This is a genomic window from Pedomonas mirosovicensis (assembly GCF_022569295.1).
In the GTDB taxonomy this organism is placed as follows: Bacteria; Pseudomonadota; Alphaproteobacteria; order Sphingomonadales; family Sphingomonadaceae; genus Pedomonas; species Pedomonas mirosovicensis.
Genome location: NZ_JAKFIA010000001.1, coordinates 240,557 through 354,387, shown reverse-complemented (window position 1 = coordinate 354,387; position 113,831 = coordinate 240,557). Strand labels below are relative to the sequence as shown.

The following is a 113,831-nucleotide window of genomic DNA, read 5'->3' as shown; positions in this document are numbered from 1 at the left end:
TTCTGGCGGCCTGCGCCAGCCAGATCAAGTCAGACGTGGCACGGTTCCACCGGTTGCCGCCGCCGCAGGGCGAGTCCTTCCGCGTTGTCGCGGCCGACCCGCAGAAGCAGGGCAGCCTGGAGTTCGCCACCTACGCCGAATATGTGGCGGCCGAAATGGTGAAGCAGGGTTACACCCGCGCGCAGACCCCCCAGCGCCGCGACGCTGGAGGTGAAGCTGGACTACGGCGTATCGCCCGGCCGCGAGAAGATCGCGAGCCGCCCCGGCACCACCTTCGCGCCCTACTACTACAGCTGGCGCTACCGGGCCTTCTACCCCTGGGGCTGGGGTGCGTATGACCCCTTCTGGGGCGGCCCGTTCAACGACACCGAGGTCTATTCCTACACCGTCTACACCCGCACCCTGAGCATGGACATCGTGCGTCCGGGCACGGGCGGAAAGGATGCCGGTGCGGTGCCGCTGTTCGAGGGACGGGTGGAATCGGTTGGCAAGGACAACCGCCTGCCGGAGGTGATGCCCTATCTGGTTCAGGCCATGTTCACGGACTTCCCAGGAACGTCAGGCGTAACCAAGCAGGTGAAGATCGACCTGCCCAACAAATAATCCTGATTTAATTACCCTGACTGACGCTGAAGCGTTTCCTATCAGGGCGCGAACCAAATCAGGAATGTTGTTGCAAGGGGGAGCAATGTTGGTCTGGCTGGACGGGTTGAGGCGATGGGTCGGATCTTTGGCCCATCCGCAAGGTGCCGATACGACAGGGGGCACCCCCGACTCCCAGCCTTCCAGCGCTCCCTCTTTGCGTGCCCGGCCCGTCCGGGCCACGCTTGCCTTCATCACCCGGTCGCGGCCGGTGTTCGCCGCCGCGCTGGTGATCGTGTTCCTCGTGCTTTATTTTGGCCTTGGCGGCCTGCTCAGCTCCACCATCGATGACAACATGGCGTTCCGCCCTGCGGAGGCGGACCTGTCGCCCGGCGGCAGCGTCGCCGTCGGCATGGCCAGCGCCGTGCTCGACCGGGAACTGAACGAGCATGGCTGGAAGGCGGACGACCCCTGGTTCTACCCCACGGCCCTCCTCGACAACATGCCCGCCTGGCAGCGGGGCTTGCGCCTGGGCGTGCTGCGCTTCGTTGCCTCCCTGCAAAGCCTCCAGGCCGAAGACCCGGATCTTGCGCGCGCGGCGCAGGCGCTGGACTATCCGCCCGACCGCTGGTGGATCGGCACGAACTGGCCGTGGGTGCGAACCGCCTCCGCCTCCAGCTACCGCGAGGCCGTGGAGGCCATCCGCAGCTACAACGCCCACGTGGCCGGGGGCCGCGTCACCCTGACCCGGGACGCCGCGACGCTCGCCACGCTGCTGGATCGCATGGCCGATACCCTGGCCGAGAGCGAGGAAATGCTGGGCCAGCACGTCTCGGGGGACGAGACGGCGCAAGATAAGCGGCTGGGCAACGACGAGATGTTCTACACCGTGCGCGGCGAAGCCTACGCCTCGTTGCTGATCCTCGGCGGCTTGCGCGAGGACTTCGAACCGCTCATCCGCCAGCGCCAGCTGGCTGCCCGGTGGGCCACCATGGCCCGCAGCCTGGAGACCGTGGTCGCCCTCGACCCGCTCATCGTCACCGCCGGCGATCCCGGCAGCTTCCTCATCAAGAATCACCTGATGGAACAGGGCTTTGCCCTCCAGCGCACCGAGCAGCAAATCCGCGCGCTTGCCGCCGCGCTGCGGCAGGCCCCCGCGACGACACAAACGACGCAAACCCGCCGTCGGTAGGGCTGCCTTTCGGGACAAGGTTCTTGCTGATGTAGGGGCCTCAGGCCCCTGCAAAAACTCTCAAAACCATGTTCTCACGCCGACGAGGAAGGACCATCCGCCCGTATCCTCGCCTTCGGCGCGGGCGTAATCGCGGGTGTTGCCGAACAGGCGGGCGTATTCGATGCCGATGTAGGGCGCGAACTCGGGGATGAATTCGTAGCGCAGGCGCAGGCCGGCCTCGAAGGAAGAAAGGCCGGAGCCGGTGCCGGTCTCCGCGACGTTCTGTGCGGCGAGGTCCACCTCCGCCCGGGGCTGGAGGATGAGGCTGTTGGTGAGGCACATGTCGTGCTCGGCCTCGATCCGCGCGGTGAGGTCGCCCTTTCCGGAGAGGAACAGGGCGGCGTCCACCTCAAGCCAGTAGGGCGCGAGGCCCTGGAGGCCGAGGATGGCATGGGCGCGGCCGGCGTCGGAACCCTTGGGCCGGGGGCGAATGTCATAGCGCACGCCCGCCTGCACATCGAACCAGGGGCTGATGGCGTGGCTCCACAGCGCCTGCACCTCGGCGCTTTCAAGCGCTTCTTCGAACGCGCCTTCGCCCTCGGTCTTGATCCACAGCTTGTCGTAATCGCCGCCGATCCACCCCTCGGCGTCCCACAGGTAACCATCGCGGCCGTCCTGCCCTCGGTATTCCAGCCGGTCGACCATCAGCTTGGAGCCGCGGAAACGGCCGTGCATATCGATCAGCTCGGTCTTGCGGACGCGGGCCATGAGTTTGGGGTTCCACACGATGTCGGCCGCGTTCTCCGGGCCGGTAAAGGCTTCAGGTGGCGGCGGGGCCAGCGGGGGCTGGCTCGCTTCGGCCGGGGACATGGGGGCAGGCATCATCTGGTGCCCGGCGTGGGCGCCATGCTGCATCTGCCCATGATCCATGCTCTCAGGGCTCGTGGGCAGCTGGCCCATGTCGTGCCCGGCGTGGGGGTTGGCCTCCTGCGCCCTGGCGGGAGCAGCAAGGACGGCAAGGGCGCAGGCGGCGGCAAGCAGGCCGAGGCGGCTCATGCGTCGTCTCCCGTCATGGCGTGGTGGCCGTGATGCGCGCCATGCGCCTCGGCGGCGGGCGGCGCGTGGGCGCCGTGGCCGGAGTGATCCTCCGGCGACGGGGACGCCGCCGCGATATCGTCCAGCGGGCGAATCTTCACCACATTCATCATCCCTGCGTGCATGTGGTAGAGCAGGTGGCAGTGGAACGCCCAGTCGCCGGGAGCGTCGGCGGTTAAATCGAAGCTGGCCGTGCCGCCCGGCATCACGTTCACCGTGTGCTTCACCGGGTTGCCGCCCGGCATTCCGGTCACCAGCTCGAAGAAGTGGCCGTGGATGTGGATGGGATGGTTCATCATGCTGTTGTTGATGAGCCGCACCCGCACCCGCTCGTTGCGGGCGAGGCGGATCGGCTCCAGCCCCTCGTTCAGCTTCTGGCCGTCGAACGACCACATGAACCGCTCCATGTTGCCGGTGAGGTGGATGTCGATGCGCCGTGTGGGCGGGCGCATGTCCGCAAAGGGCGTGAGCGGCGTCAGCTGGTGGTAGGTGAGCACCCGGTGGGGCTCGTTCTCCAGCCCCAGCGGGCGATCGGCGGTGCGGTCGACCGGCATGGCGGCAACCATGTCCACGCCGACGCCGATCTTCACCGGAGAGGATGCGCCGTGCCCGGAATGATCCATGCTGCCATGATCCATGCTGCCCATCCCCATGTCGCGCATGGAAAGGGTGGGGCGGGGGCGCAAGGGCGGCACGGGCGCTTCCATGCCAAGCCGGGGCGCGAGCGTCGCGCGGGTGAGCCCTGAGCGGTCGATGGATTCAGCGACGATCGTGTGGGCCTGCGCCTCGGTGGGCGTGACGATGACATCGTAGGTCTCGGCGACGGAGATCTGGAACTCGTCCGTCTCCACCGGCTTCACGTTCTGCCCGTCCGCCTGCACGATGGTGAGGGGCAGGCCCGGAATCCGCACGTTGAAGATGGTCATGGCCGAGGCGTTGATGAAGCGCAGCCGCACGCGCTCGCCGGGCCTGAACAGGCCGGTCCAGTTTTCCTCAGGGCCGTGGCCGTTGATGAGATAGGTGTAGATCGAGCCCGTTACATCCGAAATGTCCGTGGGGTCCATCCGCATCCGGCCCCAGGCGAAGCGCTCCATCGGGGTCATGCGCTCCTCGGGGTCATCACCCGCAAGGCCGCCGAATACGGTCTGCCGCTGGCGGTTGAAATAGCCGCCCTCCTGCTTCACCTTCTCCAGAATTTTGTGCGGGTGAAGGAAGGTCCAGTCCGACAGCACGATGACGTGCTCGCGGTCGTAGTGCACCGGGTCGGCGTCCTTGGGGTCGATCACCAGCGGGCCGTAATGCCCCTGCTGCTCCTGCAGGCCGGAGTGGCTGTGATACCAGTAGGTGCCGCTCTGCTTGACCGGAAACTCATAGGTGAACACGGACTTCGGCGCGATGCCGGGGAAGCTGATGCCCGGCACGCCATCCATGTGAAACGGCAGGATGAGCCCGTGCCAGTGGATGGAGGTGTCTTCCTCAAGCCCGTTGTGCACGTGAAGGCGCACCTTCTGCCCCTCGCGCAGGCGGATGAGCGGGGCGGGCAGCACGCCGTTCAGCGTGACCGCATGGCCCGACCGGCCGCCCACCGTGAAGCGGCTATGCCCGACGTGCAGGTGAATGTCCTCGCCCGTAAGGGGGGAAGCGCCGGCCGTGAGGCCCTGCGTGCCGCTGCGCGCCCAGGCGGGCAGCAGCGAGGGCAGGCACGCGCCCGCCAGGCCCAGCGCCCCGGCGCGCAACAGGGTTCGCCGCTTGAGAGGTATGTTCATCATCCGGTCCTTGCTCGGCAACGGGAAGACAGTCTGCGCCAGAGTGGAGTCTGACACTATGTCAAGGTCAAGCCGGTTCAATCGGGCCGGGAGCGGGCTCTTCGGTTTTTTTGAACGCTTCCAAGGAACCACAGGCCGGGGCCCCGCCTTGCGTGCTCTGCAAGCGCTGTTTCGGGCGAAGGGCGCAGGCTCCGCTTGCGGTCGAACGAATTGCAAGCTGTGCTTGCGGGTGCCCTCGGGCAATGGCAGAGTTGATGCATGGTTGAGCAGTCCAATCCCCAGGCTGCTGGCGGCGCGCCGGAAGGCGGCAGCCAGCACAGTGGAAGCGGCAGCGGCAGCAAGAGCGGGCGCGCTCGCAAATATGTTGTGGTTGTCGACCAGACGCCGGAATGCCGGGTCGCCCTCCGTTACGCGGCCGGGCGGGCCCGCCATACGCCCGGCGGGCAGGTGGTTATCCTCTACGTGCTGCCCCCGCTCGACTTCGTGCAATGGGGCGGCGTGCAGAACGTGATGGAGCAGGAGGCCCGCGAACAGGCCGAAGCCCTGCTGGAAGCCTTCGCCGTGGACGTGGAGAAGATCTGCGGCTGCCCGGCCCAAATCGAAATCCGCCAGGGCAAGTCCATCGACCAGGTGCAGGCCGTCATCCGCGACGATCCCAGCGTGGTGCGCCTCATCCTCGCCGCCTCGGCCAAGGGCGACCCCGGCCCGCTGGTGGCCTTCTTCTCCGGCCAGATCGCCGGCTCCCTGCCGTGCCCCGTCACCATCGTCCCCGGCAGCATGACCCCCGAAGCCACCGACGCCATCGCGCAGATCGATTGAGTTTCGGTTTCTGGTTTTCTTGCAGGGGTCTCGGACCCCTGCACCCCCTTTTCACCGTAGATTAGTAGTCTCTTCAGTTCGCATTGGGTGCTTCACATCACCACCGAAATACATCATTCTGCCTAGATGGTTGTCAGATATTTAAGGCTGGTAGGACGTCAGGCTTTTAGCCGCACGTTTCAAACAATTGATAAGCTGTCTATCGCACTTGGTCCGCTGACCATGGCCGGGCTCTACTTTTTAAAAGCGCCAATTCCAGAAAATATTGATGCGCTTGTAGGGACAGGTGTCTTGGTTACGGCAGGGGTAATAGCCTTTTTAAGGCTGCTATCTGCGCCTTATTTCGTTTGGAAATCTGACCAAGAGGCCATAACTAACTATAAAAACTTGATTAAAGTCAAGCTCTCCAAAGAGAATGACCCAATGGACAAACATCGATTGTCCCTGAGGGCCGAGTTGGGGTCACGATTGGCGAATATTGTGTCGTTGGTTAGATCGTTTGATGCGTGCCTGGGCGCGGATAGGCTGAATAATATTACAGAAAAAATTTTAGAAGATATTAAACGCGTGGAATCTATTAAGGAAGAATTTTCTTATAATGCTATGCTCAGGGTGCCGGTAAGCCGAATTATTTTTATTTGTACGAAAATTATTACTGATACAACTTCAGGGAAGGATGTTTTCGAGTTGCAAAATAGGCTTAGAGAGCAATCGAAAATAACATTTGAAATTATTCACAGCTCAAATTTTATATTAGAACTAATAAATTTTGCAGAATTTGAGGATTTTCTAAAAGAGTACGGCGAAGATTTAACTGAGGATGGAGAATCGTGCGTCGAACCGCTACGGACTGCTTTGAATGAAAGAAATATTAGCTTTTCTGATATAAAAGCGACTATTCAAACCATTGATTACCAATAAAAAAGCCCGGCGGAAGCCGGGCTTTCTCGGTTCAGCGATGCGTGCGGTCTGGCTTACTTGCCGGAGACGATGCGCTCGATGAGCTGCTTCACCGTGGGGATGAAGCCGTTGGAGTAGAACGGGTCGCTCTTGAAGCGGTAGGCGTTGTGGCCGGCGAACATGAGGTTCTGTTCCACATCGCCGCCATGGCCGATGGATTGCAGCGTCTTCTGGATGCAGAAGGAGCGCGGGTCGGCGAGATACCCGGTGGTGTTCTTCTCGTTGTCCGCCCAGCTGGAGAAGCTGCACTGCGACAGGCAGCCCATGCAGTCCGACTGGTCCTTGCGGATCTCGGCCTTGCTTTCGGGCGTCACGAACACGAGGGTCGAATCCGGCGTCTTCAGCGCTTCGGTGTAGCCCAGCGCCGCCCATTCGCGGGCGCGGAACAGGTCGCCCTGCGTCACGAACGCCTTCTGGCCGCGCGGCAGGTTGCCGGCGTCCAGCTCGAACACGTGCTCGCCTACCTCCTCGGTGGTGAAGGGGATCTGCCGCTCGGAGCGGGCTTCCAGCTCCCGCAGGAACGGGTTCCGCACCGCAGAGGAGTAGAAGCCGGTCGGCGAGAAGCGATGCAGCAGCACGTCGCCTTCTTCCAGCGTGAGGAGGCGCTGCTTCCACTCATCCGGGATGGGGCTTTCCTGGGTGACGAGCGGCCGGGTGCCGAACTGGAAGGCGACGGCCCCCAGCTCCTTGTTGTCGATCCAGTGCTCCCACTCGGAGAGGTTCCAGACGCCGCCCGCCATGACGATGGGCACGTCGTCCGGAATGCCTTCCTGGCGCATCACATCGCGGATCGCCTTGACGCGTGGGTACGGATCTTCCGGCTTCAGCGGATCTTCGGCGTTGGAGAGGCCGTTGTGGCCGCCCGCCCGCCACGGGTCTTCATAGACCACCGCGCCCAGCCATTCGGCCGCCTTGTGGTAGGCGCGCTTCCACAGCGCGCGGAAGGCGCGGGCGGAGGAGACGATGGGATAGTAGTGCACGCCGTGCGAAGCTGCGATTTCGGAAAGCCGGTAGGGCATGCCCGCGCCGCAGGTGACGCCCGCGACCAGGCCCTTGGTGCGCTCCAGCACGCCTTCGAGCACGCGCTGCGCGCCGCCCATTTCCCACAGGATGTTGATGTTGATCGCGCCCTTGCCGGAAGCGACTTCCCAGGCCCGGCGCACCTGCTCCACGCCGCCTTCGATGGCGTAGCGAATCAGCTCCTCATGGCGATCGCGGCGGGTGCGGCCGTTATAAATCTGCGGGATGATGTTGCCGTCGGCGTCATAGGAATCGGCGTTCACGGCCGATACGGTGCCGATGCCACCGGCCAGCGCCCAGGCGCCAGAGGACATGTGGTTGGTGGCGGAAATGCCCTTGCCGCCTTCAATCAGCGGAAGGACTTCACGTCCACCGATCCGAACGGCATTGAGCGATTTAAACATGGGCTTGCGCCTTTCCGGGTACTTTCCAAAGTGTCTGCCATACAGGGTTCGAGAGATAAAGGCGAGGGTCAAGCCGCCGAAGCGGCGCACACGACCCGCCAACGCCCAGTTTACGCACGAAACGGCCGTTGGTGTCACGACCTTCACGCAATTTATCGCGTTTTCGGCGTTTGGCCCCAGGCGGAGCGCGGCAGCACACGAGCGCTCCATGCGGGCCAGCCCTGTTCCGCTTCTTCCGGCGGCAGTGGGCAGGTCACATGATAAAGGGCCCCGACAGGGGGCCCTTCACCACAAGTCACGGAGGAGAAGATAAGGGACGCTGGCCCTTATTCAACTCCCCCTTTGGTCGCAGGCCTTAGCCGTCGCTGCGCGGGCTGCGGCGACGACGGCGATCGCGGTCACCGCGACCCCGGCCTTCGCCTTCGCCTTCGCCCTCGCCGCCTTCGGCGCGGGGCTCGCGCTCCGGACGGTCGCCGCGCGGCTCGCGGGCCGGGCGCTCGTCCGGCAGTTCCTCGCCGGTCTCCTGGTTCACGAGACGCATGGACAGGCGAACCTTGCCGCGGTCGTCGATGCCGAGCACCTTGACCTTGACCATCTCGCCTTCCTTGAGGACGTCCGCCACCTTAGCCACGCGCTCCGGCTTGATCTCGGAGATGTGGACGAGGCCGTCACGGCTGCCGAGGAAGTTCACGAACGCGCCGAAGTCGACGATGGAGACGACCTTGCCTTCGTAGATCCGGCCGACTTCCGGCTCGGCCACGATGCCCTCGATCCACTTGAGGGCGGCCTTGATCTGGTCCTGGTTCGAGGAGGCGACCTTGACGGTGCCGTCGTCCTCGATGTCGATCTTCGCGCCGGTGACTTCCACGATCTCGCGGATGACCTTGCCGCCGGTGCCGATGACTTCGCGGATCTTGTCCTTCGGGATCTTGATGGTCTCGATGCGCGGCGCGTGCTGCGACATCTCCTGGCGGGTGCCGCCGAGGGCCTGGTTCATGACGCCGAGAATGTGAGCGCGGCCCGCGTTGGCCTGCTCCAGCGCGACCTTCATGATCTCCTCGGTGATGCCGGCCACCTTGATGTCCATCTGCAGGGCGGTGATGCCCTGCTCGGTGCCCGCCACCTTGAAGTCCATGTCGCCCAGGTGATCTTCGTCACCCAGGATGTCGGACAGAACGGCGAACTCCTTGCCCTCGAGGATGAGGCCCATGGCGATGCCGGAAACCGGGCGCACCAGCGGCACGCCTGCGTCCATCATCGCCAGCGAGCCGCCGCAGACGGTGGCCATGGAGGAGGAACCGTTGGACTCGGTGATGTCCGACACCACGCGGATGGTGTACGGGAAGGCGTCCTTCGCCGGCAGCACCGGACGCAGCGCGCGCCAGGCCAGCTTGCCGTGGCCGATTTCGCGGCGGCCCTGGAAGCCGAAGCGGCCCACTTCGCCGACCGAATAGGACGGGAAGTTGTAGTGCAGCATGAAGTGCTCGTGGCGGGTGCCCTCGAGGCTGTCGATCATCTGCTCGTCATCGCCCGTGCCCAGCGTCGTGGTGACGATGGCCTGGGTCTCGCCGCGGGTGAACAGCGCCGAACCGTGGGTGCGCGGCAGGATCTGGGTCTGCACGTCGATCGGGCGCACGGTCTTGGTGTCGCGGCCATCGATGCGCTTGCCTTCCTTGAGGATGGCGGTGCGGACGATGTCCTGCTCCAGCTTCTTCAGCAGCTTGCCGATGAGCTGCGCGCCGTGCTCCTCGCCCAGAGCCTCGACCGCCTTGGTCTTGGCGGCGTCGATGAGGGCGCGACGCTCGGACTTGGCGGTGATGGCGTAAGCCGCGCGCAGGTCGGCCTCGACCAGATCGCGCAGCGCCTTCTCCACGGCCGAGGTGTCCGGCTTCTCGGCCAGAACCCACGGCTCCTTGGCGGCGGCTTCGGCCAGGTCGATGATGGCGTCGATGACCGGGTGCGCGGCCTTCTGGCCGAACATCACCGCGCCGAGCATCACGTCTTCCGGCAGCTCCTTGGCTTCCGATTCGACCATCAGCACGGCGTCACGGGTGCCGGAGACCACCAGATCGAGGGCGGATTCGCCCATCTGCTCGATGGTTGGGTTCAGCACATACTCGCCGTTGATGTAGCCGACGCGGGCCGCGCCGATGGGGCCCAGGAACGGAATGCCCGAAAGGGTGAGGGCGGCGGACGCGCCGACCATCGCCACCACGTCCGGATCGTTCTCGCCGTCGTAGGACATGGTCTGGCAGATCACGAGGACTTCGTTGTAGAAGCCTTCCGGGAACAGCGGACGGATCGGGCGGTCGATCAGGCGGGAGATCAGGGTCTCGCGCTCCGTCGGGCGGCCCTCGCGCTTGAAGTAGCCGCCCGGAATCTTACCGGCGGCGAAAAACTTTTCCTGGTAGTGGACGGTCAAGGGAAAGAAGTCTTGCCCTTCCTTGACGCTCTTGGCGCCCACCACGGTGCACAGAACGGCGGTTTCGCCGTAGGTGGCGAGCACGGCGCCATCGGCCTGACGGGCAATGCGGCCCGTCTCCAGAGTGAGCTTGCGCCCGCCCCAGATCACTTCTTTCTTCTGAATATCAAACATTGAGTGTCTTTCTCATCCGCAACCGGGCCCTATTGCCCAGCCGCACAGCTTGCTGAGTTGTCGGGGCAATTCCCGCATACGTTGCTGATCAACGCCTGCGATCGCTCCCGGTATCCGCCTGTGAAAACATGTTGTCCGCGAAGCGCGGCGGAGATGCTTCGGCCAAGGACTGTGCCTCAGAACGCAACAAACACAAAGGCCCTTAAGGGGCTGATTCGCCAGAAAATATATCCAGCTCATATGCAAGACGGGGAGGGACCCGGCCGTTGGCCGGTTCCCTCCCCGCCTGCTAAAACCGCTTTTGGTTCGGCAGTCGCACTTAGCGACGCAGACCCAGGCGCTCGATCAGAGCCTGATAACGCGCAACGTCGCGCGACTTCACGTAGTCAAGCAGCTTGCGGCGCTTGTTGACCAGCATCAGAAGGCCACGACGGGAGTGGTTGTCCTTCTTGTGGGTCTTGAAGTGCTCGGTGAGGTTGGCGATGCGCTCGGTGAGGATCGCAACCTGGACTTCCGGCGAACCGGTGTCGGTGCCACCACGGGCAAAGTCAGCGATGAGCGCCTGCTTCTTTTCAGCCGTAATCGACATCATGGTCTCCTTATCACGTCAGGTTGAGCCCCCTCAGCACCCGGACCTGGCCAGCAATGGCCTCAACGATGGCAACGGGCGTCTGCCCATCCATCGCCATGTAGGTCCCTGGGCGAAGGGAGGTCCCGTCGAGCCTCTGGCCCTGCCGCAGCAGGAGAGCCTCGCGGGGGTCGACCGCCAGAGCCGGGATGTCGTCCAGCCCTGCGGTCACAGGCAAAAGCGCCTGTTCCGGTTGGTGGTCTTGAACGAGTCGGTCAAGATTGTCCAGCAGAATCGCGGTTTGCAGGGTGAAGGGCCCCGCCTTGGTGCGCCTTAGCGCGGAGACGTAACCGACCGTGCCCAGCGCTTGCGCGATGTCCCGCGCCAGCGAGCGGATGTAGGTGCCCTTGGAGCAGAGAACGGAGAATCGGGCCTCATCCGCGCTCATGTCCACCAGGTCGATCCGGTGAATGGTGATGCGGCGGGCCTTCAGCTCCACGGTCTCGCCGGCGCGGGCGAGGTTGTAGGCCCGCTCGCCGTCTACCTTCAGCGCCGAATAGATGGGCGGCACCTGCTCGATCTCGCCCAAGAAGCGGGGGAGGGCGGCGCGGATGGCCTCCTCGCCGGGGCGCATGTCGGAGGTGGCGATGACTTCTCCCTCGCCGTCGTCCGTCGAGCGGGCCTCGCCGAAGCGTAACGTGAAGTCGTACCCCTTTGTGGCGTCGAGGATATAGCCGGTGAGTTTCGTCGCCTCGCCCAAGGCGATGGGGAGAACGCCGGTCGCCAGCGGGTCGAGCGTGCCGCCGTGGCCGATCTTCCACCCCTTGGGCATGACCGGGCGCAAGATGCGCTTGCAGGCGGCCACCACCTGGCCGCTGCTCATCCCCAGGGGCTTGTCGATGTTCAGCCAGCCGTGGAGCTTGGCGGGGGCGGGGCTCGGTGCGGTCATGGGCTACTCAGGATTCGTAACGACAATGGCACGGCCGACGCCGTGTCCGAAGCGCCCTCATGTCACGGCTGGCGGGCCGTTTGACAAGCCCTTACCTGATACCCGGCGGTGATTTCAGGCTGCTCTCGCCAGTTGATACGTGCTGGCTTGGTAGAGCGCTGGAAAGCGGTCGCACTCGGCGCACCATTGCTCCGCCTCGGGCGACAGCCAGCCGATGATCTGGCGGATGTCGGCATGGTAGTGTGGCAGGTCGTAATGAAGGATCGATTCGTGATGAGCGATCCGATTACGCAATTCGCGAATAGTTTTGAGGGGGCCTGACAGACTCTTGCGTGGAAGGCCCTTTCCGCTCGGCGTGCGTGCGATCTGATGCAGCACTTTACGCCATAGCTCTTCGTATTCCCTGCCCAGCAGGGCGGTCCAGAACCCAAAGGAAAGCGTGGATACCACCCGTCCCGGTGTAGGCGCCTTGCGGTTCCGGTTGAGGTCATCAAGCGCATGCTGGACCTTTTGCTTCTGCTTGTCACGGAGACAAGAACCGGCCTCCAGCAGCCACCCCTCGCCATACGCGCCGCTCATCACGCCATGCACCCGGTTGCGGAGCGCAAGCTCCAGCACCTGCAGTGGAATGTAGAGCGCTTCGGAAAACTGGGCGTTCAGGGTGTAAAGCTGGACGGCAGCAGCCGGGTCGCCGTTTGACCATTCAAGGTAACGCCCCATCCTTTCCTGAGAAAACGCTGTCTGGAGGGGCGTCAGAAGCATCTAGAGTCCGAATCGTCAGTTCAATGCGATCGGCCTCGGTTATATAATAAGGACTATAATAGAAATATTGTAAAATGCCGATTCAGCTTGAATGATCCCCGCCGTTACGCTATCTAGCTCTTGTACACCCCGGTGCCGCCTCTGCTTCCAGCATGCGCCCGGGGTAACGTGTTTCTGGGGACAAGCGTCCCGCTCTTTTCCAGACTGCCGATAAGACAACGGCCCCGATCAGGGATCGAGGCCGTGCTTGGCAGTTCAGTAGAGCTTACTCCCGGCCGGTGTCTTCCGGATCATCGCCACCGGAGATCATGCGTGGGCCGGTGTCCTCGCCGTCCTCGTCGTCATCATCCTCGGGCGGCTGATAGCGGCCCAGGTCCTGCGCCACGCGCGGATCGCGCAGCAGAGTGTCGATCTTGCTCGCCTCGTTGAAGCTTTCATCCACCCGGAACACGAGGTTCGGCGTGTACTTCATGCGGATGCGGTGGCCGACCTCGCCCTTGAGGAAACGCGCATTGCGGCGCAGGGCCTTCATCACCTCCGCCTCGTCCGAACCGCCCAGCGGCACCACGAACACGGTGGCATGGCGCAGGTCAGGCGAAATCCGCACCTCGGTCACGGTGACGAGATGGTTGGCCAGCACGTCATCCTGCACGTTGCCGCGCGCCAGCACCTCGGAGAGCACATGGCGGATCTGCTCGCCCACGCGCAGCAGACGCACGGAGCGGCCGGTATCGGTGGTTTGATGACGCATGGTTCAGTGTCCTTCGGCCTTGTGAGCCCTGTCGTTAATACGTTTTCTTGTCTTTTTGCAGGGGTCTTGGACCCCTGCACCCCATTCGTTTTAGCGGGCCGTGCGCGTCATCGCGGGCGTGGCCCATTCGGATACCGGGGGATGGATTGGGCGATGCCGTTCGCGCGTCCCTGAAAAACGAATGGGAGGTGCAGGAGGGTTTAAAACCCTCCTGCAAACATCCCGTTGAAGATCAAAACCGCCAGGTCCCGAATGCCGTTGCGGGCGGCTTCTCCTGCGCCTGTTGCCACAGGCTTTGGAGAAACCGCCCGCGGGCGTGACGAAACTGGGCGGGGGCTCTGTCGCCAGAACCCCCGCTGTGTCTTAGAGCGTGCGCTCGCGCTGCTCGATTTCGTAGGCCTCGACGACGTCGCCCACCTTGATGTCCTGGAAGTTCTCGAGCGTGATACCGCACTCCAGGCCGGCGCGAACTTCGTTCACGTCGTCCTTGAAGCGGCGCAGGCTCGAAAGGGCACCGTTGTAGACGATGACATCGTCGCGCAGGAGGCGTGCCTTGAGGTTGCGGCGCAGCGTGCCGTCGCGGACGATGAGACCCGCCGCCTTGCCGGCCTTGCCTGCCTGGAACACCTCGCGCACCTCGGCGCGGCCCACCACGTTCTCCACCAGCTCGGGGCCGAGCTGACCGGCCATGGCGGCCTTCATGTCATCCACCAGATCGTAGATGATGTCGTAGTACTTGATGACCACGCCATCCCGCTCGGCGACTTCCCGCGCCTTGGCATTGGCGCGGACGTTGAAGCCGACGATCGGCGCATTGGACGCCTTCGCCAGCGTGACGTCGGACTCGGTGATGCCGCCCACGGCCGCGTGCAGCACGCGGGCCTTGATCTCCTCGGTGGAAAGCTTGGAGATCGCCTGGGCAATCGCCTCGACCGAGCCGTGCACGTCGGCCTTGATGAGCACCGGGAATTCCTGCGCTTTCGACGCTTTGAGCGCCGAGAACATGGATTCCAGCGTGGTCGGGGCCACGGCCTGGCGCTTCCGCTGGGCCAGCGTTGCGCGGTATTCGGCCACTTCGCGGGCGCGGGCTTCGTTTTCAACGACCGAGAAGCTGTCGCCCGCACCCGGCACGCCGGAGATGCCGAGCACCTCCACCGGCTGGGCGGGACCCGCCTGCTTCACCTGGCGGCCCTTGTCGTCGACGAGGGCGCGGACCTTGCCCCATTCGGCGCCGACGACGAAGATGTCGCCCACCTTCAGGGTGCCGCGGTTGACGAGGATGGTGGCCACCGGGCCACGGCCCTTGTCGAGCTTGGCTTCGATGACCGTGCCTTCCGCCGGACGATCCGGGTTGGCCTTCAGCTCCAGCAGTTCGGCCTGCAGCAGAATCTTCTCGGTCAGCTGGTCGAGACCCAGCTTCTTGAGAGCCGAGACTTCCACGTCCTGCACGTCGCCGCCGAAGGCTTCCACCTGAACGTCGTGGCTCAGCAGCGCCTCGCGCACCTTGGTCGGGTTGGCGGCCGGCTTGTCGATCTTGTTGATCGCCACGATCATCGGCACGCCAGCGGCCTTGGTGTGGTTGATGGCCTCGATGGTCTGCGGCATCAGGCCGTCATCGGCCGCCACCACGAGGATGACGATGTCCGTGACGTTGGCGCCGCGGGCGCGCATCTCGGTGAAGGCCTCGTGGCCCGGCGTGTCGAGGAAGGTGATCTTCTCGCCGCTCTTCAGCGTCACCTGGTAGGCGCCGATGTGCTGGGTGATGCCGCCGGCTTCGCCCGCCACCACATCGGTGCCGCGCAGGGCATCGAGCAGCGAGGTCTTGCCGTGGTCGACGTGACCCATAATCGTCACCACCGGCGGACGCGGACGCAGCGCTTCCTCGAGGTCCTCGCCGCCGGTCAGGCCGATTTCCACGTCCGATTCGGCGACGCGCTTCACCGTGTGGCCGAAGTCGGTCACGATCAGCTCGGCGGTGTCCTGGTCGATCGACTGGTTGAGCGTCACCACCATGCCCATCTTGAACAGGGCCTTGATGACGTCCGAGCCGCGCTCGGCCATACGGTTGGCCAGTTCCTGAACGGTGATGGTCTCGGGCACGACCACTTCGCGGACCTGCTTGGCGGCGGGGCCCTGCGAGGCGTGCAGGCGCTTTTCCTTCTCCCGGGCGCGCTTCAGCGCGGCGAGCGAGCGGACGCGAACCGAGTCGTCGTCGTTCAGCGCGCGCACCACGGTGAGCTTGCCGGACTGGCGGCGCTCGTCCGAACGCGGGCGGGCAACCTTCGGAGCCTCGGGCTTGCGCTTGGCGGGACCGGCAGGGCCACGACGGACCTCTTCCTCGTCGTCCGCCACCACCGGGCGCTTGCCGGGACGCTCGACACCGGCGGCCGGAGCGGCGCGCTCGCCAGCCGGGCGCTCGCCAGCGGCCGGCTTGGGCTGGGCGGCCTTGCGCTTGGCTTCTTCTTCCTTGCGCTTGGCTTCCTCGGCGGCGAGGCGGGCAGCCTCTTCCTCGGCCTTGCGCTTGGCCTCGCGGGCTTCCTTCTCGGCCTGAAGCGCGGCTTCGCGCTCGGCATCCGCACGGCGGCGCTGTTCCTCGAGGGCGCGCATGCGCTCCTCTTCGGCCTGGCGCAGCGCGGCCTGCACCCGCTCCTGGCGGGTCAGGCGGTCAAGATCGGTGATCGGGCCGCCGCTCGCGCCGCCACGGCGCTGCTGCTGGCCGCCACGGCCCTGGCCCTGGCCACGACCATCGCGACCGCCACGGCCACCCTGCGGCTGGCCACCCCGAGCTTCACGACCATCACGGGCCTCGCGGCCATCACGGCCCTGGGGCTGCGCGGGCTTCGGTGCGGCCGGGGCGGGAGCCGCCGGCGTCAACGCAGGCTCCGGCGCTGCCGGAGCAGCGGCAACCGGGGCCGGTTCGGGCTCGGGGGCTGGCGCAGGCTCGGGTTCGGCAACTGCGGGCTGCTCGGCAACCGGCGCGGGCTCGGGGGCCGGTTCGGGCGCAGGCGCGGGCTGGGCCACAGGCTCGGGAGCCGGCGCAGGCGCCGGTTCCGGCTGAGCCACGGGTTCAGGCTGGGCAGCGGCGGGTGCCTCGGGGGCCGTGGTGACGACCTCCTGCTCCTCGTGCTGCTCGTCCTCACCCGGCCGCTTCAGCACGCGGCGCTTCTTCACCTCGACCATGACGGTCTTGGAGCGCCCGTGGCTAAAGCTCTGCTTGACCTTGCCGGCTTCAATTGTTTTCTTGATGCCCAGCGGTGGCCGCGAGCCTAGGGTGAGTTTCTTATCGTCAGTCATCCACGAACCGTCCCAATTTCCGAGCCCGGAAATTCAACAAAAGCGCACCAGCGGCGCGCATCTTCCAATATACGACGCGCGGCCCCCGAGTCGGTGACCGCAGCGTGTACCACATTTTCACGACCCAACGCCAAGCTCAATTCGGCTCTGGCGGCGGGTAATCGCAGCATATAACCGTCAGGCCGGATCTGGCGCAGCGCGCCGTCCAGCTTGGCGGCCCCATCATGGGCTGCGTCGCCTGCGTGCACCAGAGCATATACGCGTCCGGCGCGGATGGCACTGAGAATCCGGTCAAACCCGTAGGTCAGGTTTCCGGCCCGATTCTCAAGCCCCAGGCGGGAGAAGCAGCGCCGTTCCAGCCCGGTGGCGATCTGCTCGGGCAGGTTCTCCGGCACCATCAGCTTGCGCGCATCCGTTCGCAGGGTGCGCGCCGCCAGCCCCTTCAGCTTGCCCTTGGCGAGGGCTTCCTCCAGCGCCGGGCGGTCCGGGCTGATCCACGCGCCGCGCCCGCCCAGCTTGGCTCCGAGGTCGGGCACCAGCTCACCATCGGGACCGAGCGCCAGGCGGATCAGCCCCGCGCGGTCCCCGCTTTCGCCGGTGAGAAGGCAGCGCCTCTCAGATATGTGCTCGTCCTCAGTCCTGGTCACTCGTTTCCCCGGCTTCGTCCTCGAACCAGTGGGCGCGCGCCGCCATGATGACCGCGTTGCCCTCTTCCTCGCTGAGGCCGAAATCCTTCAAAATACCGTCGCGCTTCGAGATCAGCTCGTCGGTGGCGAGGTCCGCCAGATCATCGAGCGTCTTGATGCCCGCCTTGCCGAGCGCCACCAGCATGGGCTCGGTGAGCCCCTCGATGGCGGCCAGTTCGTCGGTCACGCCCAGTTCGCGGCGCTCCTCGCGGGCCTTCTCGGCGCGGCGCTCCAGCGCTTCCTGGGCGCGGTTCTGCAGCTCGGCGGCCACGTCCTCGTCCAGACCCTCGATCTCGGCCAGATCCTCGATCTCGACGTAGGCCACTTCCTCCAGCTCGGTGAAGCCTTCGGCCACCAGCAGCTGGGCCAGCGTCTCGTCAACGTCCAGCTCGTTGATGAACATCTCGGAGCGTTCCTTAAATTCCTTCTGGCGACGCTCGGACTCTTCGGCCTCGGTGAGGATGTCGATGGTCCACCCCGTCAGCTGGCTGGCCAGGCGCACGTTCTGGCCGCGGCGGCCGATGGCGAGGCTCAGCTGATCGTCCGGCACCACCACCTCGATGCGGCGGTCTTCCTCATCGAGCACCACCTTGGTGACTTCCGCCGGCTGCAGCGCGTTCACGATGAACGTGGCCGGGTCCGGCGACCAGGGGATGATATCGATCTTCTCGCCCTGCAGTTCCTGCACGACGGCCTGCACGCGGCTGCCCTTCATGCCGACGCACGCGCCGACCGGATCGATCGAGCTGTCGTTGGAGATGACGCCGATCTTGGCGCGCGACCCCGGATCGCGGGCCACGGCCTTGATCTCGATGACGCCGTCGTAAATCTCCGGCACTTCCTGCGCGAACAGCTTCCGCATGAAGTCGCCATGCGCGCGGGACAGGAAGATCTGCGGGCCGCGGTTCTCGCGGCGCACGCTGGCGATGTAGGCGCGGACGCGATCGCCGACGCGCAGCGTCTCGCGCGGGATCTGCTGGTCGCGGCGGATGACGCCCTCGGCCCGGCCGAGATCAACGACCACGTGGCCGAATTCCACCCGCTTGACGACGCCGGTGATGATCTCACCCACGCGGTCCTTGTATTCGTTGTACTGGCGCTCGCGCTCGGCGTCGCGCACCTTCTGCACGATCACCTGCTTGGCGGTCTGGGCGGCGATGCGGCCGAAATCCAGCGGCGGCAGCGGATCGGCGATGAAGTCGCCAATGACCGCGCCTTCCTTGCGGGACTGGGCGTCGACCACCGAGATCTGCTTGAACAGGTCTTCCGGCTGCTCGACCACCTCGACGACGCGCCACAGGCGCATGTCGCCGGTGCGCGGGTCGATCTTGGCGCGGATGTCGTTCTCCGAGCCGTAACGGGCGCGGGCGGCGCGCTGGATCGCCTCTTCCATCGCCTCGAGCACGACCGTCTTGTCGATGCCCTTCTCGCGCGCCACGGCGTCGGCAATGGCAAGCAGTTCCATCTTGTTGGCGCTGACAGCGGTAGCCATGATGTCCTCGCGTTTCCTAGTTGTCTTCGTTCTCTAGGGTGTCGTCGGTGTCGTCGTTGGCGGTCTGGGCGGGGCCATTATGGCCGCTGTCAGGTGCTGCAGCCCTGCTCTTCTTCCCGTCTGCCTTTTTCGGTTTCTTCTTTGCGTCCTTGGCCTCGCGGGCCGCGGCGTCCGCCTCGGCGCGCCATTCGGGCATGGTGGCCTCGATCAGCGCGTCGGTCAGCACCAGCTTGGCGGTGTCCACCTCGCTCAGCGGAATGCGGGCCGTGCCGGTCTCGGTTTCGATCAGCACGTCCTCGCCCTCAAGGCCGAGCAGCGTGCCGGAGAAACGCTTGCGCCCGTCCACCGGCGCCTTGGCGTTGAGGCGGGCCAGATGCCCGGCCCAGGTCACGAAATCCTTGGGCCGGGTGAGCGGCCGGTCGATGCCGGGGGAGGAGACCTCCAGGTGATACTCGCCGGGGATGGGGTCCACCTCGTCCAGCATTTCGGAAAGGGCGCGGCTGATCTCGGCGCAGTCCTCGATGACCAGCTGGCCGGTCTCGGGCCGCTCGGCCATCACCTGAAGGGTGGCGCGCCGCTCGCCGCCGCCGAACGTCACGCGCACCAGCTCATAGCCCATCTTGGTGAGGATGGGTTCGATGAGGGCGCGCAGGCGTTCAATATTGGCCAAATCCGTTTCCCGTAACGCTTAAAGTAAAACCCCTGGGTTGCCGCCCCAGCCCCTGTGGCGACTTCCTCAGGGTTGTAACCATGTGGAAGATTGCAAGGGATATAAGCCGAAATGGCGAGAAAGACAAGGCCACGCCGGAACATGCCGCCGAACGGCAAAATTCGGCGGATGGCGGCGCTAATTTGATGTTTTTATTTCAGGGGCGCAGGTAGCGGAAATACCAGATCGGCCGCCCCTCGGATTCGGCCCACTGGCCGTAGCGGGTGGCGGGCCAGTCGGCGGGCCGGGTTTCCCAGTCGGCCGGCGTCTCGGCGGTCCACAGGAAATCCGCGCGCCGGTTCATCTGCATCACTGCCCAGCGCATGTAAACCGGATGGTCCGTCGCCAGGCGGAACTCCCCGCCTGGGCGGAGCTTGCGGGCCACCACATCAAGGGGGCCGGAGTTCACGAAGCGCCGCTTGGCGTGGCGGGCCTTGGGCCAGGGGTCTGGATGCAGCAGGAACACGCGCCCCAAACTGGCATCGGGCAGGCGCTCCAGCACTTCCAGCGCGTCGCCCATGTGTAGGCGCACGTTGGGCAGCTGCTTCTCGTCGATGTGGTTGAGCGCGCCGACGACGCCGGTCTGGAACGGCTCGCAGCCGATGAAGCCGATGTCCGGGTTTGCCTCGGCCAGCGTCGCCATGTGTTCGCCCTTGCCGAAGCCCACTTCCAGCCACACGTCCTTCACCGGTTGGTCGAACAGGGCGGCGGGGTCCAGCGTCTCGCCTTCCGGCGGCACCGGCACGGCGACGCGCGGCAGCAGGTCCTCCACCAGCTGCTGCTGGCGGTTACGCAGCTTGAAGCCTTTGCGCCGGCCATAAAGACGACGAAGGGTGGTGGGGTCCTGGGTCATGCGGCGGCTTGCTGTCCTTGTGGTCGGTCGGGGTTTGGGCATTCCAATGCTCGGCCGGGCCATGGCCGCGGCGGCGCCTTGTTAGCGCATCCGGCCTCAGGACGAAAACCGCTTTTCGGCGCACCGGGCGCAGCCGCAGGAAAGGCCGGCGCGGCCTTTGCGGAAACGGCCCGCCGCCCGGCATGAACATGGGGGCGGCGAGCCGTTGGAAGAGGTGGAATAAGGGCCAAAGGCGCGGGGGTGCCGCGCCGGTCCGGTAATTAAAGCGCGGCCTTGATGGCTTCCGCCAGATCGGTGCGCTCCCACGAGAAGCCGCCGTCCGCTTCCGGCGCGCGGCCGAAGTGGCCGTAGGCGGCGGTGCGCTCGTAGATCGGCTTGTTCAGCCCCAGATGGGTGCGGATGCCCTTCGGCGTCAGCTTCATCAGGGTGGGCAGCAGCTGCTCCAGCTTCTCCTCCGGCACCTGGCCGGTGCCGTGCAGGTTCACATAGAAGGAGAGGGGCTCGGCCACGCCGATGGCGTAGGAAATCTGCACCGTGCACTGGCGGGCAACCCCGGCCGCCACCACGTTCTTGGCGAGATACCGGCAGGCATAGGCGGCCGAGCGGTCCACCTTGGTGGGGTCCTTGCCCGAGAAGGCGCCGCCGCCATGGGGCGCCGCGCCGCCGTAGGTATCAACGATGATCTTGCGGCCGGTGAGGCCAGCATCGCCATCCGGTCCGCCGATCTCGAACAGGCCGGTGGGGTTGACGTAAATACCCGCATCCTCCGGTAGCCAGCCCTCGGGCAGCACCTCGGCGGCGATGTTCTTCACATAGGCGCGCAAGGCGGCCTGGTCGTAGCCGGCGGCATGCTGGGTCGAGACCACCAGCTTGGTGGCGCGCACCGGCCGCCCGTTCTCATAGGCGAGGGTGATCTGGCTCTTGGCGTCCGGCTCCAGGAAGGGCGCGCGGCCGGAGTGGCGCTCTTCCGCCAGCTTTTCCAGAATCCGGTGGGCGTAGAACAGGGTGGCGGGCATGAACTCCGGCGTCTCGTCGCAGGCGTAGCCGAACATGATGCCCTGGTCGCCCGCGCCCTCGTCCTTGCCGTTGGTGGAGTCTTCATCGACGCCCTGGGCGATGTGGGCCGACTGCTCGTGCAGGTGGCAGGCGAACTCCGCCGTTTCCCAATGGAAGCCGTCCTGCGCGTAGCCGATGCGGCGAACCACCTTGCGGGCGGCCTCTTCCAGTTCGGCGTGCGTTACCTCGACCGCCGAGCGCACCTCGCCCGCCAGGATGATGCGATTGGTGGTGACCAGCGTTTCGCAGGCCACGCGGGCGACGGGATCCTTCGAGAGGTACAGGTCAACGATGGCGTCGGAAATCTGGTCAGCAACCTTGTCCGGATGGCCTTCCGACACGGACTCGCTGGTAAAGACGTAGTTGGTGCGGCCCACGCTTGAAATCCTTGACTGAATATATCGTCGCTTGGCGGGGTGATACCACAGCCCCTCCAAAACATCAAAGGCATATAAAGTTATATTTATGTCTTTAAATTCCCTGTGGGACGACAGGGGCAAGAAAACCGAAGGATTTGCCGCAGGCATCCTTCGGAAAAAGCAGGGAGATCGCCAAGGGAGCGCCTCTCCCTTGGCTAAGGACTTGTAAAAGCAGGTTGCTTTATTCGGCGGCCATGCGCGCGGCGAGGCCGGACTGGTCGTCGCCGGCCGGGGTCATGGCCCGCAAGAGATCGAGGAAGCGGCGGCGCACCTGCGGGTCGGGCAGGCTGTAGTAGCAGCGCAGCAGCTCGTGGGTCTCGCGGGAGGAGAGGTGGCTCGCCTCGATCGGGCTCGACACTGCCTCGGGCATGGGATTGGCCTCTTCGGCCAGGGCCTCGGCCCCCTCGTAGAAGTAGGTGATGGGCACCGAGAGGATGCGGGACAGCTCGAACAGGCGGCTGGCGCTGATGCGATTGCTGCCGCGCTCGTACTTTTGCACCTGCTGGAAGGTGAGGCCGAGCGCCTCCCCCAGCTTTTCCTGGGTGATGCCGAGCAGGCGCCGCCGCGCCCGGACCCGGCCGCCAACGTGAACATCAACGGGATGTGGACTCTCTGACATAACTCGACCAACGCTACACAGTTGAATGCTTCGCTTGCCGGTCTTTGCTTGCCGACGGCAGTAAGCCCGTCGGGTGGCTTCAAGCGGTTCGCCGGACGATCACAAGACCGAAGCTGAGCAGAAACAAACCAAAAAGCAGCGGCACATCGCCAAAGCGAGCATAAAGCGTGACGGAGTGCGGCGCGGGCAGGGCTCCGGTGAGGACGCCGGCGGTTCCAAGCGGCAGGCTGGCGGTCAGCCTTCCTTCGGAGTCGATGATGGCGGAGACGCCCGTGGGCGTGGCGCGCACGATGGGCAGGCCTTCCTCGATGGCGCGCATCCGGGCGATGGCCAGGTGCTGATAGGGGCCGGACGACTCGCCGAACCAGGCGTCGTTGGAGATGTTGACCAGCCAGGCCGGACGCTTGGCCCGGTCCACCACGTTGCCGGGGAAGATCACCTCGTAGCAGATGAGCGGCCCGAAATCCGGCACGCCGGGCACTTCAAGCGTGCGAACGCCGGGACCGGGCACGAAGTCGACATCGCCGGGAGCGAGCCGGTCGAGCCCCAGCGGGGCCAGCAGGTGGCGCAGCGGCATGTACTCGCCGAAGGGGACGAGATGGGCCTTGTCGTAATGGGCCTGAATCGCGCCATCGGGCGAGAGGACGAACAGGCTGTTGCGAAGGGCGACCGGCGTGCCGTCCGCCTCGTAATCGACGCGGATGCCGCCGGTGATGAGCACGCCCGGCGGCTCGATGTGCCGGCCCATCAGGTAGCGGGTGCTCGGCTCGTTCTCGATAAAGTTCTGAATGGCGGTTTCCGGCCAGATGACGATGCCGGGGCCGTGGCGCTCGATGGCCTTGGCGGTGAGGTCAAGGTGCGCCCACAGGTGGCGGCGCTCGGCGGCGGGATCCCACTTCTCGTCCTGCCCGATGCCCGCCTGTACGATGTGCAGCTGCACGCCGGTGTCGGCCTCGGGCCGATCAAGGATCAGCCGGGCCGTGCCCCACAGGCCAAGGCCGATGACGAGGATCGCCGTGAAGCCCGCCAGTCGCCGCGCGCCCTGGGTATGGTCGGCGAGCACGGCGATGGCGCCGCCGGTCAGCAGCATGAGGAAGGAGAGGCCATAGACGCCCGTGAGCGAAGCCGCCTGCGCCACGGGAAGCACCGGCAGCCAGGCGTTGCCCGCCAGGTTCCAGGGAAAGCCGGTCAGCAGGTGCCCGCGCAGCCACTCGAACACCACCCACACGAGGGCGAGCACCAGGGCGCGCCGCGCCCGCCCGCTCCAGAACCGGTGAGCGGCAGCCGTGGTGAGCGCGATGAAGATGGCGAAGCCGCCAACGAGCAGCAGCACGGCCGGCAGGCCGAGCGCGGGCGGCATGTTGCTCTGATAGCGAAAGGCAATGGCGATCCAGTAAAGGCCGATGGCAAACTGGCCGAAGCCGAACAGCCAGCCCAGCGCCGCTGCCCGCCGGGTGGTGCGGGCGGTATCGAGCAGCCACAGCAGCGCCGCCAGCGCCAGCGGCATGAGTGGGAACAGGTGGAGTGGCGCGAAGGAGAGCGCGCTCAGGGCTCCTGCTGCCAGGGCGAGGGTATTCTGGTGGCTCGGCGGCTGACGCCGGACCCAGTCAGCGGCGCGCGCGGCGGCGGTTTCGATGCGGCTTGGCACAGACAAGGCGGACACTCAGGCTGGAGGTTCGGTCGGCTGCCGGTTCGGATACCGGCGTCAGGCGGCGGGAACAAGGAGGCGGACCATCAGCCCTCCGCCTCAGAGTCGGCGGGCGGATGAACGCGCACCCGGGTGATGCGCCGGGGCTCGCCGTCCACGATCTCGAACCGATAGCCGGAGGGGTGCTCGATCACCTCGCCGATGGCGGGCACCCGCCCGGCCAGCACGAAGATGAGCCCGCCCACGGTGTCGATGTCGCTGTCGTCGTCTTCCGGCAGGAAGTCGGTGTTCAGCTCGGTCTCCAGCTCGGTCACGGACAGCCGGGCATCGGCCTCATAGATGCCGCCGGGCAGCTGGCGCAGCAGGCTGGCCTCGGCCTCGTCGTGCTCATCCTCGATCTCGCCGACGATCTGCTCGACGAGGTCCTCGATGGTCACCAAGCCATCGGTGCCGCCATATTCATCAACCACGATGGCCATGTGGGTGCGGCTGGCGCGCATGCGGGCCAGAAGATCGAGAATCCGCATGGAGGGCGGCACGAACAGCACGGAGCGCAGCAGCTGCTCAACCCTGGGCGGGCCCGCGTCGGATGGCTGGACCAGATGCTGGTAGACATCCTTGACGTGGACCATGCCGATGATGGCATCCAGGCTCTCGCGGTAGACCGGCAGGCGCGAATGGCCCGCCTCCGCGAACAGCCGGGCCAGCTCATCGAAGCTGCCGGCGGCGTCGAAGGCGATGATGTCCGGGCGCGGCACCGCCACGTCGTCCACCCGCAACTCGCCATAGCTCAGCAGGTTGCGGAGCATGGTCCGCTCCGCCAGGGACAAATCGTCCTGCTCGGCGTCGGATTCTGTGCTCCTCGATCACGTCCTCGAGGCTCTGGCGCAGCGTGCCGTCGCCGTGACGCTTGTGAAGGCGGTGGAGAAGGCCAGCCAACAGGCGGCTGACAACGTTACTTCCAGGTTCGGAGGCGGTGGAGTCAGTCATGGCCTATCGGGCCGTTGGCATAGGGGTCTGGCAGACCAAGGGAAGCAAGGATGGAACGCTCCAGCGATTCCATGGCTTCGGCCTCTTCATCGATCTCATGATCGTAGCCTAGCAAATGCAAGGTTCCATGAACAATGAGGTGGGTGACGTGGGCCGCCAGCAGCTTGTCCTGCGCCTCGGCTTCGGCCTGCGTGGTCTCGTGGGCGATCACGATGTCGCCCAGCAGGAACTCCTTGCCGAGAAACTTCGGGTCCTCAAGCTCCTCCGGCTCGGCCATGGGGAAGGAGAGCACGTTGGTGGCGCTGTCCTTGCCCCGGTACTCCCGGTTCAGCTCGCGGATGGTCTCGTCGTCGACGAACCGCAACGCCACCTCCACGGTGATGTCCGGCCACTGGTCCAGCGTGGCGAAGGGGGTTGCGCCCACGGCGGCATGAACCGCGCCGGCCGCCAGCTGATCCCAGGCAAGCCCGGCCTCTTCCCAGGCCGGAGCCTCCACCTCAGTTTCAATTCTCAACATGGCGGTCTGCGTCGTAAGCCTCAACAATGCGTCCGACCAGCGGGTGGCGAACCACCTCCTTCGGGTCGAACCGAACGGTGGCGATGCCCTCGATGCCTTCCAGCCGCGCAACCGCATCGGCAAGGCCGGAGCGCTGCGGCGGCGGCAGGTCCACCTGGCTGGGGTCGCCGCAGATGACCATGCGGCAGCGCGCGCCGAAGCGGGTGAGGAACATCTTCATCTGCATCGGCGTGGTGTTCTGCGCCTCGTCGAGGATGACGAAGGCGTCGGAGAGGGTGCGGCCGCGCATGAAGGCCAGCGGCGCCACCTCGATCTCGCCCGAGGCCAGCCGCCGCTCCACCTGTTCGGGCGGCAGCATGTCGTTGAGCGCGTCGTAGAGCGGGCGCAGGTAAGGGTCCACCTTCTCGCGCATGTCGCCGGGCAGGAAGCCGAGCCTCTCGCCCGCCTCCACCGCCGGGCGGGAGAGGATGATGCGATCCACCCCGCCGGTAATGAGTTCGTGCACGGCCTGGGCAACGGCCAGGTAGGTCTTGCCGGTGCCTGCGGGGCCGAGGGCGAAGATCATGTCGCTCTTGTGCAGGTGCTGCATGTAGCGCACCTGGGTCGGCGAGCGCGGCTGGATGGTCTTGCGCCGGGTGCGAATCTGCACTGGCGAGTCATCGCCCGCCTCCGGGGAGAGATCGCCCCGCTTCAGAATATCATCGGACAGCGCCACGGCGGATTCCACGTCGGCCAGTTCGATCTCGCCGCCCTGCTGGAGCCGGTTGTAGAGGGTGATGAGCACGTCCCGCGCGCGCGCCGCAGCTTCCGGCTCACCCTCGATGGTCAGGCGGTTGCCGCGCGCGGCGATGAACACGCCGAGCCGGTTTTCCAGCGCAATCAGGTGCTGGTCGAACTCGCCGAACAGCGGCCCGAGCAGCCGCCCTTCCTCGAATTCGAGTTGCAGGCTGCCATCATCTCCGCCGTCACCGGCGCGGGGGGCTGTTACGGTATGGTTTCTTGCCCATCGAGCCTCGCGTTTAAGCTGCCGCGAGCCGGTCCGCCAAACCGCCTTCAAGGCTGTTGGCGCCCGCGCTGAGCAGCGTGCATTGCACCAGATCGCCGATGCTGTGATCGGGAGCCAGAACGTGGACCGCCTGCATCCACGGCGAACGGCCGACCAGCTGGCCGGGATGCTTGCCGTGGCGCTCGAACAGCACCGGCACGGTCTTGCCGACGCTGGCCTGGTTGAACTCAAGCTGGTGTTCGTTCAGCAGCGCCTGCAGGCGGGCGAGCCGGTCGGCCTTCTCGTCCTCCGGCACCTGGGTTTCCATGTCGGCGGCGGGCGTTCCCGGACGCGGCGAATATTTGAACGAATAGGCCTGCGCGTACCGCACCGCCTTCACCAGATCGAGCGTCGCCTGGAAATCCGCCTCGGTCTCGCCGGGGAAGCCGACGATGAAGTCGCCCGAAAGGGCAAGGTCCGGCCGGGCGGCCTTCAGCCGCTCGATGATCTTCAGGTAGCTCTCGGCGGTGTGCTTGCGGTTCATCGCCGCGAGAATCCGGTCCGAACCTGCCTGCACCGGCAGGTGCAGGTAGGGCATGAGCTTCTCGATCTCGCCGTGCGCCGCGATCAGCTCGTCCGTCATGTCGCGCGGGTGCGAGGTGGTGTAGCGGATGCGCTCCAAGCCATCGATCTTGGCGAGGCGGCGGATGAGGCCGGCCAGCGACACGTCCTGGCCGCTGCCGTCAACGCCGTGGTAGGCGTTGACGTTCTGGCCGAGCAGGCTGATCTCCACGACGCCGCTGTCCACCAGCGCACGCACCTCATCCTCGATGGCGGCGACGGGGCGCGAGGTTTCCGCGCCGCGGGTATAGGGCACCACGCAGAAGGTGCAGAACTTGTCGCAGCCTTCCTGGGCGGTCACGAACGCCGCCGGGCCGCTGGTGCCGCGCTTCTTCGGCAGCTGGTCGAACTTGGCCTCGGCCGGGAAATCGGTGTCGAGCACGCGGGCGCGCTCGCCCTTGCCCTGCGCCTCGCGGGCCTTGGCCAGCATCTCGGGCAAGCGGTGGTAGGTCTGCGGGCCGAACACCATGTTGACGGCGGGCGCGCGGCGCATGATCTCCGGCCCTTCGGCCTGGGCGACGCAGCCGGCAACGGCAATCAGCGTCTCCTCGCCTTGCGCCTTGCGGGCGTTTGCGCTCTGGCGCAGGCGGCCCACTTCCGAATACACCTTCTCGGCGGCCTTCTCGCGGATATGGCAGGTGTTGAGAATGACGAGGTCTGCCTCGTCCGCATTCTCCGTTGGCGTATAGCCTTCATTTCCGAGCAGTTCGCCCATGCGCTCGGAGTCATACACGTTCATCTGGCAGCCAAAGGTCTTGATGAGAACCTTCTTGCTGCTGGGGGAGGTGGGATTGGTCACCAAAAAATGCTCGCTCTTACCTGTGCGTCGAACGCCAGCGAATGCTGCTCCGTTCCCTTGGCCGTCTCTTCCCGGCTAGATAGCCCAATGCGGCCGTGTTCTCAATGGAGTGCTGCCCGCTTCCGCGGGGGCATCCTATGCTTTTCGTCCTACACCTCGCCCCGGTTGGCGCGCAGCAGGCCCTCGGCGATCACCTGCTCGCAGTGGCGGGCCAGTTCCTTGCGGTTGGCAAAGTCAGACGGCCGCACCGGTTCGTGGAACTGAATGAGCGCCCTGACGCGCCCCAGGCCGAACAGCTCCCACGCGTGGGGCAGGAGGTCCATGTCGCCGATCCATGCCACCTTGTGGCGCATGGAGCGCAGCATGGGCAGGCCGTTGATGTGGGTGTAGGCAAGCGTGACCGGCTGCACCGTCGCGTCCATTCCGTCCGCTTCCGCAATGGCGAAGAGGGAGGTCTTGAACGGCTTGACCGTGCGCCCTGACGTGCTGGTGCCTTCGGGAAACAGGATGATGCTGTGGCCCGCGGCCATGCGCTCGGCGATGACGTTGGACTGCTCCCGCGAGCGGGTGCGCCGCTCCCGCTCCACGTAGATGGTGCGCTGGAGGTCCGACAGGCGGCCGACCATGCCCCACTGGCCCACTTCCGACTTGGCGACGAAGCTGCCAAGGATGCGCGAGCCCAGCACCGGAATATCCACCCACGAGATGTGGTTGGAGACATAAAGCGTGGGCTTGGCGGAAACGGGCGCGCCGATCACATCCACCTTCATGCCGATGGCGCGGCAGAACAGCCGGTGAAAGGCGCGGGGAATGCGCGGCGCCGCCTCGGGCCGCAGGCGCAGGCTCGCGGCCTGGGCCGGGCCGTAGAGGGCAAGGCCCAGCGAAGCCCAGGTGAGCGCGCGAACGGCCCGCCAATCCCGGTCAAAGCTATCGGAGAAGGGGTTGAGTAAGGGGGCGGTGCCCATATGTCCTGCCTAGAAGCAACCCGTCTTGTTCAGGTTAACAGACCCGTGGGGCCGTGCGCCATCGGGCGCGACCCTGGCGTTAGTTTATTGCATTTCTGGCATGATTGCCACGAAACATCCGGCAGGTTGTGTCGGCCTGTGGGCGGGCCGCCGGCCAGGCCTCAGTTGTTCTTCCGCTCGTTGCCCTGCGGGTTGATCCGCACGCCGTACAGCTCCATTCGATGGTCGACGAGGCGATAGCCCAGCCGCTCGGCGATGCGCTGCTGCAATTCCTCGATCTCGGGATCGTGGAATTCCACCACATGACCGGAATCCAGGTCGATCAGGTGGTCATGGTGCTCTTCCGGCACCGGCTCGTAGCGCGAGCGGCCATCGCGGAAGTCGTGACGCTCCAGAATGCCCGCCTCTTCGAACAGGCGCACGGTGCGATAGACCGTGGCGATGGAGATGCGCTTGTCGATGGCCGTGGCGCGACGATACACCTCCTCCACATCCGGATGGTCGTCGGCCTCGCCAAGGACGCGGGCAATCACCCGGCGCTGGTCCGTCATCCGCATGCCGCGCTCAACGCAAAGCGCCTCGATGTCGATGTTCTGTCCCATGGCCGGTACTCCTCAGCTGGAATTGGAAGACTAAAGCGAGAAGAAGGCCCTCGCAAGGGTGCAGGACGCGAGTGTGTCGTGGGGGACGACACACAAACTCACGCCATGCAATGCGAAGACCTTCTGGAAGAGGGAGGCCGGCAGGAAACCGCAGGCCTCAATACTTATTGATTATTGATTAGCCCCGCTTTTTGCGGCGGGTGCCAAGGCCGATCTTCTTCGCCAGCTGGCGACGCTGGTTGGCGTAGTTCGGCGCAACCATCGGATAATCGGCGGGCAGGTTCCACTTGGTGCGGTACTGCTCGGGCGTCATGTTGTAGTGGGTCATCAGGTGACGCTTGAGCATCTTCAGCTTTTTGCCGTCTTCCAGGCAAATGATGTAGTCGGGCTTCACCGACGAACGCACTGAAACGGCAGGTTCCTGCTTGGTTTCAACTTTAACGGGCGCACTGCCGAGGCGGGAGAGAGCATTATAAACGTTCTCGATCAGGTTCGGCAGGTCAGAAACAGCGACGGTGTTATTGGCGACGTGCGAAGAAACAATGTCTGCCGTCAGCGTCAGCAAATCGTCACCGGTGCCTGAATGTTCATTCATGGGATCATTTCCCCTTACAAGGCGCGTATCTTCAATCATAAATTTAACACCCTTCCGCGCAGCGTATGTTCTCTTTTGAAGAGAAAAACAAGGGGTTCTGTAAAAGAATTCAGCAATTTTAACTTTTAGATGCCGTTTAGAGCCAAATGCATCGTCAACGCATCGTGCAGTTCGCCATTATCTGCCCGGTAATAGCCGGGCCGGCGGCCCACGACTTCAAAGCCTCGCGAACTATACAACGCATAGGCGACAGTATTTCCTTCGCGGACCTCAAGGTACATGTGGCGCGCGCCCGCAGCGGCGCTTTGCGCGATGGCATGATCGAGAAGGCGGCCGCCAATCCCCGCGCCGCGCTGGCCGGGCAGAACGGCTATGAGCAGCAGCTCGGCCTCGTCCGCCACCTGCCGGGTGAGGGCAAAGCCGGCCGGGCGGCTGTTCTCCGGCCCGGTGAAGGCAAAGGCGGCCGTGGCGCCGGGCATGGCAAGGGCGGCGATCACCTGCTCCGGCGACCAGCGCTCGCCGAAGCGCGCATCGAAGCTGGCGTTCATCAGCTCCTCGAGCAGGTCCGGCTCGATCCGCGCGGGCGTTTCGATGCGAACCATCGCGGCGGCTCAAATGCCGGAGGGCAGAACGCCGCCCGGCAGGCGGGCATCGTGCGGGCGCACGTAAAGGGCGTGGGGCGGCTGGGCAAAGCCCGGCAGGCGGGAAAGGCGGGCCACGTGGGCGGCGTCGGTCCACTCGGGCGCGCTGGCGGGCAGGGTCCCTCCGCTCGCCTCATGCACCAGCGCAGCGCCTGAGCCCGTGCCGAGCGCGCAGCCGTGCGCGCGGGCAAGGGCGGCGGCCTCCGCCGGCGTCAGCGCCTCCGGCTCGGTCAGCGCTTCCAGCGTGTCCCCGGCCTTGCGAAAAACCTGGGCGTAGACCTGCCCCCGGCTGGCGTCGATGGCGGCGAGGAACGGCCGCTCCCCAAGGGCCCCCGCGTTCTCGCCGTGCCCGGCAAGGGCCAGCGCGGCGAGCGAGGAGACGCCGTGGCACGGCACGCCCCACGCCAGGCCGAAGGCGCGGGCGGCGGCAAGGCCCACCCGGATGCCGGTGAAGCTGCCCGGCCCCTGGGCAACGGCGATGGCGGTGATCCGGCCGGGCTCCACGCCCGCATCGGCCAGCAGGTCGCCCACCATGGGCACCAGCCGCTCCGCATGGCCCCGGGCGATCAGCTCGAACCGCTGGGCGAGAACGGCGCCGTCCTCTCCCACAAGCGCGGCGGAGCATCCCGACAGCGCCGTATCAAGGCCAAGGGTCAGGGAGCCAGAGGTCATGGGGCGGGCCTTGTCTTGCGTGAGGGTTAGAGGATCTTGCAGGCGTCTTCGAACGACAGGCGCGGCAGGCGCGGGTGCAGGGCGTCGTCGTCGCCATAGCCAAGGGCGACGAGGAAGTTGGCCTTGATGGTGGTGCCCGCGAAGAAGGCGGCGTTCACCTTGTCGGGCTCGAAGCCCGACATCGGCCCGCAGTCCAGCCCCAGCGCGCGGGCGGCCATGATGAGATAGGCCCCCTGGAGGGAGGAGTTGCGAAAGGCGGTCGCCTCGGCCAGCGCCGGGTTGCCCGCGAACAGGTCGCGCGCCGTGGGCGAGGGCGGAAACAGCTCGGGCAGCTTCTCGTAGAAGGCCGTGTCCTCGCCGATGATGGCAACGGCGCCTGCGGTGCGGATGCGCTCCATATTGCCGGGGCTCGCGCATTCGGCGAGCCGGTCGCGCGCCTTCTGGCTGTGGGCAAAGACGATGCGCGCCGGGCTGCTGTTCATGGAGGTGGGGGCCATCCGCATCAGATCATAGATGGCGCGCAGCTGCACGTCCGTCACCGGCTTGTCGAGCCACGCGCGCGGCGTACGCGCGTTGCGGAACAGGGTGTCCAGGCTGCGGTCGCTGATGATCTCGCCCATAGCTGCGCTCCTTCCCGGCAATACTGAAAGCTACATCAAGAAAGCATTACGCCCGTATCGGGCACCGTATTGGGCCGATGACGGGCGCAAGTAAAGCTTTTCACGGAAATCGGAGAAGATAGACCGGGCGACTTAAACCGCCCGCACTTCCGTTACTTCCGGCACATAGTGTCGCAGCAGCGATTCAATGCCGTTCTTCAGCGTCATGGTCGAAGACGGGCAGCCGGAGCAGGCCCCCTGCATCCGCAGGTAAACGACGCCGTTGCGAAAGCCCCGGTAGATGATGTCGCCGCCATCCCGCGCCACGGCGGGGCGGACCTTGGTGTCGATGAGGTCGCGGATCTGGACGATGATGTCCTCATCGGCCGGGTCGTCGCCTTCCACCAGGCCCTCTTCCTCGGGCTGCTCGAACATCAGCGGCGCGCCGCTGGTGAAATGCTGCATGATGAGGCTGAGAACCTGCGGCTTCAGCTCCGTCCAGTCGGCCGCGCCTTCCGCCTTGGTGACGGCGATGAAATCCGCGCCGAAGAACACCCCGGTCACGTCCGGCAGCGCGAACAGGGCCGAGGCCAGGGGCGAACGCTCCGCCGTTTCGGGGTCGGGGAAGTCCACGGTGCCGCTGGCGCTCACGGTCCGCCCTGGCAGGAACTTCAGGGTCGCCGGGTTGGGCGTGCGCTCGGTCTGGATAAACATCGGGTCAACTCCTCGTCTTGCGCCGGATGTGGCGATCGGGCCGGGCCGCGTCAAGAGAGGCAGGCGAAGCGCCGCAGTTTTGTGCGGGTTCGGTGGGGTTTTCCCTGGTTTTCTTTTCGCAAGGAGACTTGTTCTCCCTGCATCCCCCTTCGTTTTAAGCGGCCGCACCCTTCAATAAGCGCCGAGCCAATGGCCGGGTTCGCCCCGATAAAACGAATGGGGATCTATAACCCCCTTTTTCATCCTTTTGCTTGTGCGCCTTGACCTCAGTCGATCGTCTCGCGCGGGTAGACGCCCCAGATCTCGTTGCGGCGAATCCAGCCGGTGCGCCCGCCGATGTTGAGCTGGCACCAGTCTTCCTCGCACAGCACGATCTTGGCGACGACGCCCGGCTCCACCCGCCACACCGCGGCCGAGCCGGATTCGGGGCGCGCGTAAAGGGTGCGGACCTGCGCCGTCACGTAGGCCGTGCGTTCGTTGGAGAGCAGGTGGCGGTTCACCCAGCCCTCGACGCCCTCCACATCGCGGATGCGCCGCCAGACGCCGTATTCCTGAATAATCTCGACCGGCAGGCCGCGCCGCTTATAGACCCAGGCGATGGGATAGCGCCGGTCCGGCCCGGTCCGCAGGTTCACCTCGCTTGCTCCCAGCGACACGAAGCGCGGCAGGGGCAGCCCGGTCTCGCTGGCCTTGGCGCCGTCCTCGTCCCCGGCCGTTCCTTGCGCGGCGGCCGGGGCCGCCTGGACGGCAAGCCCGAAGGCAACCGTCAGGCCCAGCAGTCCGGCGGGCAGGAGGGAAGGGTTTGGCCGTTTGAACATCGCGTGGTCACCTTATGGTACGCTTGTCAGGGTGAATCCGGTTGCCGTGGCGGCGGCAGAGCATTGCGCCGCCCGCCGCCACAGGGCAAGACCATACAGGCAGGCCGCAGATGATGCGACCCTTGACCGTTTCTTCGCAAACGGCATAGCTGAAACCGGGCTGATCGAACAGGGCATGCCATGACCAAGAAGCGTCCGAAAGTCATTGTCACGCGCCGCCTGCCGGAAGCGGTGGAAACCCGCATGGCCGAGCTGTTTGACGTGACCCTCAACCTGGATGACAGGCCGTTCGACCGCGCGGCGCTCGCCGAGGCGATGGCGGAGGCGGACGTGCTGGTGCCAACGCTCACCGACGAGGTGGACGCGGACCTGATCGCGGGCTCCGGGCCGAATCTGAAGCTCATCGCCAACTTCGGCAACGGCATCGACCACGTGGACCTGGGCGCGGCCCGCGCCAAGGGCATCATCGTCACCAACACGCCGGGCGTGTTGACGGACGACACGGCGGACATGGCGATGGCGCTTATCCTTGCCGTGCCGCGCCGCCTCGCCGAGGGGCAGAAGCTGCTGCGCTCGGGCGAGTGGAAGGGCTGGTCCCCCACCATGCTGCTGGGCCACCGCATCCACGGCAAGCGCATCGGCATCGTCGGCATGGGCCGCATCGGCCAGGCCATCGCCCAGCGCGCCCGCGCCTTCGGCATGGCCGTGCACTACCACAACCGCCGCCGCCTGCCCGAGGCGGTGGAGCGCACGGTGGAAGCCACCTACTGGCCGCGGCTCGAAGCCATGCTGAGCCGGGTGGACATCATTTCCATCAATTGCCCGCACACGCCCGAGACGCACCACCTGTTCAACGCGGAGCGCATCGCCCTGATGCAGCGCCACGCCTTCCTCATCAACACCGCGCGCGGCGAGATCGTGGACGAGCCCGCGCTGGTGGACGCGCTGGAGCGGGGGTGCATCGCCGGTGCGGGGCTGGACGTGTTCGAGCACGAGCCCGCCATTCACCCCAAGCTCTTGGAGCTGCCCAACGTGGTGCTGCTGCCGCACATGAGCTCGGCCACCATCGAGGGGCGGCTGGCCATGGGCGAGAAGGTGATCCGCAACATCAAGGTGTGGAGCGACGGCCACCGCCCTCCCGACCAGGTGCTGGAGGGCTGGGCCTGAGCCCCCGTTTCTTCTCTCCCTGCCCGAATCCGTTGTAATGCACCGCGAACGCGGCGCGCCGCCCAATGCCTTGCGCGCAGCGGGCGAGCGGGGCTTGGCGTCGGCTCCCTCCGGTTGCGAAGGCCCCGCCGGGAAATTTTCTGGCGGGTGCCACCTTTTGTCGCTTTAAACGTTATGTCTACGAGCTTTTGGGGAATTTTCGTGAATCTACCGACTGTTCGGCCTAAGTAGGCAAGGCCGCCTATTAAATTAGATCTTTAACAGTCGGACGAGACGCCCCAATATCCCGCGCTGTTTCGGCCGGCCCTGTTACGAACGGCAGCTTCGCCGTAGGGCGGTTCGAAAGGCGTTTTAGTAACTGATGTATGGGAACGTGCGTATGGATATGGATCAGGATTTCCGCTCAGGGCTCCGTTCGGGCGATTATCGGGACGCTTTGATCGTCGCGTCGGAGGACTGGCTGGTCAGGGAGGCGGTGAGCCGTATCCTCGGCGCGGCGTTTCCCGGCGTGACGGTTGACAGCCTGCCCACCACGCCGCCCCCCGGTCCTAATGGCATGCCCATCATCTGCGGCATCCGCCTTCTGGCGGATGCGCCGGCTGCGGCAGCGGCGGGCTTTGCCAGCGGCAATCCCTGGGCCGTTCTGCTGGCGGACATGCGACAGGCCTCCGAAATTGAAATTCCGGCAGCCGAGGCGCGCATCCTGACCGAATGGCGCAACCGGCCGGATCTTATCATCGCCGCCGTGGGCGAGCAGCTCCGCAGCCGCCAGGCGACTCGCGCCGGCGCGGGCGGCGGCCGACGCAACCCGGCGCTGCGCCTGCTTACCCGCCGCCAGCTGGAGGTGGTGCGCCTCATCGCGCAGGGCAAGCCCAACGCCGAGATCGCCACCACGCTCGGCATGTCGGAGAACACGGTTCGCATCCATGTCTCGGCCATCCTGAAGACGCTGGGCCTTGCCAACCGCACCCAGGCCGCGCTGTGGGCGACACAAAATCTCATGTCGGAATCGTCGGCCGGATAAACTTTGGCAATAACTGCGTTTTACCTTCGGAGCCAACGGAGGCGTGACAGGCGGATATCTGCCCTGTCACGCCCGCAGGCAACGGGAAGGGGTGAGGCGTGGTGGAACGGCGTTGGTGGCGTAGTGCCATTTTACTGACGACAACACTCTTATCAGCATGCGGTGGCGGTGGTGGCGGCGGATCGCCCGCGCCCCAGCCGCCGCCCCCTTCGGGGCCGGAGCCCAGCCCCGCGCCGGACCCGACGCCCGAGCCCATTCCCCCGAAACCTTCGATACCGCCGAATATCGCCGCAACTGGGGGCTGGCGCGCATCGACCCCATTCCCGCCTACAGCAACTACGCCACCGGCAGTGGCGTGACCGTGGGGGTGATCGACTCCGGCATCGACACGGGCAACACGGAATTCGCAGGCCGTATCCACGCGGCCAGCCGCGACGTGGCGGATACCCGCACCATCCAGGACGAATACGGCCACGGCACCTGGGTTGCCGCCATCATCGGCGCGGCGCGCGACAACGCGGGAATGCATGGCGTTGCCTACGAGTCGACCCTGCTGGTCGCCCGGGCGGATTCGCCCGGCAGCTGCGCCGATGGCGACTGTTCTTTCCCCGATACCGCCATCGCGGCGGGGCTGGATCTCGCCCGCGCCAACGACGCCCGCGTCGTCAACATCTCGCTGGGCGGGGCAGGGACCAGCCTGCAGCTGAACGATGCCGTCAGCCGGACCACGGCCGAGGGCACGATCATCGTCCTGTCCGCCGGCAACGAGGGACAGTCCGATCCCGGCGACATGGCGCAGATTGCCCGGTCCTCCGCGGCGCGGGGGCTGGTCATCATCGCCGGGTCGGTGGATGAGAACAACGTCATCTCAGACTTCAGCAACCGGGCCGGCATTGCCCGCGACGTGTTCGTCGTCGCGCCCGGCGAGCGCATCTACGTGCCGGATATCGGCGGCCAGCCCGTGCTGGTCAGCGGCACCTCGGCGGCGGCCCCGCACGTCACCGGGGCCATCGCGCTTCTGGCCGATGCCTTTCCCAACCTGTCGGCGGCGGATCTGGTGGATCTCCTCTACCGCACCACGACGGACCTCGGCGCGCCGGGCATTGATGCGATCTACGGCCGGGGGCTCATCAACATCGGCCGCGCGTTCGAGCCGCAGGGGGAAACCTCGCTGGCCGGAAGCGATGCGCCGGTGATGCTGACGGCGGCCAACGTCTCGCTGGGCAGCGCCTTCGGCGACGGCGGAGAGCTGGGCGCGGCGCTGTCAAACACGGTTGTGCTGGACATGTACGACCGCGCCTACGCCGTTGATCTCAGCCCCACGGTGCGCGCCTCCTCGCCCGGCCTCGGGTTGGTCTATCGCCTGGCGCTTCAGAACCGCCGCAGCGCGGGCACGCTCGGCAACGACAAGGCGGCGCTCTCCTTCGCCGGCGTTCGCGTGCCCGAGGCCGCCGTGTGGAACCGGCTCGGCATGGCCGACGATACGCTCGCCTTCCAGCGCCAGCCGGGTGCGGATGGCTGGCTCAGCCTCAACCTTGCCCAGGGCCGCCGCCTCGCCTTCGGCTATGGCCGCAGCGCGGAGGACCTGCTCTCCGCCGTTGGCGGCGAAAGCGAAGCGGAGATGCCCTTCCTCTCCTACGGCAGCCGCGTGGGCGAGAGCCTTGGCGTTGCCGCCGAGCCGCCCGTCACCACCGCCGCCAGCGTTCCCCTTGGCCAATGGCGCTGGAGCATGGCCGCCAGCCGCACCGAGCTGGACCGGGGCGCGCGCGCCAGCCCACTGGTGGCCGACGGCCGGGCGCGGATCAATACCCTGAAAAGCCTGCTCACCCGGCCGATGGCATGGGGCGAACTCGGCCTCTCCTTCGGCTGGATGGAGGAGACCGGCAGCGTGCTCGGCGCGCGCAGCGCCGGGGCCTTCGGCTTCAAGGCGGGCGCGCGCACGGCAAGCATGGGCCTCAGTGCGCTCATCGATCTGGGCCCCCGCTGGAGCCTTACCGCCGATGCCGCCATGGGCCGCACCCGGCTGGACACCGCCCAGGGCGCGCTTCTCACACCCGATGGCGACGTGTGGACCAGTAGCTGGAAATTCAGCCTCACCGGCAACGATGTCTGGCGACCGGGGGACAGCTTTGGCTTCCTCCTCGCCCAGCCGCTGCGCGTCGAGAAGGCCATGGCCAACATCGCCCTGCCTGCCGCCTACTCTTATGATTCAGGCGTCACCGCATACCGCTCAACCCGCGTCAACCTCGCCCCCCACCGGGCGGGAAATCGACCTGGAGGCCGTCTACGCCCTGCCGCTGGCGGAGAGGGCAAACATGGCCGTCCACGGCTTCCACCGCTTCGATGCCGGCCACGGCGCAGCCGGGCAGGACGATACGGGGCTCGTGCTGCGGTTCACCTTGCGGCGCTGATTGTTATGGGTGTTTTGGGTTCTTGCGGAGGGTCTCGGACCCTCTGCACTCCCTTTCGTTTTTCGGGCCGTGCGAGCGGGACGGGGTGCGGGCTTTTCCTTTGGAAGTGAAAGGGCCGTGCGTGCCATGTCCCGCCGCGAGTCCTGAAGGGCGCGGTCGTATCATCAAAGCCTTCGGTTGTTGGCACGAAACCAAACGGGGCGAGACCATGGACTGGCATGGCCCGTAAAGCCCCGTAGAGGCACCTTACAGCGCGATTTTGGGGGTGTCCGCTACCACCCTAGCTGAGATAGGCAAAAACCTCTCAATGAACGTTTAAATCCCATTAGCGGCGATTTGCTTATTTGGATAAAATTTTGGAGAACATTTATCCAAATAAGCGCCGAAACCACGGCCCGATAGACGAATGGGGGTGAAGGGGGTCCGAGACCCCCTTCAATCAAAACCCTATTCCCCCAACCGTACAGACACCGACCGTGCGTGGGCGGGCAGGCCTTCTGCCGTGGCGAGACTCACGGCGGAGGGGCCGATGGCCTTGAGGCCGTCTTCGCTGCACGAGAGGAAGGTGGTGCGCTTCATGAAGTCGGTGACCGAAAGCCCCGAGGAGAAGCGGGCGCGCCGCCCGGTGGGCAGCACGTGGTTGGGGCCGCCGAGGTAGTCGCCGATGGCCTCGGGCGTCAGGCGGCCCATGAACACGGAGCCGGCGTGGCGCACCTTCGCCATGAGGGCGGCGGGGTTGGCGACAGCCAGTTCCAGGTGTTCGGGCGCGAGCCGGTCGATGAGCGGCGGCGCGTCCTCCAGCTTGTCGACGAGGATGACCGCGCCGAAGCGGTTCCAGCTCTGGCGCGCCACGTTGGCGCTGGCGAGCGTGGGGATGGTGGCCTCCACCGCTTCGATGACGGCATCCGCGAAGGCGGCGTCATCGGTGATGAGGATGGACTGGGCGGTGACATCATGCTCGGCCTGGCTGAGCAGGTCCGCCGCGATGTGGAGGGGGTTGTTGGCGCCGTCCGCCACCACGAGGATTTCGGAGGGCCCGGCGATCATGTCGATGCCGACGAGGCCGAACACCTGGCGCTTGGCCTCCGCCACGAAGGCGTTGCCGGGGCCGACGATCTTGTCGACCGGGCGGATGCTCTTGGTGCCGTAGGCGAGCGCGGCTACCGCCTGCGCGCCGCCGATGCGGTAGATTTCATCAACGCCCGCAAGGTCCGCCGCGGCCAGCACCAACGGGTTGAGGCGTCCATCCGGCGTTGGCGTCACCATGACAAGGCGCTGGACGCCCGCCACCTTCGCCGGCACGGCGTTCATCAGCACCGACGACGGATAGCTGGCGAGCCCCCCGGCACATAAAGGCCGACGGCATCGATGGCGGACCAGCGGAACCCGGCGGTCACGCCCGCCGCATCCGTCACCTGCTTGTCTTCCGGCTTTTGAATCGCGTGGAAGGCGGCGATGCGCTCGGCGGCCAGCTTGAGGGCGGCCAGCACCTCGGGCTCGCAGGCGGCAATGGCCGCCTCGATTTCCTCGCGCGTTACCTGAAGGCCGGTTTTCCGCAGGTCGATGCGGTCGAATTTCTTCGTGTAGTCGATGAGGGCTTCGTCGCCCCGGTCGCGCACGTCCTTGAGGAGGGCGGTCACCACGTCGCGCACGTCGGTCGGGGCTTCGCGCCGGTCTTCCACCAGCGCGGTGAAGGCGGCCTCGAAGCCGGGCTCGCGGACATCCAGACGCAACGTCATACCTTACTGCTCCTCCACCAGCGCGCGGATCTTCTCGATCCACGGCATCAACTCCGGCCCGCGCGTCTTGAAGGCTGCGCGGTTGACGATGAGGCGCGAGCTGACCTCGGCCACCGTCTCCACTTCCATGAGGCCGTTTTCCACCAGCGTACGGCCCGTCGAGACCAGATCGACGATGCGGCGGCACAGGCCGAGCGTCGGAGCCAGCTCCATCGCGCCGTTCAGCTTGATGCATTCGGCCTGCACGCCCTTGGCCGCGAAATAGCGGCGGGTGACATTGGGGTATTTCGTAGCGACGCGAATGTGGCTCCAGGTGCGCGGGTCGTCCTCGCGGCTGAGGTCGGCCAGCTCGGCCACCGACAGGCGGCACTTGCCGATCTTCAGGTCCACCGGCGCGTAGATTTCCGGGTAATCAAATTCCATCAGCACATCGTTGCCGGCAACGCCCAGCTGCGCCGCGCCGAAGGCCACGAACGTCGCCACATCGAACGAGCGCACGCGGATGATGGAAAGGCCGGGAATATTGGTGGCGAAATGGAGCGCCCGGCTGCTGTCGTCATGGAAGGCGGCTTCCGGCTCGATTCCGGCGGCGCGCAGCAGCGGCATCACTTCCTTCAGGATGCGGCCCTTGGGCAGGGCCATGACCAGTCCTTCGGTCGTCATTTCTTCATCCTATCCAATATCCGGCCCAGTATCCGGCGGCCTGTTCATAAGGCGACCGCCTGCTTACGTCCATGCCGTAACCGGTCAATACGCGGCATTATTCGCGCCTGCAGTCCGTGCAACCCAAGGGCAACACCGGCGTCATATGCGAGATGTTTTTGCGAAGCTTGCGCTTCCTCTTGCATTTAATGCGCTAATGCATCATCTGACCGCCATTTCGGAGCCAAACTGCCAGGACAAGCGAATGGCAAAGGAAGAATTGATTGAAATGCGGGGGCAGGTTGTCGAACTGCTTCCCAACGCCATGTTCCGCGTCAAGCTAGAGAACGGCCATGAGGTTCTCGGCCACACCGCCGGCAAGATGCGGAAGAACCGCATCCGCGTTCTGGTGGGCGACGAGGTGCTCATGGAACTGACGCCCTACGACCTGACCAAGGGTCGCGTCACGTATCGCTTTAAATAACGTGGCCTTCATCCTCGCCTCCGCCAGCCCGCGCCGCCTCGATTTGCTGGCGCAGCTGGGCCTCCGGCCGGACCACGTTGTCCCCAGCGACATCGACGAGACGGCGCAAAAGGGCGAGCTGCCGCGTCCCTATGCCGCCCGCCTGGCCCGCGAAAAAGCGGAGGCGGTGGCAAGCCTTCATCCCCAATCCATCGTGCTGGCCGCCGATACGGTGGTGGCCGTCGGCCGGCGCATCCTGCCCAAGGCGGAAACGGAAGCCGAAGCGCGCGCCTGCCTCAGGCTGCTCTCCGGGCGGCGGCACCATGTCTACACCGCCATCGCGGTCATCGACGCCAGCGGCCAGCGGCGCGAGCGGGTGTCGGATACCGTCGTTACCGTCAAGCGGCTGGCGGACGATGAGATCGATGCCTACATCCGCTCCGGCGAGTGGCACGGCAAGGCGGGGGGCTATGCCATCCAGGGCCGGTTCGCGGCCTACGTGCGGGCGATGTCCGGCTCCTATTCGGGCGTCGTCGGCCTGCCGCTTTACGAGGCGAACGCGCTGCTGACCGCCAGTGGTCTAAATGCCGGGTGAGTGGCTGATCGAGGCGCTGCCGGGCGAACGGCGCGCCGTGCTTGTCGAGGGCGATACCCTTCTTGAACTCCGCTTGATTCGGGATGAAACCGACCCGGTGCAAACCGGGGCCGTGTTCGGCGCGCGCCTGCGCCGCAAGGCGGGGCCGAACCGCGCCGTTGTTGATCTGGGCGCCGGTGTGGGTGGCGGCGTCGAGGCTTATCTCCAGCCCGTGCCGCCGGCCTTGAGCGAGGGACAGTTGCTGGCGGTGGAAATCACGCGCCCCGCGCTGCCGGAACCCGGCAAGATGAAACCGGCCCATGCCCGCCCGGCGCTTGGCGCAACTGCCAGCGCGCCGGGGCTCATCACCCCTGCGCCCGAGTGGGTGCCTTCGGGCGCGCCCGTGCGCCGGGTGGAGCGCCTGCCTGCCGAACTGGGCGTGGACGAGGCGCTGGATGCGGCGGTCTCCGGCGAGGTTTCCTTCCCCGGCGGCTTGCTCACGCTGGAGCGCACCCGCGCCGGGCTGGTGATCGACGTGGACGGCACGGGGCGGGCTCTTGATATCAACGTAGCGGCGGCGAAGGCCGTCGCGCGGCTCTTGCGGCTCTACGCCATCGGCGGGCCGGTGATGATCGATTTTCTGGGAAGCGACGCCAAGGCGGACCGGGTGGCAGTGGCCGAGGCGTTTGATGCCGTCGCCAAGGCCGACCCCACCCCGTTCGAGCGCACCGCCATCAACGGCTATGGCCTGATGCAGGTGATTCGCCCGCGCCCCGGCCCCTCCGTCATCGACCTCCTGTGCGGCATGCGCCGCAACCAGTGGGCGGCGGAATCGCTGGCGCTGCGCCTCATGCGCGAGGCGGTACTGGCGCGCGGCGCGGGCGTGCGGCGCATTCATGCCCCGCCGGAGGTCGCCGCCGAACTCAGCCGCTGGCCCGATCTGCTGGCCCGTGCCGAAGTGGCGGCGGGCGCGCGAATCGAGGTCTTGGCGGAGGCGGGGCTTCCGGGGTATGGGCATGTCCATGTCCAGCCCGTCTAAATGCCCCATCTGCGGCAAGCCCGCCGTTCCCCAGTTCCGTCCGTTCTGCTCGGCCCCGTGCCGGGATCGCGACCTTTTGAACTGGCTGGGGGAGGCATATAGCGTCCCCGGCCAAGTAAATGACGATGAAGCTGAAAGGCCGCTGGACAAGCCCGATCAGGATCGTCTATAGACCCGCCACCGCTTCGGCGCCCGGGTAGCTCAGTTGGTAGAGCAAGGGATTGAAAATCCCTGTGTCGGCGGTTCGATTCCGTCCCCGGGCACCACATTCTCCCCTCTGAAATCGCTGGAATTACCACGCTCTCGGGTCGGTTTGCGCGTCAGCCAACCGTCGGAATTCTTGACGCTGCTTGCCCCGCTCCACGGCTAATCCGTTGAGAATCAGCTTGGGCATGAATCTTGCGCTCTCCCTGTCTGGCGGCGGATAGAGGAGAAAATTATAATGCGAAAGCATAATACGCTCGTTGCGACTCTCGTCCTTCTTGGCTTTGCTTTGCCTGCCGGTGCGGCACCCGTCGAGCTGATCGAGAACGGCGACTTCGAAACCGGCACCTTCGCCGGCTGGACGGTCAACAACCAGGAAGACAGCGGCGGAACCTGGCTTGTCGAGACGCCCGGCATCCACCTGCCGTTGTCCGACAATCCGACGGCGGACAATCCGGCGGGCGGCTCCTTCTATGCCGTGTCCGATATGAACAATCCCGGCGCGCACGTTCTGATTCAGGATTTCACCGTTCCGTTCGATGCCACGGGCGTGGCGCTGACCTTCCAGATGTTCGTCAACGACTGGTCGAACGTCGGCCCGATCGTGGACCCCGCCGGTCTTGATTTCATGGTGGAGGACAATCAGCACGCCCGCGTCGATATCCTCACGGCGGATGCGGATGATTTTGACACGGAAGACGGCGTGATCGCCAACCTCTACCTCGACGTGGACGCGGGCGATGACCCGAACGACTATACCAGCTATGCTTTCGATCTCACCCCGTTTCTCACGCCCGGCGAAACCTATCGCCTGCGCTTTGGGCAGGCGGAAACCGAGTTCTTCCTGAACGTGGGTGTCGACAATGTGAGCATCATTGCCGATGTTGCCGCCGTGCCCGAACCGGCGGCGCTCGGTCTTTTGGGCGCGGGCCTGCTCGGCATGGCCGTCTTCCGCCGCCGCAAGGCCAACTGACGCACCAGGGCCAAGGCCGGGGCGCATGCGCTCCGGCCTTGCCGGTTCACGCTTGCCTGCCGTAACCGTTGCGGCGGAATAACGTTTTTTGTAGTATAAATGCATTGCTTACCAAGGCTTCGGCCCATGGTGCACACGGTCGTAGCGCGTGCGGAATATGCTGGGGCGCGATGCGGGAGCCTATGGCGAGCGGAGCAGTTGCAAATGACCGGTTCCTGACAAAACCGGTCTCCGTCTACCTGGACCTTGTGCGATTCCTGGCGGCGCTGTCCGTTTTGATCGGCCATGGCGTGCAGGATGGGCTGTACGACGGCGCCTATATCCTCACGACCCTGAGCCACGAAGCGGTGATGATTTTCTTCGTGCTCTCCGGGCTGGTGATCGCCGAGACATCCCTGCGGAAAGGCCGGGACGCGCAGGCATTCATTATTGCTCGGGCGGCGCGCATTTATTCCGTCGTCATTCCCGCCATCCTCCTCAGCTTCGCTCTCTATGCCCTGGCGGGCGGGCTTGGCATCAACGCGCCCGGCTGGGCGGCGGACCCCAACTTCTCATGGCTGACCGCGCTCGGCTCGCTGTTCTTTCTCAACGAAAGCTGGGGCTCGGAGATGATCCTGCCCTGGAACTCCCCCTACTGGTCGATCAGTTACGAGGTCTTCTACTACGTAATGTTCGGCTGCCTGGCGTTCGGCCGGGGCCAATGGCGCTGGCTGTCCTTCCTGCTGGTGGCTCTGCTGGCCGGGCCGCGCGTGCTCGCGCTCGCGCCGGTGTGGGCGATGGGCGTGTGGATCGCGCTTGATCCGCGCCTGCGCCTCAGGAGCCCGCTGCTCGGGCTGGCGCTGGTGGCGGCCACATGGGCGGTGGTCTTCTGGCTCGATGCCAGCCAGCTTGATGAAACCGTGCAGAACTGGCTTTACAGCGTGGTGCCCGGCTGGTGGCGGCTGTACATGTCGCAAAAACTGGTGACCGATTATCTGCTCGGCTTTCTCGTCATGGCCAATTTCATCGGCTTTCATGCCTGTGCGCCATGGTTCGCTCCGCATATGGCGCGCATTGAAGGGCCGGTGCGGTTTCTGGCGGGGTCCACCTTCTCGCTGTACCTGTTCCATCGCCCGCTGACCAAGCTGCTGGAAGCGCTGGGCGTGAGCGCGGGCGACGATGCGCTGGCCTTCACCGGGCTGCTGCTGGGGGTGGTGGCTGCCTGCTTCCTGCTGGCGGAGGTGACCGAAAAGCGCCGGAATGCGGCGCGGCGGGGTATCGCCGCGTTGTTCGAGCGCCTGTCCCATGCACGTGGGGAGGCAGTGCAGGACATAAGGCTCAAGGGCTGAGAAAAGCCGGTAGATTGCCCCGGCGCGCAACCAAACGGTCCTTGCCTCGTTCCGCTTCCAATAGGGTGCGGGCAAGCCCATGGAAAATACGCCACCAACCGCAGGCGACGGCAGGTTCCTGACCAGGCCGGTTTCGGTCTATCTGGATATCGTGCGCTTCCTTGCGGCCCTGGCCGTGCTCATCGGCCATGCCGCCGACGACGGCCTCTATCACGGCCCCTATTTCCTCTACGGCCTCGGCCATGAAGCGGTGATGGTGTTCTTCGTGCTGTCGGGGCTGGTCATCGCCTCCACCACCATACGGCCGGGGCGGTCCTTGCGCGGCTTCGTGGTGGCGCGTCTTGCCCGCGTCTACCCGGTTGTCATTCCCGCCATCCTCCTCAGCTTCGCCCTCTACGCCCTGGCGGGCTGGCTTGGCATCAACGCGCCCGGCTGGGCGGCGGACCCCAGCTTCTCATGGCTGACCGCGCTCGGCTCGCTGTTCTTTCTCAACGAAAGCTGGGGCTCGGAGATGATCCTGCCCTGGAATTTCCCCTACTGGTCCATCTGCTACGAGGTCTTCTACTACGCGATGTTCGGCTGCCTCGTGTTTGGCCGCGGGCCGTGGCGCTGGCTGTTCTTCCTGCTGGCCGCCCTGCTGGCCGGGCCGCGCGTGCTCGCGCTCGCGCCGGTGTGGGCGATGGGCGTGTGGATCGCGCTTGATCCGCGCCTGCGCCTTAAAAGCCCGCTGCTCGGGCTGGCTCTGGTGGTGGCCACATGGGCGGCCATCCTGTGGATGGGCGCGGCCGTGTGGGACGATGCGCTGAAGACCTGGCTGCACGCCACCATATCGGGCTGGTGGCGGCTGGTCTCCTCCGAGAAGATGCTGACCGACCACCTGCTGGGCCTCCTGGTGATGGCCAACTTCATCGGTTTTCATGCCTGCGCGCCGTGGTTCGCCGGGCTCATGGCCCGCATCGAACGGCCGGTCAGGGTTGCGGCGGGCTCCACCTTTTCCCTCTACCTCTTCCACCGGCCGATGACCCACTTCCTGGTGGCGGCGGGCTTCGACTCAAAGGGCAACGCGCTCGTGTTCACGGGCTTCCTGCTGCTCATCGTCACCCTGTGCTTCCTGCTGGCGGAGGTGACAGAAAAGCGCCGGGATGCGGCGCGGCGGATCATCGGGGCGCTCCTCAATCGCATCGTGCCGGCGCGGTTGACCGCCGCCTGAAGGTCGCGCCCGCTGGGTCCCATATTTTTGGCCTGTCACGAAAATTTTTGCCGTGCGTAACGAAAGCGTCGCACAACTCGGGCATTACCCGCCACGAACCAGCGAACGGTGGTTCGGGCGGTGTCCCCCTCAATCGTCCGGGTCACGCGAGATCACCTTCAAGCCGGCCGAGGTTCGGTCGGCGGTTTCTTCCGGCACACACCGGAAGCCCGGCGTGCGGGGCGGTCCTCTCCTCCGCGTGCCGGGTACCCTGCTTTCCTCCCCGGAGATGGCCTCCATCTCCCCAAGGCCCTGGCCGCGCATGTGAGCCCTCCAGCTCTCAAGCGCGGTCTTTTTTTGAGCAAGGGTCAATCGAAGCCCGGCTTGTTCTGGCGGAGTGACTTGACTGCGGATTTCTTCGCCTTGGAAGCAAGGCGGCGCTGCTTGGAGCCGTAGGTGGGCTTCGTCTCGCGGCGGACGGTGGGGCGCACCGCCGCTTCCTGTATCATCTCCACCAGCCGATTGATGGCGTCCTCCCGGTTGCGCTCCTGGCTGCGGTAGCGCTGGGCGGTGATGATGATGACGCCCTCCCGCGTCATCCGCTTGCCCGCGATCCGCACCAGCCGCTCGAACACATCGTCGGGCAGCGCGGGAGAGGCGTGCGCGTTGAAGCGGATCTGAACGGCGGTCGAGACCTTGTTGACGTTCTGCCCGCCGGGGCCGGAGGCGCGGATGAAGCTTTCCTCGATCTCGTCGTCCTCAAGGACGATGCGGCGGGTGACGGGAATCATGACGGCAACCTCGGGCTTCAGCGCAGGCCGGAAGACGCGGCCTTTGGCACACGCCAAGGATGTGCCAGCCGTTGCCGCTCGCATCAAGAGGACGATCGGGACGCGCGCGAACAACGCCCTACCTATTGCCATGACGGCTCTTGCGTCAGGCCGGGCGGCGCGGCAATGGCGATGCTGAAAAGAGACAGAATCGTCAGGATTTGCCGTGTAACATCGGCTCCGGATGGTACTTAGGCTGGTCGCGTGATGGAGCCTCGATGAATGATACGCTGCAACTGCTCAGCCTGAAGGACGCGGCGATCGTGCTGTGCGCGGCGGGGCTGGTCGTGCCGATCTTCTATCGTCTTCGCATCAGCTCGGTGATCGGGTTCATGGCTGTCGGCATGGCGGTCGGGCCGTTCGGCCTCGGCGCGCTGGCGAATGAGGTGCCCTGGCTCGCCCGCATGACCATCACCGGTCACTCCGGCATCCACGGCGTGGCGGAACTGGGCGTCATCCTGCTCCTGTTCATGATCGGGCTGGAGCTGTCGTTCGAGCGGCTGATGACGATGAAGCGGCTCATCTTCGGCATCGGCCTCCTGCAGGTGGCGCTGACGGCGGGCGTGCTCATCGGCATTGCCGCCATGCTCGGCGTGCCGGCCAAGGCGGCGGTGGTGCTGGGGCTGGGCCTGGCGATGTCGTCAACCGCCGTCATCATCCAGGTGCTGTCGGAGAAGCGGCAGATGACCTCCAGCCTGGGGCGCACCGCCTTTGCCGTGCTGCTGTTCCAGGATATCGCGGTGGTGCCGGTGCTGTTCATCGTCGGCCTGCTGGCCTCGGGCGGGGGCGGCGCCGGCGGCGGGGAAGACATGGGCGAGCAGTTCGCCATCGGTATCGTCGAGGCGGCGCTGGCCGTCGCCGCGCTCATCTTTTTGGGGCGAAGGCTGCTGCCCCCGCTGTTCCGCATGGTGGCCGCCACCCGCAGCGCCGACATGTTCATGGCCACTTGCCTGCTGGTGGTGATGGCCGCCAGCCTCATCACCTACCTGGCGGGCCTGTCGCTGGCCATGGGCGCGCTCATCGCCGGGCTGCTGTTGGCCGAAACCGAATACCGCCGCCAGATCGAGGTGACCATCGAGCCGTTCAAGGGCCTGCTCCTCGGCGTCTTCCTCATCTCCATCGGCCTCTCCGCCAACCTCGGCCTTGCCATCCGCGACCCGCTGCTGGTGCTCGGCGGGGTCGTCGGCCTCATCGCTCTCAAGGCCGCCATCGTCGCCGGGCTGGGCTGGCTGTTCCGCATTCCCTGGCACACGGCCCTGCGCGCCGGCCTGATGCTGGGGCCGGGCAGCGAGTTCACCTTCGTCATCCTCAGCCTGGCGCTGGGCTACCGCCTCGTCGAGCCGGAAACCGGCCAATATGCGCTGCTGCTCACCGTGCTCACCATGGCGCTCATTCCCATCCTCGAATGGCTGGGCCGCCTCATCGGCGAAAGCGCCACTGCCCGCAACCCCGCCCTGCCGGAGGAGGCGCAGGTGGCCATACCGCGAGAGGACGGCGCGCCGGTGCTCGTCGCCGGGTTCGGGCGCGTCGGCCAGATGGTCGCCTCCCTCCTCGATGTGCACAAGATCCGCTACATCGCCGTGGACAACGACCCCGAACTGGTGGCCGATCAGCGCCGCCAGGGGCGGCCGGTCTACTATGGCGACATGGCCCACATCGACTTCCTGCGGAATTGCGGCATTGCCACCGCCTCCGGGCTGGTGGTCACCATGGGCCACCCGGCCGCCGTCGAGGTGCTGGTGGGCCTCGCCCGCGCCGAACGGCCGGACCTGCTCATCGTCGCCCGCGCGCAGGACGCCGACCAGGCCGCCAAACTCTACCGCGCAGGCGCAACCGACGCCGTGCCCGAAACCGTCGAAGCCAGCCTGCAACTGGGCGAAACCCTGCTGGCCGAACTGGGCGTGCCCATGGGCCGCGTCATCGCCTCCGTGCACGAACGCCGCGCCGAACTGCGCGGCGCGATCCAGAGCCTCGCACCGGACAAGGATGTGCGAACCCACTCGCGCCGCAGCCCAAGGATCTCCGAGCGCACCCGGCCCTGAGGGTTGTTGGTTGGGGTGTTTTAAGTTTGCAGGGGGTCTTGGGCCCCCTGCACTCCCTTGCGTTTTGCGGGACGCACCCGGTCAAGCCGCCGCTCTCTCTCCGTGGGGCTCTGTGCCGGATGAAGGGCGCGGCTCTACCGCGCGACGTCGCGCACGTAGACCAGCGCGCGCCCTTCAGCGATCAGGCGGTCCTGAGCGTTGTGGCAGCGGGTGGCGAGATCGACGAGGTTTTTCTCCAGCCTGAGGCCGGTGATTTCCACCTGCGCCGTCAGGGGTTCGCCGAGGCGGGCGGGGCGGAGGTGGCGGGTTTCCTGCTTGAGGTAATTGGTGCCAAGGCCCGGCAGCTCCATGCCGAGGAGGGTGGAAAACAGTGCGCCGATGAGCGGCTCGGGCACGGTGCCTGGTGCGGGGGCGTGGCCGCCCAGCGCGGTGTATTCCGCCACGTCGCCGGCAGAGAAGCGGCGGGTGAGGGCGGCGATCATGCCCAGCCTCAGCGGTCCGCAGGGCGCGGGGGTGAGGCGGGCGGCGGTGTCCGGCGCGGGCAGCAGATCGGGCAGCGGATTGAGCCGTGGGGCGGCGGCTTCGGCCAGCGTCATGCGCCCGTCGCAGGTGAGGGTGCCGTCAGCAGCGCGGGTGACATTGAGGCCGAGGGTGGCGTCATCTTCCCTCCACGCCTCGAAGCGCATGGGCTCGTCCGCATAGGTGGGGGCGGAGAAGCGCAGCGCCTGTTCCGCCACGCACCGGCCGGGGGCGAGCTGCCCGGCAAGGCCGCGCAATACGGTCTCCAGCAGCACGCCGTGGGCAACGGTGCGGCCAAAGCGGGTGCGGGCGGCAAAGCCTGCATCCACGTGGATGGGGTTGGCGTCGCCCGAGAGCGCGGCGAAGCGGTCGAAGTCCTGCTGGTTAAAGGTACGCGTCAAACCGAGGCGGGTCACGAGGCCAGCGCCTCCTGCCGCAACAGGTGCTTCTGGATCTTGCCCGCCGCGGTGCGGGGAAAGTCGGGCAGCACGCAGAAGCTTTTCGGCACCTTGTAGGCGGCCAGCCGCTCCCGGCAGAAGGCGGCGAGCTCGGCCTCGCTGGGCGGGGCCGCGCCGGGGCGCAGCAAAAGGAAGGCGCGGCCCGCCTCGCCCCAGCGGGCATCGGGCACGCCGACGACCGCCGCCTCCAGCACTGCCGGGTGCTGCACCAGCACGTTCTCCACCTCGGCCGGGTAGACGTTCTCCCCGCCGGAGATGAACATGTCCTTGATGCGGCCCGTCACGTAGTAATAGCCGTCCGCGTCCTGCCAGCCGAGGTCGCCGGAGCGCAGCCAGCCTTGGGGTGCGAAGGCGCTTGCGGTTTCCGCCGGTTTGCCCCAGTAGCCGGGGGTGATGCCGGGTCCGCGAAACCAGATCTCGCCGCGCTCGCCTTGCGGCACCTCCTGCCCGTCCGCATCCACGATTTTTACCTGACACAGCAGCTGCGGCTTGCCGACCGAGCCCACCTTGGCGGGCGCGTTCTCCGGGTCCATCAGGAAGGCGGTGGGGCCGGTTTCCGTCATCCCCATGCCGTTGCACACCCGCACGCCGCGCGCGAGATAGAGCCGCACCAGCGCGTCCGACAGCGGCGCGCCGCCGCAGCCCCAATGCCGCACGCGGGAGAGGTCGATTTCGTTAAAGCGCGGGTGCAGGCTCAGCTGCTGGTAGACCGAGGGCACGGCGAAGATGGTGTCCAGCCGCCCGTCCGCCAGCAGGTCCACCAGCCGGTCCACGTCGAAGCCGGGCATCACCAGCACCTGCCCGCCGCTCATCAGCACGGGCAGGGTGTAGAGGTTGATGCCCGCCGTGTGGAACAGCGGCAGGAAATTCAGCGTGGTCTCGCCCTGCCGCAGGTCGATGGCCTGGCTGAGGTTCACGTAGTTGGCGAGCGCCATGCCGTAGGTCTGCATCACCGCCTTGGGTGCGCCGGTGGTGCCGGAGGTGTAGATGAGCACCCACACCTCGTCCTGTAGCCACACTTCCCGGCAGATGGCGGGCGGGCAGGCGGCAAGGCGGGCCTCGTAGCCGCCGGGGCCATCGTCATCGAGGGCAAGGGCGGCGATGCCGCCAGCGAGGGCGAGGCTTGGAATGCTGCCCGCCACCGCGCGGGCGGCGGCTTCATCCTCCCGCCCGTAAACGAGGAGCGCGGGCGCGCAGTCCGCCACAAGAATGCCGAGTTCGCGGGGCGGCATCCGCCAGTTCAGCGGCACGAGGATCGCCCCCAGCTTGGCGCAGCCGAACAGAAGCTCGAAGAAGGCGATGCGGTTGCGGCACAGCACGGCCACCCGGTCGCCCCTGGCCACGCCCAGATCCGCCAGCAGGCTGGCCGCACGGGCGGCGCGCTCGTCCAGCCCGGCGTAGGTGACGGAGCGGCCGCTTGCCACGTCCACCAGCGCCGTCCGCCCGCCGCCCAGCGCCGCGCGCTTTGCGGTGATGTCGATCAGATCGAAAGCCACCTTGCGACCCCCGAGCCTCCCCTGCCCAGAGCCCCTTCCTCAGAAGCCTGCCCGCCAATGTGCCGGAAAATCGGGCGAAGGCGAAGGCTTACTTCTCGCCCGCAAGCCTATTGTCCATCCGTGCGGGGGCTGAGACCGAAGTTGATGAGGTCGGCGACGGCCGCCGCGATCTCCGCCGGGCTCTTGTCCTCCGCCCATACGCCGTAGCGCAGCCCCAGAAACACGTTCATGCCGATGAGCGCCCACGCCCGCTCCTCCGCCCGGCCGGGGCGGATCTCGCCGCGCGCTTCGGCAGCCAACAGGTTGCGGCGGTAGGCTTCCTCGAACACCTGATAGTAGTCGCGGTAGGCGTCCTCGGCGACGAACTGGGCCTCCATGACGATGCGGTAGAGGTCCTTGTGCGCGCGCACGAACTCGATGAACGCCTCAAGGCCCCGGCGCTCGGCGGTCAGCCGGTCCGGCGCGTCGCCGATTCGCTCGTTGATGAACTGGCGGGTCAGCTGGCCCATGTGGCTCACCAGCGCCCGGAACACCTCCTCCTTGCTGTCAAAGTAGGTGTAGAAGCTGCCCAGCGCCGCGCCCGCGCGCTGGGTGATGCCGTTGATGCTGGCATCGTGAAAGCCGCGCTCGCCGAACTCGGCGGCGGCGGCGTCCAGCAGGCGGCGCAGGGTGCGCCGTCCGCGCTCGGTTCTGGGAGCCTTGTCTTGCATGGCCGCACTGTGACGCGCCTTGGCGTTCGCCGCAAGCCCCGAAGTTGAATGTTGACTCATGTTTCAAAACGCGAAATGATTGCACCAGCAAAACGCCAGACCGGCCGCACGCGGGGCTAACCCGGCGGCGCCGCGCCCGACAACGAAAAAATCCAATGAAAAAACGGCGGGCACGTCTGGCGGCGACAGGGGAGGGAGTGCGGCAGCGTGCCCGAATTGGCGAACGCAACTGGCGGCAGGCTCGTCTTTGACGACGAGGGCGCGGGGCGTCCGCTGCTGCTGGTGCACGGCTGGGCGACGCACGCCGGGTTCTTCGCGCCCCAGCGGCAGGCGCTGGCGCGGGAGTTCCGCGTCATCAGCCTCGATCTTGCCGGGCACGGCCGCTCCAACGCGCCGGACGCGCCGCTCACGCTCGATCATCTGGCGGGGGACATTCTCGCCCTGTGCCGCCACCTCGCGCTGGAGAATGCGGTGGCCGTCGGCTGGTCCATGGGCGCGATGGCGGTGTGGGCGGCGCTGCTGGCGGGGGCCGGGGCGCACATCACCGGCCATGTGGTGGTGGACATGTCCCCGCGCATCCTGAGCGGGCCGGGCTGGGCGCTGGGCATGAAAAACAGCCCGGCCGCACGCACGGAAAAGGCCATGCGCGCGGGCTGGCCGGGCCTTGCCCCGCGCATCGCCCGCCGCCTGTTCGCCCACGGTCTGGAGGCCGAGCGCCGCCCCTTGCGCCAGTGGGCGGAAGCGGAAATCGCCGCCGCCGACGGCGCGGTGATGGCGAGCCTGTGGGCCTCCATGCTGGCGCAGGATTTCCGGGGGGCGCTGCCGGGCATGGCAACGCCCACGCTCATCGCCCACGGCGCGCTCAGCCAGCTCTACGCGCCCGAAACCGCAGCCTTTCTCGCGGCCAGCCTGCCACGGGCCGGGTTGCACGGCTTCAGCCGCTCCGGCCATGCGCCGCATCTGGAAGAGCCGGATGCCTTCAACCGCATGGTGGCGGACTTCGCCCGGCAGGGCACCGGGCGGGCGGCAACCGCAACCTCAGCACAAAGCCAAAACAAGAGGATCAAGGGGAGGACGTTATGACCATCAACACAAGGCAGACCCTCAAGGGCCTGCTGCTGGCCGGGGCGGCGAGCGCCACCCTTTCCGCAGCGCCCGCCATGGCGCAGGCGCAGGCACCGGCGCCGGAGACCGCATCCACCCAGTCGGCCGAGCTGTCCGACATCGTGGTGACCGCCCGCCGCCGGTCGGAGTCCTTGCAGGACGTGCCGGTCGCCGTCTCGGCGTTCAGCTCGGAGGATCTGGAAATGCGCGGCGCGGCGGACCTGACCACGCTGCAATACAGCGCGCCCAACATGACCATGCAGGTGGCGCGCGGCTCCAACTCCACGCTCATCGCCTTCATTCGCGGCGTCGGCCAGCAGGACCCGCTGTGGGGCTTCGAGCCCGGCGTCGGCCTCTACGTGGATGATGTTTACATCGCCCGGCCGCAGGGCGCGGTGCTGGATATCTTCGATATCGAGCGCATCGAGGTGCTGCGCGGCCCGCAGGGCACGCTCTATGGCCGCAACACCATCGGCGGCGCGGTGAAATACGTCACCAAGCGCCTCGGCAATGAGCCCAACTTCAAGGCCCGCGCCGCCTACGGCACCTACGACCAGAAGGAACTGGTGATCTCCGGCGACGCGCCGATCAACGATATCATCTCCATCGGCGGCGCCTTCGCGGTCTACAAGCGCGACGGCTACGGCAAGAACCTGTTCACGGGCGCGGAGCACTACAACAAGGACGTGGTGGCGGGCCGCCTCAGCCTTGAGATCACTCCGTCGGACAACCTGTTCATCCGCATCGCCGCCGACCGCACGGACGACGACTCCAACCCGCGCCACGGCCACCGCGAGGTGAGCGGCGCAACGCCGGACTCGCAGGTGATCGACGACGTGTACGACACCCGCGCCGGCATCGGCGACAAGAACGAGGTCATCACCCAGGGCGTCTCCATGCTCGCCGAGTGGACCGTCAGCGACGCCGTCACCCTCAAGTCCATCACCGCCTACCGCGAAGGCGAGAGCGACACGGATATCGACTTCGACAACACCCCCGCGCCGACGCTGGACATCCCCGCCTTCTACAAGGACGACCAGTTCACGCAGGAACTTCAGCTGCTCTACACCGGCGACCGGCTGCAGGCCGTGGCGGGCCTCTACTTCATGGACGGCACGGCCTCTGGCGCGTTCGATACCGTGCTGGGCGGCGCGGGACTGACCACGCTCACCGCAGGCAGCGTCGACACCAAGAGCTACGCGGCCTTCGCCGATGTGAGCTACGACATTACCGACAGGCTCGCGCTGTCGGTGGGCGGCCGCTTCACCCGCGACGAGAAGGAAGGCACGGTGTTCCGCGCCAACTACCTCGGCATCCGCTCGCCCGAGTTCGGCAACCCGGATGCGATCTTCCTCCAGCAGCGCACGGACTATACCCGCGAGCGGGCCTTCGAGGAGTTCACCCCGCGCCTCGGCCTGAACTACGACTTCAACGACGACGTGATGGGCTATGTCTCCTACAGCCGGGGCTTCAAGTCGGGCGGGTTCGACATGCGCGGCGATGCCGTCTCCACCCCGCACACCGTCAACGGCTATGATCCGGAAATCGTGGACAGCTACGAGGCGGGCCTCAAGGGCAGCTTCCTCGATCGCCGCCTGTCGCTGAACTTCGCGGCGTTCTACTCCGACTACAAGGGCCAGCAGGTGACGACCCAGGTTCCGGTTCCCGGCGGCACCACCATCGCCAGCTTCGTCGACAACGTGGGCTCGTCCCGCATCTGGGGCCTCGAACTGGAAGGCCGCGCGGTCTTCACCGACGCCTTCTCGGCCGCCTTCGCGCTCGGCTACACCGACGCCAAGTTCAAGGAGTTCCTGTTCTACGACCTCGCCTCCGGCCAGTTCGTCGACGTCTCCGACACCCGCGTGTTCCAGAACACGCCCAAGTGGAACGGCAACCTCACGCTCACCTACACCCGCGATCTGGCGAACGGCAGCAACATCACCCTCACCCAGTCCACCGCCTATCGCAGCGCCTACCACATGTTCGAGGCGGCCGACCCCAACCTCGACCAGAAGAAGTTCGCGCTCATCGACCTCAGCCTGGTGTGGACCTCCGCCAGCGACCGCTGGCAGGTGGGCGTGCATGGCAAGAACCTCACCGACAAACAATATCGCATCGGCGGCTACAACTTCCCCGGCGCGCTGTTCAACGACTCCATCATCGCCTTCTACGGCCCGCCGCGTACCGTGACGGGTACGGTGGAATACCGGTTCTAATGGTTTGTTCGGGAAATTTCGCAGGAGGGACTTGTCCCTCCTGCACCTCCCTTTCTTCTATCGGGACGTGCGTGTGATAAAGGTCGCGTCCCTTTGAAGAGACGTTCAGAAGGCTCGCGCGCAAACAGAGGCGCGGCCCGAAAAACGAAAGGGAGTGCAGAGGGTCCGCGACCCTCTGCAAAATAAAACCAAAAGCGAGTAGTGGCTTCGGTGCCAGCACGAGAAAGCAGGATGCCCATGGAACAGACAGCGCGTGCCGCACCTCATGCGGCCTCGGGGGAGGGCGGCGTGCCCTCGCGGGGGTATCGCGTGTTCGTGCTGGCCATGTTGATCGTGGTGTACACGTTCAACTTCATCGACCGGCAGATCATCGGCATTCTGGCCGGGCCGATCAAGGCGGAGCTGGCGCTGACGGACACGCAGCTGGGCCTCATGGGCGGGCTGGCGTTTGCGCTGTTTTACACGGCGCTCGGCATTCCGATCGCGTGGGTGGCGGACCGCACCAGCCGCACGTGGATCATGACGATCGCGCTGACGCTGTGGAGCGGGTTCACGGCGCTGTGCGGCTTTGCCCAATCGTTCTGGCAGTTGTTTTTGTGCCGGCTCGGCGTGGGCGTGGGCGAGGCGGGGGGCGTTGCGCCGTCCTACTCGCTGATTTCGGATTACTTCCCGCCGCACGAGCGGGCGCGGGCGCTGGGGGTTTACTCCTTCGGTATTCCGGTGGGCTCGGCGCTCGGCATTTTTCTGGGCGGCTACATTGCCAGCGCGATCGACTGGCGCACGGCGTTTCTGGCCGTCGGCCTCGTGGGCGTGGTGCTCGCGCCCATCTTCCGCCTCGTGGTCAGGGAGCCGAAGCGCGGCGGGTTCGATGCCGCGCCCAGAACGGCGGCCGAGGCGAAGCAGCCCGGCTTTGGCGAGGCGCTGCGGATTCTCGGCAAGAAGCCCAGCTTCTGGGCGCTGTCGTTCGGGGCGGCCAGCTGCTCCATCATGGGCTATGGCCTGTTCTTCTGGCTGCCCAGCTTCTTCCAGCGCACGTACGGCCTGCCGCTGGTGGATGTGTCCCTGTTCTTCGGCTCCATCGTGCTGGTGGGCGGGCTCATCGGCATCTGGGTCGGCTCGTGGCTGGGGGACCGGCAGGGCACGGCGGACCCCGGCGCTTACGCCCGCATTCCCGCCATCGCCTTCGTGCTGGCCGCGCCCTGCTATGCGGCGGGAGTCATGTCCTCGTGGCTGCCGCTCACCTTCGTGCTGTTCCTGGTGCCGCAGGCGCTGGGGCTGACGTGGCTGGGGCCCATCATCACCGCCGTGCAGCATCTGGTGGCGCCCAACATGCGGACCACGGCTTCGGCCATCTTCCTGTTCATCAACAACCTTATTGGCATCGGCTTCGGCACGCTGTTCCTTGGCGCGCTGTCGGACATCCTGAACGCCCGCTTCGGGGAGGATAGCCTGCGCTATGCCATTCTCACCGGCCTCCTGTTCTATCTGGTGAGCGCCGGGCTGTTCTGGTTCGCAAGCAAGCGGCTGGCGCGGGACTGGCACCGCTAATTCCACCGATTGTTCCCGAAACGGGATATCAGTGGTCGTGGGATGGGCCCTACCAGTTCGTTACGGACATGCCATCTTAATCCCTGTGAGAGCCGCGAGGCGGCCAACAGGAGGAGATGTGTCATGATCCGCAAACTGGCTTTCGGTGTAGGACGGCTGATTGGGCGCGGCGGCCCGGCCATTCGCAGCGAGGCGGAACTGGTCAGGCTGCGCGTCGCCGGGCTTTGAGGCCGAGCCAGACCACGCCGCCGTAAACCGCGCCGCCCGCCACGGCCATGATGGCGAGCATCGCTTCCGCCCGGAAGGCGGGCAGGTGCAGCATCAGGCGGGGCAGCCACGTGTTGCCTGCCCACAGCACGAGGCCAAGGCCGAGCGCGGCGAGCGCAACGATGCCGGCGCTGCGCTTGAACCGGGCATCCAGTGCGAAGTAGCCCTTGCGGCGAGCAAGGAAAATCACCAGCCCCACGTTGATCCACGCGCCGACGGACGTGGCCAGCGCCAGCCCCACCTGCGCCAGCGGTCCCATCAGCGCCACCTTCAGCGCCACGTTGGCGGCAATGCCGGTGAGCGAGGCATAGAGGGGCGTTTTGGTGTCCCCCCCGCGCATAGAAGCTGGCGACCGCGCTGCGGATGAGCACGAACGCCACCAGCCCCACCGCATAGGCCGCCAGCGTGCCGCCCGCGGCGGCGGCGGCCATGGCATCGAATTTTCCGCGCTGGAACAAGGCGGTCATGATGAGGTCGGGGATCATCAGGAAGGCGACGACGCACGGCGCGGCCAAGAGCAGCGTGAACTCCATCGCCCGGTTCTGCGCGGCCCGTGCGCCCGCCTCGTCCCCTTCCGCCAGCTTCTTCGACATCTGCGGCAGCACCACCGTGCCCGCCGCGATGCCGATGACGCCGATGGGCAGCTGGTTGATGCGGTCCGCATAGTAGAGCGCCGCCAGCGCACCGTCCGACAGGAAGCTGGCGATGATGGTGTCCGCGAACATCGCCACCTGCACGCCCATGGAGCCGATGACCGCAGGCCCCAGCGCGCGGAAGAAGCGGCGCGTGTCCTCGTCCAGCCGGGGGCGGGCAAGGCGCGGGCCGACGCCCGCTCGTCTGGCCGCCCACCACACCAGCAAGAACTGGGCAAGGCCCGAGGCCAGCACGCCCCACGCCGCCGCATGGCCCACCGTGGGGAACCAGCGCCACGCGAGCAACCCTGCGATCATGCACAGGTTCATCAGCACCGGCGCGGCCGCCGCCGCCGCGAACTTCTCCACCGCGTTGAGGCTGCCCGAAAGCAGCGTCATGCACGAAATCAGGAGCAGGGACGGAAACGTGATCCGCGTCAGCTCCCCGGCCAGCGCGAATTTCGCCGGGTCATCCACAAAGCCGGGGGCCAAGAGGGTAATCAGCCACGGCGTTGCAATCAGCGCCGCCCCCAGCAGCAGGCCTTGCGCCACCAGCTGCCAGCCGAACACCGAATCCGCAAACCTGCGCGCCGCCTCCGCCCCCTCCTGCGCCCGCACGCGCGCATAGGCAGGCACATAGGCCGTCGTTACCGCCCCTTCGGCGAAAATCGCGCGGAAATGGTTGGGCAGGCGAAACGCCACCAGAAACGCATCGGCAACGGGGCCCGCACCCAGCACCGCCGCCATGATGATGTCCCGCACAAAACCGGCGATACGGCTCACCATCGTCCAGCTTGCAACCCGGCTGATCTGCTTGCGCATACGCGGCTGTGCTTTCCCTGCCTTTGTTTATCGTGGGGGTCTTAACCCCCACACCCCCATTCGTTTATCGGGCCCCGCCCTTCATGCCGGGCGGGGCCCTATGAAATCCGAATTAAACGACCGCGTTTCCATCATGCACTGGAAACGCGGCCTGGAAAACGAAAGGGAGTGCAGAGGAGCCTATAGTTTGTGCGCCTCCGCGCACGGGGCCCTCTGCAAGAAAGAAAAATCACTCCGCCCGGAAGGGCCGGTTGAGCAGCGCGCCGATCACTTCGTCCACGTTGGCGTCGTGATAGAGCAGCTGCACGACGGCATCGGTGATGGGCATTTCAACGCCCAGCTTTTGCGCGGCGTCCTGCAGCACGGGGGCGGTGTAGGCGCCTTCGGCGACGGTTTTGCGTTCGGCGAGGATGTCCTGCATCCGGCGGCCCTGACCGATGGCTTGCCCGAGGCTCATGTTGCGGGATTGGGTGGAGGAGCAGGTGAGGATGAGGTCGCCGAGCCCGCACAGGCCGGAGAGGGTTTCGGCGTTTGCGCCCTTGGCGGCACCGAAGCGCAGCATTTCGGCAAAGCCGCGGGTGATAAGGGCGGCGCGGGCGTTTTCGCCCAGCTGGCGGCCTTCGGCGATGCCGCAGGCGATGGCGAGCACGTTTTTGACCGCGCCGCCCACTTCCGCGCCGATGAGGTCCGGCGACCAGTAGGGGCGGAAGGTGGGCAGGCCGATGGCGTCGGTGAGCAGGGTGCCGAGGTCTTCGTCCTCGCAGGCGAGCGTGATGGCGGTGGGCAGGCCGCGGGCGACTTCGGCAGCAAAAGTGGGCCCCGAAAGCACGGCGAGCGGGTGCTCGCCCGCCACGGCGTTGCACACTTCAGTCATCAGGAGGCCGGTGCCCTGTTCGATGCCCTTGGAGCAGAGCACGAGCGGGGCGGTCTTTGGCAGGAGGCCGCCGAGCTGGGCGAGCGTTGCGCGTAGGAACTGAGCAGGGGTGACGAGGAACAGCGCGTCCACCTGCGCCAGATCGGCAAGCGTGTTGGTGGCGCGGATGGCGGGCTCCAGCGCCACGCCCTTCAGGAAGGCGGTGTTTTCGTGGGCGGTGTTGATGGCTCCGACAACCTCCGGCTCGCGCGCCCAGAGGATCACGTTGCGCCCGGCCTTGGCGGCCACCTGCGCCAGCGCCGTGCCCCACGCGCCCGCGCCCACAATGCCGATGGTCTCGATCGCCGTCATGCCTGCTCCCGTGGTTTGTTGTGGTTCTATGCCTTGACGCCCGCGCCCGGCGCCTTGGGGGCGGACTGGTCCAGCGGCCAGCGCGCCCGTGCGGGCACATCGAGGCTGTCGGTCAGCCCCAGTTGCAAGCGCTCCAGCCCCGCCCAGGCGATCATGGCCGCGTTGTCGGTGCAGAGCCAGTGCGGCGGGGCAATGAACGGCAGGCCGCGCGAAGCCGCAAGCTCCGTCAGCGCGGTGCGGATGGCGGTGTTGGCGGCAACGCCCCCGCCCACCACAAGTGCCGTCACCTGCGGAGCCAGCGCCAGCGCCTTTTTCGTGCGGTCGATGATGCAGTCTACAACGGCCGCCTGGAAGGAAGCGGCAAGGTCCGCCTTGTCCTGCTCGGTCGGCTCGCCCAGCTTTTCGACTTCGCGCAGCACGGCGGTCTTGAGGCCGGCGAAGGAGAAGTGCGGCTCGGCGGTGCCCTTCAGCGGCCGGGGCAGGGGGAAGCGTTGGGCATCGCCCGCCTTTGCCGTGCGCTCTACCGCAGGGCCGCCGGGAAAGCCCAGCTTCAGGAGCTTTGCTACCTTGTCGAAGGCCTCGCCCGCCGCGTCGTCGATGGTGGTGCCCAGCCGCCGGTAGTCGCCGATGCCGCGCACTTCCAAGAGCTGGCAGTGCCCGCCCGAGACCAGCAGCAGCATGTAGGGGAAGTCCACATCCGCGACCAGGCGGGGGGAGAGGGCGTGGCCTTCCAGATGGTTGACGGCGATGAGCGGCTTGCCCGCCGCCAGCGCCAGCGCCTTGCCGGTGACGAGGCCCACCATCACCCCGCCGATGAGCCCCGGCCCGGCGGTAGCGGCGATGGCGTCCACGTCGGCGAGCGTCAGCCCGGCGTCGTCGAGGGCCTGCTGGACCAGCGGGGCCAGCTTGTCCGCATGGGCGCGGGCGGCGATCTCGGGCACCACGCCGCCGTAGGGACGGTGCTCCTCCTCCTGACCCGCGACGCGATTGGCCAGAATCGCGCGGTCGAGACGCACGATCGCAGCCGCCGTTTCGTCGCAGCTTGATTCGAGCCCCAGAACTGTCAACTCACGCGCCATTTCAATCACTGCCGGACATCGTCTATATACCGGCGCACGCTTAACAGAGGTGTTCGGTGACCCCCAAGTCTAAACTCGTGATTGGAACGCGTGGCAGCCCGCTGGCGCTGGCTCAGGCCCACATGGTGCAGGCAGGCGTGGCGCAGCATCTCGGCTGGCCGGTGGAGGCGATCGAGGTCGCCATCTTCAAGACCAGCGGCGATCGCATTCAGGACAAGCCTCTCTCGGAATTCGGCGGAAAAGGCTTGTTCACCAAGGAGTTGGACGAAGCGTTGCTGGACGGGCGCATCGATCTTGCCGTTCATTCCATGAAGGACGTGCCGACCCGCCTGCCGGGGGAGATGGTCCTCGCCGCCATCCTGCCGCGCGAGGACGTGCGGGACCGGCTGATCGCCCCCAGCGCGAAAAGCGTGGACGATCTGCCGCACGGCGCGCGAATCGGCACCTCGTCCTTGAGGCGCGGCGCGCAGATGAAGCTGCTGCGGCCGGATTTCGTCATTGTGCCGTTCCGGGGCAACGTGCAGACGCGCCTCGACAAGCTGGCGCGCGGCGAGGCGGACGCGACCTTGCTGGCTGCCGCCGGGCTGCGGCGGCTGGATATGGACCACGTGGGCGCGGCCATTCCCACCGAGCAGATGCTACCGGCCCCGGCGCAGGCGGCGATCGGCGTCACCGTGCGGACGGAGGATGACTTCACCCGCAACGCGGTCGGCGCGCTCAACCATGCGGACACCGCCCTTGCGGTGGCGGCGGAGCGGGCGTTCCTCGCCCGGCTGGACGGCTCCTGCCGCACGCCCATCGCTGCGCTGGCGACGCTGGAGGCGGATGGCGCGGTGCTGCTGCGCGGGCAGATCCTGAGCCCCGATGGCGCGCACCATGTGGAGGGCCAGTCTCGCGGGCGGCCGGAAGAAGCCGCCGCCATGGCGACCGACCTTGCCGAGGCGCTGATCGGGCAGGGCGGCCTGGCCATCAAGGCGCTGTTCGGATAAGCACATGGCGCGGGTTCTCGTCACCCGTCCGCGCGTCGATGCGGAACGTCTGGCGGCCCGGCTGGAAGCGGCGGGGCACGAGGCGATCGTCTCCCCGCTGCTCGACGTGGAGCCGGTGGCGTGGGACCTGCCGGAGGCTGCTTACGACGCGGTGCTGTTCACCAGCCGTCAGGCTCCGCCCGCTGTTGCGGGGCGGGCGGCGGCACTGGCGCGTGTGCCCGTGTTTCCCATCGGTCCCGGCACCCATGCGGCCTGTGTGGACGCGGGCTTTGGGGACGTTCGCCCCCATGCGGAGGGGGACTTGGATGGGATTCTCGCCAGCCTTATCGCCAGCGGTGCGCGCACCGTGCTGTGGCTGAGCGGCGAGCAGGTGAGCCGCGACCCCGCGCCCGTTCTGGCGCAACACGGCATTTCGGTTCTTCGTCGCATTGTCTACCGCGCGCAGCTTGCCGGGCGTTTCACGCCCGAGGCCGAGGCGGCGCTGGCGGCCAACCGCATCGATTGGGCGTTGCTGCTATCGCCCCGCACGGCGACGCGGTTCGTTGAGCTTTATGATGCCGTGCAGGGGGCTGACCCAGCCTCGTTGAGCCTGGGCTGCATCAGCGACCAGGTGGCGGCGCGGGTGGCGGGGAAACCGTGGCGCGCTGTTGCCGTTGCCGAACAGCCCACCGAGGCCAGCCTCTTGGCGGCTACCCTGGCTTTGTGCCACAAACAGGCCTTACCCGACCCGGAGGGGGAAAGATGAGCGAAAACAACGGCACCACCAAGGCTTCCGCCACGGGCGGCCCAGAGACTGCCCGCACCGGCGCCGGGGATGCCTGGACGTCCGCCCGCGCCGAGGCGATCCGCCGTCAGAGCATGAGCGACCAGCCCCGCCGTGGCGGCAGCGGCTGGCCGTGGGCCATCACCGGCATCGCCATCGCCTTCGCGGCGGGTTTGCTCGCCAATCCGTGGTTCGAGGCCGAGGTGCGCTCGCACCTGCCTGAGCCGCTGCGCCGCTTCGGCACGGCGGAGACAGGGAGCGCGACCGGCGCCTCCGGCGAGCAGCTGGCCCGGCTTGAGGCGCGGTTGGCGGCGCTGGAATCCCGCCCGGCGGGCGCATCGGCCGACCTGCAACCGCTTTACGATCGCCTCGCCCAGCTTGAGGCGCGCCCAGGTGCGCTTCCAGCGGAAGGCGCAGCCCCGGCTGTTCCCGCCGATGCGAGCCTGTCCCAGCGCGTCGCCAATCTGGAGGCGCGGCTGGCAACGCTCGACCAGACCGTCACCACCGCCAGCGCGCAGGCGCAAACCCTTCAGAATGCCCACGCCCAGCTGGACAGCCGCCTGACCCAGTTCACGGCGGAAACCAAGGCGCAGCTGGACAGCCTTCAGGCCCAGGGCACGCAGGCCCGCACGCTGGTGCTGGTGGCGGCGATTCGCCGGGCGCTGGACAACGGCCAGCCCATCGGCGGAGCGGTTGGCATCCTCTCTCAGTCGCTGGGCAGCGACAATGCCAACGTTACCGCGCTTCAGGCGGTGGCCGAGGGCGCGCCCACCCTCCGGCAGCTGCGCCAGCGCCTCGCCAGCCAGAAGCCGACCCTGCTGGCCAGGGCGGCCCCGGCGGCCAGCACCGGCCCGTGGTATGAGCGGATTGGCGAGAGCCTGAAATCGCTGGTGCAGGTGCGCCGGGCGGACCAGCCTGCGGCGGCGGTGCCGGGCGATGTTGCTTCTCAGCTGGACACCATGGATCGCCGCCTGGCGCAGGGTGACCTGTCCGGCGCGTTGGCGGTCAGCGAAGCCCTGCCGCAGGCGGTGCGTGGCCAGATGGAGCCGCTGCTGCGCGATATGCGCGCTCTGGTTGCGGCCCGTCAGGCGCTCAGCCGCATCGAGGCGGCGGCGCTGGCGGGCTGATGGGCTGACGGTACAGCGCGGGTATTTGGCGGCGGATGCGCGTTGCCGCTTGTCAACCTTGCGCGGGGTTGATAAGGGAGCGCAAATCCGCTGCGGGCCGATGTAGCTCAGCTGGTAGAGCAACGCATTCGTAATGCGTGGGTCGGGGGTTCGAGTCCCTCCATCGGCACCATCGCTTTCAAAAAAGCCACCCATTGGGGTGGCTTTTTTGTTGTCTCCATGCCGGAAAACCGCCGCCTGCTCGGGCGTTACCCCGCTTGTTCCGTCTCAGGCGAGGGTGGGCCATGACGAAGGCGAAGCAGCCGTTTCCCGTGAGCGAGGTGCGCCGGTATCTGGAGCCGGGGCCGATCGTGCTGGTCTCCTCCCGCTGGCAGGGGCGGGACAACATCATGACCATGGGCTGGCACACGGTGCTGGAGTTCACCCCCTCGCTGGTGGGCTGCATGATCTCCAGCGGCAACCACAGCTTCCAGATGATCCGCAACAGCCGGCAGTGCGTCATCAACCTGCCGACGACCGCGCTCACCGACACGGTGGTCGGCATCGGCAACTGCTCGGGCTCCAGCACCGACAAGTTCGCCGCGTTCAGCCTCACGCCCGAGGAGGCGGAAGAGGTGGACGCCCCGCTCATCCGCGAATGCCACGCCAGCTTCGAGTGCCGCCTGCACGACGACGCCATGGTTGATCGCTACAACTTCTTCATCTTCGAGGTGGTGAAGGCCCACGTCGCCCCCCTCCCCCAAGATGCCCGAGACCCTGCACTACATGGGCGATGGCCAGTTCATGGTCTCCGGCAAGACCATCAGCCGCAAATCGCAGTTCCTGCCGGACCGGCTGTAAGGCGGCGGATGCCAGGGCCTCGCCTTCGCGCACGGGGCCCATCCTGCAAAAAGAAAACAAGCCAGTGGCAGTTGTACTTCGCCTGCCTCTTGCGTCGCGGCGCGGGAGGGTGCAGCCTCGCTTAATTCATATCTTTCGGGGGAAAGAACGAACATGGGGAAGCTTCCTCTCTTTGCAACCGCGCTGGTTGCAACGGCGGCTTTGTTGCCGCAGGTCGCGCAGGCGGAGGTCACGCTGGTGCGCGCCGGGCGGGTGATCGTCGATGCGAACAAGCCCGCGCTGGGGCCGTCCACCATCGCCGTGCGCGATGGACGCATCGTCAAGGTCGCGAGCGGCAATCCGGATGTGCGGGCGCTGGTGCCCGATTTGAAGCCGGACGAGCCGGTGAAGGAAATCGACCTGTCGTCCAAGACCGTGCTGCCGGGCCTGATCGACGCGCACGTGCACCTTTCGGGCGATCCGGGCACGCCGTGGTGGAAGGAGGCCGTGAACAGCGATGAATACGCCACGGCCGTCGGCACCAAGAACGCGCTCGTCACCGTGCGCGCCGGGTTCACCACCGTGCGGGACCTGGGCTCGGGCAAGAACGTGGGCTTCGCCCTGCGCGACGCCGTGCGCGACGGGGTGATCGTCGGCCCGCGCATTCTCTCCTCCGGCCCGGCTATTTCCATCATCGGCGGCCATGGTGACGTGAGCGGGTTCCGCCGCGAGGTGGTGGAGGCCCTGTCGGCCGGCAACACCTGCACCGGCGCGGTGCAGTGCGCGGCCCGCGTGCGCGAGGCTTCCCGCGCCGGGGCGGATGTCATCAAGATCACCGCGACGGGCGGCGTGCTCTCGCAGCAGGCGCGCGGCCTTGGCCAGCACTTCACCAATGAGGAGCTTGAGGCCATCATGGACACGGCCCACAGCCTCGGCCTCAAGGTCGCGGCCCATGCCCATGGCGCCAAGGGCATCGAGACCGCCGCGCGGGCGGGTGTCGATTCCATCGAGCATGGCACCTTCGTCGATGACGCCGGCCTCAAGGTGATGAAGGAGAAGGGCACCTACATGGTGCCGACGCTGATGGCCTTCACCGGCATTTCCGAGCGGCTGGGCAAGGGCGTCTACACCCCGCAGGTGGAAGAGAAGATCCGCCAGACGCTGAAGGTGCGCGGCAAGCAGATCGCGGCGGCCAAGCACGAGGGCGTTCCCATTGCCTTCGGCACCGATTCCGCCGTCTATGAGCACGGCCGCAACGGCGAGGAGTTCGGCCTGATGGTGCAATACGGCGGGCTTACCCCGCGCGAGGCCCTGGCCAGCGCCACCACCTCGGCGGCGAAGTTGCTGGGGCTAGAGAGCGAAATCGGCACGCTGGAGCCCGGCAAGTCGGCTGATATCATCGCGGTGGATGGCGACCCGCTCACCAACGTTCGGGTGCTGGAGAAGGTGCAGTTCGTCATGGCCTCTGGCCGTGTCGTGCCGATGCAGTAAATCATCGGTTCATCGCGGCATGGCGGCAGTTCGGCGCACGGCGCCGGCGGTTCATCGCGGGAGAATTGCTCCGGCAAGGGGCTGGCCGCCATGTCGCGATTTATATTCGCGCAGCGCCCTGATCCGGCGCTGCGCGTCGATACAAGGGGGTTCCTTAAGATGAGCAATTTGAAGACGTGGCTGCGCCTCAGCATGGCCGCCCTGCCGTTTGCCGTGCTGGCCGCCTGCGCCACCAAGCAGCCGCCGGAGCCGGTGGCCGTGGTCAAGCCGAGCGCCGATCAGCAGCTGGCCCAGCTGTTCAAGGACAGCGACGAGACCAACCTGCGCCTCAACCCGATCAACGCGCTGGCGCGCGGCGACATGCGCTATGCCGACCGGATCGGCGATTATCTGTCCGACGAATATGCCGCCGCGGTCTATCAGGCCAAGCAGCAGGATCTGGCGCGCCTCGCCACCATCGACCGTTCGGCGCTGAGCCCGGACAACGCCATCTACTACGATGTCTTCAAGTATGAGACGGAACTGGCGCTGCGCTTCGCCTCGAAGCCGCTGGAGACCATCCAGACCCAGCTGCCGATCGATCACTTCTACGGCATGCACACCTTCTTCCCGGACCTGTCCTCCGGCCAGTCCATCGCGCCGTACAAGACGGTGAAGGACTATGAGGACGGCCTCAAGCGCATGGACAACTTCGTGGTCGTGATGGACCGCGCCATCGTTCGCATGCGCGAGGGCATAAACGCCGGGCACGTGCAGCCGCAGGTGGTGGTGAACAACGTGATCGGCCAGCTCGACACCATCATCAAGCAGGGCGTTGAGAACAGCACCTACTACCTGCCGATCAAGAACATGCCGGCGGACTTCTCCGCCAGCGACAAGGCGCGGCTGACCCAGGCCTACCAGGACAAGATCGCCAACACGATCCTTCCGGTCTACCAGCGGCTGAAGACCTTCATGGAAACCGAGTACAAGCCGCACGCTCGCCGCGTGCCGGGCCTGCTCGGCATGAAGGATGGCCCGCTGCTCTATTCCGCGCTGGTTGAACAGCACACCACCACCAAGATGACGCCGAACGAGATCCACGAGATCGGCCTCAAGGAAGTGGCGCGCATCACCCGCGAGATGGAAGCCATCAAGAACCAGGTTGGCTTCAAGGGCACCCTGAAGCAGTTCTTCGAGCACCTGCGGACCGACCCGCAGTTCAAGTTCAAGAGCAAGGACGAGCTGCTGGCGGCCTACAATTCCATCCGCGCCCGCGTGGATGCGGGCATGCCGCGCCTGTTCAACCGGACCGTCAAGACGCCGTTCGAGATCCGCCCGGTTCCGGCCTTCATCGAGAAGAACCAGGCCGGCGCCTACTACATGTCGGGCAGCGCCGATGGCACGCGTCCGGGCGTGTTCTACGTGAACACCTATGACCTGCCGTCCCGCACCAAGCCGGGCATGGAAACCCTGTTCCTGCACGAGGCGGTGCCGGGCCATCACTACCAGATCAGCCTGGCGCAGGAGACGCCGACCATTCCGGACTTCCTGCGCTTCGGCGGCAACAACGCCTACACGGAAGGCTGGGGCCTCTACGCCGAATCGCTCGGCAAGGAGCTGGGCCTGCTGACCGACCCGTACCAGCAGTTCGGCCGTCTGGACGATGAGATGCTGCGCGCCATGCGCCTGGTGGTCGACACCGGCATCCACGCCAAGGGCTGGACCCGCGAGCAGGCGATCAAGTACATGCTCGACAACTCGGCCATGGGCGAAACCGACGCCACGGCGGAAGTGGAGCGCTACATCGCCATTCCGGGCCAGGCGCTTGCCTACAAGATCGGCCAGCTGACCATCCGCCGCCTGCGGACGGAAGCCGAGCAGCAGCTCGGTCCGAAGTTCGACGTGCGCGCTTTCCACGAGCAGGTGCTGGGCACCGGCGCCCTGCCGATGACCGTGCTGGAAGCCAAGATCCGCAACTGGATCGCGGTGCAGAAGGCCAGCGTCTAAGCAGGTTGCTTGCACTCTGCGGGAGGGGCCCCGTGCGCGGAGGCGCACAAACAAGAGGTCCCTCCTGCACCTCCCTTTGTTTTCGGGCCATTCGCTTGGCGGGCCGCGCCCCGCATGGGCGTTGCGCTGAACAGCAAGATCGGGTGCGCCCCTTTCAAACGAAGGGGGATTATAAGGGGGCCCGAGGCCCCCTTATCTCTTTTGTCTTGTTTGCCCTGCGAACGGGCTTGTGCCTCCAACTCTCTGGAATAACGCCCGCATCGCCCTAGACTGATGGGGAACTGGAACATCTGAGAGGGGGTGCGGATGCTGCTCACCGACCGCTGGCTGGCTTATCTCCCGCACGTGAACGGACCGAGCGGCGCGATCTCGCCCGATCTGGTCTCCGGCTTTACCGAGTTCGCCTTCGGCCCGGCGCGGCTGTGGGTGCTGCCGGGCAAGGGCGCGCGCCCGCACGCGGGCGGCCTCGTGCGGGTGATCGACACCGTGCCTGCCCGTCATGCCAGCGCCTCCGAGTGGCCGGACACTATCGGCTTTGACGACCTGCAGGACGCCTTGCAGGTGTTCACCGAAATCCGCGAGACCGCACCGGGCACGCTTTCCATCGCGGGGGACCTCATCAGCATCCGGCCTGTGTTCCTGCGCCGCCGGGCGGAGGGGTGGTGGCTCTCCAACCGCATTGAACTCATCCGTCAGGTGGCCCCGGCGGATGCGCCGGTGGACAGGCTGGCGGTGCTGGAGTTCCTGATCCTGCTCTCCCCCATGGGGCGGCGCACCATGGAGGGCGGCATCGAGCGCCTGTTCTGCGGCGACCGGGTGGAGTGGTCGGCGACCACCGGGCCGGTGCTCCATGCGGAGGGCATCAAGGTGCGGCTGGGGGACCCGAACCCGGATGCCCACCCGCATATGGTCGCCGCACAGGTGAAGGAGGCGATGTTCGATTCCATCCGGCGCAAGCTGGCCTGGCATGCCGGCCCGCCGGTCATTGCCCTCTCCGGCGGCTATGACTCGCGGCTGATGGCGGCGGCCACCCGCGCGATGGGGCATCGCTACCGCGCCTACACCTACGGCGAGCCGCACCACAGCGAGTTCTGGGCGGCGCGGCAGATCGCCGAACGGCTGGGGCTCGACCTTAGAACCGTGCCCTATCCGCACGACATGCTGCGCTCCCGCATGCCGCTTTATTTCGAGGTGCTGCAGGGGCAGATCGACCCCTATGTCATGCACATCGCCAACCTGCTGGCCATGCCGGAGACGGACGGCACCGCCGTCATGCACGGCTTCCTCGGCGATACCATGAGTGGCGCGTTCGTCTGCCGCGTCGCCCCGCAGTTCTTCCGCAGCAAGGATGCGCTGGCCGAAGGCATCATCCGCAGCTACGCCTTCCCCAACCAGCTGAAGGCGGCGGAGATGGCCGGGTTCGACAAGCCGTTCGAGCAGCTGTGCCAGTCGGCCTACGACAACCTGCCGGATGCGCCGCACCTGTTCCAGTCCGCCATGCTGTGGGCGTGCAGCAACCGCCAGCGCCGCTTCACCTCCACGCAGGCGGAAATCATCGGCTCCCGCTTCGCGCCCTTCTATCCCTTCCTCGACCGGGCCTACATGGAACTGTGGATGCACCAGCCGCTGATGGCGCAGGTGGACCGCACCCTGTTCTACACCGTGTTCAAGGCCCACTTCCCGGAAGTCGCCACCATTCCGCACCCCTCCAGCGTGTTCGCCATCAAGCCCGCGCTGAAGGACATCCTGCGGAAGTTCGCCCGCGACCGGGGGCTGGACGCCAAGGAGAAGCTCTACAAGTCGCTGGGCCGCGAACTGCCGCACCCGGATATCATGCGAATCTCCTACGGCGGCGAGACGGACGAAATCCGCCGCAGCATGGCGGCAGAAGTAGAAGCGGCCGCGCCCGCGCTCCGGTCACGCTTCGGCATCGACGTGCCGCAGAACCTCATGCAGTTCTGCTTCCCCACCCGCGACCTCCAGTACGACGGCCTGCACATCCTCCGCCGCTTCTGGACGCTCGCCCGCTACGTGCGCTGGGCGGAGGATGCGCCGGAAGCACGCCTCGCCTCCGCCGCCTGAGGGGCGGGATTGTTCTCGTTCGGGGTTTGATTGCAGGGGGAACAAGTTCCCCCTGCAATCCCCTATTCATTTTTCGGGCCGCGTCCTTCCTCCAGAGAGTGCGCCGGTGCGACCGGGTGCGGCCCGAAACGAAAGGGAGTGCAGAGGGTCCGAGACCCTCTGCAAAAATCAACCTCGATCAACGACAGGAACCTTCACCCTCCTGACGGGGCGGCTTGCGGCGCGAGCTGCGAGGGGGCGGCGTCTTCCTCCAGCCGCACTTCGCGGCGTCCGGCGGCGAGGGCGCGTTGCAGGTGGTCGGCATAGGCGCCCAGCGTCAGCAGCAGGCGGGCGGGCTGTGTGGTGCGGCCGCGCCGGTCGGGCAGGCCGCTGGCGAAGTCCGGCTTCAGGTGGATGCCCAGCTGCTGTTGCAGGGCGGGGCGGAACTGCTCCAGCCGCTCGAACAGCTGGCGCTGGTGCCAGCGGGAGGTGAGGTTCGGGCCGTCGTAGATGTAGGTGCTGCGCCCAATGGCGCGCATGGCCTCGTTCAGGCGGCGGGTGCCGAGCAGGCGTTCGGCCACCTTGTAGCACTGCCGCCCGGTCCACTCGAAGGCGCGGGCGGGCTGGGTCTGGGAGATCATGTGCTCCAGCGCCTCTGGGTGGGGCACGCGGGCGAGCGTTGGGTGGCGCTCGGCGAACCAGCGCTTGAACCAAATGCGGTCCCGCTGTCCTTCCAGCGGCACACGGGCCCAGAAGGTCACGTAGTCCCGGTCGTAGTAGGGCAACAGCAGGTCGGCCCACGGCTGGGTGGCGAGCAGCACGCCCGCCGTGTAGCGCCGCACGTGGTCTTCCCACGCCCAGCGCCAGAAGGCGGGGATGCAGGGGCTGTCGTCGCCCAGCTCGGCGCGAACGCTGGCTTCCATGGCATCGTGATCGAAGGGAATGCCGATCACGCGGGCGAGGTCCGGCGCGGTCGGGAAATAGTAGCGCACGATGGCGTGGGACAGGGCATCGAGCGAGATGTCGTCGCCGCCTTTCAGCCGGGCGGCGAAGGAGCCGGCGATCAGGTCGCCCGCAAAGCCCTGCACCATTCGCACCGGCGGCAGGTGGAAGTCCTCGATGGCGGCGGCCTGGCCCAGCGACAGGTCCGAGCAGCCCTCGAACCAGCCGGTCAGCCGGTTGAGGTGGCCGAGGATGATGTCGTCCCGGTAGGGAGCCGCGCGGTGTGGCAGGCCGAGCAGGCGGGCGATCTCGGCGGCGGCGCGCGCCTCGCGCGTGTGGCCCGCGCCGAAGGTGAGCGACAGCGGCTTCAGCCCGCGCGCTACCACCTGTGCCGCCAGCAGGCGCGAGTCGTAGCCGCCCGAAAGGGAGAGGGCCAGCGGCTCCGGCTTGTTGCCAAGGGTGTGGTCCATCAGCCGCCCGATTTCGCCGTCCATCCGGGCGCAGAAGGCGTCCCAGCGCATCTTCGGCTCGGGCTCGGGCAGCTGCCAGCGCCGCTCGCGGGTGATGGTGAGCCCTGCGTCCGCCGTCCAGCGGTAGACCGCGCCGCTCTTCAACCGCTTCACCCGCTGGTGCAGGGTGCGGTCTTCCCACACGGCGCGGCCGATGAACAGGAACTGCAGGGCCAGCGGGTCGATGGGCTGGGCCAGCGCGGGCTCGCAGAGGAGAATGTCGGTGATGGTAGAGGCGAACAGCCAGCCGTCCGCCGTCTCCGCCCAGTAAACCGGCTTCAGCCCTACGGCATCCGATTGCAGGGTGAGCTGGCGCCCGTCCCAGCCGAGCAGGGTGAAGATCTGGGCGTGCTCCTCCGCCCAGCGCGCATCGATGGGGCCCGAGGCTGCCGGCAGGTGCGGCAGGCGCAGGGGGTAGGCGTCCAGCACCGTTTGCGGCGCGGCGGTCTCGGCGGGCCGGGGCGAGGGGCCGGGCCCGACGCCCAGGCGCAGCGGGCCCCAGTTCACGGCGGTCAGCCCCGCGCGGCCGGCGGTTTCCTGCCAGCGGCGCAGCGATGCCGGATCGGCCGGGCTACCCGGCCTGGGCAGCCAGAGCAGGAAGCGGCTGGTCGCGATCATCCGGGGCCTCCAGAAGGGTTGTGTGCAGGCGGTTCTCATGCACCCAGCGCGTGGTGCGCCAGTGGAACAGCAGCTTGCCGTTGGTGGCGCGCAATGCCTCGTCGGTTTCCATGCGGCGCACCACGTCCATGTCGAGCAGGTCGTCCTCCTCGCGGTAGAGAGCGGGGCTGTTCATGAAGCACGAGGGGGCGAAGGCGGCCTCATTGGCAATGCCCACCATGCGGGCGAGGCGCGGACGCCGGGCCAGCGCCCGCCAGCCTTTCTGTTGCAGGGCGTAGGTCTGGTAGGTGTGCCAGGGCGCATCGGCCCGGTGCAGGTCGCCGCCCGAAGAGAAGGGCACCCGCGTCAACTCGGGCGAGAGGGTGCGGAACACGTCTATGTAATACTGGTAGTCCCGCCGCCGCGCGAAGGGGATGGTGGCAGCCAGCTCCCACAGGGCGCGCGAGGACCCCACCAGCAGCGGCGTCACATGGTTCACGTAGACCTTGGTGGGGTTGACGCCGGTGCGGTTCCGCATCCGGTTCTCGACGATCCACTGCCAGCGGCCGTGGGGCGAATCCGGGAAGAGGGTCTTGGTGCGCTCGAACTCCGCCTGGAAGGCGTCGCGCATGTCCTGCAACACCTTCGGCTTGAAGATGCGGATGGGCGCGCCGCCGGTCAGGAAGCGCTCGTGGCGGAAGGGCACCAGCGCGCCGTCCGCCGTTTGCAGCGGGCCGCGCAGCGCGAGCGGCGGAATGAGGCCGTCCCACACCGCCTTGCGGCCTTCCAGCACCGCCGAAAGCTGGGCGATGAACATGTAGAGGTTGGGCGTGCCGCCATCGATGGCGTGGATGTAGTCAAGGTACGCGCCCGAGGAGAAGAACTGCCGGTCCGGGTGGTCGTATTCGATGGGCGTGTCGGTCAGCCGCGCCGTGATGGCGGCCAGCCGCCCGTCCAGATCCGCGTCCTCGTCGTAGTGGCTGAGGATGAGGGCGCGGCGGTTCTCCGCCTTCAGCCGGTGGAGGAGGCCGAGGATGAGGCGGCTGTCGAACCCGCCCGAGAGCAGCAGCACGCTTTCGTCCGCCAGCGCCTGATAGGCGGCGGTGTTGGCCTCCAGCGTTGCAACGATATCGGCGGTCGCGGGCTCCTTCGGCTTTTCGTCCGGCATCTGCCAGTAGCGGGTGGCCTCCACCTTCGCCGGTGCGCCGGGCATGCCGGGGGTGATGGTGAGCGCGGTCGCCGGGCGCAGCCGCTCCGCATGGTGGGCGAGGGTGGAGCCGCCGATGGTCTGGCCGAAGGCGATGAAGCCGCCCCAGCCCGCCGCATCCGGCACGTAAGGGAAGGGCTTGGTCTCGTTGGCGGCCATCCAGCCGTCCGGCGTCTCGCCGTAATAGAACGGCTGGAGGCCGAGGAAATCGATGGTGGCGTAGAGGCGGCCGTCCTCGGCGGACCAGCCGACGGCGGAGAACACGCCGTCCAGCCCCCGGCCCAGCGTGAGCAGATCGCGCGCCGCGCGCAGCTTCACCGTCCGTCCCTCGGCCAGCGGCAGGCCGCTCCAGGCGATGATGTCCCCGTTCTCCAGCCGCATCAGCCCCGGCCCGGTGCCGGTTTTCGCCAGAATGCCGGTGTGCTTCGAGGGCGCGTGGATGACGCCGATTTCCCCGCCGGGGAAGGCGGCGGTGTCGATGGTCCAGCCGCCGGGGTTCATCCTCTCGAGAAGGGGGGCGAACCGGCTTCGGGCCCAAACGAACGGCAAGTTTCTGCATGTCACTCTCAGGCTGATCTTTTTGACAGGCAGGCGCCCGCAGGGGAACGCCAGTCTTGGCCATAACGCGCAACCGCAACCATGGAGGGGTACACGCCCGTACCTTTCTCCGCCATGAAGGGTATTGCCCTTACGGCCAAGGGCAAGCCCAGTTGTCGCTAAAATCGCGAAGCGGCGGTCACGGTTCCGGTTGAGGCTCAGCCGGGCAGCAGCGTCGCGTGCAGCCGGTTCTCGTGCACCCAGCGCGCCGCCCGCCAGTGGAACAGCAGCTTGCCGCACTCAAAGCGCAGCGGCTCCTCGGTCTCGGCGCGGCGCACGAAATCCATGTCCAGGAGGTCGTCTTCCTCCCGGAAGATGACCGGATGGCGGGTGAAGCGGGACGGGATGAACCCGAACTTGCGATGGATGCCGCAGGCGCGGGCGAGCAGCGGCCGCTTGTTGACGGCCCGCCAGGTCTTGAGGCCAAGCTCATAGGCCTTGTAGGTGGCCCAGTCCGTGTCCGCCCGGTGGAGCGAGCCGCCGGTGGAATAGAAGGGGATCTGCGCCATCTCCGGCGCGAGAGCGCGAAAGACGTCGATGTAATAGTCGTAATGCTTGCGCCGTTCGTAGCCGATGGGCGCGATCAGCTCCCACAGCTGGCGGGAGGAGCCAACCATCAGCGGCGTCGCGTGGTTGGGGTAGACCTTGGTGGGGTTGATGCCCGAGCGGTTCCGCACCCGCTGCTCGATCACCCACTGCCAGACCCCGTGGGGCGTTTGCGGATAGAGCGCCTTGGTGCGCTCGAACTCGGCTTCGAAGCCATCGAGCATGGCTTTTTGCACCGCCGGCTTGAAAATCTTGATGGAAGTGCGGTTGATGTGCACCCGCTCGCGCCGCATGGTCTCGAAGCCGCCGTCGCCCGACTGCATGGGCGCGCGCAGCGCCACCGCCGGAATCAGCCCTTCCCAGATCGAGCCGTGGCCGTTCAGCGTGGGGGCCAGCTGGGCGATGAACAGGTGCAGGTTGGGCGTCGCCCCGTCGATGGCCCACACGTAGTCGAGGTATTCCTTGGTGGAATAGAACTCCCGGTTCTGGGTGTAATATTCGCACGGCGTGTTGCTGCGCTTGGCCACGCGGGCGGCCAGCCGGCCGTCCATGTCCGCGTCCTGGTCGTGGTGGCTGAGGATGAAGGCGCGCCGCTCCTCCACCCCCATGCGGTGCAGCAGGCTGAGGATGAGGCGGCTGTCGAACCCGCCCGAGAGCAGGCACACGTTCGGCCCCGCCAGCGCCTGATAGGCGGCGGTGTTGGCCTTGAGCGCGGCGACGGTTGCCTCTGGCGGCGGCTCCTGCCCCTCGTCCGGCATCTCCCAGTAGCGGGAGGTTTTGATGCGCGGCGGCGCGCCTCGCGCGTCCGGCGGCGTTACGGTGAGAATGGTTGCCGGGCGCAGCCGCTCGGCGCGCGTCGTCAGGGTGACGTTGCCGATGGTGTGGCCGAAGGCGAGGAACGCGCCCCACCCGGCCGGGTCCGGGTCGTAGGGGAAGGGCTTGATCTCGGTCGCCGCCGCCCAGTCTCCCGAATGGTCGCCCACGTAGACCGGCTGGAGGCCGAGAAAGTCGGTGACGATGTAAAGCCGCCCGTCTTCCTGCGACCAGCCGATGGCGGCGAACACGCCGTCCAGCCGGGCGGCCAGTTCGGGCAGCACGTTGGCCGCCACCCGCGGCACCGTCTTGCCTTCGGCGAGCGGCAAGCCGCTCCAGGCGATGATGTCGCCGTTCTCCAGCCGCCAGAGGCCGGGGCCTGCGCCCGTATTGGCCAGCGCCGACGATCGCTCGCCCGGCGCGTGGACGACGCCGATCTCCCCGCCCGGAAAGGCGGCGATATCGATAACCCAGTCGCCGGGGTTCATCCGCTCCAGCATCGGGCGGACGGAGTCAGTGCCAAAACGAACCGCGAGTTTCTGCATGTGCCCCTCACGCCGGTGCTTATGACCTTGGCTGCCCGGACATCAGGCCCGGGCTTCGCCAAGCGTTGAATAAAGTCGGTCCTCGTGTACCCAGCGGGTGGTGCGCCAGTGGAACAGGAACTTGCCGATAACCTTGCGAAGCTGGTCGTCGGTTTCGGCGCGGCGCACCACGTCCATGTCCAGGTAATCGTCCTCTTCCTTGTAGATGGCCGGGTGCCGCACGAAGCGCGACGGCGCGAAGCCGAAATGCTGGCCAAGGCCAAGGCGGCGGGCGAGGCCGGGATAGCAGGCCAGCGCCTTCCATCCGTCCTGCATCAGCTTGCAGGCGGCAAAGCTGTACCATGGCGCATCACCCCGGTGCAGCACGCCGCCTGAATAGAAGGGCACGCGCGCCAGCTCGGGCGCGATGATGCGGTAGACTTCCAGATACAGGCTGCGCTCCCGCCGGCGGCCGTAGGGCGCGGGCGCGGTAATGCTGAACAGCCGTCGCGAGGCGCCCAGATTCAGCGGCGTCACCCGGTTGGCGAAGGCCTTGGTGGGGTTGACGCTCACCCGGTGGCGGATGCGGTTTTCCAGGATCCACTGCCACATGCCGTGGGGCGTATCGGGGTAGAGCGTCCGGGTGCGGTCGAACTCCGCATGGAAGGCGTCCAGAAAATCCTTCCTCACCTGGGGCTTCAGGAACTGGATGGTCTCAGGGATCGCCCGGCATTTCTCGCGCAGGAAGCCATCGAACGTGCCGTCCTCCGTGCGGTGGATGGTCTTGAACGCCATGGCCGGCACCAGACCCTCCCAGATGGCGTCGATGCCCTTAAGGGCCGAGATCATCTGGGCCATGAAGATGTAAAGGGTGGGCGTTGCCCCATCGATCGACCACAGATAATCGAGGTAGGTCCGGCTGGAGAAATAGTCCCGGTCCGGCTGGAAGTAGGTGACGGGCGTTTGGGTTCTGCGGGCGATGGTGGCGGCGATCTTGCCGTCCAGGTCCGCGTCCTCGTCATAGTGGCTGAGGATCAGCGCCTGCCGCCGCTCCACCCCCAGTTTGGTCAGGATGCTGAGGATGAGGCGGCTGTCGAACCCGCCCGAGAGCAGGCACACGCTTCGCCCCACCAGCGCCTGATAGGAGGCGGCGCTGTCCAGCAGCGCCTCGGCCGCCTCCTCGGCGGAGGCATCCTTGTCGCCTTCCTGCGGCATGTCCCAGTGGCGGGTGGTCTCGACCTTCGGCGGCGTGCCCGGCTTCTCCGGCGGCGTGACGGCGAGCACGCTTGCCGGGCGCAGGCGCCTGGCGTGGCGCGTCTGGGTGGCATCGCCGATGGCGTGGCCGAGGATGAGGTAATAGCCGCCCCAGCCAACGGGATCGGGGTCGTAGGGGAAGACCTTGGTTTCGCTGGCGGCCAGCCAGTCGCCCGCGTCGTCGCCCACATAGAGCGGCTGGAGGCCGAGAAAATCCGTAATCACATACAGCCGCCCTTCGGCGGCCGACCAGCCGATGGCGGCGAAGATGCCGTCCAGCTCGGGCGCAAGGCCGGGCAGGCCGTTCGCCTGCGTAAGCGGCACCCGCTGGTTGCGGGCGATGGGCAGGCCGGCCCAGGCGATGATATCGCCGTTGGGAAAGCGCAGGAGGCCGGGGCCGACGCCGGTTCTGGACAGCGCCGCCGTCTTGCTGGCGGGCGCGTGGATGACGCCGATCTCCCCGCCGGGGAAGGCGGCGGTGTCGATGGTCCAACCGCCGGGGTTCATCTTTTCGAGAAGCGGGCGAACGGGCTTCGACCCCAGGCGAACGGCAAGTTTCTGCATGATGCTCTCAGGCTGGTCTGCGTGAGCCGGAAACGCCCTTCCGAAACGCCGGGCGTCAAAGGAAACCGCAACGGCAACAACGGATAAGCGAGCGCCGGCGAGGCTTCGCTTTTCCGCAGGAGCAAACGCCTATGGCGCCGAAAATATCCCTGAGGGTTGGTGCGGATGTGAAAAAAGCCGGGAGTGTATCAATTGCAAAAAGGCGGAGGAGGCGGGGTTGCGCTTCCTCTTCAGTCCGGCAAGAAAAAAGGGCCGTGCCCGGCATCCCGCGCACGGCCCTGGAGATGAATGAGCGCAAGGGGACCAGGCCCTTGCAGCCCCTCTATAAATCAGGCGCCGATCGCCTCCGCGATCAGGCGGCGGGTCTCCTCCCGGCCGTAAAGCGCGATGAACGAGCCCATGCGCGGGCCCTGCGACTGGCCGAGCAGGCACTCGTAAAGCGCCTTGAACCAGTCCCGCAGGTTCTCAAAGCCATGGGCCTTGCCGGTTTCGTAGACTTCCGTCTGGAAGGCCTCTGCTCCGGCGTCGTCCGGCAGCGCTTCCAGCCGCTGCATCAGGTCGGCCATCGCAGCCTTCTCCTGCTCGGTCGGCGCGCGCACCTGCAAGGTGGGGGCCACGCGGTCGCGGTAGTAGGCGAGCGCATAGCCCACCAAGCGGTCCAGCTCCGGGTGGCTCGTAGGCGTTGCGCCCGGCGCATAGCGGGAGATGAAGCCCCACAGCACCGCGCGGTCGTCCGTGTTGGCGGCGGCCACCAGGTTCAAGAGCAGCGCGAACGAGACCGGCAGGTCGATCTCCGGCACATTCCCGGTGTGGATGTGGAAGGCCGGGTTGCCCAGCTTCTCCGCGTCCGTCTGCTTCGGGAAGGCCGAGACGAACGCGTAATATTCGTCCACCGCCTTCGGGATCACGTCGAAGTAGAGGCGCTTGGCCTTGCGCGGGGCCTGATACATGTAGAGCGCAAGGCTCTCCGGGCTGGCGTAGGTCAGCCACTCCTCGATCGTCAGGCCGTTGCCCTTCGACTTGGAGATCTTCTCGCCCTTCTCGTCGAGGAACAGCTCGTAGTTGAAGCCTTCCGGCGGCTTGGCACCCAGCGCCCGGGCGATCTTGCCGGAAAGGGTAACGCTATCGATCAGGTCCTTGCCCGCCATTTCATAATCGACGCCGAGCGCGACCCAGCGCATCGCCCAGTCCGCCTTCCATTGCAGTTTGCAGTGGCCGCCGGTGACAGGGACGGTCATGCGCTCCCCGTCGTTGGGGTCGATGTAGGTGACGGTGCCGGCCTCGACGTCCCGCTCCACCATCGGCACTTGCAGCACGATGCCGGTCTTCGGGCACACGGGCAGGAACGGCGAGTAGGTCTTGCGGCGATCGGGCCCAAGGGTGGGCAGGATAATGTCCATCACCTTGTCGTAGTTCGCCAGCATCTTCAGCAGCGTGGCGTCGAACCGGCCGGACTTGTAGCACTCCGTGGCCGACAGGAACTCATACTTGAAGCCGAACGCGTCCAGAAACGCGCGCAGGCGAGCGTTGTTGTGCTCGCCGAAGCTCGGGTGGGTGCCGAACGGGTCCGGCACCTGCGTCAGCGGCTTGCCGAGCGCGGGCGCCAGCATCTCCTTGTTCGGCACGTTGTCCGGCACTTTCCGCAGGCCGTCCATGTCGTCCGAGAAGCAGATCAGCTTCACCGGCAGGTCGGAGAGCAGGGAGAAGGCGTGCATCACCATGGTGGTGCGGGCCACCTCGCCGAAGGTGCCGATGTGCGGCAGGCCGGAGGGGCCATAGCCGGTCTCGAACAGCACATAGCCCTTCTCGGGCGGCGCGGACGCGTAACGCTCCACCAGTTTTCGGGCCTCCTCGAACACCCAGGCCTTGTTTACTTGCGCTGCGTCTTTCAGAGCGTCCATCTTATCAATCCGGTGGTTGTGGTGAGCACGAGAGACGGTCATTAGTGTTCCTGCCATGACCGATCAACCCGCACATACCGGAAATGCGCTGCTCTTGCGCCATCCAACGCTTGTCGCCGCCCACGTCGGCATCTGGATGGCGGAGGGGGACGGCCAGCCGCAGTCGCTGACACGCGGGCAGGCGATCCGCCTTGCCGCCGATACGCCGGTCATTCTGCTGAACGCCCCGCTCACCGCCTCGCGGCTGGGCTATCCCTCGCTTTCGGGGCTGGATCTCTTGGAGCTGTTCGCCTTCGTGCGTCCGGCCCAGTTCTGCGTGCCGACCGCGCGCGGCATGGCCCGCGCGCTGGGGCTGGACGCCCCGGTGACGCCGGAGGAGGAGGCCCTGTTTCTGCGTGTGGCGGCCGAAAAGCTGCTCTCGGAAATGGAAGAGCCCAACTGGCGCTACAAGGTGGGAGCCTATGGCTCGGCGCAGGCGCTGCTGCGCCTCAAGTGGCCGTGGGCAACGCTGGTCGCGCAGCGCCTGCCGTCGCCCCGCCATGCGGACCGGCCGCTGTTCCTGGCGCTGCCCGAATGGGAGGAGTCGCCCCCGCCGATGAAGCCCCGCGATGTGCGGCTGGGTGAGGAGGACGTGCAGGCCCGCCTCGCGCATCTCGTGGGCGGCGGCGCGGGAGGAGCGGCCCCAGCAGCGGGACTATGCGGAGGCCGCCAGCTTCGCCTTTCGCCCGCGCGAAATGCAGGCCGCCCCCAACGTGGCGCTGGTGGAAGCGGGCACCGGCACGGGCAAGACGCTGGGCTATCTCGCGCCCGCCAGCCTGTGGGCGGAGAAGTCCGGTGGCAGCGTGTGGGTTTCCACCTTCACCAAGGCGCTGCAACGCCAACTGGATTCCGAGCTTTCCCGCCTCTACCCGGACCCCGCCGAGCGCGCCCGCAAAACGGTCGTGCGAAAGGGGCGCGAGAATTACCTGTGCCTTTTGAACCTTGAGGACGCGGTGCAAGGGGCGTTCACCGGCCGCGCCGCGATCCTTGCCCACCTCACCATGCGCTGGGCCCGCTACACGCGGGACGGGGACATGATCGGCGGCGATTTCCCCGGCTGGCTGACGCCCTTATTCGGCACCAACCGCATCGCGGCGCTGACCGACCGGCGCGGCGAGTGCGTGTTCGCGGGCTGCCCGCATTACCGCCGCTGCTTCATCGAGCGGGCGACGCGCAAGACCCAAGGCGCGGATATCGTCATCGCCAACCATGCGCTGGTGATGGTGAACGCCGCGCGGGGAAAATCGGAGAACGAGCGCCTCTCCCGCATCGTGTTTGACGAAGGCCACCACCTGTTCGACGCGGCGGATTCCACCTTTGCGGCCCACCTCACCGGCACGGAAGGACTGGAGCTGCGCCGCTGGCTGCTGGGCCCCGAGAAGTCCCGCGCCCGTGGCCGCCGCCGGGGGCTGGAGGCGCGCCTTTCCGAACTGGTGCTGCACGACGAGGAAAGCGCCCGGCTGCTCACCGCCATTCTCGACACGCTGAAGGACCTGCCCGCCGAGAACTGGCTGCAACGCTTGCAGGAAGGCGAGCCCTCGGGCCCCATTGAAAAGCTGCTGGCGGCGGTGCGCCAGCAGATCCTCGCCCGCGCCGACGCGCAGGACGCAGGCTACGGCGTCGAGACGGAAATCGCGCACCTGCACCCGGCCGTGGTGGAAGCGGGCGTCGAGGCGCAGGCAGCGCTGGATGCCCTCGCCACGCCCATGGGCAAGCTGGAACAGCGGCTGCTGGAACTGGTGGAGGAGCGGCCCGAGTGGCTGGACACCGCGCTTCGCACCCGCATTGAAGGGGCCGCCAACGGCCTGCGGCTCAGGCGCCAGACCATCATGGCGTGGATCGGCCTGCTCGCCCGGCTTGGCGGCGCGGCGGACCCGGAGTTCGTCGACTGGATGGCGCTCGACCGCGTTGAGGGACGCGAGTTTGATGTAGGCCTCCACCGCCACTGGCTCGATCCCACCAAGCCCTTCTCGGGGCTGGTGCTGGAGCCCGCCCACGGCGTCGTCGTCACCTCGGCGACCTTGCGCGATAAAGGCGCGGCAATGGAGACGGACTGGCGCATCGCCGAGCAGCGCACCGGCGCGCAGCACCTGCCCCTGCCGCCCAAGCGCTTCTCCACCCCCTCGCCGTTCAACTATGCGGATGCGGCGCGGGTCTTCATCGTCACCGACGTGAAGCGCGGCGATATCGGCCAGCTGGCCGGGGCCTACAAGGCGCTTATCCAGGCAGCGGGCGGCGGCGTGCTCGGGCTGTTCACGGCGATTGCGCGCCTGAAAGCCGTGCACGCCCGCATCGCAGCCCCCTTGGCCGAGCGCGGCCTGCCGCTCCTCGCCCAGCACGTGGACCCCATCGATACCGGCACGCTCGTTGACATGTTCCGGGCCGATCCGGTCGCTTCGCTCCTTGGCACCGATGCCCTGCGCGACGGCGTCGATGTGCCCGGCCACAGCTTGCGGCTGGTGGCGCTGGAGGGCGTGCCCTGGCCGCGTCCCACCATCCTGCACGCGGCACGAAGAGCGGCCTTCGGCGGCTCGGCCTACGACGACCTCGTCACCCGCGCCCGGCTGGCGCAGGCGTTCGGGCGGCTCATCCGCCGGGCGACGGACCGGGGCGTGTTCGTGCTCTTGGGCGCGGCGGTGCCCTCGCGGCTCCTCTCCGCCTTTCCGGCCGATGTTCAGGTGCGCCGCTGCACGCTCCTTGAGGCGGTGGAGGAATCCTACAAATTCCTCAGTGGCAAGGCTCAGCATGGCGGGCCCGATGATCGACTGCCCGAGCGCTTGCCTGAGCCCGAGGCGGGCCTTACCATGCCGCTCGCAACGGATACCGGGGAGCAGATACCATGACCGGCCAGCCGGTTTCGGTTCATACGGCGCTTGTCTACCTGATGATTGTCATTGCCGGATCGAACGGCCGCATGGGCACGTCCGAGATGCAGGCCATCGGCCGCCTGGTCAAGGAGTGGCCGGTGTTCGAGAACTTCAATGTGGAGCTGCTCATTCCGCTGAGCCGGGATTGCGGCACCATCCTCAACACCGATGATGGGCTGGATACGGTGCTGGGTCTCGTGCAGACCGCCATCCCCGAGGAGCTGAGCGAGACGGCCTATTGCCTGGCCTGCGAGGTGGCCGCCGCTGATGGCGATGTGGATGCCGACGAACGGCAAATTCTGGATACCATCCGCGCCCGGCTCGGGCTGGAGCGGTTGGCCGCCGCCGCGATCGAACGGGCAACCGCCGCGCGCCTCAAGCGCCTGCCGTCCTAGGTGGTTTCTGTTTTGCAGGAGGGGCTTACCCCTCTTGGCAGCCTCCCTTTTGTTTATCGGGCCGTGTCTTTTTCTGCGGCCGGGAGGCAGGCGGATGGTCTGTAAAGGGCACGGCCCCTTGAAACACACAGGAAGCCTCAGGCTTCTTATTCCCGTTCGATTCTACCGGGCGCACCCGGTCATGCAGGGCGCGGCCCTATTAAAACGAAAGGGGGTTCCAAGGGGGTTATAGACCCCCTTGGGATACAAACTGCTCAGGCGTCCAGCGCGGCGCGGGCGGCGTCTTCCAGCGCCTTCATGGCCAGCCGGTAGGGGCCTGGTCCGTGGCTGATGCGGGCGACGCCCAGTGCGGCGAGGCGGGCGGCGGGCGGCGCGGCCTTGCTCGCCATGATGTTGACCGGCAGCGGGGATTTCTCGACCAGCAGGGCGATGAGTTTTTCATTGGAAAGCATGGGCACGAACAGGCCGTCTGCGCCTACATCGGCATAGGCGCGGCCGCGCTCGAGGGCGGCGTTCACCATGGTCTCGTCGTGCTGTTCGGGCTTGGCCTGAAAGAACACGTCCGTGCGGGCGTTAAGGAAGGCGGGAATGCCAAGGGCATCCGCCGCGCTGCGGGCCGCCCTCAACCGCGCCACCTGATCGGCGGTCGCCCGCAGGGAGCCGTTTTCGGGGAAACTGTCCTCGATGTTGAAGCCGATGGCCCCGGCCTGCACTGCGCGGGATGCCGAGCCTCCCACGGCTTCGGGGGTTGCGCCGTAGCCGCTTTCCATATCGAGCGTGACGGGCAGGTCGGTCGTTGCCACGATGCGCTCCAGATTGGCGAGGCCCAGGTCGAAGGGCATCTTCTCGCCATCGCTGAAGCCGTGCGCGGCGGCGACCGAGGCGCTGCCCGTTGCCAGCGCGCGGGCGCCGCTGGCGGCCACGGCGCGGGCGCTGCCCGCATCCCACACGTTAAAGAGAATCACGGGCTGGCCGGGCACATGGAGGGAGCGGAAGGCTTCGGCCTTATGAAACTGGTCGGGCATGTTTTCCTCACTGGTTGGAAATGGCGGCGGCGATCCGGCGCTCGTGTTCGAGCAGCCATTGCTTGCGCCAGAGTTTTCCGCCGTAGCCGGTAAGCGAGCCGTCGGCCCCGATCACCCGGTGGCAGGGAATGAGTATGGCGATCTGGTTGGCGCCGTTGGCCCGCGCCACCGCGCGGGGGGCTTCCGGCCGGCCGATCATCTGGGCGACCTGCCCATAGCTGCGGGTCTCGCCCACCGGAATTTGGCGCAGCATATCCCACACGCCCGCCTCGAACGGAGTGCCTTGGTGCGCCAGCGGCACGGTGAAGCCGGCGGCCTGGCCGGAGAAGTAGCGCTCCACCTCTTTGCTGAGGTGTTCCAGCACATCGTTATGGCCGAAGCAGATCGGCCCCACGCGTTCCCGCAGCCGGGCGATCTCGCCGGGCAGGGCCTTGCGCTCCGCGAATTCGAGGAGATGCAATCCGGCGCTGTCCACGATCGCCAGCATGGCGCCGATGGGCGTGTCCAGCCACTGGGCGGTGAGCAGGGGTTTGGCGGCGCTGCGGACGGGGGCTTCGCCCACCAGCCGGGTGATTGCCTCGCGGAAGCCGCTGCCGGATTCGTACCCAGCGTCCAGCTGAGCCTCGATCACCGAGCCGCCCTGCCGCAAGGTGTTGACCGCCGCGCCCAGGCGCTGGGAGCGGGCATACTGGCTGAAAGTCATGCCGAACTCGCGCTGGAAGGCGCGGCGCACGGTGGAGGGGGCGTAGCCCAGCGCTTTTAGGTCTGTGGCGGTCCAGCGCCGGTCCGGCTCAAGGCGGACCTTCTCCCGCAGCGTCTCCAACGCGCCGCTCACCGGGCGCTTCGCATCGAGCGGCTTGCAGCGCAGGCAGGGGCGGAAGCCCGCGCGGTGAGCCGCTTCCCGGCTGGGGAAGAATACGACATTGCCGCGCTTCGGCTTGCGGGCCGGGCAGGTGAGGCGGCAGAACACGCCGGTGGTCTTCACGCCCACGTAGGCGAAGCCCTCGTAGGCGGGGTCGCGGGCGATCAGGGCAGCAAAAAGCGCATCATCGTCGTTGGGCAGTAGCATGGACCGCTTATACGCCAGGGGCCGTGGCCGTGTCGCCGAAAACGAGGCGTTGATTTTTCTTTTCGGCTCCCGGTCGGTTCGCAATGCTGTCGCGCCCCATCAAGCCTTGGGCTTGCCCGTTCGTTGGGGTTATAAGGACACGTCCGAGTGTTTTAAGGTTAAGGGCCGCTTGTGAAATCGTTGACGTTGCTCCGCCACGCCAAGGCGGGTTGGAACAACCCCTCTCAACGCGATTTCGACCGGCCGCTGGACGAGCGGGGTCGTCGCGCTGCGCCGCGCATGGGCTTTTACCTGCGAACCGAAGGGCTGGCGTTCGACCGGGTGCTAGTCTCCCCTTCCGTCCGCACGCTGGAGACCCTCGCGCTGGTGGAGGAAGGCTACGGCGCGAAGCTGGCCGAGATCGAGGACGAGCGCGTCTATCTCGCCTCCAGCGACACCCTCCTCGACCTCATCCATGACCTGCCGGATGAATGGGGCAGCATCCTCATTGTCGGCCATAACCCCGGCTTCGAGGATCTGGGAATGCTGCTGGCCGGGCAGGGCCCGGCGCGGCTCATGGCCCTGCTCGCCGCCTTCCTGCCGACCGCTGGCGTTGTCAGCCTCGCCTTCGACGTGGACCATTGGGCCGATATCCGCCCCGGCGAGGGCATGCTCGTCCGCTTCACCCGCCCGGTCGATCTCGACCGGTCACTCGATGGGGACTGATCCCGCGGTCTCGCCGCCGCCGTTGCCTTGCGCCATCCGCGCTGGCTCCAGCCCGAAATACGCATCGATCCGCTGCTTGATGTCGGACCAATGCGCGTTGCAGGCTCCTGATGCCAGAATCCTGCCTGGATCCAGTCTACCGGTGTCAAGAACAAGAAAGCGAAGCCCGCTCTGGTTCATCAACACGTCGCTGGCTGTATCGGACGCGATATGGTGCAGCACTCCGCCGAGATAATAGCCCGTTTCAGGGTTTTCCTTGAATATGTCGTTCATTTCGAACGCCGGCGTCTGGGTCTTATGGGCAGCAGCGATGATGTACCGGGCAATGTCGGTTCCGTGCGCTGCGAGCTGTGGGGGTGAAAGCTCCATGCGATTGACTGCCTTTCCGTCAATGCACGTCCGGTACTTGCGGGGCGGTTGAAGCTTCCCGCACGGACGTCCGGGGGGATTGCTGGTGGCGCGTGAGTAAGATGCGAATGATTCTAAGAAATTTAAACTAAGAAATGGCGAATATATTCGATTAGAGTAATCGTTTTCTTAATGGCTGCGCCGTCGCCGCGCTGGCGTACAGGCGCCCGCCAAATTCCCGCAAAACAGGAAATCAACGCCAAGGGGGTTTAAACGCTTGTAGAGAGGTTTTTGCCTATTACGGCTAGGGTGGTAGCGGGCAGGCCTGGAATCGCGCTGTAAAGTGCCTCTACGGGGCTTCTAGGGGCATTGCCAGGCTGGGTCCCGCCTTGTTTGGCGGAGGCGCGGGAAGAGGCTTTGGAAATCGCGCTCCGATGAATCGAAGGGGCGCAGCGGAAGGTTTTTTGTTTGTGCGCCTCAGCGAACGGGGGCTCTGCTAACGAAAACAAAGAAAAGCGCCCCGGAGGGCGCTTCCTGAAACAGTTTTAAATTTGGCCTCAGTCCACCACGTCGGCGGCGGTTTCAACGGTGCCGGCCACAACTTTCACCGGCACGGTGACAACCTTGGTGAGGGCGCAGCCGGAAAGCACCGCGACAAGGCTCGCAGCCAGCGCGGCGCGGGCGAGGGTGGTGTTAAATATGGAAGCTTTCGCCACAGCCGCAGCGCCCTTTCTCATTCGGGTTCCGGAAGGTGAACCCGGCAGTGAACATGTCTTCCTGCCAGTCCATCTCCGACCCGATGAGGTATAGCAGCGACATGGTGTCAATATAAAGGCGGCCGCCCGGCGTCTCGACGACTTCATCCATCGGGTTGGGCGCGTCCACGTACTCCACCTTGTAGGAGAGGCCCGAGCAGCCCTTTTGCGGCGTGGTCAGGCGCAGTCCGGCGGCGGGCTTGTCGCTCTTGGCCAGCAGTTCGCGGATGCGCTCGGCGGCCTTCTCGGTCACTGTCAGCGGCGCGGGGCGCGGGGCGCGCTTGCGCGGCTCTACCGTTGGGGTCAGGTTCGGGGTTCCGTCCGTCATTACAGCATCCCCAGTTCCAGTTTGGCCTCGTCAGACATTTTCTGCGGGTCCCATGGCGGGTCCCACACGAGGTTCACCTCGACCGAGCCCACGCCCGGCACCGCGCCGACGCGGGTTTCCACCTCGCCCGGCATGGATTCGGCCACTGGGCAGTGGGGCGTGGTGAGCGTCATGGTGATGACCACATGGCCTTCGACGATCTCCAGCCCGTAGATGAGGCCGAGGTCGTAGATATTCACCGGAATTTCCGGATCGTAGATGTTCTTCAGCGCGTCCAGCACCTGGTCATAGAGGCTGCCGCCCGGCTCCTCCGGGGAGACGGCGGGCTTTTCCTCCTTGAGGAAGCTCTCGATAAAATCCACGGGGCGGGGCCGCTCCGGCGGGGGCGGGGCCTCGCTGATTTCCTCGACGTTGAACGCTTTTGGTTCTTCCCCGGTCATCGGAAGATCCTCACTACCTTTTCCATGCCCGCGGCCAGACGGTCGACGTCCGCCGGGGTGTTGTAGATGCCGAAGCTGACGCGGGCGGTCGCGCCCACGTTCAGCCGCTCCATGAGCGGCTGGGCGCAGTGGTGCCCGGCCCGGATGTTGATTCCCGCCTCATCCAATATGGTGCCGATGTCGTGGGGATGAACCCCCTCCATCACGAACGAGACGATGCCGGTGTCGTGCCCCGGCCCCAGCACCTTCACCGAATTGAAGCGCGAAAGCGCCTCGCGCGCCTGCCGGGTGAGGGCGGCCTCGTGCGCCTGAATGTCGGGCAGGCCGACTTCCGTCACGTAGTCGATGGCCGTCTTCAGCCCCAGCGCGCCGACGATGTGCGGCGTGCCCGCCTCGAACCGCTGGGGGGCGGGCAGGTAGGTGGAGCGGGCGAAGGTGACCGTCTCGATCATCGCGCCGCCGCCGTGGTAGGGGCGCATGGAATTCAAGAGGTCCAGCCTGCCCCACAGCACGCCGATGCCGGTGGGCCCATAGAGCTTGTGGCCGGAGAAGACGTAGAAATCCGCGCCGAGGTCCTGCACGTCGACGATGGTGCGGGGCGCGGCCTGGCAGCCGTCCACCAGCACCTTGGCGTCCACCGCCTTCGCCATCGCGGCGATGCGCTTCACGTCCACCTGCGTGCCGAGCACGTTGGAGATGTGGGTGACGGCCACCAGCTTCGTCTTGGGGCCGATCACCTTTTCGGCGGCTTCGTAGTCCAGATCGCCGGTTTCGGTCATCGGGATCACGCGCAAGCCGAAGCCTGCGATCTCGGAGGCCAGCTGCCAGGGCACGATGTTGGAGTGGTGTTCCAGCTCGGTCAGCACCACCTCGTCGCCTTCGCCAAGGTTCGCGGCGGCCCAGCTGTGGGCGACGAGGTTGATGCCCTCGGTCGCGCCGCGCACGAACACCACTTCCGATGAGGAGTTGGCATTGATGAAGCGGGCGACGGTGGCGCGGGCTTCCTCGTAGCTTTCCGTCATGGTCTGGCTGCGGCGGTAAACGCCGCGATGCACCGTGGCGTAATCCTGCCCGTAGGCGCGGGTGATGGCATCGATCACCGGCTTCGGCTTCTGGGCCGTGGCGGCGGTGTCAAGATAGACCAGGTCCGGCTCGCCCAGCAGCACCGGGAAATCGGAGCGGTAGTTCTTCATGCGACCGCCCCTTCGCTGATCCCCTCGCTCGCGCCGCCCCGCACCATGGCGTGCAGGCGGTCCGTGGCGGCGGCGCTGAAGGCCTCGCGCAGCGTCTCGTCCTCGATCGGCTCGATGGCGTCGGCAACGAAGGCTTCCGTCAGCAGCGCCTTGGCCTCGGCGGGGTCGACGCCGCGGGTGGCGAGGTAAAACAGCGCCTGTTTGTCCAGCTCGCCGATGGTGGCGCCGTGGGCGCACTTCACGTCGTTGGCGTAGATCTCCAGCTCCGGCTTGGCGTTGGCCGTGGCCGTGCGGTTGAGCAGCAGCGCCTTGGAGGACTGCTCGGCGTCGATCCGCTGCGAGCCTTCCGAAATCACGATCTTGCCGAGGTACGTGACGGTCGCCTTGTCCGCCGCCACCGAGCGCACCGTCTGGCGGCTGGTGGCGTCGGGCGCGATGTGGTGGAAGCGGGTGACGAGTTCGATGGTCCGGCTGCCCGCCGAGAGCAGCACGCCGCTGAGGTCGACCTTTGCTCCCTCGTGAATTCGGATATCCAGCTCCACCCGGCCGAGATGGCCGCCGGTGTTGAGGATGTGCACGCGGTAGATCGCATTCCTGGCCACTTCCACGTCGTAATGGGCGGTGGTCAGCGCCGCATCGTCGCGCATCTGGCCGATGTGGTGGGAGAGCGCCGCGCCTTCGCCCACGTGGATGGTGGTTTGCGGGTTCAGCCAGCCGCCGCCCTTGAAGCTTTCCTCGAGCGTCGCCGTGGCGCCGCGCGCAACGGCGATGGAGCGGCTCACGTCCGCCCGGCCTTCGCGGATTTCGAGCGGCAGGGCGAGGCTTTCGCCGTCCTGCAACGACAGGGCTTCGGAGGCCGGCGCATCCGTAGCGTCCGGCAGCATCATGGCGGCTTCCAGCGCTTTCAGGTCGCTGTAGCGCCAGGCTTCGTCGCGCTTGGTGGGAAGGGTGAAGGGCGCGCTCATGCCGCCACCGTCGCGTAGCCTTCGCGCTCCAGCTCCAGCGCGAGGGACTTGTCGCCCGATTTCACGATGCGCCCACCCGCCAGCACGTGCACGTAATCGGGCACCACGTAGTCGAGCAGGCGCTGGTAGTGGGTGATGAGGAGAATTGCCCGGTCCGGCCCGCGCACGGCGTTGATGCCCTGGGCCACCACCTTCAGCGCGTCGATGTCGAGGCCGGAGTCCGTCTCGTCCAGAATGGCGAGCTTCGGGGACAGCACCGCCATCTGCACCATTTCGTTGCGCTTCTTCTCACCGCCGGAGAAGCCCACGTTCACCGCGCGCTTCAGCATCTCGGGGTCCAGCCCCAGGTCTTTCGCCTTCTCGCGGATGAGGCGCAGGAATTCGGCGGCGGAAATCTCCTCCTCGCCCCGCAGCTTGCGCTGGCTGTTGAGCGCCGTGCGAAGAAAGGTGAGGTTGGAGACGCCCGGAATTTCCACCGGATATTGCAGGCCGAGAAACAGCCCGGCCGCCGCGCGCTCGTGCGGCTCCAGCGCCAGCAGGTCCTGCCCGGCGAAGTCCACCTCGCCGCCCGTCACTTCATAGCCCTCGCGGCCCGCCAGCGTGTAGCCCAGCGTCGACTTGCCCGCGCCGTTCGGCCCCATGATGGCGTGAACCTCGCCCGGCTTGATGGAGAGGTTGAGGCCCTTCAGGATTTCCTTGCCGTCCACCGTGGCGTGCAGGTTTTTGATCTCAAGCATCGGTATACTTCCTGTTTTTCTCTGGCGGATCAGCCGACCGAACCTTCAAGGCTGATGCCCAGCAGCTTCTGGGCCTCAACGGCGAATTCCATGGGCAGCTTTTGCAGCACCTCGCGGCAGAAGCCGTTGACGATCATGGCGACCGCCTCCTCCTCCGAAAGACCCCGGCTCATGGCGTAGAACAGCTGGTCGTCCGAGATTTTCGAGGTGGTGGCCTCGTGCTCGATCTGCGCCGAGGGGTTCCGCACCTCGATGTACGGCACCGTGTGCGCGCCGGAGGTGTCGGAGAGCAGCAGGCTGTCGCACTGGGTGAAGTTCCGCACGTTCTCGGCCGAGGGCAGCACCTTGACCAGGCCGCGATAGGTGTTCTGGCCGTGGCCGACGGAAATGCCCTTGGAGATGATCGTCGAGCGGCTGTTCTTGCCGATGTGGATCATCTTGGTGCCGGTGTCCGCCTGCTGGCGGTTGTTGACGACGGCGACCGAATAGAACTCGCCGACCGACTCCTCGCCCGCCAGCACGCAGCTGGGGTATTTCCAGGTGACGGCGGAGCCGGTTTCCACCTGCGTCCAGCTGATCTTCGACCGCGCGCCCTTGCACAGGCCGCGCTTGGTGACGAAGTTGTAGATGCCGCCACGGCCTTCCTTGTCGCCCGGGTACCAGTTCTGGACGGTCGAATACTTGATCTCGGCGTCCTTCATCGCCACCAGCTCGACAACCGCCGCGTGCAGCTGGTTCTCGTCGCGCATCGGGGCGGTGCAGCCCTCAAGGTATGAAACGTACGAGCCCTCATCGGCCACGATCAGCGTGCGCTCGAACTGGCCGGTGTTCTGGGCATTGATGCGGAAGTAGGTGGAGAGCTCCATCGGGCAGCGCACGCCCTTGGGGATGTAGACGAACGTGCCGTCCGAAAACACGGCGCTGTTGAGCGTCGCGTAGAAGTTGTCGTGGATCGGCACCACCGAGCCCAGATACTTCCGCACCAGATCCGGGTGCTCGCGGATGGCTTCCGAAATCGACAGGAAGATCACGCCCGCCTTGGAGAGCTCCTCGCGGAAGGTGGTGGCGACGGAGACGCTGTCGAACACCGCGTCCACGGCCACCTTGCGTGCGCCTTCCACACCGGCGAGCACCTTCTGCTCCTCGATGGGAATGCCCAGCCGCTCGTAGGTGCGGCGGATCTCGGGGTCCAGCTCGTCGAGCGATTTCAGCGTCGGCGTCTGCTTGGGCGCGGCGTAGTAGTAGGCGTCCTGAAAATCGATCTCAGGGTAGTTCACCATCGCCCACTTGGGTTCCTGCATGGTGAGCCAGTGGCGATAGGCCTTCAGCCGCCACTCCAGCATCCACTCCGGCTCCTGCTTCTTGGCGGAGATGAAGCGGATCACGTCCTCGTTGAGGCCCTTGGGCGCGAACTCGGACTCGATGTCGGTCGAGAAGCCCCACTTGTAGGTGCCCGTGATGTCCTCGACGGTCGAAATGGTTTCTTGGGTCGGAGCCATGTTAACGCCTCAACTCGTTGGATTCAGCGGCGGGTTCGGCTGCCGCGAGGGCGGGCAGCGTTGCCGTGCCTTGCACCAGATCGGCGAGCGAAACGGTTCCCAGCGCATCGCGGATCGTGCGGTTGATGATCTGCCAGTGCGGCTTGATGGAGCAGATGCCCTCGCGCGAACACTGGCCGGGCGCGGGGTCGGTGCAGTGGGTGAGCGCGATCGGCCCGTCCACCGCCTCCACGATCTCCGCCACGCTGATCTCCCCGGCGGGGCGGGCGAGCGCAAAGCCGCCGCTGATGCCCCGGTAGGAGACCAGAAGCCCGGCGCGGGAGAGGGTGCCCAGCAGCTTGGCGACCGTCGGCACGGGAATGGTGGTCGCCGCCGCCACGTTGGCGGCGGAGGGACGGGTGTCGCTGGTCATGGCCATCTGGCACATCACCACCACCGCATAATCCGCCAGGTTGGACAGGCGCACCATCGCTCGCGCGTGCTCCGGGTTAAATCAGATCAATTTCGTCCGGTTTATGTGGGGAGGGGTATCCCGATGTCAAGCGCGGAACGGGAGCAAGAGGCTGCCAAACCGCCGTTTCGCTTGCGCCTGCGTCGCTTAGCCTATCGAACGACAAGGGAAAAGGGCGAAGTGGGGCTTGGGCTGCAAATTCGGCAGGCGCTGCAATGGCCGGCGTGCGATGGCTTGTCCGGCAGGGGCGCGGGCGCGTATGGGAGGGCGCGAGGCGTGCGACTCGCACGCGAGCGTTAGGGATCAAACCAGCCATGCGGGTGAGCCAGTGACCACCATCTACAAGATCTTCCGCGCCGCCGAATGGGAAGCGGCGCAAGGCTCCGGCGCCTTCGCGGGCTCGAGCGACGACCAGCGGGACGGCTTCATCCACTTCTCGACGGCCGAACAGCTGGCAGGCACGGCGGCCAGGCATTTCGCGGGCGAAGCGGGGCTGGTGCTGGCGGAAGTGGAGGCGGACCTGCTGGGCCCCGCCCTGCGCTGGGAGCCCTCCCGCAACGGCCAGCTGTTCCCCCACCTTTATGGCGTGCTGCCGCTGGCAAGCGTCACCCGCACCTGGCCGCTGCCTGTGGTGGACGGCGCGCACAAGTTTCCGGAAGGACTCAAGTGATGGTTGATTACTACCGCCTCGCCCGGCCGGGCCTGTTCGCGCTGGATGCGGAAACCGCCCACCGCCTCACCATCGCCGGGCTGAAAACCGGCTTTGTCCCCAAGGCCAAGCCGGACGACGCGCTGCTGCGCGTGAACCTCTGGGGGCTGGAATTTCCCAACCCCATCGGCATGGCCCCCGGCTTCGACAAGAACGCCGAGGTGCCCGATCCCCTCCTCAAGCTGGGCTTCGGCTTCGTCGAGGTCGGCACGGTGACGCCGCGCCCGCAGGCGGGCAACCCGCGCCCGCGCCTGTTCCGCCTCGTGGAAGACCGCGCCGTCATCAACCGCATGGGCTTCAACAACGAAGGGCTGGACGCGGTGAAGGCCCGCCTGCAAGCCCGCGCGGGCCGCCCCGGCATTTTAGGGGGCAACGTTGGTGCCAATAAAGACAGCGAGGACCGGATCAACGATTACGTCACCGCCATCCGCGGCATCCTCGGGCTGGTCTCCTACATCACCATCAACATCTCCTCCCCCAACACGCCCGGCCTGCGCGCCCTGCAAAGCCGCGCGTCCCTCGCCGAGCTCATCGGCCGCTGCCTCGAAGCGCGGGGGCAGGACAAAACGCCCGTGCTGGTGAAAGTCGCGCCGGACCTGACGGACGCCGACGTCGACGACATCGCCGCCGTGGCGCTCGAGAGCGGCATCGACGGCCTCATCGTCTCCAACACCACCATCACCCGGCCCGAAACCCTCCAGAGCCCCAACAAGGGCGAGACCGGCGGCCTCTCCGGCGCGCCGCTGTTCGACGCCTCGACGGAAATGCTCCGCCGCTTCTATGGCTTGGTGGGCCACCGAATGCCGCTCATCGGCGTCGGCGGCGTGGCAAGCGGGGCGGACGCCTACGCCAAAATCCGCAGCGGCGCGTCCCTCGTGCAGCTCTACAGCAGCCTCGTCTACGAAGGCCCCGGCTTGGTGGCCCGCCTCAAGCACGACCTCGCCTACCTGCTCCGCCGCGACGGCTTCGCCTCGGTTGCCGACGCCGTCGGTGTGGATGTGAAGGCCGCGAAGTAAGGGCTTCGCCTTTTGGTGATTGAGGGAATTTGCGAGGGGCTCACCCCTCGCGCTCCCATTTGTTTACCGGGCCGTGCGCGGGGTAAGCGTTATTGCGGCACGTCCCATGCTTCCATGGCGAGGCCCGGAATGTCGCGGAAGTCCGCCGGGTTCATGGTGATCAACGTGGCACGGTGCACGATCGCCTGCGCCGCGATCATGCGGTCGAGCACATTGGTGCGGGAGTATCCGGTCGCTGAAACGATGCGGCCGTAGGCAGCGGCGGTCTCGGCATCAAACGCAAGAATGGCAAGCCGCGACAGCAGAAAATCGAGCCGGGCGCGACGAATGGCGGCCTGCCGAGGGTCGCGGTAAACCCCGCCTTCCAACTCCACCGCCGAGACCACCGAGAGCAGCGGCATACTGTCCAGCCGCGCCACGCGGTCCAGCACGGCGTCGTTACCGTCGCGCAGGTGAATGGCGACGTTGGTGTCGATCAGCCACGCCATGGGTTACAGACCGGGGCGCTCCGGAGCCTCCACCGGCTCCCGCTCCTCCACGGCATCTGGTTTGGGCATCGCCCGCAGCGCTGCCACCAGATCGGCCGGAGAAGGCTTGGCCGGGTAGATGGTCACCACATCCCCGTGCCGCACGATCGTCACCTCCGTATCCGGTCCGAACGCCACCTCGCGCGGCAGCCGCACTGCCTCGCTGTTTCCGGCCCGGAAGGTCCGGCTCGTCACAACCGTCATGGCGCACTCCGTCGAGGTATCTACACGTATATACACTAAGGCGGAGTGGCGCTCAATGAACAACGGGGGCAGCACGTATCAAGCAAATGTGCGGACACACATTTATTATATTTTATAATTGGGTAAATTGATTGAGCCCGCAGGGGGCATTCTCTACGTGATGGGCTGCGTTAAAATTTTGGGTTTAAGTTGGGGGCAGAAAAATGAATGAACCCGATTGGCTGTTGCAGTTTCTGGCAGGCTTGGGAGGGTTTGGAATTACTACAGTTTCCTTGGCCGGAACTGCATACTGGCTATTCCAGCGCTACGGCGATAATTGGCTTAAGACGAAATTCGATGAACGGCTAGAATCGTTTAAACACCAACAGCAGCAGGAAATTGAGCGTCTGCGATTCAGGTTCAATGGGCTTCTGGACCGCACCGTAAAGCTGAATCAGTACGAATTCGGCGTATTGCCTGAAGTATGGGCTCTGCTCAGTGACGCCTACACTTCGGTATTTTGGTTTGTTCATCCCCTCCAGTCATATCCAAACTTGGATAGGATGTGTCCTGAGGAACTGGAAGATTTTCTTCGCCGTAGCGAATTTTCTGATTGGGAAAAAGACGAGATCAGAACAGCCAGCAATAAATTGGATGCTTATAAAGAAAAAGAATTTTGGGTTAGGTATAACCAAGTCCGTGGCGATTTTCGAAAATTTCTAGATTTTTTTCGAAAGAACAAGATTTTTATAGATGCTTCGCTTGCACAAAAATTAGACGAATTTGGTGGCTTACTATTTGATGCCCTGCAGGAACGAGAGTTAAAGGAGCGGAACCCGGTGCGGGGTTCCCGCCACGTTAGTCATGTAGACAAGTTGAGGGAAGAGGGTGAAAGTCAATTGAAAGCTATAGGTGACGCAATACAAAAGCGGCTGTGGGGGATGCGGTTCAATGAGGCTTCAGTTGACGTCTAATGGTTAGCGATGGCTCGCTTCGGCTTACGAAGGCCTAGCCTAATGACGAAGGGGTGCAGGGGGTGAGCCCCCTGCAAAATCTTGAATAAAAACAAAGGGCACCGGCGGATGAGCCGGTGCCCTTTTTGGTAGGCTGGGACGGTTGCGGATTTTACGCCCGCACCCTGCTGCCGCCGCTGCGCCTGCGGGCGGTGCCGATGCCAGCCACCCCCAGCCCCAGGAGCGCAAGGGTTGCCGGTTCGGGCACGTCGGTGGTGTCGTTGAGGGCGGCGAGGGCCGCGTCGGCGATCAGCCGATGGGCGGCCGTGCTGGGGTGGAGCGGGTCGAAGAATAGGAAGCCGGGGCACTCGGGCGAGGCGTCGGGCACGGCGAGGCAGGGGATGTCGAGCGGCTGGGTGAAGCCGAAGGCGGTGGGGTTCTGCTCGATGGCGTCGGTGACGGCGAAGTAGTCGAAGGTGAAGATTTCCGTGCCCGCCGCCAGCGTCAGGTCGGCAAGGGCGGCCTCCAGCGCGGCGTCGAGGGCCAGCGACAGGGCGCGCCCTTCCGCTTCCGCGCCGTTCTGCTCGGGTTGCAGGCCGATGTTGGGAATGCCGCCCACTAGAATGTTGCGGGCCCCAAGCTGGCTCAGCGCCTCGATGCCCGCCGCGATGGTGGGGATGACGGCGGCGGGGTCGGGCGCGTCGGCGGCGGCGTGGAGGATATCCCGCGCATCGTTGCCGCCGAAGTTGACCACGTAGAGCGCGTTGGGGTCGGCCGGGCCGCCGCCGAGGTCGTTGGCGAAGAACTCAAGCTGCTGGGGGAAGTCCAGCGAGGGGTCGGCGTTGGGCACGGCCCGCGCGCCGCCCACGGAATAGTTGGTGCCGCCCGCCAGGCGCGGCTCAAGGAGGCCGAAGCCGAGGCTTTGGCTCAGGTAGTCCGTCCACATGGGGCCGTTGGAGAAGCGGCCGTTGAAGTAGCCGAGGGCTGGCGGCGCGGGGTCCGGTATGCCCTGCTGGGGTGCGCCCAGATGTGCGTTGCCCGTGTCGGTGAGGCTGTCGCCGAAGACGATGATGTCGCTGAAGGCGGGCAGGGCGGCCGCGGGCGCGCTCGCCCCCGCCGCAGCCAGGGCGAACAGGGAAAGAAGGGTCAGTCGTTCCATCGTCGGCCACCGTGCCATGATCGTCCTCCCGAATGAGCGGTTGGTGATGGTGTCGCAGGCCACAGGCCAAGCACGTTCCGCGCCAGAATGGGTTTCCGTGGAATATCAGCATCATCGCCGACCGGGGGCGGTGCTGCCCGGCCGGAAGTGTCAAGATTTGCTGACAAACCCGCCTGCCGGGGGATTGGTTCCAGCGCCTTTCGGGCATCGGTCGGCGCGGCCGGCGTGGTGCGGGCGGTGAAAAGGGTCTAGGCTTGCGTCACCCGCCGGGCTATCGCGTGAAGGGGTTGGGAGCCCGGTGCCCCAACCCTCGGGAACACAACCTTTTCTCTTCCGGATCGGCTGGCCAGATGCACGAAACAGGGCCCACTCTACTGCTTCACGACGGCTTCCTGCTGCTCGGCTTCGCGTTGGTGTTCGTGCTGCTGTTCCGGCGGCTGGGGCTGGGCGCGACCCTGGGGTATCTGGTCGCCGGGGCCGTGGTCGGCCCGCAGGTGCTGGGACTGGTGGGCGATGCGGAAAGCAAGCTGGGCATCGCCGAGCTCGGCATCACGCTGCTGCTGTTCATCGTGGGGCTGGAGCTGAGCCCGGCGCGGCTGTGGCGGATGCGCCGGGATATCCTCGGGCTCGGGCTGTTGCAGGTGGCGGCGTGCGGCCTTGCGGTGGCGGGCGTCATCGCCCTGTCCACCGGCTTCTCCGCGGCGGCGGCGCTGGCGCTGGGGCTGCCGCTGGCGCTGTCCTCCACCGCGCAGGTGCTGCCGATGCTGCAATCCTCCGGCCGCCTCAAGACGCCGTTTGGCGAGCGGGCCTTCGCCATCCTCCTGTTTCAGGATCTCTCCATCATCCCGCTCATCACCATCGTCGCCGCGCTCAGCCGCAACCCGGCGGATGCCGGCGGCCCGCCGGGCTGGCTGCTGGCGCTCTACACGGTGGGCGCGGTGGCGGGGCTGTTCGCCGCCGGGCGGTTCCTCATCCGCCCGCTGTTCCGGCTGATCGGCAACCTGGGCGAGCGGGAGATGTTCGTCGTCGCCGCGCTGTTCACGGTGATCGCGGCGGCGGCGCTGATGGAGGCGCTGGGCCTCTCGACCGCGCTCGGCGCGTTCGTCGCGGGCGTGGTGCTGGCGGACTCGCCCTACCGCCACGAACTGGAGGCGGACGTGGAGCCGTTCCGCTCCATCCTCCTCGGCCTGTTCTTCCTTGCCGTCGGCATGATGCTGGACCTCGGCGCCATCGCCGAGCGCCCGCTGTTCGTGGCGGGGATGGCCGCCATGCTGATCGCGGTGAAGACGGTCGTGATCCTGCTGATCGGGCTCGCCTGTCGCATGACGTGGCGGTCGGCGCTGGCGCTGGGCGTGTTGCTCAGCCAGGGGGGCGAATTCGGCTTCGTGCTGTTCGCCCAGGCGCAGAACGCGTGGCTGATCGCGCCCGAGGCCGCAAGCCTGTTCAGCGCGATCGTGACGCTTTCGATGGCGACCACGCCCTTCCTGATGGCGGCGACCCGCAGGCTGCGCGAGGAGCCAATTCACAAGGCGGAGGAGCGCGAGGGACCGCGCGCGGAAGGGGCCAACGCCATCGTCATCGGCTATGGCCGCTTCGGCCAGACCGTCGCCCAGATGCTGATGGCGAGCAACATTCCGGTCACGCTCATCGACACGGACATCGAGATGATCGACGTGGCCGGGGAGTTCGGCGCGAAGGTCTACTTCGGCGATGGCACCCGGCTGGACCTGCTGCGGCAGGCCGGAGCGGCAGAGGCGGAGCTGATCCTGTTCTGCATGGACGGCGACCAGCTAACCCCGGAGATGATCCACGAAATCCATCAGGCCTTCCCGCGCGCCGCCCTCTACGTGCGCGCCTTCGACCGCCGCACCGTCATCCAGCTGAAGGATGCGCCCATGAACGGCATCGTGCGCGAGGTGCTGGAATCCGCCGTGGTGATGGCACGGCAGGCGCTGGAGGAAATGGGCGTCTCCGCCGAGGGCATCAACCGCGCCGAGGCCCTGTATCGCGCCAGCGACCGGCATCGGCTCAAGGCGCAGGTTGAATCCGGCGACATCCGCACCGCGCGGGAGCGCATCATCACCGAGCCCGCCGGGGAGAAGCCTGGGGAGCGGGAATAAGGAAACGGCGGGGCCCTCCGCCCCGCCCGGCAGGGTTTCTAGTTCAGGTGCCGGAGCTTGTCCGGATTGCGCACCACATAGATGGCGGCGATCTTGCCGCCCTCGATGTCGAGCGCGGTGGTTTGCAGCTCGCCGTCCGCCTCGCGGGTGACGAAGCCGGGCAGGCCGTTGATGAAGCCGACGCGCACCAGCTGCGAGCCGTGCAGCCTGAACAGCGCGCCGATCGCCTTGTGCACCTGCATCACATGGGTATAGCCGAGAATGGGCTGCGGTGCGGCCGAGCGCTTGCCGCCGCCATCGGCGTGGAGGCTGACGTCGCTTGCCAGCATCGCGCCGAGCGCGGTCATGTCCCCGGTGCGGGAGGCGGCGAAGAAGGCGTTGGCGAGTTCGAGGCCGCGTTCCTTCTCCACCTCGAAGCGCGGGCGCGCGGCGCGCACGTGGGTGCGCGCGCGGCTGGCGAGCTGGCGGCAGGCGGCGGGGTCGCGCTCGATCGTCGCCGCCACCTCCTCGAAGCCGAGGCCGAAGATGTCGTGGAGCAGGAAGGCGGCGCGCTCGAGCGGGGACAGCCGCTCCAGCGCCAGCATCAGGGGCAGGGTCACGTCGTCCGCCTCCTCTGCCTCCTCGACGATCGGCTCGGGAAGCCAGGGGCCCGCGTAGGTCTCGCGCTGGCGGCGGGCAGACTTCAGCTGGTCGAGGCAGAGACGGGTCACCGTGCGGCGCAGGAAGGCTTCGGGCTCGAGAACCGCGGCGCGGTCGGCCCCCATCCAGCGGATGAAGGCCTCCTGCACCACGTCCTCGGCGTCCGCGACCGAGCCGAGCATCCGGTAGGCGACGCGGATGAGGCGGGGACGCAGCGGGTCGAAGCTCGCCGCTGCGTCCTCAAGGTGTTCGGCCCCGTGCATCAGGCGGCGGCCGACTTGGCCGCGGCGGGGTCGATCCACAGGCCGAAGCCGATGGCGATGCGGTTCCAGCCGTTGATGACGTTGATCATCAGGGTGAGGTTCACCTGCTCCTCCTCGGTGAAGTGGGCCTTGAGCGTTTCGTAGGCCGCTTCATGGGTGTGCGCTTCGGAAAGGCGCGTCAAGCTCTCCGTCCAGGCGAGGGCGGCGCGCTCGCGGTCGGTGTAGCAGGGGGCCTCGCGCCAGGCGGAAAGCAGGTAGATGCGCTGCTCGGTCTCGCCCTTTTCCCGGGCCTCAACGGTGTGCATGTTGATGCAGTTGGCGCAGCCGTTGATCTGCGAGGAGCGGATCTTCACCAGCTCGATCAGGCTGGGCTCCAGGCTCTTGGCAACGGCGATCGAGGTCGCCATCCAGCTTTTCATCAGGGCGGGGGCGGCGGTGAACGGTTCAAGCTTGGCGGTCATGGTATCGGTTCCTTGTCTTTGGTTGCGATGACATGACGAGGCGGCACCGGCGGAATGTGACATGCGGGCAAAAAAAAGGCGCCGGGGTGATCCGGCGCCCTTCTCTTTCAGGCTTGAGGCAGGCCAGCCTTACGACTGCGCCTTCACCTGCTTCACCCAGTTCTGGACATTTTCCTTCATGATATCGAGCGGAACCGGGCCGGAGCCCAGCACCACGTCGTGGAAGGCGCGGATGTCGAACTTGTCGCCCAGTTCCGCCTTGGCGGCTTCGCGGGCGCGCAGGATCTCGGTCTTGCCGATGAGGTAGGCGGTCGCCTGGCCGGGGTAGACGATGTACCGCTCGATGGCCTTGCGGGCCTCGCCCTCGGAGTTGGGCGTGTTGTCGAGGAGGTACTGGATCGCCTGCTCGCGGCTCCACTTCTTGTAGTGGATGCCGGTGTCCACCACGAGGCGGGCGGCGCGCCACAGCTCCTGCGACAGGCGGCCGAAGTCGGCGTAGGGGTCCTGATAGGCTCCCATCTCCTTGGCCAGCAGTTCGGTGTAGAGGCCCCAGCCTTCGGTGTAGGCGGTGAAGCGGCCGTACTTCTGGAAGTTGGGAATGCCCTTCAGCTCGCCGGAGATGGCGCGCTGCAGGTGGTGGCCCGGAATGCCCTCGTGGTAGGCCAGCGCTTCAAGCTGGAACTTGGGCATGTCCTTCATGTCGTAGAGGTTGGCGTAGTAGGTGCCGGGGCGCGAGCCGTCCGGCGCGGGGCTCTGGTAGAAGGCCTTGCCCGCCGATTTCTCGCGGAACGGTTCCACCCGCTTCACGATCATGTCCGCCTTGGGCAGCACGCCGAAGTAGCCCGGCAGCTTGGCGCGCATGGCGTCGATGACGGCGGTGGCCTCCTTGATGTAGGCCTCGCGGCCCGCGTCGGTGTTCGGGTAGAACTGCTTCGGGTCGTTCTGGACCGCCTGCATGAACTCCTTCAGCGTGCCCTTGAAGCCCACCTTGCGGGCGATGGCCTCCATCTCCTTGTGGATGCGGTCCATCTCGGAAAGGCCGAAATTGTGGATCTCGTCGGCCGTCATGTCGGTGGTGGTGTAGTAGGCCAGCCGCTCGGCGTAGTACTTGTCGCCGTTGGGCAGGCGCCACACGCCGTCTTGCGTAGGCGCGCGGGCTTCCTGCTGCTGCATCAGGGCGATCAGCTTCTCATAGGCCGGCTTCACCGAGCCGGTGAGGGCGGCCTGCGCCTTGCCAATGAGCGCCTTTTCCTGGTCGGCGGGGAGCTTCAGCTTCTTCACCTTGGCGCGGAAGTCGGCCATCAGCGCCGAGTCTGCGCCTTGCGTGAACGGTGCGCCGGTGATGACGTTCTTCGCGTCCGAAATCACGTAGGGGAACACCCACTTGGGCGGCAGGATGCCCAGCTTCTCCCGCTTCACGGCCTCGGCCATCAGCGTGTCCATCAGCGGCGCGACGCCGTTCAGGCGCGAGATGTAATTCTCTGCATCGCTTACGGTGTCGACCCGGTGCATGTTGATGAGGAAGGCGGGGATGCCGCTCTGCTCACCGTTCATTTGGTCGAAGATGTAGCCGTAGTTGCGGAAGCGGAAGGCGTTCTCGTTGCTGCGCGCCACGGACTCGAACACCCGCCACGACAGCTGGGCCTCCGGCGACAGCTTATTGTAATCGAAGGTCTCGCGCATGGTGGCCAGCGCCTTGAGAGCGCGGGCGTAGTCGTCGATCTGCGCGGCTTCGGTGGCGTCGTCCCACTTGCCGTAGTCCTTCTTGACGCCAAGGTAGGTCTGCATCTGCGGCGAGGAGGCGAGGTCAGCCTGCCATACCTGCTCCAGGAAAGCCTTGAAGCGGGTGGTCTCGTCTTGGTTCTGCGCCGCTGCCGGGGCGGCGGCTTGGGCTTGCGCCAGCGCGGGCGCGGCCGAGAACGCCAGCGCGGCGATGGCGACGGAACGTAAGAGTGTCAAACGCATAAAAATCCCCCGTTCGAACATGGAATGGCGGGAGCCTAAAGCCACGGCTGGCCCTGGCAAGTCGCGAGCCGTGGCGAGCCGCCGTTTCCGGGCGGATGTGCGGTAAGACGAGCGATTTGGCCGACAAGCCGTGGAAGAATATTTCACGCGGCCCTGATTTCGCCAGCGGCACGGCTTTGCGTATGCCCCGAATATGCTACAGCTTGGCGCATGTTGCGTTACTGCCGGGGTGTGCGTGTGCCGGGGCAGGCAGAAAGGAGACGATGATGCGAAGGATGTTCCGGGCGGGCCTGGTGATGGCCGCCATATCTTGCGCTTCCTGGGTGCTGCCGGTTGCCGGACAAACCATCCCCACCGAGCGGCGCGGCGCGCAATACGCCTCCCACGAGGCGGTGCGGGCCGAGCGCTTCATGGCCGCCGCCGCCAACCCCCACGCCGCGGAAGCCGGGCGGGAGATCCTGCGCGCGGGCGGCTCGGCGGTGGATGCGGCCATCGCCATGCAGCTGGTGCTCTCGCTGGTCGAGCCGCAATCGAGCGGCGTCGGCGGCGGCGGTTTCCTCGTCACCTATGATGCGAAGTCGAAGCAGGTCACTGCCTTCGACGGGCGGGAGACCGCCCCGGCATCCGCCACGCCCGCCCTGTTCCTGGACGAGGCGGGCCGCCCGCTTCCCTTCGCCCAGGCGTTCACCGGCGGCCGGGTGGTGGGCATTCCCGGCACGCTGCGGCTGATGGAACTGGCCCACAAGCGCGAGGGCAAGCTCAAGTGGGCGAAGCTGTTCGAGCCCGCCATCCGGCTGGCGGAACAGGGCTTTCCCGTCAGCGAGCGCATGCATGCCATGCTGTCGGACGCAACGTCCATCGTGCGGGACTTCCCCGAGATGCGGAAGGCCTTCTACGGCGCGGACGGCCAGCCCCTGCCCGTGGGCAGCATCTACAAGTCCTCCGAATATGCGGCGCTCCTGAAGAAAATCGCCGAGAAGGGGGCGGACTACTATTACACCGGCGCACCGGCCGAGCACGCCATCAAGGCGATCACCACTTCGCCCAAGGCGCCCGTCGAGGTGACGAAGGCGGACTTCGCCAATTACAAGGCCATCGCCCGCGAGGCGGTGTGCGGCACCTACCGCAGCTATAAAATCTGCGGCATGGGCCCGCCGTCCTCCGCCGCGACGACCCTTCTTGCCACGCTGAAAATGCTGGAGCCGTTCGACCTCAAGGCGCTCGGCCCCAAGTCGCCCAAGGCTATTCACCTGATCGCGGAGGCAACCGCGCTCGCCTACGCCGACCGGGGCAATTACCTTGCCGACCCGGCGTTCGTCGACGTGCCGGTCGCCGGGCTTATCGACGAGGGGTATCTGGCAAAGCGCTCGACTCTCATCAACCCGGATCGGGCGCTGGGCCGCTATCCGGTCGGCTCGCCGCCGCAGCGCGAAAAAGCGGCCTTCGCGCCGCACGTGGGGCCCTACATCCCCTCCACCAGCCACTTCGTCGCGGTGGATGCGGATGGCAACGCCGCCACCTGGACCGGCTCCATCCAGGCCCCGTTCGGCAGCTTCCTGATGACGGACGGCTACATCCTCAACAACGAGCTGACCGATTTCAGCTTCGTGCCGGAGAAGAACGGCTACCCGGTCGCCAACCGGGCGGAGGCGGGCAAGCGGCCGCGCAGTTCCATGTCGCCGACGCTGGTGTTCGATGGCCAGGATCGCCTGGTGTTGGCGGTGGGCTCGGCAGGCGGCAGCCGCATCATCACCCACGTGCTGAAAACCCTCATCGCCAGCCTCGATTGGGGCATGGACGTGCAGGCCGCCATTGCCTACCCCAACTTCCATCAGGACGACGGCGGCGTCTTGGAAGTGGAGGCGGGGTCCAGCCTTGAGGCCCTGCGCCCGCAGCTGGAGGCGATGGGCCACCGTGTGGCGGCCCGCCCCACCATCTCCGGCCTTCAGGGCATTCAGCTGGTCTATGACGCGGCGGGCAAGGCCACGCTGCTGGGCGGTGCGGACCCGCGCCGCGAGGGGGTGGCGCTGGGCGATTAAGGCCTCAACCAAAAACGATAAGACAGCAGCCGGGGGGTCATCCCTCGCGCTGTTCGCGCGTTCATCTCATGCGTTTGAGTATATTGCTTTAAATAGCAAACGTAGCCGGGGGGAGAGTGGCAGGCGTGAACATGCGTGAAGATTGGAACAGCGTGGTCGAAATGTTCTTCGACCAGGCGGAACGTCTGGGCGACAAGCCCTTCCTGTGGACCAAGCGGGAAGGGCACTGGCAGTCGCTGACATGGCGCGAGACGGCGGAGCAGGTGGCGCGGCTGGCGGGGGCGCTGAAGGCCATCGGCATCAAGCCGGGCGAGCGCATCGCCCTTGTTTCCGAAAACCGGCCGGAATGGCTGATCGCGGACCTCGCCATCATGACGGCGGGCGCGATCACCGTGCCGGCCTATACCAGCAACACCGAGCGGGACCACCTGCACATTCTGGAAAACTCGGGCGCGGTGGCGGTGTTCGTCTCGGGCGCGAAGCTGGCGCGGTTGCTTCTGCCCGCCGTGCACCAGACCGAGTGCTGCTGCCATGTCATCGCCATGGAGCCGGTGAAAATCGGCCAGTCCTCCGTGGCGCACCTCTACGACTGGCAGACGCTGATCGCAGCCAGCACCACCACGGTTGCCGAGGCGCGCAGCTGGGCCACCTTCAAGCGGGAGGACACGGCCTGCCTCATCTACACCTCGGGCACCGGCGGCGCGCCGCGCGGGGTGAAGCACCACCATGGGGCGATCCTGCACAATGTCTCGGGGGCGGGGCATATCGTGCGCGACGACTTCGCCAAGACGGACGACGTGTTCCTCTCCTTCCTGCCGCTGTCCCACGCCTACGAGCACACCGGCGGCCAGTTCCTGCCCATCTGGCTGGGGGCGGAGATCTACTACGCCGAGGGGCTGGACAAGCTGGCGGCCAACATCGAGGAGGTGCACCCCACCATCATGGTTGTGGTGCCGCGCCTGTTCGAGGTGCTGCGCGCCCGCATGACCAAAACCATCGAGAAGCAGGGGGCCTTTGCCACCCGGATGCTGGACCTCGCCCTGCACCTGGAGAAAACCCGCGCCGAAACCGGGCAGCTCCCGTGGTGGGGCTGGCCGGCGGACCGGCTGCTGGACGCCACCCTGCGGAGCAAGGTGCAGGCGCGCTTCGGCGGGCGGCTGAAGGCGATGGTGGCGGGCGGCGCGCCGCTCAACCCGGAGGTGGGGCTGTTCTTCGCCGCGCTCGGCTTCACCCTGCTCCAGGGCTACGGCCAGACCGAGGCCGGGCCGATCATCTCCTGCAACCGGCCGAGCCGGAAGATCAAGATGCACACGGTCGGCCCGCCGCTCGCCAACACCGAGGTGAGAATTGCGGAGGACGGCGAAATCCTCGTGCGCGGCGAGCTCGTCACCCACGGCTACTGGCGCAATCCGGACGAAACCGAGCGCACCATCAAGGACGGCTGGCTCCACACCGGCGACGTCGGCCACATCGATGCGGACGGGCACATCGTCATCACCGACCGCAAGAAGGACATCATCGTCCTCGACAAGGGCGAGAACGTCAGCCCGCAGCGGGTGGAAGGCATGCTGTGCCTGGAGCCGGAAATTCACCAGGCTATGGTCTACGGCGACCGCAAGCCCTACCTCGTCGGCCTCATCGTGCCCGATCCGGAATGGGCCCACGGCTGGGCATCCCGCCACGGCGAACCGAACGCCGACCTCGCCGCGCTCAAAAAGAACCCCGGCTTCTGCCGCGCGGTGATGGACGCCGTTGATCGCATCAACGCCCGCCTCTCCGTCACCGAAAAGGTGCGCCGCATCTCGTTGGCAAGCGAGCCCTTCACCGTCGAAAATGAGCAGATGACCCCGACGCTGAAAATCCGCCGCCACAAGATCAAAGCCACCTACGGCCCGCAGCTGGAAGCGCTCTATCGCGGCGGGTGAGGGGTTTTCCTCCAGGTTGGTTTAATGGGGTTTTTTTAAACGCAGGGGGATCTTAATCCCCCTGTGACCCCTATTTGTTTTTCGGGCCGCGCTTGTTCACGGCGAGGCACCTCAATGCGCTGCCCGAAGTGGTTGGGAGTGGAACGGCGGATTTAAGAGTGGAGACGCCGAGATCTGACATCAACCTTATGCTCAATCTGCTCTCGGATACGAGATGACGGCCGGACGTCGCCGGCCGTCATGCAGAGGTCAGAACTTGTGCCGCAGTCCGAAGACGACGTTGCGCCCGCGCAGCGGCGATTGGTCCTTAACGAAGGAGGTATGCACGTAAGCCAACTCGTTGGTGAGGTTCGTGGCCCGCGCATAGAGTTCCAGGTCGTTTCCGCTCCCGATGTCGATGCGATAGGCAATGGTGGCGTTGAGCATGTCGTAGCCGTTGGTGTCCGTTTCGTAGGACGCCACCTTGTCCTGCCCGAAGGTGTGATAATACTCCACATCCGCTGAGACGGGTCCACTCGCCCAATTGAACCGCGCGCCGAGCCGTGCCGGCGGAATGCGCGGCAGATTGTCGTCTTCGCTCTCGAGATCAGCGTCGACATAGTCGCCAAAGAGGGTTACGCGCCCTTCCGGCGTGAACTGGTAACTCACCTGACCGTCGATCCCGGCAAATTTCGCCTCAGCCGCCGTGTAGACAAGAAAATTGTGCGGGACCCCGCTCTCTGTTTCAGTCTCGATCAACCGGGCGAAAACATAGTCTTCGATATCCTGGTAAAACAGGCCGACCTCGAATTCGAGCGGCCCGCCCGTCTTGCGGAAGGTCAGGTTGATCGAGTCGGTGACTTCCAGAACATCCTCGGCAGAGAGACCTTCTTCCTCGAGGAGCGGGTTGCTCGAGGCAAGTCCGAGCTCATAGCTGTTGGTGGCGAGATTGTTCCCCCGAGCATAGAGCTCGCGGACGTTCGGCGCGCGTTCGGTGTGGCCGAGCGACAGCGCTGCCGCGTAACCGCCTGCAATGTTCCAGGTCGCCCCGAACGACGCTGAGAAGGGATCGTGTTTCGCGCCGGGATTCCGCTCGCGGAAACTTTCGGTGTAGTCGTCTTCGATCACCTGGCGCCAATCGGGGCCGTAGAATTCGGCAAAGAGTTCTTCATATTGAGGCGAAAGACTGACGCGGAAGGTAGGCGGAGTAACGTCGATCTTGCGCCAGTCCTTGCGGGCGGCAAATTCAAGATCGACCGCCCCGAACGAGCGGCGCTCGCTCAGGAAGATACCGATATTCTCGGTCTGGTAATAAGGGACTCCATCCCAGCCATAGGCGTTGTCGGGAAACGGCACATGCAAGTCATCGACATTGATGCCGCTGAACGTTCCATCGGTATATTGCACGCCAAAGGTGCCGGTGAAGCCCAGCAATGGCTTGTGGGTTAGCTCCAGACGCCCGTCCCAGACTTCGTTGGTGTAGCGTGTGAACAGGAGCTCCCCGTCAATCTCGGAATGCACATAATCTGTGTAGGAGCCTCTGATCCTGACATTCTCGAAGCCTGGCAGCGGATCCGTGAAATCCGAGCGGAGATCGACACGCTCGCTGCGAAGATCGATGTAGGCGGTGTGACTATCTGGCGATCCGAACGGATCGTCGAAGCCGCCGTGCGCCTCGCAGTGCAGGTCGAGCCCATGGGTATGGCACACCCCGTTCAGATGGCTGTGGCCCGGCAGGCCGTATTCGGCATCCTGCCGCGTATAGGCTGCGCCGATATAGCCGTTGTCGACGATGAAGGATGCGCCGAAACCGTAGCTCGAACCGTCGGCGAAGGAGTCCTTGAGCTTGTCGCTGCCATAGCCATCGGGAACATCGTAGTCATCCGTGCGACGGCGCGACCCTTCCGCATGAATGGCGAGCTGGCCCATCCCGGCAGTCACCCGGCCGACGATCGTCTTCTCGTCATCGCCGGTGCCGTAGCGGGCCTCCGCCGCCCCCGTAATGCCGCCCTCGGGCAAGGCCTTGGGTACCTTGCTGTCGATCAGGTTGATTGCGCCGTTCATCGCGCTGCCGCCATAGCGGATTGCAGCCGGGCCACGCTGAACCTCAATTGCATCGAGCAGCAAAGGATCGGTGACGATCGCATGGTCGGGTGAGACAGACGCGGCATCGAATACATTAGCCCCATCAGTGAGGATTTCGATGCGCGGCAGCGTCTGCCCTCGTATGACCGGGCGCGCGGCTCCCGCGCCAAAATTGTCCATATGGACGCCGGGCATCCCTTCCAGCGTTTCGCCGAGCGTGCCGCGCTGACGATGGGCGAGATCTTCCCCGCTGAGCACCGCCACAGGTAGCGGCGTTACCTTCTTGGGTGCGGAAAGAGACTGGCCGGTTACGATGATGCGCTCGGCCTTGGATGCCTGATGCGTTTCCTGCTCGGGAACGGGTTCCTGGGCCCAGGCGACTGCGGGCATAAACGCGAGAGTGGAGACGAGCGACGATAGGCGGGCGATCGCCCGCCGGGTCCTGACAACAATCAAGGTATTCCCCCCTACTGAGTAGAATGCCAAGCGTTTATGTGATGATATATCATATAGTCAACCGCTTTCACGCGGAGCCAGCGGCACTGGGTAAATTCCGAGCCAAAAGCGGGTGCAGGCAGGAAACTAGGGCAGTTTTCGAGGCCGATTGAACGCGACTGGAACGGCCGACTTGGGCGCAAACCAGGCGTTTCAAAAGATAAGGCTTCGGTCCTCCTGAATCATACGCCCCAATAAACAAAACGGGAGGTTGCCAGGAGGGAGCTACTCGTTTGTGCGCCTTCGCGCACGGGGCTCTCCTGGCGAAAATCAGGCTTTCACCAACGCGCCCAGCCGGGAAGGCCGTGCCGCTTAACGGCTGCGTTCGGTGCGGCTTGTTGGCAGGTGCTCCGGCTGCCGTGTCCTGCTATGGTGTTCATGCAGTGTTCCGGATCTTCCCGCTGCAGGTTTCCGAGCAAGGCATCCCATGCGTTCTGCAAGCCGCAATGCACCCCTTGCCGCCGGGCTTCGGTGGCTCAACGCCCTGACCGGCGAGACACGCAGCGACAGGGCCGACATGCAGCTCGGCTGCGTGCTGGCCTTCGTGGCGGGTGCCGTCAACGCGGGCGGGCTTCTGGCGGTCGGCCACTACACCTCGCATATGACCGGCCTCGTCTCCGCCCTGGCGCAGGATGTGGCCTTCGGGGTCGTCTCCGCCGCTCTCATCGGCCTTACCGCCCTGGCGTCGTTCGTCACCGGCGCCGCCACCTGCGCCTTTATCGTCAACTGGGGCCGTCGCGCAGGCATCCGGACCTATTACGCCCTGCCGCTGCTCATCGAGGCCGCCCTTCTGCTGGTGTTCGCCCTCAGCAGCAGGGGCAGCGGTCCGGAAGGGGGCATCGCGTCCACCATCGCCCTCCTCTGCTTGCTCATGGGCTTGCAGAACGCCATCATCACCAAGATCTCCGGCGCGCGCATCCGCACGACCCACGTCACCGGCATCGTCACCGATATCGGCATCGAACTGGGCAAGCTGCTCTACTGGAACCGCGATACGGCCGTCTCTCCGCCCGTCATCGCCAACCGCGCCAAACTGCGCCTCCTGAGCCTATTGTTCCTCGCCTTCTTCTGCGGCGCAACCGCCGGAGCCATCGGCTTCCACACATTCGGGAACCAGGCCGCGCTGCCGCTGGCCTTGCTGGTCTTCCTCCTTGGCCTGCCCGCCTGCTTTCGCCGGCAAGCCGCCGCCCGCAACTGAGCCGCCGCCGCGCACGGCGGGTAAGGGCTTGGGTGTACGGTCCCGCTACGTGGCGGAGCGTTCAACCTCGTCGCCCAGTATGGCTACCCAAGGGTGCTTGCGGTGTTCGTAGACCGAAAACTTTGGCGAGGGAAACAGGGGGTCTGCGAACGCGCCGATGGGCACCGCGACGACACCGGGATAGGCTTCGTTGGTATAGGCGATCGTCGAGCCGCAATCGGGGCAGAACCGGTAGGTGGCTTTCCGGCCGCTGTCCGCCGCGCGCTGCCAGGTCTTGGCCCGGCCGGTGATTGTCACCTGAGCCTCCGGCCATCGCGCTTGCGCCCCAAAGCTGCTGCCGCTCCGCTTCTGGCACTCCAGGCAGTGGCAGACCGAAACGCGGATGGGCTCGCCTTTGCAGGTCGCCTGAAGCTGCCCGCAGCGGCAGGTTGCAGTGCGCTGCTCCATGTCTGCCTCCCAAGCCAAACAATTCCACCGGCGGCTGATCCTATCTCATGGGCAGGCTTGGGCGAAGACCTGGGATGGCGCGATGGCCTGTTTCTGGCGTGGAATGGTCCTCGGCCTATGCCGCTCTGCGGCGGCGAAGGGAGGCAAGGCCCAGCACGCCCAGCCCGAGGAGGCCGAGGGCGGCGGGCTCGGGAACGGCGCTGGGGACGAAGGCGATGCCCGCGAAGTTCTCGGCCAGCAGGCCGGAGGAGGTTGCCTCGCCGGTCACAGGGTCGATTAGGGCCAGATGGCGGGTGAAGCTGCCGTCGTCGCTCACAACGCGGATGAGGCCCCACAGCTCGCCCGTGTCCGGATCGGTCGCAAGGCCATTGAGGCCGAACACTTCGAAGCCGGGCAGGGTAACCGAAACGGTCGAGAGCGTTGCGCCGGTCGCCGGGTCGAGGACATGCAATTCGTCGGTCGCCGTCTCCTGGCCCACCTCCGCGCCATAGAGCGTGTCGCCGACGAAGGCGAGCCCTTTCATATTGTTCTCCACACCGCCGATATCGGTGGCGACGCCCGCCGGGGTGGTGTCGAAGAACTCGTCGTCCCGGTCCGTCACCAGAAACCGCCCGGTGCCGGGGTTGTAGGTCATGGCGAGGGTTTCATCGTCCACGTTCGGCCCGGTGAACTGGTTCGAGAACACGATGGTTTTGGTGTTGAGATTGATGCCCTCCCAGAAGCGGTCGCCGTTGTTGATGCCGGAGGCGTGGTACATCAGGCCATCGGCCGGATTGTAGGCGATGGTCTCCCCGTCACCGCCGTTGCCGAGCACCATGAAGAAGGTGGCTGCCGCGTTCGACGTGTCGATGGTGAACAGGCTTTCCGGCGTCGCCGAGCCGTCGCCGGTGACGCCGTACAGCACGGCCGCCTCCGCCGCCCCGCCGAACGCCATGCATCCCAAGGCGGCGAGCACGCCCTTTCTCCACTTCGTCACGGCCTGATCTCCTGGCTGTAAATGACACGTTGCTGGTTCGTGCCGCTTCCTCAGGCAAATCCCGTGCCGAAATGGCCTCGCCGTTTATTCAATGGTTTGCGGATAATTTATTGAAATTATTGTAAAAATAACTGACAGAGCGCGCTTATTAGAGCCCCGATCCGAGTGCATCAGACCGGGGCTTCTCAAGTTCCTGTGGTCGCACTTTCCTAGCCGCAGGGCGGTCCGCCCTGCTCGAGAGCTGCTCTAGTGCCTTGATGTATCGTCGCCGGCGCCGCGCTTGAGGGTTTGCTTGGCGTTGGGGCCTTCGGAGGCTTTCTGTTTTTCAAAGCCGCGGGTGTCCGCGCCGGCTTCGCGGGCCTGGCGGTCGCGCATGTCCTCGGGGCTCTCGGCGGACTGGCGCGTGCCCTTGCCGCCCGCGCCGTAGCCGCCGGCCTCGGCGGCATCCTTGCCGGTCTCGCGGCTGCCCTGGGGCAGGGGCAGGTCCTGCGTGCCGCGCGGGCGTTCGCCCTTGGCGGTGCGGCCAGGGTGGCCCTGATCGCGCGTGCCCAGCTGATCGGCCGGGGCCATGCCGCTGGTTGCGCCTGGCTGGCGGCTGGCGTCGCGCTCCGCCTCGCTTTCGCGCAGGCGTTCGCCTTCATGGGCTCCAGCGTGCTGGGTCTGGCGCGGCTGGCCGCCAAAGCCTGCCTGCGTGCCTGTGCCTTCGCCCGGCTCCAGCCCCGCGCCGGGGGTTTTGCCTTCTCCCGTGCCCTGATAGGGGGCGGAGCCCAGGTGGGTGACGTCGCGCGCCTCGGCGTGGCGGTTCTGGATGAGGTCGGGGTCGGCCCCGATGCCGCGGTTGGCCTCCTGCCCCGGCTCCAGCCGGTCGGCATTGCGGCTGGTCTCGATGTTGCGGCTCTTGTCGCCGGTATCGCTTGCTCCGCCCGCCGCCAGCGCGGACGGGTGCCCCTCGCCCTGTTGGAGGTTGGTGTTGCTGTAGGGCTGGGTCGGCGTTTCGGGAAGATCGGTGGAGGCTTCCTCGCGCGGCTCGGGCACGAACCACTTGGCCTCGGACTCCCGCGCCTCCTCCTGGTTGCGGAAGGCCTCCTTCCTTGCCTGCTTCTGGCCCTTGCTTTCGGCCGGCTCGTTCCCCGTCGTATTGACCGGGGGCTGGCCGCTGCTGCTCCAGTCTTTTGGCGTGTTCGCCATGACAACTCTCCGCTTGCCTGAACGTGACGCGAATCTTGCGCGCTTATTCAGCGGAACGGGTGCTGGCAGCGCCTGTTCCGCCGGGTGGCAAGTCGGCCTCGGGCCTTAATCCTCGAGGTAGAAGTCGATGGTCGTGACCACGCGCACCTTCTGGTAGGGGCTGCTGGATTCCTGGCCGCCTTCGCCGTCGCGCGGCAGGATGGAGAAGTAGCCCTGGCTCGCCCGCTTGATCTCGCCCACCTTCGAGCCGCTGTCCTTGGCGAACTGCTCGGCCCCGGCGCGGGCATCCTTGGTGGCGGCGGCGATCATCGCGGGTTTGATGCTGTTCAGCTTGGTGAAGCTGTAGACCATGGGGATGCCGTTGGCCTCCAGCAGCACGCCCCGGCGCACGAGGTCGCTCATGGCGGCGCGGGCCTTCTGGGCGGCATCGATGTTTTGCGTCCGCAGCAAGAGGGTCTGGCGGATGTTGATGTTGTTGCGGAGCCCAGGCGCAACCCGGTCCGAGTTATCGTAATACTGGTTCACCGAAACGCCGGTGAGGGTGATCTCATCGT

97 protein-coding genes, 2 tRNA genes and 5 pseudogenes (2 of these 104 running past the window's edge) are annotated in these 113,831 nt (G+C 66.3%); 39 read left to right on the top strand and 65 right to left on the bottom strand.

Annotation, left to right across the window (positions count from 1 at the left end):
- The 3 genes from L0C21_RS01685 to L0C21_RS01675 all read left to right on the top strand — a co-directional run.
- Positions 1–338, top strand: partial view of a hypothetical protein gene (locus L0C21_RS01685; RefSeq protein ID WP_259276722.1) — the 3' portion only. 43 nt of this gene lie to the left of the window's left edge; 338 of the gene's 381 nt are visible here — the last part of the coding sequence; the start codon falls outside the window, past its left edge; its stop codon occupies positions 336–338.
- Complete coding sequence (locus tag L0C21_RS01680) at positions 250–603, top strand: DUF4136 domain-containing protein (RefSeq protein WP_259278787.1); 354 nt, start codon at positions 250–252, stop codon at positions 601–603. The genes L0C21_RS01685 and L0C21_RS01680 overlap by 89 nt, the downstream gene beginning before the upstream one ends.
- A gap of 196 nt (positions 604–799) precedes the next feature.
- The gene (locus tag L0C21_RS01675; RefSeq protein WP_259276721.1) at positions 800–1,774 is read left to right on the top strand and encodes a hypothetical protein; all 975 of its coding nucleotides are present in this window, start codon (positions 800–802) and stop codon (positions 1,772–1,774) included.
- 60 nt (positions 1,775–1,834) lie between these two features.
- On the opposite strand, the gene L0C21_RS01670 is transcribed toward L0C21_RS01675, so the two are convergent.
- On the bottom strand, positions 1,835–2,812 hold the full coding sequence (locus L0C21_RS01670; protein WP_259276720.1) for a copper resistance protein B: 978 nt from the start codon (positions 2,810–2,812) through the stop codon (positions 1,835–1,837).
- Complete coding sequence (locus L0C21_RS01665; RefSeq protein ID WP_310593345.1) at positions 2,809–4,620, bottom strand: copper resistance system multicopper oxidase; 1,812 nt, start codon at positions 4,618–4,620, stop codon at positions 2,809–2,811. The genes L0C21_RS01670 and L0C21_RS01665 overlap by 4 nt, the downstream gene beginning before the upstream one ends.
- A 255-nt stretch (positions 4,621–4,875) precedes the next feature.
- Between L0C21_RS01665 and L0C21_RS01660 the strand changes: the two genes are divergently transcribed.
- Both L0C21_RS01660 and L0C21_RS01655 read left to right on the top strand, forming a co-directional pair.
- Entirely contained in the window at positions 4,876–5,436 is a 561-nt protein-coding gene (locus L0C21_RS01660; RefSeq protein WP_259276719.1) for a universal stress protein, read from the top strand.
- Positions 5,437–5,562: 126 nt separating this feature from the next.
- Complete coding sequence (locus tag L0C21_RS01655; RefSeq protein WP_259276718.1) at positions 5,563–6,357, top strand: hypothetical protein; 795 nt, start codon at positions 5,563–5,565, stop codon at positions 6,355–6,357.
- Positions 6,358–6,410: 53 nt separating this feature from the next.
- Here L0C21_RS01655 and L0C21_RS01650 read toward each other — a convergent pair whose 3' ends face one another.
- The 10 genes and pseudogenes from L0C21_RS01650 to rimP all read right to left on the bottom strand — a co-directional run.
- Positions 6,411–7,820 (bottom strand): NAD(P)H-dependent flavin oxidoreductase, encoded by a 1,410-nt coding sequence (locus L0C21_RS01650; RefSeq protein ID WP_259276717.1) that lies wholly within the window; start codon positions 7,818–7,820, stop codon positions 6,411–6,413.
- A gap of 355 nt (positions 7,821–8,175) precedes the next feature.
- Positions 8,176–10,416: a polyribonucleotide nucleotidyltransferase gene (gene pnp, locus L0C21_RS01645; protein WP_259276716.1), complete on the bottom strand. Its 2,241-nt coding sequence runs from the start codon at positions 10,414–10,416 to the stop codon at positions 8,176–8,178.
- Between the two features lie 319 nt (positions 10,417–10,735).
- Positions 10,736–11,005 (bottom strand): 30S ribosomal protein S15, encoded by a 270-nt coding sequence (gene rpsO / locus L0C21_RS01640; protein ID WP_259278785.1) that lies wholly within the window; start codon positions 11,003–11,005, stop codon positions 10,736–10,738.
- Between the two features lie 13 nt (positions 11,006–11,018).
- Positions 11,019–11,933, bottom strand: a complete 915-nt coding sequence (gene truB, locus L0C21_RS01635; RefSeq protein ID WP_259276715.1) for a tRNA pseudouridine(55) synthase TruB — start codon at positions 11,931–11,933, stop codon at positions 11,019–11,021.
- 114 nt (positions 11,934–12,047) lie between these two features.
- Positions 12,048–12,695, bottom strand: a complete 648-nt coding sequence (locus L0C21_RS01630) for an Abi family protein (protein ID WP_259276714.1) — start codon at positions 12,693–12,695, stop codon at positions 12,048–12,050.
- Positions 12,696–13,041: 346 nt separating this feature from the next.
- Positions 13,042–13,446: pseudogene (gene rbfA / locus L0C21_RS01625) on the bottom strand (30S ribosome-binding factor RbfA); the annotation flags it as partial.
- 363 nt (positions 13,447–13,809) lie between these two features.
- A complete protein-coding gene (gene infB / locus L0C21_RS01620; protein WP_259276713.1) occupies positions 13,810–16,740 on the bottom strand; it encodes a translation initiation factor IF-2 in 2,931 nt (976 codons plus the stop codon).
- Entirely contained in the window at positions 16,737–17,387 is a 651-nt protein-coding gene (locus tag L0C21_RS01615; RefSeq protein ID WP_259276712.1) for a DUF448 domain-containing protein, read from the bottom strand. The genes infB and L0C21_RS01615 overlap by 4 nt, the downstream gene beginning before the upstream one ends.
- Complete coding sequence (gene nusA / locus L0C21_RS01610; protein WP_259276711.1) at positions 17,374–18,918, bottom strand: transcription termination factor NusA; 1,545 nt, start codon at positions 18,916–18,918, stop codon at positions 17,374–17,376. Before nusA ends, L0C21_RS01615 begins: the two co-directional genes overlap by 14 nt.
- A gap of 145 nt (positions 18,919–19,063) precedes the next feature.
- Positions 19,064–19,588: pseudogene (rimP, locus tag L0C21_RS01605) on the bottom strand (ribosome maturation factor RimP); the annotation flags it as partial.
- A gap of 80 nt (positions 19,589–19,668) precedes the next feature.
- On the opposite strand from rimP, the gene L0C21_RS01600 reads away from it, so the two are divergent.
- Positions 19,669–19,800, top strand: coding sequence for a hypothetical protein (locus tag L0C21_RS01600; protein WP_259276709.1), 132 nt, complete (start codon positions 19,669–19,671; stop codon positions 19,798–19,800).
- On the opposite strand, the gene trmB is transcribed toward L0C21_RS01600, so the two are convergent.
- The 16 genes from trmB to L0C21_RS01520 all read right to left on the bottom strand — a co-directional run bounded on the left by trmB (position 19,785) and on the right by L0C21_RS01520 (position 33,740).
- On the bottom strand, positions 19,785–20,480 hold the full coding sequence (gene trmB / locus L0C21_RS01595) for a tRNA (guanosine(46)-N7)-methyltransferase TrmB (protein ID WP_259276708.1): 696 nt from the start codon (positions 20,478–20,480) through the stop codon (positions 19,785–19,787). The genes L0C21_RS01600 and trmB overlap by 16 nt on opposite strands.
- 260 nt (positions 20,481–20,740) lie before the next feature.
- Entirely contained in the window at positions 20,741–21,913 is a 1,173-nt protein-coding gene (metK, locus tag L0C21_RS01590) for a methionine adenosyltransferase (RefSeq protein ID WP_259276707.1), read from the bottom strand.
- Between the two features lie 223 nt (positions 21,914–22,136).
- The gene (locus tag L0C21_RS01585; protein ID WP_259276706.1) at positions 22,137–22,574 is read right to left on the bottom strand and encodes a helix-turn-helix domain-containing protein; all 438 of its coding nucleotides are present in this window, start codon (positions 22,572–22,574) and stop codon (positions 22,137–22,139) included.
- 79 nt (positions 22,575–22,653) lie between these two features.
- Positions 22,654–24,222 (bottom strand): apolipoprotein N-acyltransferase, encoded by a 1,569-nt coding sequence (gene lnt, locus L0C21_RS01580; protein WP_259278784.1) that lies wholly within the window; start codon positions 24,220–24,222, stop codon positions 22,654–22,656.
- An 86-nt stretch (positions 24,223–24,308) separates the two neighbouring features.
- The gene (locus tag L0C21_RS01575; RefSeq protein ID WP_259276705.1) at positions 24,309–25,031 is read right to left on the bottom strand and encodes a hemolysin family protein; all 723 of its coding nucleotides are present in this window, start codon (positions 25,029–25,031) and stop codon (positions 24,309–24,311) included.
- A gap of 173 nt (positions 25,032–25,204) precedes the next feature.
- Positions 25,205–25,729, bottom strand: coding sequence for an rRNA maturation RNase YbeY (gene ybeY, locus L0C21_RS01570; RefSeq protein WP_259276704.1), 525 nt, complete (start codon positions 25,727–25,729; stop codon positions 25,205–25,207).
- Positions 25,716–26,675: a PhoH family protein gene (locus L0C21_RS01565; protein WP_259278783.1), complete on the bottom strand. Its 960-nt coding sequence runs from the start codon at positions 26,673–26,675 to the stop codon at positions 25,716–25,718. The genes ybeY and L0C21_RS01565 overlap by 14 nt, the downstream gene beginning before the upstream one ends.
- A 73-nt stretch (positions 26,676–26,748) precedes the next feature.
- On the bottom strand, positions 26,749–28,134 hold the full coding sequence (gene miaB / locus L0C21_RS01560) for a tRNA (N6-isopentenyl adenosine(37)-C2)-methylthiotransferase MiaB (protein ID WP_259276703.1): 1,386 nt from the start codon (positions 28,132–28,134) through the stop codon (positions 26,749–26,751).
- Positions 28,135–28,283: 149 nt separating this feature from the next.
- Positions 28,284–29,099, bottom strand: a complete 816-nt coding sequence (locus L0C21_RS01555; protein ID WP_259276702.1) for a lysophospholipid acyltransferase family protein — start codon at positions 29,097–29,099, stop codon at positions 28,284–28,286.
- Between the two features lie 161 nt (positions 29,100–29,260).
- Positions 29,261–29,701 carry a Fur family transcriptional regulator gene (locus L0C21_RS01550; protein ID WP_259276701.1) on the bottom strand — a complete coding sequence of 147 codons (441 nt, stop codon included), beginning with the start codon at positions 29,699–29,701 and terminating at the stop codon, positions 29,261–29,263.
- 178 nt (positions 29,702–29,879) lie between these two features.
- Positions 29,880–30,296 (bottom strand): Ros/MucR family transcriptional regulator, encoded by a 417-nt coding sequence (locus L0C21_RS01545; protein WP_259278782.1) that lies wholly within the window; start codon positions 30,294–30,296, stop codon positions 29,880–29,882.
- Positions 30,297–30,421: 125 nt separating this feature from the next.
- A complete protein-coding gene (gene rimI, locus L0C21_RS01540; RefSeq protein WP_259276700.1) occupies positions 30,422–30,898 on the bottom strand; it encodes a ribosomal protein S18-alanine N-acetyltransferase in 477 nt (158 codons plus the stop codon).
- A 9-nt stretch (positions 30,899–30,907) separates the two neighbouring features.
- Positions 30,908–31,609, bottom strand: a complete 702-nt coding sequence (gene tsaB, locus L0C21_RS01535) for a tRNA (adenosine(37)-N6)-threonylcarbamoyltransferase complex dimerization subunit type 1 TsaB (RefSeq protein WP_259276699.1) — start codon at positions 31,607–31,609, stop codon at positions 30,908–30,910.
- Between the two features lie 26 nt (positions 31,610–31,635).
- Positions 31,636–32,229 carry a malonic semialdehyde reductase gene (locus L0C21_RS01530; RefSeq protein WP_259276698.1) on the bottom strand — a complete coding sequence of 198 codons (594 nt, stop codon included), beginning with the start codon at positions 32,227–32,229 and terminating at the stop codon, positions 31,636–31,638.
- A 132-nt stretch (positions 32,230–32,361) separates the two neighbouring features.
- Entirely contained in the window at positions 32,362–32,922 is a 561-nt protein-coding gene (locus L0C21_RS01525; protein ID WP_259276697.1) for a NifU family protein, read from the bottom strand.
- Positions 32,923–33,188: 266 nt separating this feature from the next.
- The gene (locus L0C21_RS01520) at positions 33,189–33,740 is read right to left on the bottom strand and encodes an SH3 domain-containing protein (RefSeq protein ID WP_259276696.1); all 552 of its coding nucleotides are present in this window, start codon (positions 33,738–33,740) and stop codon (positions 33,189–33,191) included.
- A 180-nt stretch (positions 33,741–33,920) separates the two neighbouring features.
- On the opposite strand from L0C21_RS01520, the gene L0C21_RS01515 reads away from it, so the two are divergent.
- The 3 genes from L0C21_RS01515 to L0C21_RS01505 all read left to right on the top strand — a co-directional run bounded on the left by L0C21_RS01515 (position 33,921) and on the right by L0C21_RS01505 (position 38,452).
- Positions 33,921–34,907 carry a 2-hydroxyacid dehydrogenase gene (locus tag L0C21_RS01515; protein WP_259276695.1) on the top strand — a complete coding sequence of 329 codons (987 nt, stop codon included), beginning with the start codon at positions 33,921–33,923 and terminating at the stop codon, positions 34,905–34,907.
- A gap of 379 nt (positions 34,908–35,286) precedes the next feature.
- Positions 35,287–35,931 (top strand): helix-turn-helix transcriptional regulator, encoded by a 645-nt coding sequence (locus tag L0C21_RS01510; RefSeq protein ID WP_259276694.1) that lies wholly within the window; start codon positions 35,287–35,289, stop codon positions 35,929–35,931.
- 157 nt (positions 35,932–36,088) lie between these two features.
- Positions 36,089–38,452: a S8 family peptidase gene (locus tag L0C21_RS01505; protein ID WP_259276693.1), complete on the top strand. Its 2,364-nt coding sequence runs from the start codon at positions 36,089–36,091 to the stop codon at positions 38,450–38,452.
- 337 nt (positions 38,453–38,789) lie between these two features.
- On the opposite strand, the pseudogene hisD reads toward L0C21_RS01505, so the two are convergent.
- Positions 38,790–40,081 (bottom strand): annotated as a pseudogene (gene hisD, locus L0C21_RS01500) (histidinol dehydrogenase).
- A gap of 3 nt (positions 40,082–40,084) precedes the next feature.
- Positions 40,085–40,744 (bottom strand): ATP phosphoribosyltransferase, encoded by a 660-nt coding sequence (hisG, locus tag L0C21_RS01495; protein WP_259276692.1) that lies wholly within the window; start codon positions 40,742–40,744, stop codon positions 40,085–40,087.
- Positions 40,745–40,988: 244 nt separating this feature from the next.
- Between hisG and infA the strand changes: the two genes are divergently transcribed.
- The 8 genes from infA (at position 40,989) to L0C21_RS01455 (ending at position 46,514) form a co-directional block, all read left to right on the top strand.
- Positions 40,989–41,207 (top strand): translation initiation factor IF-1, encoded by a 219-nt coding sequence (gene infA / locus L0C21_RS01490; RefSeq protein WP_259276691.1) that lies wholly within the window; start codon positions 40,989–40,991, stop codon positions 41,205–41,207.
- A gap of 1 nt (position 41,208) precedes the next feature.
- The gene (locus L0C21_RS01485) at positions 41,209–41,781 is read left to right on the top strand and encodes a Maf family protein (protein ID WP_259276690.1); all 573 of its coding nucleotides are present in this window, start codon (positions 41,209–41,211) and stop codon (positions 41,779–41,781) included.
- Entirely contained in the window at positions 41,771–42,799 is a 1,029-nt protein-coding gene (locus L0C21_RS01480) for a ribonuclease E/G (protein WP_259276689.1), read from the top strand. Before L0C21_RS01485 ends, L0C21_RS01480 begins: the two co-directional genes overlap by 11 nt.
- A complete protein-coding gene (locus tag L0C21_RS01475; protein ID WP_374940214.1) occupies positions 42,771–42,971 on the top strand; it encodes a DNA gyrase inhibitor YacG in 201 nt (66 codons plus the stop codon). The genes L0C21_RS01480 and L0C21_RS01475 overlap by 29 nt, the downstream gene beginning before the upstream one ends.
- A gap of 18 nt (positions 42,972–42,989) precedes the next feature.
- Positions 42,990–43,065 (top strand) — tRNA-Phe (locus L0C21_RS01470).
- A gap of 176 nt (positions 43,066–43,241) precedes the next feature.
- On the top strand, positions 43,242–43,976 hold the full coding sequence (locus L0C21_RS01465) for a PEP-CTERM sorting domain-containing protein (protein ID WP_259276688.1): 735 nt from the start codon (positions 43,242–43,244) through the stop codon (positions 43,974–43,976).
- A 182-nt stretch (positions 43,977–44,158) separates the two neighbouring features.
- The gene (locus L0C21_RS01460; RefSeq protein ID WP_259276687.1) at positions 44,159–45,304 is read left to right on the top strand and encodes an acyltransferase family protein; all 1,146 of its coding nucleotides are present in this window, start codon (positions 44,159–44,161) and stop codon (positions 45,302–45,304) included.
- 79 nt (positions 45,305–45,383) lie between these two features.
- Positions 45,384–46,514, top strand: coding sequence for an acyltransferase family protein (locus L0C21_RS01455; protein ID WP_259276686.1), 1,131 nt, complete (start codon positions 45,384–45,386; stop codon positions 46,512–46,514).
- A 347-nt stretch (positions 46,515–46,861) separates the two neighbouring features.
- Here L0C21_RS01455 and arfB read toward each other — a convergent pair whose 3' ends face one another.
- The gene (arfB, locus tag L0C21_RS01450) at positions 46,862–47,341 is read right to left on the bottom strand and encodes an alternative ribosome rescue aminoacyl-tRNA hydrolase ArfB (protein WP_374940213.1); all 480 of its coding nucleotides are present in this window, start codon (positions 47,339–47,341) and stop codon (positions 46,862–46,864) included.
- Positions 47,342–47,541: 200 nt separating this feature from the next.
- Here arfB and L0C21_RS01445 point away from each other — a divergent pair, with 200 nt between their 5' ends.
- Positions 47,542–49,365, top strand: coding sequence for a cation:proton antiporter domain-containing protein (locus L0C21_RS01445; protein WP_259276685.1), 1,824 nt, complete (start codon positions 47,542–47,544; stop codon positions 49,363–49,365).
- 134 nt (positions 49,366–49,499) lie between these two features.
- Here L0C21_RS01445 and L0C21_RS01440 read toward each other — a convergent pair whose 3' ends face one another.
- The 3 genes from L0C21_RS01440 to L0C21_RS01430 form a co-directional block, all read right to left on the bottom strand.
- On the bottom strand, positions 49,500–50,300 hold the full coding sequence (locus L0C21_RS01440; protein WP_259276684.1) for a MaoC family dehydratase: 801 nt from the start codon (positions 50,298–50,300) through the stop codon (positions 49,500–49,502).
- Entirely contained in the window at positions 50,297–51,838 is a 1,542-nt protein-coding gene (locus L0C21_RS01435; RefSeq protein ID WP_259276683.1) for an acyl-CoA synthetase, read from the bottom strand. The genes L0C21_RS01440 and L0C21_RS01435 overlap by 4 nt, the downstream gene beginning before the upstream one ends.
- 107 nt (positions 51,839–51,945) lie before the next feature.
- Positions 51,946–52,548, bottom strand: a complete 603-nt coding sequence (locus L0C21_RS01430) for a TetR/AcrR family transcriptional regulator (protein WP_259276682.1) — start codon at positions 52,546–52,548, stop codon at positions 51,946–51,948.
- Positions 52,549–52,755: 207 nt separating this feature from the next.
- Between L0C21_RS01430 and L0C21_RS01425 the strand changes: the two genes are divergently transcribed.
- The 3 genes from L0C21_RS01425 to L0C21_RS01415 all read left to right on the top strand — a co-directional run bounded on the left by L0C21_RS01425 (position 52,756) and on the right by L0C21_RS01415 (position 57,416).
- Entirely contained in the window at positions 52,756–53,631 is an 876-nt protein-coding gene (locus tag L0C21_RS01425) for an alpha/beta fold hydrolase (RefSeq protein ID WP_259276681.1), read from the top strand.
- Complete coding sequence (locus L0C21_RS01420) at positions 53,628–55,868, top strand: TonB-dependent receptor (protein WP_259276680.1); 2,241 nt, start codon at positions 53,628–53,630, stop codon at positions 55,866–55,868. The genes L0C21_RS01425 and L0C21_RS01420 overlap by 4 nt, the downstream gene beginning before the upstream one ends.
- Before the next feature lie 237 nt (positions 55,869–56,105).
- Positions 56,106–57,416: a spinster family MFS transporter gene (locus L0C21_RS01415; RefSeq protein WP_374940212.1), complete on the top strand. Its 1,311-nt coding sequence runs from the start codon at positions 56,106–56,108 to the stop codon at positions 57,414–57,416.
- A 202-nt stretch (positions 57,417–57,618) separates the two neighbouring features.
- Here the strand turns inward: L0C21_RS01415 and L0C21_RS16790 are convergent, their stop codons facing one another.
- The 4 genes and pseudogenes from L0C21_RS16790 to tsaD all read right to left on the bottom strand — a co-directional run bounded on the left by L0C21_RS16790 (position 57,619) and on the right by tsaD (position 61,441).
- On the bottom strand, positions 57,619–58,023 hold the full coding sequence (locus L0C21_RS16790; RefSeq protein ID WP_374940239.1) for a lipid II flippase MurJ: 405 nt from the start codon (positions 58,021–58,023) through the stop codon (positions 57,619–57,621).
- Positions 58,022–59,137, bottom strand: a pseudogene (murJ, locus tag L0C21_RS16785) (murein biosynthesis integral membrane protein MurJ); the annotation flags it as partial. The gene L0C21_RS16790 and the pseudogene murJ, both read right to left, overlap by 2 nt.
- 229 nt (positions 59,138–59,366) lie before the next feature.
- Complete coding sequence (locus L0C21_RS01405; RefSeq protein ID WP_259276678.1) at positions 59,367–60,362, bottom strand: NAD(P)H-dependent glycerol-3-phosphate dehydrogenase; 996 nt, start codon at positions 60,360–60,362, stop codon at positions 59,367–59,369.
- Between the two features lie 26 nt (positions 60,363–60,388).
- Complete coding sequence (tsaD, locus tag L0C21_RS01400) at positions 60,389–61,441, bottom strand: tRNA (adenosine(37)-N6)-threonylcarbamoyltransferase complex transferase subunit TsaD (protein ID WP_259276677.1); 1,053 nt, start codon at positions 61,439–61,441, stop codon at positions 60,389–60,391.
- Between the two features lie 56 nt (positions 61,442–61,497).
- Here tsaD and hemC point away from each other — a divergent pair, with 56 nt between their 5' ends.
- The 8 genes from hemC to L0C21_RS01360 all read left to right on the top strand — a co-directional run bounded on the left by hemC (position 61,498) and on the right by L0C21_RS01360 (position 70,701).
- On the top strand, positions 61,498–62,430 hold the full coding sequence (gene hemC, locus L0C21_RS01395) for a hydroxymethylbilane synthase (RefSeq protein ID WP_259276676.1): 933 nt from the start codon (positions 61,498–61,500) through the stop codon (positions 62,428–62,430).
- Between the two features lie 4 nt (positions 62,431–62,434).
- The gene (locus L0C21_RS01390) at positions 62,435–63,175 is read left to right on the top strand and encodes a uroporphyrinogen-III synthase (protein ID WP_259276675.1); all 741 of its coding nucleotides are present in this window, start codon (positions 62,435–62,437) and stop codon (positions 63,173–63,175) included.
- Positions 63,172–64,320, top strand: coding sequence for a COG4223 family protein (locus L0C21_RS01385; RefSeq protein ID WP_259276674.1), 1,149 nt, complete (start codon positions 63,172–63,174; stop codon positions 64,318–64,320). The genes L0C21_RS01390 and L0C21_RS01385 overlap by 4 nt, the downstream gene beginning before the upstream one ends.
- Positions 64,321–64,416: 96 nt before the next feature.
- Positions 64,417–64,492, top strand: a tRNA-Thr gene (locus L0C21_RS01380).
- A gap of 112 nt (positions 64,493–64,604) precedes the next feature.
- Entirely contained in the window at positions 64,605–65,285 is a 681-nt protein-coding gene (locus L0C21_RS01375; RefSeq protein ID WP_259276673.1) for a flavin reductase family protein, read from the top strand.
- Positions 65,286–65,313: 28 nt separating this feature from the next.
- Positions 65,314–66,630, top strand: a complete 1,317-nt coding sequence (locus L0C21_RS01370; protein WP_259276672.1) for a metal-dependent hydrolase family protein — start codon at positions 65,314–65,316, stop codon at positions 66,628–66,630.
- Positions 66,631–66,789: 159 nt separating this feature from the next.
- Positions 66,790–68,619, top strand: coding sequence for a DUF885 domain-containing protein (locus tag L0C21_RS01365; protein WP_259276671.1), 1,830 nt, complete (start codon positions 66,790–66,792; stop codon positions 68,617–68,619).
- A gap of 306 nt (positions 68,620–68,925) precedes the next feature.
- Positions 68,926–70,701 carry an asparagine synthase-related protein gene (locus L0C21_RS01360; RefSeq protein ID WP_259276670.1) on the top strand — a complete coding sequence of 592 codons (1,776 nt, stop codon included), beginning with the start codon at positions 68,926–68,928 and terminating at the stop codon, positions 70,699–70,701.
- A 194-nt stretch (positions 70,702–70,895) separates the two neighbouring features.
- Here the strand turns inward: L0C21_RS01360 and L0C21_RS01355 are convergent, their stop codons facing one another.
- The 5 genes from L0C21_RS01355 to L0C21_RS01335 form a co-directional block, all read right to left on the bottom strand.
- Entirely contained in the window at positions 70,896–72,749 is a 1,854-nt protein-coding gene (locus L0C21_RS01355) for an asparagine synthetase B family protein (protein WP_259276669.1), read from the bottom strand.
- A complete protein-coding gene (locus tag L0C21_RS01350) occupies positions 72,703–74,436 on the bottom strand; it encodes an asparagine synthetase B family protein (protein WP_259276668.1) in 1,734 nt (577 codons plus the stop codon). Before L0C21_RS01350 ends, L0C21_RS01355 begins: the two co-directional genes overlap by 47 nt.
- A 254-nt stretch (positions 74,437–74,690) precedes the next feature.
- Positions 74,691–76,436 (bottom strand): asparagine synthase-related protein, encoded by a 1,746-nt coding sequence (locus L0C21_RS01345; protein WP_259276667.1) that lies wholly within the window; start codon positions 76,434–76,436, stop codon positions 74,691–74,693.
- Positions 76,437–76,478: 42 nt separating this feature from the next.
- Positions 76,479–78,233, bottom strand: coding sequence for an asparagine synthetase B family protein (locus L0C21_RS01340; protein ID WP_259276666.1), 1,755 nt, complete (start codon positions 78,231–78,233; stop codon positions 76,479–76,481).
- A gap of 329 nt (positions 78,234–78,562) precedes the next feature.
- Entirely contained in the window at positions 78,563–80,134 is a 1,572-nt protein-coding gene (locus L0C21_RS01335) for a lysine--tRNA ligase (protein ID WP_259276665.1), read from the bottom strand.
- A 55-nt stretch (positions 80,135–80,189) separates the two neighbouring features.
- On the opposite strand from L0C21_RS01335, the pseudogene L0C21_RS01330 reads away from it, so the two are divergent.
- Positions 80,190–83,016: pseudogene (locus L0C21_RS01330) on the top strand (ATP-dependent DNA helicase).
- Positions 83,013–83,435, top strand: a complete 423-nt coding sequence (locus L0C21_RS01325; protein WP_259276664.1) for a tellurite resistance TerB family protein — start codon at positions 83,013–83,015, stop codon at positions 83,433–83,435. The pseudogene L0C21_RS01330 and the gene L0C21_RS01325 overlap by 4 nt, the downstream one beginning before the upstream one ends.
- Positions 83,436–83,689: 254 nt before the next feature.
- On the opposite strand, the gene L0C21_RS01320 is transcribed toward L0C21_RS01325, so the two are convergent.
- Both L0C21_RS01320 and L0C21_RS01315 read right to left on the bottom strand, forming a co-directional pair.
- Positions 83,690–84,460, bottom strand: coding sequence for an isocitrate lyase/PEP mutase family protein (locus L0C21_RS01320; RefSeq protein WP_259276663.1), 771 nt, complete (start codon positions 84,458–84,460; stop codon positions 83,690–83,692).
- A 7-nt stretch (positions 84,461–84,467) separates the two neighbouring features.
- The gene (locus L0C21_RS01315) at positions 84,468–85,529 is read right to left on the bottom strand and encodes a bifunctional transcriptional activator/DNA repair enzyme AdaA (protein ID WP_259276662.1); all 1,062 of its coding nucleotides are present in this window, start codon (positions 85,527–85,529) and stop codon (positions 84,468–84,470) included.
- 171 nt (positions 85,530–85,700) lie between these two features.
- Here L0C21_RS01315 and L0C21_RS01310 point away from each other — a divergent pair, with 171 nt between their 5' ends.
- On the top strand, positions 85,701–86,234 hold the full coding sequence (locus tag L0C21_RS01310) for a SixA phosphatase family protein (RefSeq protein WP_259276661.1): 534 nt from the start codon (positions 85,701–85,703) through the stop codon (positions 86,232–86,234).
- On the opposite strand, the gene L0C21_RS01305 is transcribed toward L0C21_RS01310, so the two are convergent.
- The 9 genes from L0C21_RS01305 to L0C21_RS01265 all read right to left on the bottom strand — a co-directional run bounded on the left by L0C21_RS01305 (position 86,217) and on the right by L0C21_RS01265 (position 92,968).
- A complete protein-coding gene (locus tag L0C21_RS01305) occupies positions 86,217–86,603 on the bottom strand; it encodes a hypothetical protein (protein ID WP_259276660.1) in 387 nt (128 codons plus the stop codon). The genes L0C21_RS01310 and L0C21_RS01305 overlap by 18 nt on opposite strands.
- A gap of 536 nt (positions 86,604–87,139) precedes the next feature.
- Complete coding sequence (locus tag L0C21_RS01300; protein ID WP_259276659.1) at positions 87,140–87,298, bottom strand: DUF6726 family protein; 159 nt, start codon at positions 87,296–87,298, stop codon at positions 87,140–87,142.
- The gene (locus L0C21_RS01295; protein WP_259276658.1) at positions 87,276–87,665 is read right to left on the bottom strand and encodes a HesB/IscA family protein; all 390 of its coding nucleotides are present in this window, start codon (positions 87,663–87,665) and stop codon (positions 87,276–87,278) included. The genes L0C21_RS01300 and L0C21_RS01295 overlap by 23 nt, the downstream gene beginning before the upstream one ends.
- Entirely contained in the window at positions 87,665–88,105 is a 441-nt protein-coding gene (locus L0C21_RS01290; RefSeq protein ID WP_259276657.1) for an SUF system Fe-S cluster assembly protein, read from the bottom strand. Before L0C21_RS01290 ends, L0C21_RS01295 begins: the two co-directional genes overlap by 1 nt.
- Positions 88,102–89,298 (bottom strand): aminotransferase class V-fold PLP-dependent enzyme, encoded by a 1,197-nt coding sequence (locus tag L0C21_RS01285; RefSeq protein ID WP_259276656.1) that lies wholly within the window; start codon positions 89,296–89,298, stop codon positions 88,102–88,104. The genes L0C21_RS01290 and L0C21_RS01285 overlap by 4 nt, the downstream gene beginning before the upstream one ends.
- A complete protein-coding gene (gene sufD / locus L0C21_RS01280; RefSeq protein ID WP_259276655.1) occupies positions 89,295–90,263 on the bottom strand; it encodes a Fe-S cluster assembly protein SufD in 969 nt (322 codons plus the stop codon). The genes L0C21_RS01285 and sufD overlap by 4 nt, the downstream gene beginning before the upstream one ends.
- On the bottom strand, positions 90,260–91,000 hold the full coding sequence (gene sufC, locus L0C21_RS01275) for a Fe-S cluster assembly ATPase SufC (RefSeq protein WP_259276654.1): 741 nt from the start codon (positions 90,998–91,000) through the stop codon (positions 90,260–90,262). Before sufC ends, sufD begins: the two co-directional genes overlap by 4 nt.
- 29 nt (positions 91,001–91,029) lie before the next feature.
- Positions 91,030–92,499 carry a Fe-S cluster assembly protein SufB gene (gene sufB, locus L0C21_RS01270; protein ID WP_259276653.1) on the bottom strand — a complete coding sequence of 490 codons (1,470 nt, stop codon included), beginning with the start codon at positions 92,497–92,499 and terminating at the stop codon, positions 91,030–91,032.
- Position 92,500: 1 nt separating this feature from the next.
- The gene (locus L0C21_RS01265) at positions 92,501–92,968 is read right to left on the bottom strand and encodes an SUF system Fe-S cluster assembly regulator (RefSeq protein WP_259276652.1); all 468 of its coding nucleotides are present in this window, start codon (positions 92,966–92,968) and stop codon (positions 92,501–92,503) included.
- 310 nt (positions 92,969–93,278) lie between these two features.
- Between L0C21_RS01265 and L0C21_RS01260 the strand changes: the two genes are divergently transcribed.
- The gene (locus tag L0C21_RS01260; protein WP_259276651.1) at positions 93,279–93,620 is read left to right on the top strand and encodes a DUF952 domain-containing protein; all 342 of its coding nucleotides are present in this window, start codon (positions 93,279–93,281) and stop codon (positions 93,618–93,620) included.
- The gene (locus tag L0C21_RS01255) at positions 93,620–94,675 is read left to right on the top strand and encodes a quinone-dependent dihydroorotate dehydrogenase (RefSeq protein WP_259276650.1); all 1,056 of its coding nucleotides are present in this window, start codon (positions 93,620–93,622) and stop codon (positions 94,673–94,675) included. The genes L0C21_RS01260 and L0C21_RS01255 overlap by 1 nt, the downstream gene beginning before the upstream one ends.
- 89 nt (positions 94,676–94,764) lie before the next feature.
- On the opposite strand, the gene L0C21_RS01250 is transcribed toward L0C21_RS01255, so the two are convergent.
- A complete protein-coding gene (locus tag L0C21_RS01250) occupies positions 94,765–95,163 on the bottom strand; it encodes a PIN domain-containing protein (RefSeq protein ID WP_259276649.1) in 399 nt (132 codons plus the stop codon).
- Positions 95,164–95,166: 3 nt separating this feature from the next.
- Positions 95,167–95,406 carry an antitoxin gene (locus L0C21_RS01245; RefSeq protein WP_259276648.1) on the bottom strand — a complete coding sequence of 80 codons (240 nt, stop codon included), beginning with the start codon at positions 95,404–95,406 and terminating at the stop codon, positions 95,167–95,169.
- 203 nt (positions 95,407–95,609) lie between these two features.
- On the opposite strand from L0C21_RS01245, the gene L0C21_RS01240 reads away from it, so the two are divergent.
- Positions 95,610–96,359, top strand: coding sequence for a hypothetical protein (locus L0C21_RS01240; protein WP_259276647.1), 750 nt, complete (start codon positions 95,610–95,612; stop codon positions 96,357–96,359).
- A gap of 151 nt (positions 96,360–96,510) precedes the next feature.
- Here the strand turns inward: L0C21_RS01240 and L0C21_RS01235 are convergent, their stop codons facing one another.
- Positions 96,511–97,515, bottom strand: coding sequence for an SGNH/GDSL hydrolase family protein (locus tag L0C21_RS01235; RefSeq protein ID WP_259276646.1), 1,005 nt, complete (start codon positions 97,513–97,515; stop codon positions 96,511–96,513).
- A gap of 332 nt (positions 97,516–97,847) precedes the next feature.
- Between L0C21_RS01235 and L0C21_RS01230 the strand changes: the two genes are divergently transcribed.
- A complete protein-coding gene (locus L0C21_RS01230; RefSeq protein ID WP_259276645.1) occupies positions 97,848–99,617 on the top strand; it encodes a cation:proton antiporter domain-containing protein in 1,770 nt (589 codons plus the stop codon).
- Positions 99,618–99,655: 38 nt separating this feature from the next.
- Here the strand turns inward: L0C21_RS01230 and L0C21_RS01225 are convergent, their stop codons facing one another.
- The 3 genes from L0C21_RS01225 to L0C21_RS01215 all read right to left on the bottom strand — a co-directional run bounded on the left by L0C21_RS01225 (position 99,656) and on the right by L0C21_RS01215 (position 102,945).
- On the bottom strand, positions 99,656–100,519 hold the full coding sequence (locus L0C21_RS01225; protein WP_259276644.1) for a sigma-70 family RNA polymerase sigma factor: 864 nt from the start codon (positions 100,517–100,519) through the stop codon (positions 99,656–99,658).
- Positions 100,519–100,980 (bottom strand): carboxymuconolactone decarboxylase family protein, encoded by a 462-nt coding sequence (locus tag L0C21_RS01220; RefSeq protein ID WP_259276643.1) that lies wholly within the window; start codon positions 100,978–100,980, stop codon positions 100,519–100,521. The genes L0C21_RS01225 and L0C21_RS01220 overlap by 1 nt, the downstream gene beginning before the upstream one ends.
- A 129-nt stretch (positions 100,981–101,109) precedes the next feature.
- Positions 101,110–102,945 carry a DUF885 domain-containing protein gene (locus L0C21_RS01215; RefSeq protein ID WP_259276642.1) on the bottom strand — a complete coding sequence of 612 codons (1,836 nt, stop codon included), beginning with the start codon at positions 102,943–102,945 and terminating at the stop codon, positions 101,110–101,112.
- A gap of 266 nt (positions 102,946–103,211) precedes the next feature.
- On the opposite strand from L0C21_RS01215, the gene ggt reads away from it, so the two are divergent.
- On the top strand, positions 103,212–104,984 hold the full coding sequence (ggt, locus tag L0C21_RS01210; protein ID WP_259276641.1) for a gamma-glutamyltransferase: 1,773 nt from the start codon (positions 103,212–103,214) through the stop codon (positions 104,982–104,984).
- A gap of 131 nt (positions 104,985–105,115) precedes the next feature.
- Positions 105,116–106,909 carry an AMP-dependent synthetase/ligase gene (locus tag L0C21_RS01205; RefSeq protein ID WP_259276640.1) on the top strand — a complete coding sequence of 598 codons (1,794 nt, stop codon included), beginning with the start codon at positions 105,116–105,118 and terminating at the stop codon, positions 106,907–106,909.
- A gap of 249 nt (positions 106,910–107,158) precedes the next feature.
- Here L0C21_RS01205 and L0C21_RS01200 read toward each other — a convergent pair whose 3' ends face one another.
- Positions 107,159–109,429, bottom strand: a complete 2,271-nt coding sequence (locus L0C21_RS01200) for a TonB-dependent receptor domain-containing protein (RefSeq protein ID WP_259276639.1) — start codon at positions 109,427–109,429, stop codon at positions 107,159–107,161.
- Between the two features lie 466 nt (positions 109,430–109,895).
- Between L0C21_RS01200 and L0C21_RS01195 the strand changes: the two genes are divergently transcribed.
- Positions 109,896–110,666, top strand: a complete 771-nt coding sequence (locus L0C21_RS01195; RefSeq protein ID WP_259276638.1) for a YoaK family protein — start codon at positions 109,896–109,898, stop codon at positions 110,664–110,666.
- Positions 110,667–110,711: 45 nt separating this feature from the next.
- On the opposite strand, the gene L0C21_RS01190 is transcribed toward L0C21_RS01195, so the two are convergent.
- The 4 genes from L0C21_RS01190 to L0C21_RS01175 all read right to left on the bottom strand — a co-directional run.
- Entirely contained in the window at positions 110,712–111,113 is a 402-nt protein-coding gene (locus L0C21_RS01190; protein ID WP_259276637.1) for a GFA family protein, read from the bottom strand.
- Positions 111,114–111,228: 115 nt separating this feature from the next.
- Positions 111,229–112,089, bottom strand: coding sequence for a PEP-CTERM sorting domain-containing protein (locus L0C21_RS01185; protein WP_259276636.1), 861 nt, complete (start codon positions 112,087–112,089; stop codon positions 111,229–111,231).
- A 246-nt stretch (positions 112,090–112,335) separates the two neighbouring features.
- Entirely contained in the window at positions 112,336–113,277 is a 942-nt protein-coding gene (locus L0C21_RS01180; RefSeq protein ID WP_259276635.1) for a hypothetical protein, read from the bottom strand.
- A 105-nt stretch (positions 113,278–113,382) separates the two neighbouring features.
- Positions 113,383–113,831 carry the 3' portion of an SIMPL domain-containing protein gene (locus tag L0C21_RS01175; RefSeq protein ID WP_259278778.1) on the bottom strand. 283 nt of this gene lie beyond the right edge of the window, so the window shows 449 of its 732 coding nt (coding positions 284–732); the start codon falls outside the window, past its right edge — the gene reads right to left on this strand; its stop codon occupies positions 113,383–113,385.

What these genes read in the sequence shown, in the direction of transcription:
- rpsO (WP_259278785.1), bottom strand. Translation starts at nt 11,005, where the DNA reads ATGTCGATTACGGCTGAAAAGAAGCAGGCGCTCATCGCTGACTTTGCC.
- L0C21_RS01240 (WP_259276647.1), top strand. Translation starts at nt 95,610, where the DNA reads ATGAATGAACCCGATTGGCTGTTGCAGTTTCTGGCAGGCTTGGGAGGG.
- L0C21_RS01225 (WP_259276644.1), bottom strand. Translation starts at nt 100,519, where the DNA reads ATGCACGGGGCCGAACACCTTGAGGACGCAGCGGCGAGCTTCGACCCG.
- L0C21_RS01370 (WP_259276672.1), top strand. Translation starts at nt 65,314, where the DNA reads ATGGGGAAGCTTCCTCTCTTTGCAACCGCGCTGGTTGCAACGGCGGCT.
- L0C21_RS01670 (WP_259276720.1), bottom strand. Translation starts at nt 2,812, where the DNA reads ATGAGCCGCCTCGGCCTGCTTGCCGCCGCCTGCGCCCTTGCCGTCCTT.
- L0C21_RS01285 (WP_259276656.1), bottom strand. Translation starts at nt 89,298, where the DNA reads ATGAAGAACTACCGCTCCGATTTCCCGGTGCTGCTGGGCGAGCCGGAC.
- L0C21_RS01340 (WP_259276666.1), bottom strand. Translation starts at nt 78,233, where the DNA reads ATGCAGAAACTTGCCGTTCGCCTGGGGTCGAAGCCCGTTCGCCCGCTT.
- L0C21_RS16790 (WP_374940239.1), bottom strand. Translation starts at nt 58,023, where the DNA reads ATGCGCGGGGGGGACACCAAAACGCCCCTCTATGCCTCGCTCACCGGC.
- sufB (WP_259276653.1), bottom strand. Translation starts at nt 92,499, where the DNA reads ATGGCTCCGACCCAAGAAACCATTTCGACCGTCGAGGACATCACGGGC.
- hisG (WP_259276692.1), bottom strand. Translation starts at nt 40,744, where the DNA reads ATGACGACCGAAGGACTGGTCATGGCCCTGCCCAAGGGCCGCATCCTG.
- L0C21_RS01430 (WP_259276682.1), bottom strand. Translation starts at nt 52,548, where the DNA reads ATGCAAGACAAGGCTCCCAGAACCGAGCGCGGACGGCGCACCCTGCGC.
- L0C21_RS01325 (WP_259276664.1), top strand. Translation starts at nt 83,013, where the DNA reads ATGACCGGCCAGCCGGTTTCGGTTCATACGGCGCTTGTCTACCTGATG.
- L0C21_RS01525 (WP_259276697.1), bottom strand. Translation starts at nt 32,922, where the DNA reads ATGTTTATCCAGACCGAGCGCACGCCCAACCCGGCGACCCTGAAGTTC.
- L0C21_RS01665 (WP_310593345.1), bottom strand. Translation starts at nt 4,620, where the DNA reads ATGATGAACATACCTCTCAAGCGGCGAACCCTGTTGCGCGCCGGGGCG.
- L0C21_RS01480 (WP_259276689.1), top strand. Translation starts at nt 41,771, where the DNA reads ATGCCGGGTGAGTGGCTGATCGAGGCGCTGCCGGGCGAACGGCGCGCC.
- L0C21_RS01245 (WP_259276648.1), bottom strand. Translation starts at nt 95,406, where the DNA reads ATGACGGTTGTGACGAGCCGGACCTTCCGGGCCGGAAACAGCGAGGCA.
- L0C21_RS01345 (WP_259276667.1), bottom strand. Translation starts at nt 76,436, where the DNA reads ATGCAGAAACTCGCGGTTCGTTTTGGCACTGACTCCGTCCGCCCGATG.
- pnp (WP_259276716.1), bottom strand. Translation starts at nt 10,416, where the DNA reads ATGTTTGATATTCAGAAGAAAGAAGTGATCTGGGGCGGGCGCAAGCTC.
- L0C21_RS01575 (WP_259276705.1), bottom strand. Translation starts at nt 25,031, where the DNA reads ATGCTCCGCAACCTGCTGAGCTATGGCGAGTTGCGGGTGGACGACGTG.
- sufD (WP_259276655.1), bottom strand. Translation starts at nt 90,263, where the DNA reads ATGAGCGCGCCCTTCACCCTTCCCACCAAGCGCGACGAAGCCTGGCGC.
- tsaD (WP_259276677.1), bottom strand. Translation starts at nt 61,441, where the DNA reads ATGGCGCGTGAGTTGACAGTTCTGGGGCTCGAATCAAGCTGCGACGAA.
- nusA (WP_259276711.1), bottom strand. Translation starts at nt 18,918, where the DNA reads ATGGCTACCGCTGTCAGCGCCAACAAGATGGAACTGCTTGCCATTGCC.
- L0C21_RS01405 (WP_259276678.1), bottom strand. Translation starts at nt 60,362, where the DNA reads ATGACGGCGATCGAGACCATCGGCATTGTGGGCGCGGGCGCGTGGGGC.
- L0C21_RS01360 (WP_259276670.1), top strand. Translation starts at nt 68,926, where the DNA reads ATGCTGCTCACCGACCGCTGGCTGGCTTATCTCCCGCACGTGAACGGA.
- L0C21_RS01420 (WP_259276680.1), top strand. Translation starts at nt 53,628, where the DNA reads ATGACCATCAACACAAGGCAGACCCTCAAGGGCCTGCTGCTGGCCGGG.
- L0C21_RS01585 (WP_259276706.1), bottom strand. Translation starts at nt 22,574, where the DNA reads ATGTCAGAGAGTCCACATCCCGTTGATGTTCACGTTGGCGGCCGGGTC.
- L0C21_RS01600 (WP_259276709.1), top strand. Translation starts at nt 19,669, where the DNA reads ATGTGGAAGATTGCAAGGGATATAAGCCGAAATGGCGAGAAAGACAAG.
- L0C21_RS01415 (WP_374940212.1), top strand. Translation starts at nt 56,106, where the DNA reads ATGGAACAGACAGCGCGTGCCGCACCTCATGCGGCCTCGGGGGAGGGC.
- L0C21_RS01650 (WP_259276717.1), bottom strand. Translation starts at nt 7,820, where the DNA reads ATGTTTAAATCGCTCAATGCCGTTCGGATCGGTGGACGTGAAGTCCTT.
- L0C21_RS01350 (WP_259276668.1), bottom strand. Translation starts at nt 74,436, where the DNA reads ATGAACCCCGGCGGCTGGACCATCGACACCGCCGCCTTCCCCGGCGGG.
- L0C21_RS01315 (WP_259276662.1), bottom strand. Translation starts at nt 85,529, where the DNA reads ATGCTACTGCCCAACGACGATGATGCGCTTTTTGCTGCCCTGATCGCC.
- L0C21_RS01220 (WP_259276643.1), bottom strand. Translation starts at nt 100,980, where the DNA reads ATGACCGCCAAGCTTGAACCGTTCACCGCCGCCCCCGCCCTGATGAAA.
- truB (WP_259276715.1), bottom strand. Translation starts at nt 11,933, where the DNA reads ATGACCGCACCGAGCCCCGCCCCCGCCAAGCTCCACGGCTGGCTGAAC.
- L0C21_RS01190 (WP_259276637.1), bottom strand. Translation starts at nt 111,113, where the DNA reads ATGGAGCAGCGCACTGCAACCTGCCGCTGCGGGCAGCTTCAGGCGACC.
- L0C21_RS01290 (WP_259276657.1), bottom strand. Translation starts at nt 88,105, where the DNA reads ATGACCGGGGAAGAACCAAAAGCGTTCAACGTCGAGGAAATCAGCGAG.
- L0C21_RS01465 (WP_259276688.1), top strand. Translation starts at nt 43,242, where the DNA reads ATGCGAAAGCATAATACGCTCGTTGCGACTCTCGTCCTTCTTGGCTTT.
- L0C21_RS01655 (WP_259276718.1), top strand. Translation starts at nt 5,563, where the DNA reads ATGGTTGTCAGATATTTAAGGCTGGTAGGACGTCAGGCTTTTAGCCGC.
- infA (WP_259276691.1), top strand. Translation starts at nt 40,989, where the DNA reads ATGGCAAAGGAAGAATTGATTGAAATGCGGGGGCAGGTTGTCGAACTG.
- L0C21_RS01475 (WP_374940214.1), top strand. Translation starts at nt 42,771, where the DNA reads ATGGGCATGTCCATGTCCAGCCCGTCTAAATGCCCCATCTGCGGCAAG.
- rimI (WP_259276700.1), bottom strand. Translation starts at nt 30,898, where the DNA reads ATGGTTCGCATCGAAACGCCCGCGCGGATCGAGCCGGACCTGCTCGAG.
- L0C21_RS01550 (WP_259276701.1), bottom strand. Translation starts at nt 29,701, where the DNA reads ATGGGACAGAACATCGACATCGAGGCGCTTTGCGTTGAGCGCGGCATG.
- L0C21_RS01365 (WP_259276671.1), top strand. Translation starts at nt 66,790, where the DNA reads ATGAGCAATTTGAAGACGTGGCTGCGCCTCAGCATGGCCGCCCTGCCG.
- L0C21_RS01265 (WP_259276652.1), bottom strand. Translation starts at nt 92,968, where the DNA reads ATGGTGCGCCTGTCCAACCTGGCGGATTATGCGGTGGTGGTGATGTGC.
- sufC (WP_259276654.1), bottom strand. Translation starts at nt 91,000, where the DNA reads ATGCTTGAGATCAAAAACCTGCACGCCACGGTGGACGGCAAGGAAATC.
- L0C21_RS01195 (WP_259276638.1), top strand. Translation starts at nt 109,896, where the DNA reads ATGCGTTCTGCAAGCCGCAATGCACCCCTTGCCGCCGGGCTTCGGTGG.
- L0C21_RS01385 (WP_259276674.1), top strand. Translation starts at nt 63,172, where the DNA reads ATGAGCGAAAACAACGGCACCACCAAGGCTTCCGCCACGGGCGGCCCA.
- L0C21_RS01545 (WP_259278782.1), bottom strand. Translation starts at nt 30,296, where the DNA reads ATGAATGAACATTCAGGCACCGGTGACGATTTGCTGACGCTGACGGCA.
- L0C21_RS01460 (WP_259276687.1), top strand. Translation starts at nt 44,159, where the DNA reads ATGGCGAGCGGAGCAGTTGCAAATGACCGGTTCCTGACAAAACCGGTC.
- L0C21_RS01205 (WP_259276640.1), top strand. Translation starts at nt 105,116, where the DNA reads ATGCGTGAAGATTGGAACAGCGTGGTCGAAATGTTCTTCGACCAGGCG.
- L0C21_RS01530 (WP_259276698.1), bottom strand. Translation starts at nt 32,229, where the DNA reads ATGGGCGAGATCATCAGCGACCGCAGCCTGGACACCCTGTTCCGCAAC.
- L0C21_RS01230 (WP_259276645.1), top strand. Translation starts at nt 97,848, where the DNA reads ATGCACGAAACAGGGCCCACTCTACTGCTTCACGACGGCTTCCTGCTG.
- infB (WP_259276713.1), bottom strand. Translation starts at nt 16,740, where the DNA reads ATGACTGACGATAAGAAACTCACCCTAGGCTCGCGGCCACCGCTGGGC.
- L0C21_RS01390 (WP_259276675.1), top strand. Translation starts at nt 62,435, where the DNA reads ATGGCGCGGGTTCTCGTCACCCGTCCGCGCGTCGATGCGGAACGTCTG.
- L0C21_RS01250 (WP_259276649.1), bottom strand. Translation starts at nt 95,163, where the DNA reads ATGGCGTGGCTGATCGACACCAACGTCGCCATTCACCTGCGCGACGGT.
- L0C21_RS01630 (WP_259276714.1), bottom strand. Translation starts at nt 12,695, where the DNA reads ATGCTTCTGACGCCCCTCCAGACAGCGTTTTCTCAGGAAAGGATGGGG.
- L0C21_RS01660 (WP_259276719.1), top strand. Translation starts at nt 4,876, where the DNA reads ATGGTTGAGCAGTCCAATCCCCAGGCTGCTGGCGGCGCGCCGGAAGGC.
- L0C21_RS01255 (WP_259276650.1), top strand. Translation starts at nt 93,620, where the DNA reads ATGGTTGATTACTACCGCCTCGCCCGGCCGGGCCTGTTCGCGCTGGAT.
- trmB (WP_259276708.1), bottom strand. Translation starts at nt 20,480, where the DNA reads ATGACCCAGGACCCCACCACCCTTCGTCGTCTTTATGGCCGGCGCAAA.
- L0C21_RS01320 (WP_259276663.1), bottom strand. Translation starts at nt 84,460, where the DNA reads ATGCCCGACCAGTTTCATAAGGCCGAAGCCTTCCGCTCCCTCCATGTG.
- L0C21_RS01510 (WP_259276694.1), top strand. Translation starts at nt 35,287, where the DNA reads ATGGATATGGATCAGGATTTCCGCTCAGGGCTCCGTTCGGGCGATTAT.
- L0C21_RS01515 (WP_259276695.1), top strand. Translation starts at nt 33,921, where the DNA reads ATGACCAAGAAGCGTCCGAAAGTCATTGTCACGCGCCGCCTGCCGGAA.
- L0C21_RS01180 (WP_259276635.1), bottom strand. Translation starts at nt 113,277, where the DNA reads ATGGCGAACACGCCAAAAGACTGGAGCAGCAGCGGCCAGCCCCCGGTC.
- L0C21_RS01305 (WP_259276660.1), bottom strand. Translation starts at nt 86,603, where the DNA reads ATGGAGCTTTCACCCCCACAGCTCGCAGCGCACGGAACCGACATTGCC.
- L0C21_RS01215 (WP_259276642.1), bottom strand. Translation starts at nt 102,945, where the DNA reads ATGCGTTTGACACTCTTACGTTCCGTCGCCATCGCCGCGCTGGCGTTC.
- L0C21_RS01505 (WP_259276693.1), top strand. Translation starts at nt 36,089, where the DNA reads ATGCGGTGGCGGTGGTGGCGGCGGATCGCCCGCGCCCCAGCCGCCGCC.
- L0C21_RS01295 (WP_259276658.1), bottom strand. Translation starts at nt 87,665, where the DNA reads ATGACGGACGGAACCCCGAACCTGACCCCAACGGTAGAGCCGCGCAAG.
- L0C21_RS01455 (WP_259276686.1), top strand. Translation starts at nt 45,384, where the DNA reads ATGGAAAATACGCCACCAACCGCAGGCGACGGCAGGTTCCTGACCAGG.
- L0C21_RS01355 (WP_259276669.1), bottom strand. Translation starts at nt 72,749, where the DNA reads ATGATCGCGACCAGCCGCTTCCTGCTCTGGCTGCCCAGGCCGGGTAGC.
- ybeY (WP_259276704.1), bottom strand. Translation starts at nt 25,729, where the DNA reads ATGTTGAGAATTGAAACTGAGGTGGAGGCTCCGGCCTGGGAAGAGGCC.
- ggt (WP_259276641.1), top strand. Translation starts at nt 103,212, where the DNA reads ATGCGAAGGATGTTCCGGGCGGGCCTGGTGATGGCCGCCATATCTTGC.
- L0C21_RS01235 (WP_259276646.1), bottom strand. Translation starts at nt 97,515, where the DNA reads ATGGCACGGTGGCCGACGATGGAACGACTGACCCTTCTTTCCCTGTTC.
- tsaB (WP_259276699.1), bottom strand. Translation starts at nt 31,609, where the DNA reads ATGACCTCTGGCTCCCTGACCCTTGGCCTTGATACGGCGCTGTCGGGA.
- L0C21_RS01335 (WP_259276665.1), bottom strand. Translation starts at nt 80,134, where the DNA reads ATGGACGCTCTGAAAGACGCAGCGCAAGTAAACAAGGCCTGGGTGTTC.
- L0C21_RS01520 (WP_259276696.1), bottom strand. Translation starts at nt 33,740, where the DNA reads ATGTTCAAACGGCCAAACCCTTCCCTCCTGCCCGCCGGACTGCTGGGC.
- L0C21_RS01445 (WP_259276685.1), top strand. Translation starts at nt 47,542, where the DNA reads ATGAATGATACGCTGCAACTGCTCAGCCTGAAGGACGCGGCGATCGTG.
- L0C21_RS01375 (WP_259276673.1), top strand. Translation starts at nt 64,605, where the DNA reads ATGACGAAGGCGAAGCAGCCGTTTCCCGTGAGCGAGGTGCGCCGGTAT.
- L0C21_RS01555 (WP_259276702.1), bottom strand. Translation starts at nt 29,099, where the DNA reads ATGGGCACCGCCCCCTTACTCAACCCCTTCTCCGATAGCTTTGACCGG.